Origin of the sequence: Flavivirga algicola (genome assembly GCF_012910715.1) — a bacterium.
GTDB lineage: Bacteria > Bacteroidota > Bacteroidia > Flavobacteriales > Flavobacteriaceae > Flavivirga > Flavivirga algicola.
The window spans coordinates 237855-353197 of record NZ_JABBHF010000001.1 but is presented as its reverse complement, the minus strand read 5'-3'; the positions used below and the strand labels follow the sequence as shown (position 1 = coordinate 353197).

The following is a 115343-nucleotide window of genomic DNA, read 5'->3' as shown; positions in this document are numbered from 1 at the left end:
TTTAAAACAGCATACATAGAATTTCCTATGGTGTCTTTCTCGAAGATGACTTCATTTTTTATATAGGTCTCTTCTGTAATATGATTACATAGGTGTTTAAGTGATTCTTGAGAAACTTCAGAGAAAAAAGAAATTTCGGATAAAAAATTTATGAGGGTTTTAGCCACTTTTACTAATGTATGGTTAGATAATGATTGTTAAAGATATTAATTATTATCATAGTTTTATAGTTCAGCGTTTTAAAACCTTACTTGTAGGAAACTTGTTTTGGCGAAATAATTTTTTTAAAGTGTAACATTTAGATGAAAGTTACGTCAGATAAGTATCAATCAAAACAAAATCACTATGATGAGACAAGATAATCAACTTTTAGTCATCACACATCTCAGCCAATTGATATTTTTGGTTACAGGGTTTGGCAGTTTGATACTGCCTCTGGTGTTGTGGCTTACGCAAAAAGAAAAAGTGTATCAAATGGATGCACACGGTAAAAATATTATAAACTTCCAGTTAAGTTTAATCGTTTATTGCCTGCTTTGTATTCCTCTAATATTATTATTTGGTCTAGGTATATTAGGCTTTATAGTACTGGGTATCATATCTATAATTTTCCCAATTATAAATGCTGTTAAGGCAAGTCATGGGGAAGTACCAGTATACCCGTTCTCTTTTAATTTTGTAAACTAAGTTACGGGAAGCAAGGTAAAAAGCCAGTATATATTTTTAAATATTCTTTATCTCTAGATTTTATTAGTTAGTTAGGTTATACTTGAGATAAACTAAACGCTCACTATTTGGTGGGCGTTTTTTACTTCTAACTTTTACGCTAAGCTTATTAAATTTAAAGACGGAAATTTTATTAGTGGAATTAGGTCATTATAAGAAATAAAAAAAGACGCATATCAAAAACTTAATTGGTATGCGTCTTTTATATTTTAACCCTGACCAGTGCAGGAGTGAATTAACTATTTAACATCACGGGCATTACAAGCATGGTAACTTGTTCTCCTTCATCAAGCCCGTCAATAGGTGTTAATATACCAGCTCTGTTAGGCATGCTCATTTCTAACTGTACTTCATCAGACCCTAGATTGTTTAGCATCTCAGTTAAGAAACGCGAATTAAAACCTATCTGCATGTCGTCACCTTGGTAGTCACAAGTTAGGCGTTCTTCAGCTTTATTGCTGTAATCGATATCTTCTGCAGAAATATTAAGTTCTGCACCAGCAATTTTTAAACGTATTTGATGCGTTGTTTTATTCGAAAAGATACTTACACGCTTCACAGAGTTTAAAAACTGCGTTCTGTCAATAACTAATTTATTAGGGTTTTCTTTTGGTATAACCGCCTCGTAATTAGGGTATTTTCCATCAATTAGGCGACAGATTAATATGGAGTTTTCAAACGTGAATTTTGCATTCGATTCGTTATATTCAATCGTCACATCATCTTCACTAGCAGCCAAAATACCTTTTAAAAGATTTAAAGGTTTTTTAGGCATAATGAATTCTGCTACTTGATTCGCTTTAATATCCTCACGTGTATATTTTACTAATTTATGAGCATCAGTAGCTACAAAAGTCAACCCTTCTGTTGAAAATTGAAAAAATACGCCACTCATTACAGGGCGTAAATCATCATTTCCAGCAGCAAAAATGGTCTTACTAATAGCTGTAGCCAATACATCACCAGTAACGACTGTTTTACTTGGGTCTTCAAGAGCGACTGCTTTGGGAAACTCATTGCCATCTGCATAAGCTAAAGCATATTTACCATGATTAGAACTAATTTCAACCGTGTTATTATCTTCAACAACAAAGGTAAGTGGTTGCTCGGGAAATGTCTTTAAAGTATCTAATAACAAACGAGCAGGAATGGCAACACTCCCCTTACTATCACTCTCAACATCAAGTGATGAAGCCATAGTTGTTTCTAAATCGCTTGCCGAAACAGTTAATTTAGTATGGTCTAATTCAAATAAAAAATTATCTAAGATAGGCAGGGTGTTAGAGCTATTAATGACGCCTCCTAAAACTTGCAATTGTTTTAACAGATATGTACTGGATACTATAAATTTCATGTATTTATACTAGGGTTTATATTTTAATAAGCTACCTACAAATATATTCGATATGTACAAGAATTCGAAAGAAACTTATTAACATTTATGAAGTATATTTTTTCTTTCTAATGTAATTAAAACCTAAACCAAAAAGTATTAACAATACCATTGGAAATGCGATGTTTATAAGCTGCCACCTCGTTTTTTGTGCTGCTATTTTTTGCTGATCGAGAAACGCCATGGTGATTTCCTTAGATCGAATGTTTATAAGTCCATCATCATCTAGCAAATAATTAACGGCATTCAGTAAAAATTCTTTGTTCCCATAAGTTTTTCCTGTCCAACGGTCAAAACCTAATTCTTGTGGTTTATTTTTTAATACATCATTTTTAATGACATCGCCATCAGCAACAACAATCATTTTAGTAAAGGGGCTTTTATTTTTTCCCTCTGAAAGCTGAAAAGGTTTTATACGATTGTTAAATACCGAAGTAAATTCGCCTTCTAATAAAACGGCCAGTGTTTGGTTGCCCTTATTGAAAAGTGTAGGTTCGGGTTCCTTGGTTACTAAATCCAGGCTGACTTCTCTTGGGGTACCCTCTAGTTTTGTTAAAGGAGCTGTTTCTAAAAGGATGGTTTTGTTAATATTGTTTTTAAGTGTATCAATTTGGTTTGCAAAATCGAATTTTACAAGGTTTAAATTGTTAACAATAGGGTGGGTGCTGTTAGAAGATGCCAATGGTGAATAAGGCCATCGTAGCGGCTGAAATTGCGATTCACTGCCTTCTCCTATAGCCAGTGTAATTGGAGCAGAGTAGAGGGTACTTATCATGACTGGATTAATACGGACACCATACTTAAAAAAGAAATCGGTTAAATTTAAATCTCTTGTTACGGCAAAGTTTTTGCCCGTATCATTATACAAACTATCTTTTTCCATCGCCACGGCATCAACAAGCCATAAACTTTTGCCCCCGTTCATGGTAAATTGATCCAAGACCAGTTTCTCTTCTTCTGTGAACGCTTTCGTAGGTTTTGCAGAAATTATTAAATCGAATGCTTTGATGTCCTGAAGCGTCTTTTGGGGATTACTGGCAACACTATCCAAAGTAAATGGTGCAATAAAATAGTATTCACCAAGTTTTTTTGCAAAGTCTGCAATGTATTTGTCTTCTAACTGATCGTTACCTTTTAAAACCGCAATTTTTCTGCGTTTGGGTTTTGTTAATTTGTTAAATCCGTCTGAGAAAGCATATTCCAAATGTTGCACTGAGTTGGTAACCAATTCCTGTTGAGTGGCACCTATTTTGTTTTTAATTAAAGGAATGATAACAGTTTGGTCATTATAACTAGCTAAAGCCCATGGGAAAATAATAGCTTGCGTCGTTTTTCCATTTTCTTGCTCTCTTAATTGCATGGGGGTTAGCCCACGTTGTGTAAGTTGTTGAATGTTTCGTTCTCGGGTAGATTCATCTTCCAGCGGATTAATAAAACTGAAAAGGATGTTACTGTTTTTTGTCGAGAACTCTTCAAGCAACTGTTTGGTTTCTTTTTGGAGGCGCCTGAATTCCGAAGGAAAATCATCACCTTCTAAAAAAATATCTACTATAATTGGGGATTCTACATCTTTTATAATGTTTACGGCAGACTCACTTAGTGTATAGCGATTGTCTGTAGTTAAATCGAAGCGTTTAAAAACTTTACTGCCTAAAAAATTAATTGCAAATATGGCAACTAAAAGTATGGTTATATGTTTTATATTTTTATTCAAAGGTTTTCTCTAATTGATATTGTTTTATGCTTTCAACAGTATTGTTATTGAATGTAAATTCAATACATTCTTGCATATTGTTAAAAGCCCCTGGTTTAAACCCCATGTTGTAATTCCATTTTTCAGGGGAATTGGCTTTGATACGATCATCCCAACCGTACCATTCGCTTTTTCCTAAAGCTGCTTCTACGTCTTTTTTACTTTTGCTAAGAAACAAATTTTTATCAAGTATTTCTTTGCTCATCTCATAGCGTAATGCAGGCTTGTCTTTCCAGGCTTCGGCATCAAAATGTTTTTGATGGTGATAACTGCTAAAAATGTTTAGTACTGGGTAAAACACATAAAAATAAGCTACAGGTGTTAATACCAAACTTATTGATAAGCTCACCCATTTACGTTTATCTATTGTGTTTGCAAATAGCCAAACCAATATGAAAACAAGTATTAAAAAAACAACAAATAAAGGCGTTAAAATCATTTCTTTTCTCTGTTTATATTTACTTTGGTTAACATTAAAAAGAAAATAGTAACACTTAAAAAGTATATGATATCACGTGTATCAAGAACACCACGACTCATACTTTTATAATGCACACTCATGCCTAATTGTTCTATGAAATCACTTGATGCAAAATCGGCAATACCTTCAAACCCTATATAAAATAGAAAGCAAATAAAAACGGCTATGATAAATGACACAATTTGATTATCTGTAAGGGAAGATGCATAAATTCCAATGGCTGTGTAAGCTGCAATTAAAAATAAAAGTCCGAAATAAGAACCAAGTGTACTGCCCATATCTAAATTGCCAACGGGGCTTCCTAATTGATAAATGGTATAAACATAAAGTAAGGTTGGTATAAGAGCGATTAGAATTAAAATAAAAGCACCAAAATATTTTCCTAAAATAATGTTCATGTATGCTATTGGTTTGGTGAGCAAAAGCTCAAGGGTGCCTTGTTTTTTCTCATCAGAAAAACTACGCATAGTCACAGCAGGAATCAAGAATATTAAAATCCACGGGGCTAATAAAAAGAAAGCCGATAGATCTGCAAATCCATAATCCAAAATATTAAATTCACCTTTAAATAACCATAAAAACAAACCATTTAAAACTAAAAAAATGGCTATGACTAAATAGCCAATAGGTGATGCGAAAAATGTATTTATTTCTTTTTTGAGTATTGCTAACATTTACTTTATTTTGAACGTCAGTTCCAGTGATCTTTTTGACTGCCGTTTAAGATAGTACAAAGTGACGCGCTAATCTAAATAATTTTATTTTCTATTTGAAGAATCGCCAAAACAAATTTATCAATTTGTCGCACAAAGACGATTTATCTGTATCAAAATTTTATAATGAACTTGATATGGTTTTAAAATCTTCAACTTTAATAACTCCTTTTGTTGGAATCATATTTTGCCAAACCCAATTATAATGTTCGATGACTTTTATTGCGCTTAGATGCGGTCTGTTTCCTGTTGTATGAGCATCTTTAACGACTGTAATGCTATAATCTTTCGCCAATGCAGATTGTACGGTTGCTTCTACGCAAAAATCGGTAGCACAGCCAGTAATATACAATTCGGTAATATTGTGAGCGTCTAATTCGAATTTAAGATTAGAATTGTAAAACACATCGTTTGCATATTTATTAATTAATATATCTTCTTCAACTACATGTAATTCAGACACTATTTCCCATGCTTCAGTATTGGGAATAAAATTATTATCCCTTGTACCATCATGTTGAATATAAAAAACGAGGTTTCCAGAAGTTCTAAACTTATCGGCTAATGTATTAATCCTTGTCACAACACCAAACGTATGATACCGGGGTGTTTCTGGAGTAAAAGATCCTTTTTGCATATCGATGACCAGAAGTGCTTTTTTACCCATTATCAATTTAAGGTTTCTAATTTATCAACACTCCACGCCATTGGAGGGATATTAAATAAAGGTTTGGTTTTGGCCCAAACGTTTTTAAAGACATCAGATTGTCGGTAATTTTCTAAGTCATTTTCGGTATCCCAATAGCTGTAAGTGAAAAATATCGTTGGATCGTTTTTATCTCTATAAAGTTCTAAAAACTGGCAGCCTTTAAAGCCTCTAATTTTTTCTTTGTTAGCTTCAAAGTTAGCAAGAAAAGGTTCTATGTTTTGTTCGTAAAACCCCATTTTTACAATCCTAACAAACATATTATGTCTTTATAAAATTAACACTAATGGCATCCATTAAGCCAAGTCCCATAAGTGTTGACGCACTGCCCACTGTACCACTATTGCTTTTGTAAACGGCAATTTCTAAAAAATCTCCAGAATTAAAAACCACCAAGCCTCTACCTTCGTCATTACGTTTGTTTTCTTCTATTTCAAAATTTACAAAATCACTGTATTTCTTATAAATAGTCTTAAACTTGTTATTTCTTGCCGAAATTTCAAAAGCACGCCCTTTTTGTATGGCTTCAAAAAAACTTCTTTTAATATTGGTAATCACATTGCCATAGTTGTCAATGTAGATAACGCTGCCAATAATTTGTGTTTTATCGTCATTTACATAAGGCACAATGTTCTTAATGGGTTTTATTTCATGAATCGTTTTTCCAATGACTTCCAAAGTGCCACCACGGGCAATATGACATGCTGCTTTTACGAATACATCCAAAACAGGAAAGCTGGTTTGTATTTTATCGTGAATGTTAATTTCTACGATTTTTTCGGGTGCAATTTCTGTACAAATCATACTCATGATACCATTATTGGCACAGATAAAAAAATGATCATCAAGTTTAATGGCTATGTGCTTGTTTTCTGGATTTATCTCAGAGTCAATCCCAATAATATGGATAGTGCCTTTAGGAAAACTACTGTATGCATTTTTAATGATGTAAGCAGCTTCAGGAATACTAAAAGGCGATATTGAATGAGAGATATCAACAATTTTAACATCATGAAGTTCGCTGTAAATAGCTCCTTTTGTCGCACCGGCAAAGTGATCTTTTTCACCAAAATCAGTAGTTAATGTGATTATCGCCATCGGCAAATTGTTGATATGTTTTTAGGGTTTGGTCACTCAAATTTATGTATTTTTGAGTTTTAACAAAATTAGTAAAATCATTTCATCGATTAAATATTATTTTAATTTAAATCGGATGAAATACAAAATTTAATTCACGCCTTTGAACGAAATTGTAATCGAACTTGAAGAAATCACTCCAAAAGAGTTTTTTGGAGCCCAAAACGCGAATATTGCACTTCTAAAAAAGTATTTTCCCAAACTAAAAATAGTCGCTAGAGGAAATAAAATTAAAGCCTTTGGAGATGAAGAATTATTAGAGGAATTCGATCGTAGAATTACCATGCTTTTAAAACATTTTGCAAAGTATAATAAGCTTGATGAAAATGTTATTGAGCGTGTTTTAACAAGCCAAAGCAGTGAGGATTATACGACCTCAAAACAAAGTGGTGAAGTGATTGTGCACGGTGTGGGAGGAAAAACGATTAAAGCGCAAACAGTGAATCAACGTAGGTTGGTAGAACTTATGCGTAAAAATGATATGGTTTTTGCTATTGGCCCTGCAGGAACAGGAAAGACTTATACGGGGGTGGCCTTAGCGGTACAAGCTTTAAAGAACAAGGAGGTTAAACGCATTATTTTAACCCGTCCTGCTGTTGAAGCGGGTGAGAATTTAGGATTTTTACCAGGTGATTTAAAGGAAAAACTAGATCCGTACATGCAACCGTTATATGATGCCTTGCGTGATATGATTGCTCCCGAAAAACTGGCACATTATATAGAGAACGGAACTATTCAAATAGCACCATTGGCTTTTATGCGTGGGCGTACGCTCGATAATGCTTTTGTGATTTTAGATGAAGGTCAAAATACAACACATGCGCAAATGAAAATGTTTTTAACTCGAATGGGGAAGAATGCCAAGTTTTTATTAACAGGAGATCCAGGGCAAATTGATTTGCCGCGCCGCACTATTTCTGGTTTGAAAGAGGCGCTTTTAATTTTAAAGAATGTAGATGGTGTAGGGATGATATTTTTAGATGATAAAGATGTGATTCGGCATAAATTGGTTAAAAAAGTTATTGAAGCATACGAAGGGATAGAAAATAGATCTTGATTCGGTATTCAGTATAAAAATTAAATCGTTATGTCATACCAAAGTTTGTCGAAAAACAGCAAACTGAAGCGCTAACGATAAAAAGCAAAATTAAGTTTAAACTAAAATTTTCTCCCTTTGGGAGATGCCTGAAAGACAGAGAGGGAACATGAGTAATACAATAATAGACACTAATTTCAACTTTCCAAACCAACAAAATGTTTACAAGGGAAAAGTAAGAGAAGTATATAATATCAATGATGACGAACTGGTTATGATTGCTACCGATAGACTTTCTGCGTTCGATGTTGTCATGCCAAAAGGGATTCCGTATAAAGGACAAATTTTAAATCAGATTGCCACTAAAATGATGGCGGCGACCGAAGATTTGGTTCCTAATTGGTTAACCGCCACGCCAGACCCTAATGTAGCGGTGGGGCATTTGTGCGAGCCTTTTAAAGTAGAAATGGTTATACGTGGTTATATGTCTGGTCATGCTGCACGTGAGTATAAGGCAGGTAAACGTATGCTTTGTGGTGTACCAATGCCAGAAGGCATGAAGGAAAATGATAAGTTTCCCGAACCCATCATAACACCAGCAACCAAAGCAGAACAGGGTGATCATGATGAGGATATTTCACGTGAAGATATTTTAAAACGCGGTATTGTTTCGGAAGCAGATTATGTCGTATTAGAAGATTATACACGTAAATTGTTCCAACGCGGAAGTGAAATTGCGGCTTCACGAGGACTTATTTTGGTAGATACTAAATATGAGTTTGGAAAAACGAAGGGTGGACAAATTGTATTGATTGATGAAATACATACGCCAGATTCATCACGTTATTTTTATGCAGATGGCTATCAAGAGCGTCAAGATAAGGGTGAGGCACAAAAGCAGCTTTCTAAAGAGTTCGTGCGTCAGTGGCTCATAGAAAATAATTTTCAAGGACTAGAAGGTCAAACAGTTCCTTTTATGAGTGATGCTTATATAGAGACTGTTAGTGAGCGTTATATTGAACTTTATGAAAATATTACTGGAGAGACTTTTGAGAAAGCTGATGTTTCCAATATACAAAAGCGTATTGAGGAGAATGTTTTGGCATACTTAAAGTAAGTTTATTGTTTGGTTATGAATGGATAGCTCGAATTTTTTATTTGTTGGAATGGTTTTTTTTATCAATCCATTTTCCCGCAGTTGGTGCTTTATAGTTTTTCATTTTGAAAAGTAAGTTATCAATGTCATCGCTAATTAAGACCATTTCACGGTTTACCTCTTTCAAAAGACCTTTGTTTACCATGGTATTTAAAAGATTGATTAGATCATCGTAAAAGCCATTGATATTTAGCACACCAATAGGTTTTTTATGAAGTCCTAATTGTCCCCAGGTTAACATTTCAAAAAACTCATCTAATGTCCCAAAACCACCAGGTAATGTAATAACGCCATCACATAAATCATTCATTTTAGTTTTTCTTTCATGCATGGTCTCTACTAAAATTAATTCCGTAAGTTCTTGGTGTGCGATTTCCTTTGATTTTAAGAAGTGGGGTAGTACCCCAATAACAGTCCCTTTTTCCATTAAAACACCATTCGCAACGGCTCCCATCAATCCGACTTTGGCACCACCATAAACTAATCCTATGTTTTCTCTTGCTAATTTTTGACCAAGGAGTTTAGCTTTGACTTCAAAAACATCTTCAGTTCCAGAGCTCGAACCGCAAAAAACAGTAATTCTATTCATTTAAATTGGTTTTTATTCAAAATTATTACATATCTATTGGTGTCGCTCTAATTTTAAGATCAAATTTACATTATGTTTTTCAATAGCATTCAATTTTGGACTGCGGGTTTTTCTCATGGATCTGTACCATGCTTTTTTTAAAAAATACTTTTCCATTGCACCTCCTTTTTTGAAAACATGGCCATTTCGAGCAAATGTTTCATTTCTCATAATTTTCAGATCATCTTTTGAGTAAGATTGGAGGTCGTTTGCAGATAATTTAACAAAACTTGTTTCAGGGTGTTTTCCAATTGGTTTTTTAATAGAGTTGCCCTCATTAAACTGAATATAATGGTACACTTTTCCATTTTCTGTTTCATTATGGAAGGAGGCCAAACCTTTTGTTCCTTTTTTTAAAAACAAGTTAGAGTCGTCTGAGCATATATATAGTTGATATGAAGCAGAGCCTAAATAAAGTATTCCTTTTTTATATTTAACAAATTCTCTGTCGTATTTTAAAACCCAGGTATCATTTTCCCAACTGTTATATTTTGTGCGAGCAAAGAGTCTATCATTACTATATATTATTTCTAGCTGGGATTCATCTTCTGAGCTGCCAAAGCGATAGCTGCCTTGATAGTCGGGGAGGTTCGGTTTTTCCATTTTTTTAAGACTTGAAAAATTGATCTCTTCGCTTCGATCGGAGGCATAAGCCTTGTATATGGTATTGTTGGTTTGACAAAAACAGGTTAAAATATTTGCTATTAATAAGACGGGGGCAATTATTTTTTTCATTTTTCTAATTTTATGTTAGTAGTTTGGGTAAACTATATTTTAATGTGATCTTAGCCCTGATACTATTTCGTTTTTTTAATATTAAATTTTAACAATTCAGTATATGGGTTTCCTTTTAATCCAAGTAATGTGGCAAATGCAGGTTCGGTTTTAATTCCAGATGATTTAAGCTTAATAATTTCTTCTTTAAATGTCAATCCTTTTTGTTTTAGGATCCAGTTTTCGATAAGCATATGTTTGTAGGCATTTTGTTCTTCAGATGGTACATTCTGTCCAAAAACCTCAAATGTAAAATTTTTGGTTTTAAACTTCGAAATGGTAGATTTTATACCATTTATTTTCGTTGAATAAATGCAGAAATCACTTTTGTTACCAAACGCTTCTATTAATGTTTTTGAAAATTCAGAATGGTTTTTACAATCACAGATTATGTCCAAATCACTTTCGGGTAAGTCAATTTCTATAGGAATCGTCCCTGTTAAAATAGGGTTGTAATTTTTAAGCTTCTCAAAAACTTTAAATTCATTAATTTCGTAATATGCCAATTTTTGTCGGCTGTTCCCGCTTTTTAAATAGTCGATGTTTTTAAAATCATTAATCAATTTTAGTTTTTGTTACATTGTATATAGCGTTTGGTATGCGCGCTATTTTAATACTGTTTATTTTTTTGTTGTAACTGGTTTTTGTTTTTCATCTTCCCAACTAGGTCTTATATGATTAATCCATTTTATTAAATTTTCTGGAGAAACATCATATCCTGTTACATGTTTCCCACTCCAATTAATTCCAACCAAAAACCCATTATTTTTTAGACCTTTCAGCCAGTCTTTGAAAAACTTAAACAAGTCAATTTCAAATGGTTCAAAACCTTTATATGCTGGTACATTTTTAATGATTTTTTCAACTCTTGATTTACTCGACCAAACTGGCATTACTCTTTTTCCAGAGCTGTTCTTTGGCGCAGGAAAACCTCCGCTATCTTTTATGGTCCAAAGTCTGTTTGAAGATTCTACATCACGGTAGAAAATTGAAGCTTGCGAAGCAGATTGACTCATGATTTTCGAATTTTTGGAACAATGATACATACCTTTTGTTCCATTATATTTAACTACAAATCTAGAAAGTTTTAATAAACAAAAAGATTGTTTGTTAAAAGAATTGCAAGAAAATTATTAAGATTTTACATTAAACTCAATAGAAAACCCAAGATAGCACCACCCAAAACAATAAAGGCACTATTCAATTTTTTAAATATAAAAACAACAATTAAACTTACTGCCGCAATAATAATAGTACGCCAGTCTGTAACTGTATCTTTTATCATTTCTATACAAACAGCAGCTATTAAAGCAACTGCGGCGGTATTTACGGCATCTAAAATAGCTCTAATGATTTTTGATTTCCGCATTTTAGGAATCAAAGGGTTCAAAATTAAAACGAAAAGAAAGGAAGGTAGAAAAATTCCAAGGGTAGCTGCAAGGGCTCCCCAAATACCATTCATTTGCCAACCAATAAATGTTGCTGTGGATAAAACAGGCCCAGGTGTAATTTGTCCGATAGCAACAGCATCAATAAGAGCTTGTCTGGTAAGCCAACCGTTTGCAACTAGTTCAGCATCTAGAAAAGCAAATAGAACATAGCCGCTACCATACAAAATAGCACCTATTTTTAAAAAGGTAAGAAATATTTTTAGGGTTCCTGCTTTTAGAGGGTCTGTAACTTGAAATATTAAAAGAGGAATAAAACTATTTAAATTGGCGCTGTTTTTTTTAATAAAATAGATTAATAAGCCTAATATTCCTGCGCCAAATAGAGCAACTATTTCGTTAATTCCAAGTAAACAGGCAACAATAGTTACACTGCCTAGAATAGCTAGTTCTATGTTTTTTATAGCCTTTTTTCCAAGACGAAAAGCTGCCATTAAAATAATAGCAATAACAGCAGGTTTAATACCATAAATAAAAGGTTCTACATTGGGGAGTTGTCCATATTCTTGATAGAGGAAAGCCAATACAGCTGTAATGACAACAGCTGGGAGAATAAAGCAAATACCAGCAACAAATAATCCTTTCCATCCAGCACGTTCGTGTCCGCAATGCATCGTCATTTCTGTAGAATTTGGTCCTGGAATCAAGTTTGTAGCTCCAACAAGATCGAGAAAGTGTTCTTGTGTCATCCACTTCCTTTTCTTTACAACTTCATCTTCCATCATGGCAATATGTGCTACTGGGCCACCAAATGCAACACTGCCTAGTTTGAAAAATAGTTTGGCAATTTCTATTAGCTTCTCTTTTTGAGACATATTATTGCGTTATAAAGTAAACTGTAAATTATTTGGCTTTCTTCTTTTTGGGTTTACTTGCTTTTGCTAACGGATTAAAGGCAATGCATAAATCTAACCAGTAAGATAGATCATCATCGGTATCAAAGCCATCTGGTGTCACAAAAATATACCCACGCATAGGGCGGCCTGTAAAGTCCATGGGCAAACATTCTGTTTTCTTAAGTTCATCTTCGTAAACAGATTCACCAATACGGGCCATTAGTAAATTATCACCATATTTTTTGTCTAAATGTATGCCGCAAAGCATTTTATTATCGACTTTAAAGCATAAACCGCCCATCATTTTAAGTTCTGAAAAAGCCGTTCTTTTTTCTTTGAGTTGCTGCCGTATTCTATCGGCTAAATATTCGTCATAAGCCATAAAAAAGGATTTGTTTAATGTCTACTTTTAAGTTGAACTAGGAGTAAATTTAATGGATTTATAAATACGATTAACAAAGAATTATGACCAATTGAAATAATTTACCAAATTCTTTAATTGGGTGTATCATTGTTTTTTTGCTTCAATGAAAAGATCGACTATACTTTCAATAGTCTTGGCATAATTGACATTGGATGAATTGGATAAAGCAATAATAACAAGTTTCTCTTTTGGGTAAATTTGAAACTTTGTAATACCTCCAACAGAACCACCATCATGTCCAAAACCTTTTAGTTTATTTCTTTTAATAATCCCCCAACCTATACCATAGCCAGTCTTTTTACCATTAGACAATTTTTGGGATTTTGTAAATTCCGCAATGATTTTACCTGAAAGAAATTCTTCCTTAATCATAGCATTTCCAAATTTTATCAAATCGTGGGTCGTAGAAAGAAATCCACCTCCTGCCCATTTGTAGCTATTATCCACATAAATTGCATTTTCAATAGCATTTGATGCATTAATTTGATAAAATGACGATCTGTTTTCAATAATGCGTTCATTTTTATCTGCAAATGTGGCATTCATACCTAGTTTAGAAAAGATCTCATGTTTCATGAAATCTAAAAAGGGCATACCACTTGCATTTTCAACGGCTGCACTTAGTAAGTTAAATCCATACGAAGAATATGAATAACCAGTTCCTGGCTTAAATAATAAAGAATCGTTTTTAAAGATATCCAACCCTGATTCAACGGTGCTATATTTTTTAGCTGAAGTATACTCGGTATTTCTGTAATGTCTTATGCCTGCAATATGTCCTGCAATTTGTCTGACCGTGATGGGGTATTTCTTTTTTGGGAAGTATTTAACATATGTTTGAATGGTTGAATCTAAACTCAATTTACCATTTTTAATCAGCTTACCTAGAGCCGTAGATGTTAGAGGTTTTGATACGCTACCAATTCTAAAAATAGTTTCTCCAGAGATCACAGGTACTTGAAGTTCAATGTTTGCAAATCCAAACCCTTCAGACCATACAATATTTCCATTGATGGAAACAGCTATATCAATTCCGGGAATGTTTTGCTTTTGTTGGAGTGAGTCTATAATGCGATGTGCTTCAAATATTGCAGAAGCATATTTCGTCTTTTTAATGGTTTGACTCGTACTTTTAACCCCAATCAAAAAAGGAGTTACGAATACTAAAAGCTTAAACAGAAACCTCATAGATTGCTTTTTATATCGTATTAATGTCATATGTCGAAAAAAAATCATTTGACTTTCTTTATATTCTTGTTTTTTAAGTTCATGTTTCATATTCAGACTTTACTAATAGCCTATAAATTTAATTTTTAGAGCGATTAATTAATTTTCGATTTATAAAATTATATACAAACGTATTTGTTTTTGCATAATGAAATGAGATAAAGCAGACTATAATAACAAATAGTATGGCACCAATTATGGCTTCGGTTGGATTTAAAGTCTGGTTTAAAAAACGTTTCAGCCCATAATTTGTAAAACTTCCAAATAAAATGATAAAATGGATAACATAAATCGATAGGGTTTTTTTGCCTATTTTGGCAATTATAGATTGTTTTAAAAAGCGTTCAAAGGAATAAAACATACCAAATAGAATAAGCACATTTCCCAAACGTATAAACAGGAAATTATAACTAGCACTTAATCGTAATAACTCAACATTTGTAATGCTATGCAATTCTAGAAGAAACCATGATGAGTAATAAATAAGAAAATATCCTACTGTAAAGAATGTAATTATTGTATATAATTTAAAACGGTTTCTGTGAACATGTCTAAAAAAAACGGTAGATATAAAAGCTCCAAATGCCGAATAACCAAACCAGGGTAAAATAGTGAAAACAGAACCATTAACTTTAGTCATATAATTTGCAATAGGAAGTGGTAAATTATCAATGACTAAGTCTCTATATAAAGGTTCAGAAATAAAACAAAGGCACCCTAGGGAAAAAAGAATAACCGAAAATATATAGCTGTAATGTTTGAGTAAAATATGTAGGCTAACTAAAATAATAAGTGATAAACCAATGCATTGCAATACATCAACCACGAAAAAATAAGAGCTAAAATAACCACTAAGCCAACTCACTAAATTAATACGAAGGCTATAACCAATTCCAATAAGTATAAGGCCTCTAAAAAAACCTTTTTTAATTCTTGGTTGATCATCATTTTTTGAATGTGCACGTAATAACAAATAAGTAAAAACTAAGCCAGAAATGGAGAAAAAGGTAGGCGCTGTAATACCTCTAAAATATGACCATATGTTATAAATTATACTAGTGGAATCTCTATAAATAGGATCTATTAATGTATCAATAAAATGCCCTTGTAGCATCATTAATATAGCAAATGCTCTAACAGCATCAATAAAATACAAACGATTAGATTGCAAAATGAGTCAAATTGATTGCGATAAATATACTCCTATTATCCCAACCATAGTATTACCAAATCAAATATATTCGATAAAATACTTCGAACTTAAAATTTCTAAATGGTTAAGGTGTTATAAAATCTAGTACTTCAATTTTTGAAACACTATGCATTTTAGAAATGATAAGTCACAATTCGTCCATTCAAAGGTTGTTCATGACGATAATTGTTGATTGGCATATTTTTTTTAAGTTTTAGAACTTCTTCAACAGATAAAACAATCGGCTCTTTAAAAACAATCCAGTTCACATTTTCGGTACATGGTGGCGTGGTTAACGAACCGCTATAAGAATAATAATGTTTGTCCTCTAAAAACAAGCTGGATAAATCGATTTTTTGATGAATATCTTTAACCATGTCTTCTTCAATGGGTAAAAAACTTTCAAAAAATTCAAATAACTGACTTTCGTCACCCTCTTCTCCCAACAGCCCTAGAACGGTTATATTTCCGGTTTTACTAACATGTACCAAGTGCATTTCAATAGGGTATATAACACCATTTATTTTATGCTCTGAAGGTTCGTGAAAGTGGATCTGTTTCAGGTAGTATGTTTCATTTTTGTAATTAATGGAATCCCCCCTTTCAAAATCAAACTGTATAGAATGCCCATTGTTTTCAACCTCACTAATAAGGGTTGTTGGCGTATATTGTATTTTTAAATTTTGCTGAATTTTTACGGAATCTACATTTTTATGAATAATATTAATAGGTGATTGGTGTTTGCCACCGCAATCGGAATTTTTTTCAATTTCAGTCCAATATTTTGGTGCTGTTTCCCCTGAATAACTCCAGTGATGTTGATCCTCTTGTATATGTTTTTTTGAATTTGTGCAGGACATTGTAACTATTAAAACGATACCTAAAAGTGAAGTGATTTTCGTATTCATGATATGGGATTAAATCATTTATATAATACAAAATTACACATGACGTGTTGCCAAAACCTTACTTTTGTCAGTTTTTGGTCGTTTTGTGTTTAAAGTTATTAACTATTTCGTTTTCGGGAATAGAAAGTAAGCCTTTTAACTCTTATCGTGTCCAATTATAGCTAAGCACCGTATTAAACTATTTGATTAAATATTGCAGGTTGAATTAAACTGAAGTAATTTTAATACATTTATAAATTCAACTAAAAAGTAATATGAGCGAATTGGAAAAAATTGTTAAATCCTTTTCAGATAATGTCTGGGGGTTGCCTTTGGTCATACTACTTATAGGAGGGGGGCTATATCTTTTGGTGCTATCAAGATTTTTACCATTTAGGTTTATAGGGCATGCCATTCAAGTATTACGGGGAAAGTATGATGATCCCAATGACCCAGGGCAGATTAGTCATTTCAAGGCATTAACTACGGCGCTTTCTTCAACCATTGGGATGGGAAATATTGCGGGTGTGGCAGTTGCTATTTCTGTTGGTGGTCCTGGTGCTATGTTTTGGATGTGGGTAAGTGCTATTGTAGGAATGTCGACCAAATTTTTTACATCCACATTGGCTGTTATGTATCGGGGAAAGGATAGTAAGGGTGAGTTGCAAGGAGGACCTATGTATTTTATTACTGAGGGGCTGGGAAAGCATTGGAAACCCTTAGCTGCAATGTTTAGTTTTTTTGGGATGATAGGAGCATTGCCTGTTGTAAATGTGAACCAATTAACACAAGCTATAAATGATATTATATTAGTGCCCAATGGCATTGTTGTTAGTTTAAAGTCTAACCTAGTCATTGCCTTTGTTTTGGTTTCATTGACTTCTGTTATTATTTTAGGCGGATTAAAACGGATTAGTAACGCCGCTTCTAAGCTCGTACCATCTATGGTATTACTCTATTTTGCTCTGGTCTTGTTTATCCTGATCTCTAATTATGATGTGGTTCCTAAATATTTTATAATGATTTTTACGGATGCTTTTGCTGCGAATCATTTTACAGATGAACCTTTCTTAGGAGGTGTATTGGGAGCTCTTATTTTACTAGGGATTCGACGTGGAGCATTTTCAAACGAGGCTGGTATAGGTACGGCGCCTATGGCGCACGGCGCAGCAAAAACAGATGAGCCAGTACGCGAAGGTTTGGTGGCTATGTTAGGACCTGCTATAGATACACTGGTTGTTTGTACACTTACAGCTTTAGCCATTCTGGTAACAGGTGTTTGGGAAACAACCCCAGATAACGGAGTCAGTTTAACGGCTTCAGCATTTACTTATGCCATGCCTGGCTATGGGAAATATTTACTTATGCTTTGTGTTTTGATCTTTAGTGTATCCTCGTTGTTTTCTTATGCTTATTATGGTACAAAATGCATGTCGTTTTTAGTAGGTGCGGAGAAAAAATACTATTATAACTATATGTATATTATAAGCATTGTATTGGCCGCAACAACACCTTTTAGCGTCATGCTAAATTTAATTGATGGTACTTTTGCCCTTATGGCTATTCCAACAATGTTATCAACATTGATTTTAGCACCTAAGGTTGTTAAAGAATTTAAACGATATAGTAATCAACTAAACCATAATAAATATGACAAAAAATAATGCAAAAGCCTATTGGAAAGAAAATATAAGATATGTAATTATTTTATTGCTAGTTTGGTTTTTAGTGTCCTATGGAGCAGGAATTATATTCAAAGATACCCTTAATAAAATAAAATTAGGAGGCTTTAAACTAGGCTTTTGGTTTGCACAACAAGGATCGATGTATGTGTTTGTTATACTCATATTTGTATATGTTCGTCTTATGAACAAACTAGATAAAAAATATGGTTATGATGCTTAGTATTATGTTAGCTGAATCGTTAGGGGTTCAAAATTGGACCTATATTTTAGTGGGTATTACTTTTACCATTTATATTGGAATCGCCATTTGGTCTAGGGCGAATTCTACAAAAGAGTTTTATGTTGCTGGTGCTGGCGTATCTCCATTAGCCAATGGTATGGCAACAGCTGCCGATTGGATGAGTGCAGCATCTTTTATATCTATGGCGGGTATTATTTCTTTTGCTGGTTATGATGGTGCTGTTTATTTAATGGGATGGACCGGTGGCTATGTATTATTAGCACTGTTATTAGCGCCTTATTTACGGAAATTTGGAAAATTTACAGTGCCTGATTTTATAGGTGATCGGTATTATTCAAAGACAGCGCGATTGGTTGCTGTGTTTTGCGCCTTATTAGTATCTTTTACCTATGTAGCGGGGCAAATGCGAGGTGTTGGCATTGTATTTTCTCGTTTTTTAGAAGTTGATATTAACACAGGAGTTATCATTGGCATGCTTATCGTGTTATTTTATGCAGTACTTGGGGGCATGAAGGGTATCACCTATACGCAAGTAGTACAGTATTGTATCCTTATTTTTGCTTTTATGGTACCTGCTATTTTTATATCTATTCAAATGACAGGAAACCCTATCCCGCAATTAGGATTTGGAGGTGAATTGGCGGACGGATCTGGAACTTATTTATTAGATAAATTAGATGGCTTAAGTACAGAATTAGGTTTTGCTGAATATACTGAAGGCTCCAAATCATTGATAGATGTTTTTGCTATAACATTAGCGCTTATGGTAGGAACTGCTGGTTTACCTCATGTTATTGTCCGTTTTTTTACAGTGAAACGTGTTAAAGATGCCCGTAAGTCGGCAGGGATTGCTCTATTGCTCATTGTAATTTTATATACAACAGCACCAGCAGTAGCTGTTTTTGCCAGAACCAATATGATTGAAACGGTATCAAATCAACCCTATGAAAATGTTCCGGAGTGGTTTAAAAAATGGGAAACTACAGAGTTGATTGTATTTACTGATAAAAATAATGATGGTATTATACAATATGTGGCAGATGAGTCTAAAAATGAATTAGTAGTCGATAGAGATATTATGGTACTGGCAAATCCAGAAATTGCCAATTTACCAAATTGGGTCATTGCATTAGTGGCAGCTGGTGGGTTAGCAGCAGCTTTATCTACGGCAGCTGGGTTATTATTGGTTATTTCCGCATCAGTATCTCACGACTTAATTAAAAAGATTATTAAACCCTCAATTTCAGAAAAAGGAGAATTGGTAGCAGCTCGTTTGTCGGCAGTAGGTGCCGTTTGTGTTGCGGGTTATTTTGGAATTAATCCGCCTGGCTTTGTAGCGGCAGTAGTGGCTTTGGCTTTTGGTTTAGCAGCGGCGTCCTTCTTTCCAGCCATTATTTTGGGCATTTTTTATAAACGCATGAATAAAGAAGGTGCTATTGCAGGTATGGTAGTTGGTATTGTTGCCATGTTGCTCTATATGATTAAATACAAATTAGGCTGGTTTGATGACGTGCTTCCCGATAAGAGTGAATGGTGGTTCGGCATTTCTCCAGAAGGTTTTGGTACGGTGGCTATGGTTTTAAATTTTATAGTATCTATAGTTATCATGAGGTTTACACCAGCACCTCCTAAAGATGTTCAGGAAATAGTAGAACATATTAGAATTCCTAGTGGGGCTGGTCAAGCAACTCATTAGACAGCATGGTCTGTATATAGTTCGATGTTACTGGTATAAATTATGTGCTAATTAGCCATTATTTTTATTATTTTAGGCATCCAGAATTAATTTTTAGAATCGTAGGTATAAGTATAAGATGAGTAATTATCACATAAAGCATTTAGAAGAATATTATCAAGTTTACAGAAAATCAATAAGAGAACCCGAAAATTTTTGGGAAGAAGTTGCAGAAGAGCATTTTATGTGGCAACGAAAATGGGATCGTGTTTTAAGTTGGGATTTTTCCAGACCAGAAGTAAAATGGTTTGAAGGGGCACAACTAAATATTACCGAGAACTGTATTGATAGGCACTTGGCAACACGTGGTAATAAAACGGCTATTTTATTTGAGCCAAATGACCCGAAAGATGATGCTGAACATATTACTTATAATCAATTATATCAACGCGTCAATCAATTTGCTAATGTATTAAAAGAACAAGGTATTAAAAAAGGGGATCGCGTATGTATTTATCTGCCTATGATTCCTGAATTGGCAATGGCTGTTTTGGCTTGCGCTAGAATAGGAGCCATCCATTCAGTAGTTTTTGCAGGTTTTTCGGCTACAGCCTTATCAACCAGAATTAATGATAGTGATTGCAAAATGGTTATTACGAGTGACGGTTCCTACAGAGGAGCAAAGACAATCGATTTAAAAGGCATTGTTGATGAAGCTTTAAATGATTGTGCTTGTGTTGAAACAGTTTTGGTAGCCAAACGGATTCACTCAGACATACAAATGACATCTGGTCGCGATAAATGGTTACAGCCACTTTTAGATAATGCTTCAACAGACTGCAAGGCCGAGGTTATGAATGCAGAAGATCCGTTGTTTATATTGTATACATCAGGTTCAACAGGGCAGCCAAAAGGCATGGTTCATACAACAGGGGGGTATATGGTCTATACGGCCTATTCGTTTAAAAATGCCTTTCAGTATAGAGAAAATGATGTGTATTGGTGTACAGCTGATATTGGTTGGATTACCGGGCATAGCTATATTGTTTATGGACCATTAGCTAATGGAGCGACTACCGTTATGTTTGAAGGGGTTCCTAGTTATCCCGATTTTGGACGTTTTTGGGAGATTGTTGAAAAACATAAAGTAAATCAGTTTTATACAGCACCAACAGCTATTCGAGCCTTGGCTAAACAAGGTTTGGAATTGGTCGAGAAATATGATTTATCATCACTTAAAGTTTTGGGGTCTGTAGGCGAGCCCATAAATGAAGAAGCATGGCATTGGTATAATGATAATATTGGGAAAAAGAAAAGCCCTATAGTAGATACCTGGTGGCAAACAGAAACGGGCGGGATTATGATTACACCCATACCATTTGTAACACCGACTAAACCGACTTACGCTACCTTGCCCTTTATTGGTATTCAACCTGCTTTAATGGATGAAAATGGTAAGGAATTAAAAGGAAATCAAGTAGATGGTCGTTTATGTATAAAGTTCCCATGGCCAAGTATGGCACGTACTATTTGGGGTAACCATCAACGTTATAAAGACACGTATTTTTCGGCCTTTGAAAACAAATATTTTACGGGAGATGGAGCCTTGAGGGATGAGGTAGGCTATTACAGAATTACAGGGCGTGTGGATGATGTTATTATTGTGTCTGGTCATAATTTAGGAACGGCACCAATTGAAGATGCTATTAATGAACACCCAGCAGTTGCAGAATCTGCTATTGTAGGTTTTCCGCATGATGTAAAAGGAAATGCTTTATACGGTTATGTTATTTTAAAGGATGTTGGCGAAACGAGAGATCAAGATAATTTGCGCAAAGAGATTAATCAAATTATAACCGAACATATTGGTCCTATTGCAAAATTGGATAAAATTCAATTTACTCAAGGCTTGCCAAAAACACGTTCTGGTAAAATTATGAGACGTATTTTGAGAAAAATAGCTCATAAAGATACCAGCAATTTAGGAGATACCAGCACACTTTTAAACCCAGAAGTGGTTCAGGATATTATAGACAATGCTTTTTAGCAGATATTCGATGAAATAGTCTTATTTAGGACATGAGTTGCTTATTACGAAACATATGGAGCAACTACTACGTGGTATAGAGTATAGCTTTGTAAAAAAAAGTCACTATGTTAAAAAAAGCACTTTATTTCAAGCTCATAACATTTTCGTTTATTACGGTTAATATAATGGTCGCCAGTTGTAGTAGTGATGGAAACGAAGCCGAAAAGGAAGAACCCGTAGATAATGTCGATCCTACTATAACATGTGTTTCAGATATAAATGAAACTGTAGATGCGTTGTCAAATGGTAAGGCAATAACATATACAATACCTGTTGGTTCAGATGACCAACCAGGAGCTATTACATCACAAACTGAAGGTTTGGCTTCTGGCGAAGTATTTCCTGTAGGGACTACTAAAAATACATTCCAAGTAAAAGATGTTACAGGTAATACGGTGTCTTGTAGTTTTAACATTACGGTTACAAGAGATGAGCCTTCTTCGAACTTACCTTATTTTATTGAAGTAGATCCAACGCCTTCGGGAAAAACATGGCATAAAGTTGAAAATTTGTCGGATGAGTTTAGCGATAGTAATTTTGATGAAAGTAAATGGTTAAATACAGATCCTAATAGATGGATAGGAAGAGCGCCAGGGATTTTTAAGGAAAATACAGTAACTGAAGCCGACGATAATCTTAAGCTTACAGCATATCAGTTAGATACACCAGAGATAGTAAACGGTAATACATTTACGCATGCAGGATCAAATATTTATTCTAAGGAAGCGGCTCAAGTCGGCTATTATTTTGAATGTAGAATGAAAGCCAATAAAACGTTTATGTCTTCTACATTTTGGCTGATTAATAATAGAAATGATGGCGTTGGTTGCGATAAAAGAGTTACGGAATTAGATATTCAAGAGTGTGTAGGACAAATTACTGGGACTGCAAATTTTGCTCAAAATTTTGATGAAGCAATCCACTCTAATACACACAGCAGACAAACCGATTGTACTGGTACGCCAACAGGTTCCGCAGGAGATAATAGTGAAATAGGATCAAAAGTTTGGGCAGGTTACCACGTTTATGGAGCCTGGTGGAAAAGTGCTACCGAAATAGAGTTTTATTTAGATGGTAAAAAAGTGTATACAGTTACTCCTAAGGCTAATTTTGATTTACCACTGTATTTAAGAATGGTAGTTGAAACCTACGATTGGAATCCAGTACCTTCTGATGGAGGTATGACCGGAACCGAAGAAGAAAGAACGACCTTTTACGACTGGGTACGGACATGGGAGTTAAAATAGAAGGCTTTTAACAGATTGGTTTTAACGATTTTGCCGATTAGGGTTTTAATAGATAATCCCATTCTAATTTTTTGCGCTTGTCTAATCGAGACAGAATTTTTAGGAATACAATAGCGGTTATAAGAGCATCCCCATTAGCAGTGTGTCTATCTACTTTAGGAACATTAAGTTCTTTACATAAATCGTCTAGTGTATAATGCTCTTTTAAATTTTCTTGATAAATAATATGCTTCGATTTATTGAACAAATACCCAGTATCAATAAACCTGTTTTTTAGTTTGCCGAGTCCATGTCTTGATAGCATTTCATTCATCATATTTTTATCAAAATTAGCATGATGTGCTATGAGATCAGCGTTTTTCACATAGGCTAGAAAGGTCTTAATGGCTTCTAGTTCGGTTACTTTTTCTAAGTCTCCTTTTTTCATTAATCCGTGTATTTTAACAGTTTCTGGATTAAAAATTTCTTGCTCTAAATATAGTTCTAAACTATTTCTTACTTCAATAGATTTACCAACAAAACTAACAGCGCCAATGGATAGAATTCTATCTTTTTTTCTATCAAAACCAGTGGTTTCAGTGTCAAAAGCAACAAAACGCGTTTCACCGATTGGTTTTTTATTGATATTTTTAAAGCTGTCAATATAGTCAACCCAAAAATCAGGGTATTCTTTTTTGTTTTTATGAAACCATTTAAAAACCATTTAGATAAAGTTTTTTAAGTCAAATCTGATTTTTAAAATTTCCTGAATTTTTTGAATGGGTTTAAAACAGCGTCTAAGTTTTAGTTTTTCTTCCTTGGTTAAGGTTTCTAAATCAATAAACTTGCCTGAATTGTTGCGTAACAGTCCTTGTCTGGTTTTAAATTTAGACAAGGCCTTGAAGGCATAAGAACAGGATTCGTACAGCTCTTTGTTATTAGGCTCTAGCTCCGCTAATTTTTCAAAACGCTCGTACGTATTATTAACGCCTCTCATTTGCTTGCTTAATATAAGTAATCTGGCAGCATCAATAAGAGGCATTAAAGCTCTGTTCTTAATATTGAAAAGCTCTTTTTGATCACCGTTTTGCTCTACTAAAAATTGCTTAAAGAAACCAAGAGGAGAGGGGCTTTTAACGGCATCTCGCCCTAAAAATTTATAAAATAAATCTGTTTTTTCAAGTGTAGCATAAATAGTGTCCGTAAGGTCGTCAACTAATTCTTCACTTCCATAAACACGGTTATAATCAAAAAAAATAGAAGACAATAAAACTGCTTTTTCATCTGGTTTTAAAATCCAATCTTTAAATTGAGTTTTCCATGCTGATAAGGATTTGCACCATTCGGGATTACTTGCCATCATATCGGCTTCACAATATTCGAACCCAATTTTGTTCAAAGATTTTGTGATTAATTTAGCAAGTTCTAAAAAATAAGCTTGTGTGCCTTCATACTGTTCTTTTGGAACATCTTCAAACACCAGCGCATTATCCTGGTCGGTGAAAAGTAATTGTTCACTACGTCCTTGGCTACCTAACGCTAACCAGGAAAAAGTTACAGGAGGTGCTGTAGGCATTTTTTTCAAGGCCAATTCAACAACACGTATAGTAACGGCGTCATTGATTTGGGAAATCACATTTATAATGTGGGATATGGGAATATTTTGCTCGATATAGTTTTTTAATAGAGCATTGGCCTTAAGCCTGGCTGTACGCAATTTTTTAGTCCGCTTAGCCCGTTTTATTTCCTTAAGTATGACAGTTGGGTTGTTGCCCAAAGTTACCAAAACATCATGATGGGTTAAAACACCAATAAGTTTAGAATTAATTGTACCATCTTTGGTAATACACAAATGGCCAATACTATGTTTGATCATTTGTAATTGTCCATCAGCTATAGTTAAGCCTTTTTTTCCTGTCATTACGGGCGAACTCATGATATTGGTCACAGGAGTTTCAATAGGAAATAGACCCGTTGCTATTTTGTTTTTAATATCACTGTTTGTAATAATACCAACTGGTTTTTTTTCATCATCAACCACCACAATACAGCCAATTTTATGGTTGCTCATTTTTTTTGCTGCATCTTTTAAAGACGTTTTTATGCAACAGGTAATGGGCGATTTTGTATAATTAGCTGTTTGAAAATTCACCATATCTTGTGACCTGTTAGGCAAATAATCAACAAAAATTTCACCTGCTACTTCGGCCGAATATGGATCGTATGCATTGGAAGCGAAAGCAGTAATTAAATATTTATGAACTTGAGTATTATAATCTGTTGCCGATTGAAAAACAGCAATAGGAATTGCATATACTATGGATTCTTCATTGGCAGTGGCGGTCAATTTGTAAGGTTCATTAGTTATAAGAGGGCGTAATCCAAAAACATCACCAGTATCATGAATATTCATAATGTCTTTAACATCTCCGTTACTATAATATAAGTTTATAGCGCCATTTCTTACCATATAAAAATGCTCATGACAGACATCATCCTTTTTAAATATGGTATCCCCTTTTTCTAAATAGGTTATTGTAGTCTCTGTAGCAATTTGTAACAAGGTTTTATTGGAAAGCATATTAAAAGGCGGGTAGCCACCTAAAAAATCAACGACACGTTCTGCTATAGAATTCTTCATAAAACCTTGTTTAATAGATTTAAGGTATTATTATTAAATCATTTTAAAATCTAACAATAATTCACCTTCAATAGAAGCTTGTAAATGGTCTCCTTTAAAAATTTGTCCAGCACCTACAGCTGGCGTTCCTGTGAAAATTAAATCACCAGGGACCAAAGTCATAAAACTTGAAACAAAGCTAATGATCTCGCTAAAATTGTAAATCATAAAGTCGGTATTTCCAACTTGTTTTTGTTCGCCATTGATAACTAAGTCGAAATTAATATTATTAAGTTCAGGAAAGTTAGAAATAGGTTTAAAACTTGATATAGGTGATGCGCCATCAAAACCTTTAGCTAATGCCCAAGGGCCTTTATTGGCTCTACTGGCTGTTAGCACATCTTTGGCTGTATAGTCTATTCCAACAGCAATTTCAGAAATATAAGACGCTGCATCTGCTACACTAATATCTTTACCCGTTTTACCAATTTTAGCAACCAGTTCGACCTCATAAACCAATTCGTTGGTAATGGCAGGAAATTCAACATCTTTATTATCGGTTACTAAGGTACTTTCTGGTTTTGTGAATATTAATTGAGAACCATTTTTAAGGGCTTCGATTTCTGTTTTATCACTCACATAATTTTTACCAATGCCTATAATTTTCATCTTTTTTATTATTGTTTATAAGATTAATTTAAGCCAATAAAAGTAATAAATTAAGCAGACTACTGGGAAGATTTAAAAATAATTTTTCAAGTATATAGATTGTTTTCTTCTTAATATATTTTGTTTTTATTATTCTTCGCTTTTAAATATTGGAAGAAAAATATCTTTCATCATGGCAAAGGGCAATTTATCTTCTTGCGAGTTGTAAGCTCCACCATTAAAAATGGCAACCAAGTCCATACTTGGAAAGATCATAATATACTGACCTCCGTTTCCAGTGGCGGTTTTAGAAATAACAACTTTTTCATCTATTTTAAATGGGATCTGCCACCATAAATAACAATAATCTATTCCTGTAATTTTGGTTTTTGGAGTGGTTGATTTTTCAATCCATTTTTCGGATACGATTTGTTTTTCATGCCATTTCCCCTTGTTGAGGATTAATTGACCAATTTTGGCCATATCGCGTGAAGTCATATATAATCTTTTTCCTGAAGGTATGATCTTTTTATCTGAAGTATGGCCCCAATTCGCATTTTTAATTCCTAATGGGGTGAATAAATAGTGTTCAGCAAATTTGTCGATGGGCATCCCCGATGCTTGACTTATTATTTCTGCTACCAAAATTGAACCCATTGAGCAATAATTGGATATCGTTCCTGGTTCATTTATCATGGGTAGGTTAAGTGTATATTGAATCCAATCCTTTTTTTTATGAACTTTATCTTCCTGACCTTTTGATTTTTTATCCCAATCATTACAATCAAGTCCGCTCGACATCGTTAAAAGGTGTTCAATAGTAATCTTTGTTTTTCTTGGATCAAGATTTTTTGTTGGTATTGGATTTGTAAGGTATTTTGATATGGGGGCTTTAACGGTATCTATAAATCCTTTATCTATAGCAATTCCCATTAAAATGGATCTTATACTTTTTGTTACCGAACGTAGGTCGTGCTGCTTATCTATAGCATAGTTATTAAAATACGTTTCAATAATGAGTTGATTATTTTTTACCAATAAAACACTGTGGATTTTATGCTTTCCGTTTTTCATTTGGTCGAATAACTTATATATTCTTGTGGTGTCAATCTCATGTGATTTTAAGCTACTTGTTTTCCACCCATCATTAAGCTCTTTTGGTTGGGAGTAAGTGTATGTTTTTTGTCCATAGCAAAAGCTATTTATTAATAAGGCTAGAATTGTTATGCTTGTTATGTTTTTCATAATAGTAGGAATCAAAAAGATATTTTTTACCCAAGCTCTAATCCAGATATATACTAATTTGAGGTATGTTCTGTTTAGCTATATTTTTTAACTCTTGAAATGATTTATGTGATTGCACCCAAGCTTCTTTTAAGAGGTTAGCTAATTTCTCATCAATACTTTCGGCATCATATTTTGGGCATTCCTTTATCATAAGAGCTAAAAGTTTATTCCATTCAGGATTCTTTTTGACATTTTCATTAAAAAAAACGTCAACTAATTCATCAAACCAGTTGTACTCTTCCCAAGATTGGGAAAGCCAACCTTCATCATCCATAAAGGAAACAATTTCTCCATCGTAAACATATTCAGAAACTTCTTCAAAAGTGAGGGAGATTTTAACCAAGTGTCTGATTAGTTCAGCCCACTCTTTTGAAAGCATGAAGTATTCGTTTTCAAGATATTTATAGCATACCTTTTTTGCTGCACTTGGCAAATCATATACTCGGTCTTTAACAGATAAAACACTTAATGCCTCTTCAAGAAATTTTTTAGGATCTGCTTTCGTAGCGTTTTTAATTTCAACATTTAAGAACACTTTTAGGTTTTTTAAGGTTTCTGGTTTTACGATAGATCCAGATTTTTGTAACAATGAAAGCATGGCTTGCAGGCCTTCAATTTCTTTTGCAGAAGATTTTCTGGACTCTGCATCGAAGTTTTCATCATTCACCACTTTAAGACTTTCCATGCCCAATTCTAACCCATACTCTATGAGGTTTCCATTTATTGCTAATTCTTGATTACTGTCAAACCACTGTGCCTTAGCATTGATATCGCTCCCATAATCAATAAGCATATTAATAATTTCTAGTTTTACCTCTGTTTTCGAACGTTTATTTTGAAGCGCAAAAAGAATAGCAGGGCCTTTGTAATAGTGATATGAAGATGATTCGAGATTAGGATCAGCTCCATGGTCTAAAAGGTATTTTACAGCTTTTGTTTCTCCTTCAGATACCATTTGTGATAAGATCAACATGTTTTTATCTCGAACATTGTTAAAATCTATGCCTTTTAATGTTTCGCTTACTTCTTCAGTAGAAATATTTTTATCTATTTGAACTAAGGTGGAACTTACATCATAGAATGATTTTTCTTCGTGATTTTTCATGATATTGGGATTTGGGAGTATTTTTCATGACTTATTAATTCAATATTTCTGTACTAATATAACATATTTTACTTCACATAAATGTAGTTAAACTTTTTTGAGAATTGAAAATAATATATATGCTTAATATTGTGTGAAGGTAATCTCATCAAAATTAACAGCCCTTTGTTGTAAGGCACTTGTGTCTTTTTGCACACAATATAATCCAATGCGGGCGCCGATCCATGCACCAGAACGTACCTCGAACTCAGGACCTAATTTGGAGAAATCCTCGCCGTTGGTACTAAATAAAAACTGGCCATAGATAATACCATTGCCATAACGGTCTAGTTTTTTTAACTGATAATCTTGTAGTGTGGCTTTGTGTGTTTCTTTTTCCTCTTTTGAACGTCTGGTTCTATATTTTAAAGGTTTAGGAAGCGTACCTTGTGTGTCTAATCGTAACCAAAAATCAGTACCAGTAACAGTTTTGGCACCCAAGGTTTGCAAACCAAAGCGCATAGATACTTTCATAGTATCTTTTATTTCTTCAACACCAATATCAAATGATTTTCGTCCTAGAGAAGTTAATCCAGTTCTTATACCTTTATAGTTAGAAGCATTCATTTTTACGGTTGCCGAAAAATTGAAATTAGGAAACATTTGTGTTAAAACTTGTGGAACACGCTCCAGTTCTTGATTGGCTGAAAAAAGAGCTGGTAAAACCAATTTTCCTTTTTCAAGTTTGTACCAATTCTTTTGCGGATTTGCAGGCCATTGCCATTGTAACCCTAACGTTTTAGAACTAAAATCATCAGAGTTTTGTAGTTTAAAAGGAACAGCGGGATGTGGGAATGTATAGCTTTCTACAGGGTTTCCAATACCATCATTATCGGGGTCGATGCCAACTACAGGCCAATCATTGTCTGTCCAATGCGCTGGTTCTAAACGTACAATGCGTCCTAAAGTACCAACCGATTGAAAATGAATAAACCACCATTCACCTGTATGCGATTCTACTAAACCGCCTTGATGTGGGCCATTTATTCCTGTATTACCAGTCTCGCAAATAGTCTTAATTTCATAGGGACCTTTAGGGCTTTTTGATCGCAAGGCGGTTTGCCAACCAAATTCTACGCCACCAGCAGGGCATAAAATATAGAACCACTCACCACGTTTCATAAACTTGGTGCCTTCTATAACACTTTGATATTTATCAGTTGGAAAATTTTTGGAATCCTTGGCATCAAATACAGTAACGGGTTCTCCAATAAGAGCTGTACCTTCCCAGTTCATTTCCCAGACATCAATACGTTCGTTAATACCGCGGCGAGAGGCTGCATGTGCGTGCGCAAGATATGCTTTGCCTGTTTTTTTATCCCAGATAGGGGAAGGGTCGATCCAACCAGAGGCCTCTTTAATCAATACAGGTTTGCTCCATGTTCCAGCAGGGTTTTTTGTTTTTATTTGATAAACCCCAGCATCGGGATCTCCCCAGAAAATCCAGAAGTAACCATTATGGTAGCGAATAGCAGGAGCATATACACCTTTACCAAGGCGAGGCACGTTGTAATCGAGTTGGTCTTTATTTCTGTTTTTGTAGCTAAAAAGTGCATCGGGTAAGTGTTGGATACCGTGCCCAATAAGTTTCCAGTTTACCAGGTCTTTAGAATGCAGGATTGGCAATCCAGGAACCATATTAAAACTTGAGGCGGTCATATAATAATCGTTCTCAACCCTTATAACATCAGGATCGGAAAAATCAGCACTGATAATGGGGTTTTTGTATACCTGTTCAATAATGGTGGGGTGCTTTGTTTTTGATGCTTTTCCACATGCAGATAAAAGAATCATTAATAATATGATAAGATGAGGCTTCATTAATTGTTTGTAATTCATGCGATGTGCTTGCTTTTTTGTATCTATTGTGTTTTCGCTAAAATAATGAAACTATTAAGGGCATACGTGTATTTATGTTTTAATAAGGTGTCCATATTATTCATATAGTTTGGTTAATTTAGCAAACAATCTTATTGTTAAAAATCGTTTCAATGCAGCAGTTCAAGAGCACCTCAAAAACCAAAAATAAAGTGACTATGGCACAGGCCTTTAAAACCATTATATGGCCGCGACGTAATTTGGTGTTTATTGGTTTGATTTTGATAGTTATAAGGAGCTTGGCAGGTTTGGTTTTGCCATGGCAAAGCAAAGTGTTATTGGATGAGGTGGTACCAAATAAAGATATAAATTTATTATACAAATTAGTAGCCATTGTTTTGGGGGCTATTTTATTACAATCGCTGACATCGTTTTTGCTTACTCGCATTTTAAGCGTTCAAGCACAATATCTGATTAGTGAACTGCGAGCACAGGTGCAGAAAAAAGTGCTTTCGTTACCTATTAGTTTTTTCGATAATACCAAATCTGGAGCTTTGGTATCTCGTATAATGAGTGATGTAGAGGGGGTTCGAAATCTTATTGGTACAGGTTTGGTACAGTTGGTTGGAGGCACCTTTACAGCCATTATTTCCCTAATTATTTTAATAAAACTGAACGCATGGATGACACTTTTTGTATTCGTGCCACTATCCGTATTCGGTTATATTGCACTTAGAGCTTTTAAATACATACGCCCCATTTTTAGAAAACGGGGTAAAATAAATGCCGAAGTTAAAGGGCGCTTAACCGAAACCTTAGCTGGGGTAAGGGTCATTAAAGCCTTTAATGCCGAAACACAGGAAAACAAAATTTTTGAGAAAGGTGTTGATAGATTATTTCAAAATGTAAAAAAGAGCTTAACAGCTACAGCTTTAATGACAAGTTCTTCAACCTTTTTAATTGGTGTAGCTACTACTGGCATCATGGCCATTGGAGGCTATTATATGATACAAAATGATATGACTACGGGAGAATTTTTATTCTTCACACTTATTTTAGGGTTTATGATTGCGCCTATAGTGCAAATGAGTAATATTGGGAGTCAGTTAACGGAGGCATTAGCAGGTTTAGATAGAACTGAAGAGCTCATGAACATGACTGCAGAAGCAGATAATAAAGAAAGAGCCATTCGGTTAGAAACTATTCATGGAGAGATTGTCTTTGAGGATGTATCCTTTTCCTATGAAGCAGGTAAAGAGGTATTACACCATATTAATTTTACCGTACCTGCTGGCTCAACAACAGCTCTGGTTGGGAGTTCGGGATCGGGTAAATCAACCATAGCTGGCTTATCCGCTACATTTTTAAATCCGAAATCTGGTAAGGTAACGATTGATGGTCAAGATTTATCTAAAGTAAAATTGAATACGTATCGTCAATATTTAGGAGTGGTTTTGCAGGATGAATTTTTATTTGAAGGTACTATTAGAGAGAATATTATGTTTCCAAGACCTGATGCGACTGAATCTGAATTGCAAAATGCTGTTAAAGCAGCTTACGTCAATGAATTTACAGATCGTTTTGAAGATGGTTTAGAAACATTAATAGGAGAAAGAGGCGTTAAGTTGTCTGGAGGTCAGCGTCAACGATTGGCCATTGCGCGTGCTATTTTAGCAGATCCGAAAATTATTATTCTGGATGAAGCGACTTCAAGTTTAGACACCGAGAGTGAGGCTTTAATACAAAAAAGTTTGACTGAATTGGTAAAAAACAGGACAACCATTGTTATAGCGCACCGATTAAGTACGATTAGAAAAGCAGATCAAATTTTGGTTGTTGAGGCCGGGCATATTGTAGAACGAGGGAGCCATGATGAATTGATCACTTTAAATGGTAGGTATTATGATTTATACACTTATCAGGCTAAGATTTAAGAAGCGTAGTATAAGTTGTTAGAACATTAATTAGCTTTTTATCTAACAAAATTATTTATATAGAAAAACAGTAGAAACTTATGGCTGTTTCTACTGTTTTCTTTTATAAAATAGTATAAAAAATATGTTCCTTATTCTTTTATAAATTTAAAGGTGTTGCCGTTCTCAAGATTTAAAAAATATAATCCGTTAGATAAATTTTTAATATCGATTTTTTTATAACTAGCAACTATCCCACTATTTATTTTAGTTCCTAACGTGTTATAAATTGCATAATTTTCTGTTTTGGTCAATCCAGAAATCTGGATAAAACCAGGAGAAGGACTCGGGTATAACTTTATACGCGATAATTTTTTACTATCATTATTTGAAAGCGTGCTTAAATTGACTTTAGAGACTCTGTTTTCATCAAATTCAGTGATATACAAATCGGTTCCATTAACAGCCATTTGAACAGGGGTTTTTACTCTAGTTACAAGTGTTGCCAATGGTACGGCTAAGCTAATATCTATTTTGGAAACTTTATCTCCAAGATATTCGGCAATATATAGGTCATTTCCATCAAGTAGCAATCCATATGGGTGATTCATTCCAAATATTACATTTGTTGCCGTAGTAATTGGCAAGGTTGCGGTAATGTCTATTTTAGAAATTCTATTACCGCCGTATTCACTAATATACAAGTCATTGCCATGGAGAGCCATTCCAGTAGGGCGATTCAATCCAGTTATCACATCTGTAGCAGTAGGCGTAACTGCGGTAATGTCTATTTTAGAGATTTTATTTCCAATATATTCGGCAATGTATAAGTCATCTCCGTTCAGTATCATTGTACTGGGGGCGTTCAGCCCAGTTATCACGTCTGTAGCGGTAGGCGTCGCTGTAGTAATATCTATTTTAGAAATTTTATTTCCAATAGCTTCGACAATATACATTTCATTCCCATGGAGCACCATGCTAGTAGGACGATTCAATCCTGTTATCACGTCTGTAATAGTGGGGGTAACCGCAGTAAGGTCTATTTTAGAAATTTTGTTTCCCTCTGCTTCAGCAATATATAAGTCATTTCCATTAAGTAGCAGGCCATTTGGACCGTCTAAACCTGTTGTTTGCGCAATAAGTTTGAAACCGCTTAAAAATAAAGATATAGAAAACAATATGATTCCTATGTTTTGGGGTTTGATAATTTTTTTCATGGTTTATTTAATTTTAAAGCTAACTTATGTCATCATTATATTATTTCTAAATTAATATGGTGAGTCTGTTTATTTATGTGGTAAATGTGTTAAAATAAAAGGTGAACCTCAACACCTTTTTTTACTATGAGCCGTATTAGGTAATTAGTTGATTTCCTTAACGCTCTGTGACTGGATAACAGTTAAAATGAATATTGCAAAAAAATACAGTGAGTGCTTCCAATTGGGTTTGGAATAGAATTGTTGTAGTATTAGATACTTTTCAATTTACATTACAGAAGGATGATTGGCGATCTGGGGATACTTAATTAAACGTGTAATAACCTCTTTTTCCTTTTTAGAAAAATAAAAGTTAAAAGTGACAAAACACCAAAAATTGAAAACCCTATAAATAAGGGCAGTACAGAATTGGTAACAAAACCACCTATGTAATTGGCTATAGGTACAGCCATAACTGTAGATACAAAACCATTAATCGCCGCCCCGATACCAGCAATATGCCCCAAGGGTTGCATGGCCAAAGCTCTTAAGTTTCCAAAAATGAAACCAACAGCAAAGAATTGTATAGCAAAAAAGCCGAGTAAAATACCTATACTTGGATTGTTCCCAGACCAAAATAAAAAGACATATAAAATAGAAATAACAGCGTATGCTATAGTCGCCAAATATGAAATACGCCACATACCATATTTGACAACCAAAACACTATTTAAATAGGTTGCAAACCCAATAGATATGGCCAAACTTGCAAAAATATATGGGAACATATCTGCCATATTATACTGCTCTTGAAAAATTTGTTGAGAGGTGCTTAGGTACACCATAAACGAACCTGTTATAAAGCCGGAAATAAGTGTAAAAGCCACAGCATCCTTATATTTAATAAATTCTCTTGCACCATCAATAAATTGATGTGACGTGAATTTTATACGTTTTTCTTTGTCTAGAGTTTCTGGTTGTCGTTTCCAAAACCAAAGCATGATTAAAAGACCATATATTAAATTCACATAGAAAATAGATTCCCAATTATAAAAATTAAGCAAAAACAATCCTAATGTCGGAGCTATTATAGGAACTAAAATAAAAACCATAACTACGATAGATAGAATTTTAGCCATGTAATCTCCACTATACGAATCTCTTACAATAGCAATGCTTAAGGTTCTTGGGGAAGATAATCCAATGCCTTGAAGCACACGGGCAATAATCATCATTTCAAAACTTTTGGTCGTTACACAAATAATACTGGCAATTATAAATACTATAAAGCCTATATATACAATGGGTTTTCTCCCAAAGCTATCAGATAAGGGACCAAAGATAAGCTGACCAAACCCCAGCCCCAAAAAAATCATGGTAATGAGTAGTTGGTTGTCACTCGTATTGGTAACATTTAATGAATTCCCAATTTCAGGAAGCGCAGGCAATAATGCATCTATAGATAAAGCAACAATAGACATAAGAGATGCCATTAATGCTACAAATTCAAATTGGAACTTATTATTTGTTTTTTGCATGAAGCAAAAGTACTTTATATAAAGTTAGCAAGCTTAAACTTAAGGTTACAATATTCATAAATTTTATCATTTTTTATAATTTATAAAGTAGATGTGTTTGCTATATTTACACAAAAAATAAACTATGAAATATATTGCATTTGCTTTGGTACTATCTCTTTTTGTTTCATGTAGTAGCGATGATGAAAAGGATTATGTTGCTTTAAATGATCAAGAAATTACAGATTATATTGCCCAAAACAATTTAGTTGCACAAAAAAGCCCTACAGGTCTTTATTATATAATTGATAACGAAGGAACAGGGGCGCAACCCAATTTAACATCAACAGTTACTGTAGCTTATAAAGGTTATTTTACTAATGGGTCGGTTTTTGAAGAAAGTAGTGTAGAAGGCGTATCGTTTGGTTTGCAGCAAGTTATTGATGGATGGAAAGAGGGCATTGCTTATTTTAAAGAAGGAGGTAGTGGTACGCTTTTAGTACCATCCCATTTAGCTTACGGAAACTCAGGAAAAGGTAGTATTCCTGGAGGAGCCGTTCTTATTTTTGATATTAACCTTATTTCTGTAAATTAGTGAGGAAAGAACCTCAGGGTTAAAATATTGATAAAATATGCTTACTACGACCTTAATTAAAATTTTTATTCGAGATCTTAATAAACTTAAAACCGAAATAAAGGCATATAAAACCGAAGAAAATTTGTGGCTTCTAAACAAAGACATTACGAATTCGGCAGGTAATTTATGCCTGCATATTGTTGGAAACCTTAATCATTTTATTGGTGCTACATTGGGTAATACAGGATATGTAAGACAAAGAGACCTTGAATTTTCGCATAAGGATATACTAAGAACAACATTGTTAAAACAAGTAGATGATACGATTCAAATGGTAGAAGATGTCTTGACAAAACTACTAGATGAAAATTTGGAAAAAGAGTATCCAATCGTAGTTTTTAAGGGGCCTATGAGCACAGAATATTTCCTGGTGCATTTAGCGACTCATTTATCTTATCATTTAGGGCAAATAAATTATCACAGACGTTTACTAGACTCATAAGATGATTAAGGAAAAAGGACAATTATTATTAGATTATATTAACAGGTATGTTTCTTTAACAGAAGAAGAGGAAAATACGCTTCTTTCTAAAGTCGTTTACAGGAGCTATTTAAAAGGACAGTTTATCGTTCAGCAAGGAGATATTTGTAAATACGAATGCTTTGTGCTTTCTGGTTGCACAAAAACATTTTATATAGATGATGAAGGGCAGGAGCATATTGTCATGTTTTCTATAGAAGATTGGTGGACTGCAGATATGGGGAGTTTTATAACACAAACACCAGCTGATTATAACGTTCAATGTTTAGAAAAAACAGAGCTAATCATGTTTCCTTATGATATTATTGAAGATTTATACGCTGCCATTCCAAAATTAGAGCGTTTTTTTAGACAAATTATACAAAAAGCATTTGTTGCTTCACAAAAACGTATTGTTAGGAGTTTTAGCCTTTCTGCAAAAGAACGCTATGTTTATTTTAGAAATCAGTACCCGAAAATAGAGCAACGTATTCCTCAATACATGATTGCTTCGTATTTAGGCATTACTAAAGAGTTTCTAAGTAAAATTAAGAGTGAACTTATAGCAGAACAATAAAAGTTAAACTAGATTAATATGATTTTATAATCTACATTATTTTTTGCTCGAATGGTGTTTCAGACATTTGTATCATAATAATAAAACAGTAAGTTATGAATACATTAATTGAAAACATTAGCACTATAAATGATATGATTCTTCAGGGAAAAGCTCTAGAAGCTTTTGAAGCGTTTTATCATGATGATGTTGTTATGCAGGAAAATGATAACCCTGAGGTTGTTGGAAAAGCAGCAAATCGTAAAAGAGAAGAAGCGTTTTTTGCATCTATTACCGAGTTTAGAGGCGCCAAACCAATAAAAGTTACCGTGGGAGAAAATACAACCATGGTTGAATGGCATTTTGACTATACCCATAAAGATTGGGGCGTGAAAAACTATACACAAGTGGCAGTACAAGATTGGAAAGAAGGAAAAATAATTAAGGAAAAATTTTATTACGGATCATAAATTAGTATAAGAACAATTAAAAAAACAAAAATGAAAAACACAATTAAGAATTTAGTACTATTAACCGTTGTAACGGTATTTACATTATCTTTTACTACTATAGATAAGGATAAAAAGGAAATAAAAACTGATAAAAGTAAAGTTGTTTGGAAAGGTTATAAGGTAACAGGCTCTCATGAAGGAACGATTGCTATAAAATCAGGGTTTTTAAATTTTGAAGCAGATAAATTAACAGGAGGCGAGTTTGTTATAGATATGACAACCATCAATACGACCGATTTACAAGGAGAATATAAAGGAAAATTAGATGGCCATTTAAAGTCGGGTGATTTTTTCGATGTTGCTAAATATTCAACAGCAAAGTTAGTATTTGTTAAAGTTAAAGCTTCTGGTAAAAATGCTTACACAGTAACAGGAGATTTAACTATAAAAGGCAAAACAAACGCTATTACATTTACTATATCTGTTTATGGGAATAAAGCAACTGCAGCGTTAAAAATTGACCGAACAAAGTATGGTATTGAGTATAAATCAGCTAATTTTTTCGATAATTTAAAAGATAAAGCTATTTATGACGAATTTGATTTGGTATCAGATTTAGAGTTTTAACATAGTATAGATTGATTAATAGTGAGAAAAGGCATTCAGCAATGAGTGCCTTTTTTGTTTTTATAGCTGCTTGCTTTCTTTTAATAGTATCTTTGCAATTGTTAAAGAAAAATAGTGATGCCATTTAAAAAACTCATTCCAACTCTAAAAGATACTATCGAACATAAAGGTTTTCATGAGCCATTGGCATTTCAAAAGCAAATTTTATCTAAAATTAAATCAGGAGCAAGCTTATTTGCTATAGCTCCTAAAAATTCAGGCAAAACAACAAGTATCGTTATAAGTGTTATTCAGAGGTTAAAATCTGCATTCGAAGATGCGCCACGTGTTTTAATTTTTGTAAAAGATAAGCAAGCAGCGCTAGAGCTGGAACAAGCATTCAATGTATTTAAAAAAGGTACGGATTTAAGGGTTTATGCTGCCTACGAAGAACATGATATTGATATACAACGTGAAGAAATATATTTAGGTACAGATATTGTTATTGCCACGCCTAAGCGTTTAAATAGAATCTTCTTTTTAAACGGCATTAACTTGAACAAGTTACAAATGTGTATTGTAGAAGATGCCGAGTTTTTAATCAAAGGGAGTCACTTTGCAGAGGTAACAAGAACACCAGAAAGCATAGGTAAATGCCAGTACTTAATTTTTTCAACAGCTTTTGATAAACGTTTTGAGCGTTGGCAGGAATCGTTTATGTACAATGCTCAGATTGTAAAAGCTAAGTCATAATAAAAACTCTGTTTAAAATGGATATAACGTTTGAAAATTTTAAAATAACACCTTTAGATACGAATGAAGGTGAAAAATTCTTTAAGTTAATCGACAATAATAGAGAGCGATTAGAAGACTTTTTTTCTGGTACGATATCTAAAACCAAAACACTTCATGATACTTATGCTTATTGTTATGATATTAGGCAACTTGTACTGGATAGGCGCTATTTTCCTTTTATAATAAAAAACTTAAAAACAGATATGCTTATTGGCTTGATCGATATTAAAAATATTGATTGGCATATTCCAAAAGCTGAAATAGGCTATTTTATTGATGCCGATTATGAAGGGCAAGGTGTCATATCTAAATCTTTGGGATTTGTTATAGAGTATCTTTCAAAAACCTATCATTTTAAGAAATTGTTATGCCGATCTAATAGTCGTAATATTGGAAGTATAGCCGTTGCCAAGAAAAATGGATTCACTTTAGAAGGTACAATAAAAAAGGATTACAAAACGACTAAAGGAGAGGTTGTGGATTTGGATTATTACGGACGTGTGTTTTAGGTTTAATATGTTGGTTTTTAAGTGTTAATGATGGTTTTTTTTGGTTTGTGCTATACGGTAAAATTTTATGAGTTTCTTTTAATCGTAAAAAATAAATGTATATTTTTACGAGGGGATTATATAGAATGAAATTTTGATAGACCGAAAACTTAGTTTAAAACACAAGACATTTTGTGTTAATATCGTATTATTGTTTTTTAGTGCATTTTGTTATAGTCAGAACTCAAGCGACTATGAACGGTTTGTCGATTCTGCCAGTGTTTATATTGATTATGAATCAAAAAAAGCGATGGCTTTTTTAGATTCTATTCCAGAGCCGATTGATGATTATATTAAGAAAGGTCTTCCCAATTATTATAACTTTAAATCCTTATTCTATGACGAGAAAAATGATAATCTAAAATCATATCAAAACAGCACTTTAGCATTAAAGCATGCCGTGGAATTGGAGGATTATGAAATTGCAGGTCATGCTAGTTTAGCACTGTTTTCTAATGTTTATGCTGTTAAAAAAGATACCGCAACACATAGATATTTAGAAAAGGCTAGAACTTATTATAAATTATCAAATTATACCCATGGCGATTTAGAAGTTGATTTAGCATATGCTTATGCTAAGTTTATTGATAAAGATTATAAAACATGTAATGCTTTTTTATTAGATAATATGCATAAATACAAGGCAGCTAAAGATGATGCTTATTTTTACATGTTTGCTTTAAGCATACTTACTTTTAATTATTTGGACCTAGATGATTTAGAAACGGCTTATACGCGTTTTAACGATTTTAAAAAATTAAAGAACGATTCTACAATTGTTTCATATAATTATATGGCTTTTGAGTCTTCAATAAATGTGTCTTTTGCCGAAGCTTATTATAAGAAAAAGCAGTTAGATTCTACATTTCATTATCTAAAAGAATCCTCTGGGAATAGACATTATATGACTAAGGATGTTGAGGAGGATTATTTAAAATTGTATGTAGGTGCCTATAGTACTTCAAATAACGATGAGATGGCTAAGGCCTATACAGACTCTTTAATGATTTTTGAAGAGAAAAAGTACGAAGATATTATGAGTACTAGTTTTCAAATAAACAACGATTTGGTAGAAACGGAAATGAAACTGGAAGATGTAAATAGCAAACAATATGTTAATGGCGTATTGGTTTTTGTTTTACTTATTCTTTTAACAGCTTCGAGTTTTGTATATATGTTTTTTTATAGAAAACAAAAGTTTAAAACTGCTAATTTAAGTAACGAGACAAGTAATCTATCCTATATTAAGGCTAATAATAAAAAATTAGTGGTTAAGGTCCAGGGGCTAGAAGATTACATACATAACCTAAAAAGTGAAATCAAAAAGATATCGACTATAGGAGAGGTATCTACACAAAGAAAAAAAATTAAAGAATTATATAAAACTATACACCTTAACTCTTCAACAATTTTAGACAAAAGCGAAAATCATTTGGATTTGGTCAATGACCTTAATGTCGATTTTTTCCAGAGGATAAATAAAATGTATCCGCAATTAAATAATTCTGAAATTATTATTTGTTATTACTTATACGTTGGCTTTAAAAATAAAGAAATTGCGGTTTTTTTAAATACATCTGTAAGAGCCATTGAAAGCAAGCGTTATCGCATTACTAAAAAAATTAACCTTAACAAGGAAATGGGAACTTTACTGGAACACCTTACAACGACTTTCAGTAATTTGGAAAAACTACCAAATTAAGTTTATGCGCTCTTAAAATAATTCTAAGTAGAAAAAATATTAAAATTTATAGGCCAACCCATTTTGAGTAGTGAATGAGTAGTCGTTTATTCGTTATTATTAGGGCTGTTTGCGATATTTGTGTTGCTATTAATTTATCTTAAATCTACCACAATTAACCTACTTGTTGTTTGTGTTTTTAGGTTAGGCTAAATTTATTTTTAGTTAAAAAACATAAAATGTTGTGGTTTTAGTTTCAGATAAACTAATTTATATCTGTATGATATATTTAAAAGTTTATTTGGTTGGATAGGGAAAAAAAGGAGTCTGTAAAACAGACTCCTTTTTTAATTACAAAGGAATATTCCCATGTTTTCTTTTGGGCGTATCTACATGTTTATCCTCTAACATGGAAAAAGCCTTAATAAGTTTTCTTCGTGTGTTTTTAGGTAAAATAACTTCATCAATAAAACCACGTCTTGCGGCTCTGTAAGGGTTCGCAAATTTATCTGCGTATTCTGCTTCTTTTTCTGCTAATTTTTCAGCGGGATTGTCGGCATTGGCAATTTCCCGTTTAAAAATAATTTCACTGGCGCCTTTAGCGCCCATAACTGCAATTTCTGCTCCTGGCCATGCGTAATTCAAATCGGCACCTATATGTTTGGAATTCATTACATCGTAAGCACCTCCATAAGCTTTTCTGGTAATAACGGTTACCCTAGGTACGGTCGCTTCGCTTAAGGCATACAACAATTTAGCACCATGAACAATAATGCCATTCCACTCTTGGTCGGTTCCAGGTAAAAACCCAGGGACATCTACAAGTACTAATAATGGAATATTAAAACAATCACAAAATCGCGTAAAACGCGCTGCTTTTTTAGAGCTTTTTACTCCAAGTACACCTGCCAAAAACATAGGTTGATTAGCAATAATCCCTATACTCCTACCACCAAGCCTTGCAAACCCCACAATAATATTTTCGGCATAATCTTTATGGATTTCATAAAAAGAGTCTTCATCTATAATCCCAGAAATAACATCATGCATATCATAAGGCTTATTGGGATTGTCGGGCACTATATTTGATAAAACATCCCTAAGCTCATCTTTCAACTCAAAATCCAATTTCTGAGGTGTTTCTGTATTGTTTTGGGGTAAATAACTCAAGAGTCGTTTTATGTCTTCTAAACAAGCAATATCGTTTGCAGAAGTTTTATGAGCGACTCCAGATTTTGAAGCGTGAGTATAGGCACCACCTAATTCCTCACTGGTTACTTCTTCGTTAGTCACTGTTTTAACAACATTTGGACCAGTTACAAACATGTAGCTCGTGTTTTCTACCATAATGGTAAAATCGGTCATAGCAGGGGAGTAAACAGCGCCACCAGCACAAGGCCCCATGATGGCAGATATTTGAGGGATTACACCAGAAGATTGTACATTTCTATAAAATATATCTGCATAGCCTCCCAGAGATCGTACCCCTTCTTGAATACGAGCGCCACCAGAATCGTTTAGCCCAATAATTGGTGCCCCTACTTTAACAGCCAAGTCCATAATTTTACATATTTTTTCGGCATGGGTTTCAGATAAAGCGCCTCCAAAAACTGTAAAATCTTGCGCGTAAACATAAACGAGCCTGCCATTTACAGTACCATATCCAGTAATAACACCATCGCCAAAATATACCTCATTTTCCATTCCAAAGTCTGTAGTTCTATGCGTAACCAGAACACCAATTTCCTCAAAAGACCCTTCATCCATAAAGTAGTTGATACGTTCTCTTGCTGTGAGCTTCTTTTTTGCATGTTGTTTATCAATACGTTTTTGTCCGCCTCCTAAGTGGGCCAAAGCAACACGTTCGTTTAATTTTTTTATTTTTGAATCCATAGGTTAGTAACTCAAGTTTAGTCATTCAGTGCTATTGCAGTGAATTTGTTAACAGTTAGTTTGGTATTCTTAATAGTTTTTGGTCTTCTATGTATTGTTTTACAGCAATTAAAGCAGCAATTTTAGCCTCTCTTTCTGTTTGTTCTTTTAATGCTTCAGGTGAATAATAATTTTTAACAAAATGTGTGTCAAAATTTCCAGAACGGAAAGCTTCATGCTCACAGACATATTTCCCGAAAGGGAGGGTGGTTTGAACACCTTTAACATGGTAGTTATCAATAGCTTTTATCATAAGTTGAATCGCTTCATCTCTTGTTTTTCCATAGGTAATTAATTTGGCAAGCATGGGGTCGTAATAAATAGGGATATCCATATGGGCTTCAAAGCCATTGTCAACACGAATACCTTCACCAGTTGGCATTTCATAAACATCTAAATGCCCGACACTTGGTAAAAAATCATTGAGAGGATCCTCAGCATAAACACGTAATTCCAGCGCATGCCCATTAATTTTTAAATCCGCTTGTCTAAGAGGCAAGGCTTCACCACGAGCCACCAGTATTTGAAGTTCTACTAAATCGACACCAGAGATTAATTCTGAAACAGGGTGTTCTACTTGCAATCTTGTATTCATTTCCAAGAAATAAAAGTTATGCTCTGCATCTAATAAAAACTCGACAGTTCCAGCTCCCAAATAGTCGCAGGATTTAGCGACTTTAATAGCAGCTTCTCCCATTTTTTCTCTTAATTCTGGAGTTAGGACAGACGATGGTGCTTCTTCAACTACTTTTTGATGGCGCCGTTGGATGCTACACTCACGTTCAAAAAAGTGTAAGATGTTGCCATGACTATCTGCCATGACTTGAATTTCTATATGACGTGGTGAAGTCACATACTTTTCAATAAAAACAGAACCGTCTCCAAAGGCTGAGGTTGCTTCGCTAATAGCCCGATTCATTTGAGATTCTAAATCACTTTCTTTTTCTACAATTCGCATGCCTTTTCCGCCGCCACCTGCTGATGCTTTAATAAGTATGGGAAACCCTATTTTTTTTGCAATAACTTTGGCTTTTGCAATATCTGTAATCGCTTCATCAATACCAGGAACCATTGGGATGTTATATGCTTTAACAGCCTCTTTTGCTGCTAATTTGCTTCCCATAATTTTGATAGCTTTAGACTTGGGGCCAATAAAAATGATATTGTTTTGTTCGCATAACTCTGCAAAATGGGCATTTTCACTTAAAAATCCATATCCAGGATGTATCCCATCTACATGAAGTTGCTTCGCGATTTCGATAATTTTATCACCTCTTAAGTAAGATTGGTTAGATGGCGGTTCGCCAATACATACAGCCTCGTCTGCAAACTTTACATGTGGTGCATTTCTATCGGCTGTAGAGTATATGGCAACTGTTTTTATACCCATTTTTTGAGCAGTCATCATAACCCTTATCGCAATTTCGCCTCTGTTTGCTACTAATATTTTGTTCATAATAAATGAAATAAGATATGGGAACACTTAATGTTTAATGTCATCATGTGTATATAATTTTATATGTCCTACAATACAATGTTGAATGTCCTTTATAAATTAAATAAGTATTAAGCGTCGAACTCGATTAGAGGCTGGTTTTTCTCTACAGTATCTCCGTTGCTTACTGAAATAGATTTAATAACACCACTGGTTGGAGCCGTAATGATGTTTTCCATTTTCATGGCTTCAAGAATTAAAAGCGGTTCATCTTCCTGTACTTCTTGATTAACTTTTACGTTTATTTCTAGAATAAGTCCAGGCATAGGGGCTTTTACAGAATCGATATGCTTAGCAGACCCAATGGCAAACCCCATTTCTTTTATTAAATCGTCTAGTTGATTAGAGATATTTACAGTGTATATATTGTTATTGATATTTACTTCATATGATTTTTTATAAAAATCTGCTATGGTAATTTCAGCATCATACGATTTATTTTGCTCAAGAATATGGAATCTTGATTCTGAAATTTGTAAAGTGTCCAGATTTGAAATATCACCATCTTTAATTTCAAAATCGAAAGTATTATTTACAGAGGTTTTAAAGGTTTTACTCATCTGTGTTTTGAATTAATTTGTAGTAAATATATGAATTTTATACACCAAATCTTTCATGATTAAGTACAGGATAGGTGATGAGGTCGTTAAAATTATCAAAAAAACAGAACCTAATTTATGAGATAAATCATATTTGAAAATAATTTGTTAAACATTAAAATTAGAATTTTCCTGATGGTGTTTAATGGCTTTTCTAGAGAGTAGAATTCCGATAAATAAGGATATAAATGCGCCTACCCATATACCAGGTATAAAATCGATGAACAGAAAAAAGTCGTAAGCACCATGAAATATAACTGCGGTCAATAAACCAATAAGGTTCAAACCAATTTTATTCTTTGAAAATTTGGCTTTTCCCATAAAGAACCCCATTAAAATCCCAAATGTTGCATGCGCAGGAACTGCAGTAAAAGCTCTTAATAAGGCCGTTTGATACCCTCCTTCGAGTACATAGAAAATGTTTTCGGTGGCAGCAAAGCCCATGGATACCATAACGGCGTATACAATCCCATCGAATGGCTCGTTAAATGCTTCATTTCTTTGCGCATAATAACGAATAATAATATATTTACTAAACTCTTCAATTAACCCCACTACAAAGAAGGCTTTAATGAATTGATCGAATATACTGGTGCTACTAAGAATAGGTAATACGCTATCGGACACATAATATAAAACAGTTGTAATGACAATACTAACAATGGCGCCTAAAAGGAAATTATAAAAAAGAAGGCGTTTGGGCTCTTTTTCATATTTATCTTTATAATAGATATATAGAATAATTATGAATACAGGAGCTATTGCAAAAAGGAGTAAATTCATTTTGAAAAATATCTAAAATAAGTGTCTAAATAATGGTCTCTATGATGTTTTGTAATACGAATTCGTAATATGATTTGTTAGAAGGTACAAAGTGATTATTGTTGTTGCCAATATTTTCAATAAGCTTTTTGAAATTAGAAAAAGAGACTAATTTAAGTGCTTCGACTTCTTCCTCTTGAGGTGTTAATTTTGAAATATCAACTTTTAGCTCACAAATAAATGTGTTATGGAATTCATTGTCAACAATACCATTTTCATATGTTTGAAAGCACTCAAAAACACCTATTTTTTTTAAATCGTTTTCAGAAATTGATACTCCTATTTCTTCTTTGGTTTCTCTTATGGCTGCTTGTTCTATAGTTTCTCCTGCATCAATATGGCCTGCAACCGATACATCCCACATTAGCGGACAAATTGTTTTTTTTGCCGAACGTTGCGATAATAAAATCGTTCCATTTTTAGTATAAAACCAAATATGTGCAGTATTATGGTAATAACCTTTTTGATGGATAATAGATTTTAATTTGGATTCTCCCGTTGGATTTCCATTGGCATCTACGATATCAATATATTCGTCCATAATCGCTAATAATTAAAAAAGCCTCAATATTGAGGCTTTAGTGTTATTGAAATTTAAAGTTAGTCAAAATAACTAAACGTTTCACCATCTTTTATATTAAGCAATGTTTCGTAAATTAACTTAATAACATTTTCTACATCATCTTTATGCACCATTTCGACCGTGGTGTGCATGTAGCGAAGTGGCAACGAAATTAAAGCAGAAGCCACACCGCCATTACTATACGCAAAAGCATCAGTATCTGTTCCTGTAGCACGTGATAGAGCAGAGCGTTGAAAAGGAATTTTCTTATCCTCTGCAGTTTCTGTAATTAAATCACGCAATTTTTGCTGTACTGCAGGAGCATAAGCTACAACAGGTCCTTTACCAATTTCAAGATGCCCTTCTTTTTTCTTCTCTATCATAGGCGTTGTTGTATCATGAGTAACATCGGTAACAATAGCCACATCTGGTTTAATGGTATGCGTAATCATTTCTGCACCACGTAAACCAATTTCTTCTTGAACCGAATTTGTAATGTAAAGTCCGAAAGGAAGCTCCTTTTTATTTTCTTTTAACAATCTGGCCACTTCGGCAATCATAAAACCACCCACACGATTGTCTAAAGCACGGCAAACAAATTTATCGTCGTTTAAAATATGAAACTCGTCTGGGTAAGTGATGACACAGCCCACATGAATTCCCATTTTTTCGACCTCTTCTTTATCTTTGGCTCCAACATCAATTGTAATATTATCTGGTTTTGGGGGTTCTTCTTTTACTCGGCTACGAGTATGTATTGCTGGCCATCCAAAAACACCTTTTACGACACCCTTTTTTGTATGGACATTGACTATTTTACTTGGTGCAATTTGATGGTCACTTCCACCATTTCTAATCACATAAATTAATCCGTTGTCTGAGATGTAATTGACATACCATGAAATTTCATCGGCATGCCCTTCAATAACGACTTTGTATTTTGCTTTGGGATTGATAACACCAACTGCTGTGCCGTAAGTATCTGTAATAAAATCATCTACATACGGTTTTAGATAATCCATCCATAATTTTTGTCCAGTCCACTCATAACCAGTAGGTGCAGCGTTATTTAAATATTTTTCTAAAAAGGCCATAGACCCCTTATTTAGTATGCTTTTCTTCGCCATTTATTAAAAAATTTGCACTAAAATAATAATATAAATAGAAAAAAAATGTTTTAAACCATGTAAATTATTAAATTTGAAGTATTGAAGCTCCTGTACTTTTACTGATGAACTGTTTAAAATATATATTCTTGATATTTCCTGTTTTGCTTTTTGCGCAGGAGAGCGACGATATTATAGAAGATTCTACAGCTGTTGAGTACCTTATTATAAAGGGAGATTCTATTCCGCGACTCTCCATAGATTTAGAGCAGGTAAGACTTTTGCACAAACTTAGGTTTGATAATAAAAAAGAGCGTATTAGATATTTAATTCTCAGAAGAAAAACAATGAAAGTCTATCCGTATGCTAAAATGGCTGCAGAACGTTTGGATTCTATGAGAAAACGATTAACGACACTTAAAAGGAATCGCGAGAAAAAACGATATACCAGACGCATTCAAAAATATATAGAAGGCGAGTTTTCTGAAGAATTAAAGAAACTCACTCGTACAGAAGGACAAATACTCATTAAATTAATTCATAGGCAGACTGGAACTACGGCTTTTAATTTGATAAAGGAACTGCGTAGTGGCTGGCGTGCATTTTGGTATAATACTACGGCAAGCATGTTCGATATCTCATTAAAGCGTGAATTCGATCCTGTAAATGTAAAAGAGGACTATTTAATTGAAGATATTTTACTACGTAATTTTCAAAACGGACGCTTAGAGCGCCAAAAGTCTGCTATAGAATTTGACTTTTTTGATTTAACAGATAAGTGGTTGCCTAATAAGGGGCCATAAACTTATAATGCGTGATCAAACTCTTTTTGAAGAAAAACTAAATACTGCTACGCATGCCTTAGGCGTCTTATTTGGAATTGCAGCATTGATACTGCTTATTATTTTTGATAACGAAAAAACGAATTGGAGCCTCTTTAGTATTATCGTTTATGGTATTTCAATCATTGTATTGTTTACTTCTTCTACATTATATCATGCTGTAAAGGGAAAGCAGCGAAAACATTATTTCAGGATTGTAGATCATATTAGTATTTATCTGCTTATAGCAGGTACGTATACTCCTGTTTTGTTAATTGCGTTGCATACAAGTTTGGGTTGGACGCTTTTTTTGGCTGTATGGAGTATTGCAGGATTTGGTATTATTTTAAAATTGTTTTTTACAGGACGCTTTGAAGTTTTTTCTACCCTTCTTTATTTAGTAATGGGATGGCTTATTGTGTTCGATTTTTCTAATTTATCAAAAGCCATAGGAGATGATGGTATATGGCTCCTATTTGGAGGTGGCCTGTTTTATACTGTTGGAATTGTTTTTTATGTCATTGAAAGAATACCTTTCAATCATGTTATTTGGCACTTATTTGTTTTAGCTGGCGCCATTTTTCATTTTTTCATGATTTTCTTTTATGTCATTTAATTGAATAGGCTATAAAAAACTATTTCCTTTTTATGATTTTAAAGGTACGTGTTTTGTCTCCTTGTTTAATATTTATAATATAAATCCCTGTAGAGAGCGTATTACCATTTATAGGGAGCTCATAAAGCTCTGTCCCTTCAACAAAATCGATACTATTAGAAGTTATGGGTCTTCCCAACATATCATATAGTGTATAGTTTATAGGGCTGATTTCATCGACAGATACAATTCTTAGGTTAATATCGTTTACAAATGGGTTGGGGTAGATTAAGGCGTTAAATCCATTTTCCTCTGCTATAATATCAAAGGGGTCGGTAATATTGATTTTCATTTCACTTAATCCATAACAAACACCTCCAAAATTTGATGTTGGGGTGATTAGCACATACCTTGCTTTTGTAGCGTTAAAATCTGGTCCTTCACTACCTTCATAAGTAGATGAGCCTGATCCTTGTTCCATTTTAAAAGAACCTAAAGTTGTCCAGGTAATACCATCTAATGAATAATCTATAGTATAATCATTGATACCATAATTAAGGTTTTTTGGCTCGTTGGCGTTCCAAAATTTAGACTCTTTTAATTCATATTCGTAGCCAAAATCGTACATAATCCAATGGGTTTCGCCGTATGCCGAATTAGGATTTGGAGAGATTTCACAAGAAATCCAACTGTCAAACCAGCTTGTACTATGTCTGTCAGGATAACATTGTGCACTTATTACAGGAGAAACAAGTATAAAAATAAGCAGTATGTGTATGTGTAGTTTTTTCATCATGTCATGTTCATAAAACCGATTGGCGGTGTGCCAGAGTTTGTATCGTAAAAATTAGAGATATTAGGGAAAATAGTTGAGAGGTCTGAGGGAGGAACCCCAAACCACAATGCTAGTTCTGCCATATAGAGATCGGCTGGCGTAGTAGGTATCATCACACCGTTTCGAAGGTCTACATCACTATCTAAAGCTAAAACGGGATAGTCGCCATATATTTCTTTGCCTTGTACGGCACCGCCCATCATAAAAGCATTGCCTCCCCAGGCATGATCTGTACCATTCCCATTCGATGTCAGTGTTCTTGCAAAATCTGATACGCTAAATAGGGTCACACAATCGTTTGTGTTTAATTCATTCATGACGCCATTAAAATATTTTAAAGCGGCATTTACTTCAGCCAATTTCTCAGCTTGATTTATTATAAGTTCATCGTGATGATCCCAACCTCCAATCTGAACAAAAAATGTTTGTCTGGAAAAACCTAAAATATCTCGACTTGCTATGGTTTTCGCAACCATTCTTAATTGTTCTGCTAAATCATTTTCTTCTGGCATAATGGTGCTAAACTCTGAAATACCATCAATAGCAGCTTGAAATTCTAAACCAGCATCGTTAGAAGATTTTATGGTGTTTTTGTAGGCGTTTTTAAATATATCTTGATAATCTCGCTCTAACATAGAATTTAAAGCTTCTGTTCTAAGCTGATTAAAGGAGTTCTGACCATTATAACCATTAATGCCTATACTACCACTGTTTTTAATAGCATATGGTATGATTTGATTTCCTCTCTGAAATGTATTGCCTCCTTTTAAAGACACATTCATTGAAATATTTTGATTGGAGTTCATGGATTGAATTAAATCAGCCATTCGACCTCCCCATCCTATATTGGTTCTTTCGTGAGGTTTTCCTGTTTGCCATTGTTGGGACTGGTCTGAATGTGAAAACAAACCTAAAGGTGTTTTTACAAGCTCATTTTTTATATCAGCTTTTGTAGAAGGCTCTATAAGGGTTCCCACATTAGCAAGAAATGCCAGATTGCTATTTTCAAAAAATTGCTGCATATCTGGTATCGATGGATGCAGCCCAAAAGTCCTTCCGTCGGTCGTATTTGGATTAATCGGAAGAATCTGATTCTGAGGTATGGCCAGATTGGATCTCGTAGTTGCATATTCATTATACTCATTATTCCCTCTAGGGATGAGCATATTAAAAGAATCGTTGCCACCACCTAGCATCAAACAAACTAAAGCCTTATAATCACCTCCTAATGAGATGACCGATGAATTGTTCATAGCTGTAGCAGCCATGGCTTTTAGGTTTATTAATGATGAAAATATAGTGGTATAACCAAGAGCAGCACATGATTGCTCTAAAAATTTTCGTCTTGATATATTATTTTTATGCTTAGTCATTTGCGTTATTTTAGGATAGCATAATCTGGACTTATTAATAGTAAATAAAGCCCCATTTTTACACGGTTATGCATATAATCAGTGTTTGTATTTGTACCTTGAATGGGCTCAACTGCTTCAACAATGATTTGTTTTGTTTCGTCTGAAAGTTGTCCACGCGTAAATAGCTTATCTAGCATATTTACTAGTACCTCAGGCTCTTTTGCATAATATTTTAATTTTTCAAAATTCAAAGGGATGGGTTCTTGCTCTAAACCCCATGTATTTAAAATAGAGGAGTAGTTGGTATTCGTCCAATAATCTACTCGGTTTATATAAGCCAGACTTGTGGCTGATGTATGGATTCCAAATTCTGGAGCTTTTAAATTCGCAGCGGCAAAATCGGAATCAGGTACATGATCAGGTAAATAAAAATTGAATACAGTTGGAGACCCTAAAGGTGATTGTCCAGTAGCTTTATAAAAACGGTAACCGATATTCCAGTTTAGGCCACTTCTATTGTCTATATCTATTTGGCGGGCTACATTAAAATACCTAATCATAGGTTCAATTAATTTACCGCTAGTTGGATTTTCAACCCAACTACAGCTTCTAGCTTCTTCATCTAATAAAATAGCTTTAATGACAGCTTTCATATCGCCTCGTACGCCTCTGGTATTATTAAAAGCATTGCTAACCCTAGATATGTAAGCAGGAGAAGGGTTGGACTTAACCAATTGCTGAATTAAACGTAAGGCGATAAATGGTCCTGTATTTTTATGATTGAATAAGTGGTCTACGGCATCTTCAATATCTTTCATACCAGACTGGCCGCTAGGAACCACATAACCATTTAGTAATTGTTTTTCCCCCAGTTCATGCCACTCTTCATACATGGTCAATGGAATATCCTTTTTAGTTAAATTAATTCCCACTCCAAAATCTGGAGTAACTCCATACTCATTTGCTCGAACTTCTGCAGCTCCTAGCCCTGTAAATATTTTAGCAAATTCTTTTATGTCATCATTGTTATAGGTTGGGATTCTATCACCATTACCATCTAGTTCATAGCTACCATCCTGGTTGAGTTCGTACAGACCAATGGAGAATAACTGCATGATCTCTCTTGCAAAGTTTTCATCTGGATGGATATTTCTTTCTGGGTCACTTTTAGGGTTGTTTAAATGGCTTAAGTAAGCGCCCATCATAGGATGTAACGTTATTTCTAATAATAAATCCTTATAGTTTCCAAAAGCATTATCTTTCAAAACATCGTAATAGTCTCCCAAACCAATCCCGTAATTACCAAGATTAGAATCCCATGAGATAACTAATATTTCACTTAGTGCCAAGGCTATTCTTTGTCTTAATAAATCTTCATTTCCAATATTAGATTCCCACCATGCGTATAGAAAATGATTCCAGCTAGTACCGTTGAAATCATCAGGATTTCCTCCATTTGAAATAAAAATGAGCAATGCCCGATCGCTAATGTCTTGAACACGCTGTCCCATTTCTGGTGAATTTATTTCAAATTGGGTATCGATCCAGTTTTCAAATGGGCTTTCGGAAACTGTTTTTATATAATCTAAATTGGTTCCAAAAGTTGCTTGAGCCAGGAATCGAGATGTTTCCAATAAACGAGCGTCTAAACCTTGTCCGTTAATAGTATTCGCAGCACTAGCGGACTCTCTCCAATCTGTACGGCTTTGCTCGCTACTTGAAGTTACTGTGATGCCATTGCTATGTCCAGCTCCTATATAATCTGAATACTGTTGCGAAAAAAAGTAACTGGGAAAGCATATAATAAATAGGAGTAAATGTTTTTTCATAGGTTAGGTTTCGACTTTTAATTCTTTTTAGTTACGAGATTTTTCTAAGATTGGTCTTCAAAGGTATATAAAAAAACAGATGAAAAGCATTATTTTTCGATAAACGGTATTTTGAAGATAAGATTCTATTGGGATAATCTGGTTTTTATTGTTTAATTTGAGTAGGTAATTTAGAATTTTATATGACGGATATTATTGTTGCTAATACAATGCATTACTATTCTCAAATAGCAAGGTTGGCAGATGTTATTTGGAGAGAGCATTATATTCCTATAATTGGAAAGGCGCAGGTAGATTACATGCTTGATAAATATCAATCTGAAACGGCTATAGAAAAGCAGATAGCTGAGGGATATGAATATTTTATGATGACTTATAAAAACATACCAGTTGGTTATATTTCAATAAAAAAAGAATTTGAGTCGTTATTTTTAAGCAAAATTTATATTTTAAGTAGTTATAGAGGTAAAGGGGTTGGTAAAACAACTATGAGTTTCATTGAAAAAAAGGCAAGAAACTATCAATTAAAAAATATCAGGCTTACGGTTAATATACATAATACAAATTCCATTAAGGCCTATGAAACATTGGGATTTGTAAAGATAGGTTCTTTGGTTACCGATATTGGTCATGGTTTTGTGATGGATGACTACGAGATGGAGAAAACTATTTAGTTATTTATTTATCCTTCAATAATATCTTTATATGCTTCAAAAAAGGCTTCAAACAAAGTCATATTTTTATTAAAAAATTCCATGACATCTCGCCATGTATTTTTATTGTGAATCGATACTTTTTGTTTTAAAGGCACATAAATTCTAGAAATTTCTTTTTCGTTATCTAAAAAATATACTTCATTAAAAATAGCCTCAGGTAAGAAATCATCTAAAAGAATTGATTTTAGGGACTGAAGTTTTTCCCAGTATTTAATTCTATTTTCAAGATCATCCTCTAAGTCTAAAGCGACTAAAGCTGTTTTATTATCAAAATGAAACTTAAAACTAAAACCTTTTAATTTTGTATTGTACAGTATCCATTTTTTAGGAAATGATTTCCCAAAACTGGTCCAAAACTCTTGTCGTAGTTGTCGCGATTCTTCTTTACTAAACATTATATAAAATAAGCAATACTTACCCCTAGAATAATAGCAATAAATTTAGATAAATTGAATTTATGTCCATCGCCACTTTCAAATAAAATAGTTGTAGCAATATGAAAAAAGATACCAATAACAATCGCATTAATAATATGGACAAAACTAGCAACAGTTTCGGAAGTATGGGAAACTATGGTTCCCAAAGGGGTCATACAGGCAAAAACCGTGAGAAAGATGCCAATCTGTATTTTATTATAATTAGACTGAAATAAAAACATGCTAACCAAAATGGCAATGGGTATTTTATGGATGAGTACGCCATAAACCATATCGTTATGTTCATGTATGGCAAACCCCTCTAAAAAACTATGAATACATAAACTAACAAACAGTAACCATGGAAAAGTTGCTTCGTTTTTCTGCATATGTACATGGCCATGTTCGGCTCCTTTCGAGAATAGCTCCAAAATAATTTGCAGCATGATACCACACATGATATAAAGTCCTGTAAGCTTGGCATCTAAATGGTCATAGACCTCAGGTAATAATTCAAAAAGTGTTAGTGCCAGTAAAAAAGCACCGCTAAAGGAGAGTAGGAGTTTGGTATTCCAAGATTTTTTTGATTTGGTAAGACGAGCTATAATTACTCCCAGAATGACGGCGTAAAAAGGAAAAAGATAATCGTTCATGTACATTAAATACTCAAAGAATTGATTTTGTGAAAGTTATGGGTTATTTGAAAATCATGACTAAACGTTCTGATGTTTTCGCATTAAACTTACGCAATTTATAATCGCCAAAAACATCTAGCAAATGTACGTTAGCTTTTTTGAATAATTTTTTAAAATCATCTAGCGTAAATGCTTTTACACGTTCCTGAAATTTATAGGCCTCACCGTCTACAGAAAACAAAATATCTTTTATAATATACCCATCTTCTACATAGCGTTTTAAATTAAAATCGATATTGTCAACTGTTTTTAGTTCTTCGGGTACTAAATTATCAATAACAAATTCACTATTCATAAAATCAATCACTCCAAAACCATAATCGTTTAAATTCGCTTTTATGGCCTTGATGGTGTTTAGATTGTCTTCGTCTTTATCGAAATATCCAAAACTGGTAAACAAATTAAAAACCGCATCAAATTGTTTGTGGTAAGGTTTGCACATGTCATGCACTTCAAAACGTAAGGTGTCATTTTCAAACTGTTTGGCATGTTTAATACTATTTTCGCTTAAATCTACACCAGTAACATCGTATCCTAAGGTATTGAGATATACGGCATGCCGCCCTTTTCCACAAGCTAAATCTAAAATAGTTCCAAGCTCGGGAATATTTAAATAACTGGTAAGGGTATCCATAAATGCATGAGCTTCGGTATGCCCCCTGTCTTTATATAAAATATGGTAAAATGGTGTGTCGAACCATGAAGTAAACCATTTTGTTGTATCTGTTATCATATGCTTTTTCGATGGTTTTCTTGTGCTTTTTACAACACAAGGTCAGGCAGTTATAAAAGATGCCGTTTAAACCCTTAACCTAAATCTTATTAACATTAATTTAACACAAAATTACGCTATTTTTGCAAGCTAATAAAGTGTATATAGTAAGTAGTAGGAAAAAATGGAAGAAAATTTCAAAATGGTAGCCAAAACTTTGTTTGGGTTTGAAGAGTTGTTAGCTAACGAACTTACGCAGTTAGGAGCTCAGGATGTAAAAAAAGGCGTTCGGAATGTTAGTTTCTCTGGTGATAAAGGATTTATGTACAAAGCTAACTTGGGGCTGCGTACGGCCATTAAAATTTTAAAGCCCATCCATACTTTTACTGTAAATAGCGAAAGCGATTTGTACAATAAAATTTATGCTATGCAGTGGGAGGATTATTTAAAACCTACTGGTACTTTGGCAGTTGACGCCACCATACACTCCGATTTGTTTTCCCATTCCCTGTATATAGCGCAAAAAACAAAGGATGCTATTGTAGACAAGTTTCGTAATACCACAGGGCAACGCCCCAATGTGGATTTAAAATTTCCTGATTTAAAAATTAATGTACACGTAGACAGGCGTCAATGTACCATATCTTTAGATGCTTCGGGAGATTCTTTGCATAAACGCGGTTATAAAACAGCCACGAATATTGCGCCTATAAACGAAGTGTTGGCTGCAGGATTGATTATGCTATCGGGTTGGGACGGACAAAGCGACTTTATGGATCCTATGTGTGGAAGTGGTACGTTATTGATTGAGGCGGCCATGATTGCTTGTAATATTCCGCCTAATTTAATGCGTAAAGAATTTGCTTTTGAACGCTGGCAGGATTGGGATGTTGATCTATTTGAAAAAATAGAGGAATCGCTTCTTAAAAAAACACGGGACTTTCATTATAAAATCATTGGTTACGACAAAGCACCGAGTGCCGTTGCTAAGACTAGGGATAATGTGAAAAATGCCCAACTGGAAGATTTTATAGAGGTTAAGCATGAAGATTTCTTTAAAACTCAAAAGGCTGGAGAAGAGAAGTTACATATGGTATTTAACCCACCGTATGGTGAGCGTTTAAATATTGATATGCAGGCGTTTTATAAGGATATTGGCAATACCCTAAAACGAAATTATCCAGGTACCGATGCTTGGTTTATTACTTCTAATCTGGATGCTTTAAAGCATGTTGGGTTAAGACCTTCACGAAAAATACAGCTATTTAATGCCAAGCTGGAATCACGTTTGGTGAAGTATGTGATGTATGAGGGCAGTAAGAAGGGCAAGTATATGAAGTGAAATAATTATTCCTAAATATAAAACTAGTAGTATTTTGCACAAGAGTTCATTGTTAAACATCAAGCGCTTCCATAACATCCTTTGTAAATGTCATCACTTCTGTTTCTAAATGTTGGTAGAGTGTATGAGGGTTATTGAAATTAGGGCGTTCCATTAATATATGTTCAACAATTGAGAACCCTTCCAGATTGTACGGTATATGATATTTGTTCCAATCACTATCTTTAAATATGTTCCAATATTCCTTTTGGATGTGTCGGTTTTGTCCCGCCAAGCAAATCTCAAACCGCATTTTTACATGATTTAAAATGATGACAATTTTTAATTTTTGATTTTTCAACTCAATCGGCGTAAAAGGGAAGTATGAAAAGTTTATATGTCCTTGATAGATACTCCCTATTTTATAATCAATCGGGTATGTTTTTTTTAAGTGCGTTCTGAGCCCTCTTATACAGGTTCGTAATTTTTGATAGTCTTTTAGTATATCACCTTCTTCAATGTGTTTTCCACAATGTATTAAGTTATCATTATTAGGTCGTTCGGTATTTTTGCTAGAATGGCTAATTTTTGTATTTGGCTTTTTAATGGGAATGCAAATATCTACTATGAATTTTTGCTGGGGATGTGTTCTATGATCATTATGATATAACTCAAAATAATGACCATCTTCAAATTCGTAACCATTTTCCAATACCCATACGCACATATTATCCCAAGCTTTAGAAAAAAAATCAGGTGCTATTTCAAAAGCACCTACAGCATAATATCCTTTTTTAATAAGCACTTTTTTTACAGGGCTTTCAACTTGAATATTCCTAGATACAGTAAAACATGTGCTAAGCCTTACTTTTGATGGGTCTGTAACTTTTGGATTGTCGTGATATACGGTTACCGCTTTTAGATTTGGAACATTTAACAAGTCTTTGTTTGCCATCCAATTTACCAGTTTTTCATAGCTGTCTCCAATCTTATCAAGTTTGCCAATATGAGTCATGCCAATAAGAGGCATTTCAGAAAGCTTTTTTATGCTTATTTGTCCATGCATTTTAATCCAATTTAAGGAGTTATCAATTTGACAAATATATTTTTCAATCGGTTTTGAGGCTACACCAATCTTGCTAATTTTATTTTTAGACTTAAATACCGTAGGGGACAAGCCATAAAATTTTTTAAATGCCCTTGAAAAAGAATTGCCGCTACTAAAGCCATATCTAAATGCTAGTTCTGTTATGGATTCATTAGTTCCAACTAATAAAATGGCTGCAATTTTTTCAATTCTTTTTCTATTAATAAACTCATTAGTAGATTCGTTAGTTATGAATTTGAAAAGGCGATGAAAATGAAATGGTGAGTAGCAGGCTTTTTTAGACAGTAGCCCTAGTGATAATTCTTTGTCTAAATTCTTTTCGATATAGTCAATGACTTTATTGATCCTTTTTATATAATCCTTTTCCGTGTTATCATTCATTTCATATATATCATTGGTCGAACAGAATATTTTAATTGAAGTAGCCTTTACGACATAATTAAACGGGTTCTCAAACATAATTAAAAACTTTATGTTTTGTGAGAAAAAGCACTGCTTTTATTTGATTACCCTTCTTTATGTTTAATTTGGGGTTGTGTTTTGTTTAAGAATTGTATATTTATCTGGAATTATATTTAATCATCATTACATGTTCAAAATTCAAAAACCTTTCTTGCTATCAGTTTTAACACTCATGCTTTTATCAAGCTTACAAAGTTGTGGTACGCCTCAAAAAGCAAAACTAAAAGCTTTAATTATTGATGGACAAAACAACCATGGTGCGTGGCCAAAAACAAGTATCATGATGAAAAGTTATTTAGAGGAAACAGGGTTGTTTGAAGTTGATATAGAGCGTACCAATTATATGTGGATAGGCCCTCATTTTAACAAGATAGAAGGTGTTAAAAAGATAGAAGAGTTATTAGAAATGTACCCTATAGATACTGAAAAGAGAACCCTGGTTGAAAATCCAAAAGCGGACCCTGATTTTAGTCCAAACTTTGAAGCTTATGATGTGGTTATTTCAAATTTCGGATGGAAAACAGCGAATTGGCCTGATGCTACCAAAAGGAATTTTGAAAAATATATGCGTAATGGTGGAGGGTTTGTTCTTATACATGCTGCTAATAATGCGTGGGGTGATTGGGAAGCATATAACGAAATTATTGCACTGGGAGGCTGGGGTGGTAGAAATACCGAAAGTGGTCCGTATGTATATTATGATGTGAATAATGAATTAAAGCATGACACTTCTGAAGGACCTTGTGCAAGTCATGGTCCACAGTTGGAATATCAATTAAAGACGCGTGCCCCAGAACATCCAATAATGAAGGGGCTTCCAGATACATGGTTGCATGCTAAAGATGAATTATACGAGCGTTTACGTGGGCCAGCTAAAAACATGACCGTATTGGCGACCGCATTTTCTGGAACAGAAGCAGATGCTACCAAAACAGATAAAAATAAGGGGCGTACAGGTAGGCATGAGCCGCTGTTAATGGCTGTTGAATATGGCAAGGGCAGAATCTTTCATTCGGCATTGGGCCATATGGATTACTCTATGGAATGTGTTGGTTTTATAACAACCTTACAGCGTGGTGCAGAATGGGCTGCTACTGGTAAGGTGACTCAAAGTATTCCTGAAGATTTTCCTGCTGCTAATACTGTTAGTGCCAGAAAATTTAAGCAATAATTTATATTGTCATAGTTAGTTAACATGCAAACTTAAATACAGGCAATGGTTACTTATCTTTCTTAAAAAGCGGAATTCGGTACGATAATGTATAACCATACCCAGTACCAATATTACTACTATCGTAGGTTTTATTAAACCCAGGAATGTAAACGTTTTCAAAATTATCGGGAACGGTTTCGCTTGCTAGTATTTTAAGCTGTGCGTTTAATCCTAGGTATAAATTATTAAATAATTCTACTTTTATACCTAAAATAAGCTCTGTCCATATGGCAGTTAAACCACTAAATTCTTGTTTTTCATTTGAAGAAAATTGAGGTGCCCAATATTGGTTAGTACTGTAAACAGCAAAACTATTTAAATCATGGCTAAATGAACTTGCTCCAATACGAAAACCAAAATAGATCATATTATCCATATCTAACCAATTTTGATATGAGTTATAATCTATACCCCCTTTAATATAAGAACCTTTGCTGGTAATATCTAAATTTTCGCTAATCGTATTCTTTTCTTCAATACCAATTTCACCAGCAATGTATAGACGTTTTTTTAACCTGTAATCTGCCGAGATTTCAAATCCCTTATACTCTTCATCTACAAACGACCGGATTAATTTACCCACATCGCCACCTACGCGAAGACCATATTGTAATTTTACTTTTATGGTGTCATTTGGAGTATTGGGAATACTATCGTTTTGCGCATTTGCAGATACACAAAAAATAAGTACACATAAAAAACTGTTAATGAGACATTGTAAAGTGCGCTGCTGCTTCATCTTCTACAGATTGGTTATCGGTTAAAGGTTGTCTTGTTAATATCCAGTTATCGGCGTCTGGCTCTATAGTAAGTGTAACATTTTCAAAAATAGTTTTATAGCCACAAGCACGTGATACATAGACTTCTTTACGGCTATAGTTTATTGTAATAGTATCTTGGTTTCCGTCAATAAAATCATCTGTTGTATCATCAGGCGTGCCAGCATCATTTACGGTAGCTTCTTTTACAAGTATGTATTGTGTTGTATTTTCGTCTGTTTTTAAAGGTAATACCAGGTTGTCCGTGTTACTAAAATTGTAATCAGGTAAAACAAATTCATTATCAACACCAATAGCAACCAAATCAAAAACCCTTTTTTTGTTATCAGTGTTATTATTGTCTAATAAATCAATAATTAGCCTAGGCGTCGTAGGTGTGCTATCTGGACAAATATCATCACGTTCACAACTAATTGATATAGCAACTACGAAAAGAAGTGGAATTACTAAAATTTTAAAATATTTCATTTTTATTTCATATAGATTCTGTGACAAACTCAGAATGATGCTTTCTTTTTATTGGCATATCATTATCGGCGTTCCAAAAGTACAACATTTTCAACATGAAATGTTTGAGGAAACATATCTACAGCTTGTGTTTTTATTACTTTATATACGGCATCCATTAAAGCTAGATCTCTGGCCTGTGTAGCACTATTGCAACTTACATAAACGACCTTTTTTGGTGCTATGCTTAATATTTGTTGTACCACATCTTTATGCATACCATCTCGTGGTGGATCGGTTATAATAACATCTGGTTGTCCATGGGTTGTTATAAAATCGTCATTGAAAACTTGTTTCATATCACCAACATAAAACTCAACGTTATTTATATTATTTAATTGTGCATTTTCTTTTGCAGCAGTTATGGCGTCCGGAACAGATTCTACACCTATAACTTTGCGAGCTTCTTTAGCAACAAATTGTGCGATGGTTCCAGTACCAGTGTATAAATCATAAACCAGCTCGTTTCCTGTTAATCCTGCAAAATTCCTTGTGATTTTATAGAGTTCAAAAGCCTGATCTGAATTTGTTTGATAAAATGATTTGGCATTGATTTTAAATTTCAACCCTTCCATGTCTTCAAAAATGTGATCTGTTCCTTTGTAACAAATTACTTCCTGGTCATAGATAGTGTCGTTTGCCTTTCCGTTAATAACATATTGTAATGATGTTATCTGTGAAAATGTGTTAGCTATATAATCCAATAATAATTCACGTTTTACTTTATCTTCTTTAAAAAACTGAACCAAAACCATAATATCTCCTGTACTGGATGTTCGAATCATCATGGTTCTTAATAAGCCGGTTTGATTTCGGGTATTGAAAAATTCTAATCCGTTTTCAATAGCAAATTGTTTAACAGCATTTCTAATTGCATTTGATGGATCTGCTTGTAAATGGCATTTTTTAATATCCAGAATTTTATCCCACATACCAGGGATATGAAACCCTAGAGCATTTCGATTTCCTATATCTTCATCAGATAGCACTTCCTCTTCAGTTAACCAACGGCTATCACTAAAAGAAAATTCCATTTTATTTCTATAAAAATATTGACTTGAAGACCCTAGAATAGGAGTGATTTCAGGAAGTTCAATATGTCCAATACGTGTTAAGTTATTAGTGACCTCTTTTTGTTTATAAAACAGTTGGTGCTCATACGCCATGTCTTGCCATTTGCAGCCCCCACAAGTCCCAAAATGTTCACACGCAGGTTTTGTTCTTTTATCGGATAATTTATGAAATGCTATGGCTTTACCTTCATAATAGGCTTTTCGTTTTTTAAAAGTTTGCACATCAATAACATCACCAGGTACTGCATTGGGGAGAAAAATAACTTTTCCGTCTGGTGCTTTCGCTATGGTTTTACCTTTAGCTCCAGCATCAATAACTTCTATTTGCTCAAAAACTTGTTTTTTTGCTTTTCTTCTAGACATCCTGCAAAAATAATAATAGCAACAAATATATATGATTTTATTTCCATTAACTTTAAGAGATTTTGAAGAAAATTTATTTTGAGTCTTTCAATAACACATAAGGGAGGTTTTACACTTAGATAAAAAATAAAATGAACCTTTTTTGTCTTTTATGGTCTTTATAGTATAAGTTGTCTGATAAGGATGGATAGTGAACAACGAAAAATTGATAAAGAGCTCGTTTTAGAGTATCAATCTGGTAATAAAAAAGCACTTGTTTTTTTGGTAAAACGATGGCACAAGTTGTTTTGTGAAAAGGCTTTTTATGTTTTGAAAGATGCTGATGCTGCAAAAGATATTACCCAGGATTGTTGGCGTATTATTATGGATAAGATCTATAATTTGAAGCAGCCTGAAAGTTTTGGAAGTTGGGGAATGCGCATTGTTTACACAAAATCTTTGGACGCTATTAAAGCGAAAACCAAAAAGCGGGTGGAGCTAGAATATTATAAATATGAACAAGAGGCTTTAGAAGTCAAAGAAGATGATAATGAACAACTAAAAAATAAGCTTTTAAAAACGATAAAGACGCTTCCTGAAAATCAGCAAACCGTAATTAAATTGTTTTACGTGGAAGCTTATTCGTTAAAAGAAATTAGCAAAATTCTAAACGTATCTGTAGGAACGGCAAAATCAAGACTGTTTCATGCCAGGGAAAAATTAAAAGAAACATTAAAATATAGAAATTATGAAAACTAACATGGAAGACATAGACAAACTGATTAAAGAAACATTAAACGAAGAAGAAGCAAAGTTTTATGATAAATTAGATGAACAAAACCTTTTTGGTATGCTTGGAGGTTTGTTTATGGGCAAGTTTAAATGGATAATTATTGTAATAAATATTATAAGTATTTTCGCTTTTGTAGCATTTATATATTGTGCCATTCAATTTTTTAATACAGAAGTAACTAACGAACTTATAAAGTGGGGTGTTTTGGGAACACTCAGCGTGATGTTGGTTAGCATGTTAAAATTGTTTGTTTGGATGCAAATGGACAAAAATGCTATAATTAGAGAGGTAAAGCGTTTGGAGTTACAGGTCTCATCTCTCTCTGGTAGAATGTCTGAATAAGGTTTTATAATACAATTAATATTTGTTAACTTGCGACTCTATCCAGGGATGATTTCTCTCCCACGCTGAATTTTCGTTTCTTCGAAAGAATAAAGGTACAGTAGGAATTGCATATTTTTTTATTTAAACTTTTTTAAAATGGCAATTTTAGAAGAACAAACGTCGCAACAATTAATTGAATTAGAAAACAAGTATGGTGCTCATAACTACCATCCGTTACCTGTCGTATTAAGTAAGGGAGAAGGTGTGTATGTATGGGATGTAGACGGAAAACAATATTATGATTTTCTTTCTGCATACTCTGCTGTGAACCAAGGGCATTGTCACCCAAAAATAGTTAATGCTATGGTGCAACAAGCACAAACATTAACTTTAACCTCAAGAGCGTTTCATAACGATATGCTCGGCAAATATGAGAAATTTGTCTGTGAATTTTTCGGATTCGACAAATTATTACCAATGAATACTGGGGCAGAAGCTGTAGAAACAGCGTTAAAGCTATGTAGAAAGTGGGCATATGAAGTTAAAGGAATTGATGAGGATAAAGCAGAAATTATAGTGTGCGTAAACAATTTTCATGGGCGCACTACTACGATTATTTCGTTTTCGAATGATCCAGTTGCACGTCAAAACTTTGGACCATTCACAAATGGTTTTATTAAAATTGAATACGATAACCTCAATGCTTTAGAATCTGCTTTGCAAAACAATCCAAATGTTGGTGGGTTTTTGGTAGAGCCTATACAAGGAGAAGCAGGGGTTTATGTGCCTAGTGAAGGTTATTTGGCTAAAGCTAAATCACTTTGTGAGCAATATAATGTTTTGTTTATCGCAGATGAGGTGCAAACAGGTATTGCCAGAACAGGAAAACTATTAGCTGTTAATCATGAAAATGTAACTCCAGATATTTTAATTTTAGGCAAAGCAATAAGTGGAGGTGTTTACCCAGTATCTGCTGTTTTGGCCAATAATACCATTATGGAGGTTATAAGACCTGGTAACCATGGGAGTACTTTTGGAGGAAATCCTATAGCGGCTGCAGTAGCTATAGCAGCTCTTGAAGTGGTAAGAGATGAGGCATTAGCAGAAAATGCTGAAACATTAGGGAATGTCTTTAGAAGTGAATTAAACAAATATATTGAAACTAGTCATATAGCAAGTCTGGTTAGGGGAAAAGGTTTGCTTAATGCGATTCTTATAAATGATGATGAGGAAAGTGATACTGCTTGGAATATTTGTTTGGCATTAAGGGATAACGGGTTGTTGGCCAAACCCACACACGGTAATATTATTCGTTTTGCACCGCCTTTAGTTATGAATGAAGCTCAATTGTTAGATTGTGTTGATATCATTATAAAAACACTTAAACAATTTGAAAAATAGTATTATGGAAGAAAAATCGGCTTTTGATAGTTTCGAACTTGATGTAAATAAGGAGATTAGAGGTTATTTAGAAGAAACTTCAAAATGGTCCTATTTTTTGGCGATACTTGGTTTTGTAGGTGTCGGAATTATGGTTCTTGTTGGAATTGGTATGAGTTTTTATACTGGTTTAAATGAGTTAGGAGGTGATACAGCTTATGGATTAGGTTATTCAACAGGAATGAGTTTTATTTATTTGCTCTTGGCTCTGATTTATTTTTTTCCGCTTTTATACTTGCTTAAATTTTCTAAAAAGATGAAAAGTGCTCTAAAGTTAAATAATGACAAAGATTTTAAAATGGCTTTTTTAAATTTAAAATCACATTATAAGTTTATGGGCATTTTTGCAATTGTAGTTGTTAGTATTTATGTACTGGCATTTGTAATAGCAATGCTTACAGCAGGCTTGTTTTAATTGACAGGCCTATACTTACTCAATAAAAGAGGGTGTCTAAAAAATCTTAGTAATTTGATTTGTCAGGTTGAGCACTTCGACTACGCTCAGTGTGCAACCTGTCGAAACCAACATTGAGTATCAGTATTTTAAAAATATTTCGACAAGCTCAATATGACATTCAACATACTTTTTAGACACTCTCTTTATTCTGATAATATATTATGTTATTGATTTTGCTGCCATTGCTCCATTATGTCTTGAGACTGTTGCATAAGCTCATCCCAACCTATCGTAGATATCATGTATATGTAATATACAAAATATAGAAGGTTTATTATTAGTATAACCAAAGCTACAATTTTAGCAGTATTCATAGCTTTAATACTGTTAGGGTCGTAGTTTTCTGGGTTAAGCTTTGCTTTATTTAAGTTACTGTGAGCGATTATAAATGCAATACCCGCAAGAATAAATCCTAATCCTCCAATACAGCAGCATAAAAAGCCTAAAATAGCTAATACATAAACAAGTGTTGGGTTAAGTTTTTGTTGTTCCATCTGTGAATTTTAATTGATTGTTTTAATGATATAACTTACTATAATAATGGCTACTGTTAGTATAGCCAATCCACCAATAATTTTATTGGAGTGTTTAAATTTAAAGAAAATATTTATGCCTATATACAGAAAAAGAATAATTAAACTGTAAATCGCAGGATACATATAGAAAGCGTCAATAAACTGACCTTTTAAGATTAAAGCTATAGATCTTTGTAAACCGCATCCCATGCATTCAACACCAAAAAGTTTTTTGTTTAAACATGGTAACATATAATCGTCTAAAGCCTGCATGCGTAATAAATGATTTTTATGGAGCTAAAATAGTAAAAGGATATGAATTGATGTTTCTCAATAACCAAAATAAAAGGACCATAATTAGTACGGTAAAAGAGGTTTTAGAATTGTGTAAAAGATTCTTAAATGTTTTGTTAAAAATTATTTTACCCAATTTAATAGAGGTGTCATATAATAGAATAACAATTAAAAGAATAATTAAGAAGTTGTGCTTAATACCATCTATAATATGACCTTGGAGCAATTGGTGCACTGCTCTTTGGCTTCCACAACCAGGACAATATATTCCAGTAAAAGAATATAAAGGACATTTTGGGAAAATTTTATATTCCGAAGGGTTGTAATTATAATATAAATACGAAATGAAAATCAATGTAATTACAATGACTGTAACAATAAAAGGCTTTATTTTATTGAGCACTTCCAATGGCACCTAAAAATGCGATTCCAAAAATGAGGATATAGATTAGCCAACCAAATAAAGCGATTCCAATAGAAACCAACCCCCATATTTTAGCATTTTTCGAGGCGCTATTTGCTTCTTCGTATTTTCCATCCTCATAATTACTATTAACCTTAGTTGCATAAATAATACTAACAATTCCTGTAGGTAAACAGCACATAATAGTGCTTATAATTGCCAGGGCTAAATAACTGTTGGGTCTTGGTGGTCTGTTTTCCATAATATTCAATTATATATAATTTAAATATATGAAAAATGATTAAAGTAAAATATAGCACTTAGGGATTAATTATTCATTCCTATTTATTGGCCACTACAATCTTTTTATTGAACACCTGATTATTATCAAAGTTTATTTGGATTATGTAGACACCATCATTAAGTGATTTTGTAGAGTATGTATATTCCTTTTTTAAGTTTAACACTCTTTTATCTTGGACTTTTTTACCATTAACATCGAATAAACCAATAGTTTTTATATCCAAAGAATTAGGGTTTAAGATTTTCAACTCAGAAATACTATTATTTTGAAACACTTTTAAATCATCAAGATTAGTTTCGACAGTGCTTAAACGAGTTTCACTAAAAACAATTTGAAATCGATCGGCATAGTTATTAGCATCAAGGTTAATATTGAAATTTTGAGTTTTTAAATTAACAAATGTATTGTTTTCTGTATCATGTATATAAATAGGTTGATCGCTTTCAAAATTTTGAATATCTGCAATTCTAATTCTAATTTGAGAAGCTCTGTTTATTTTAATGGCCACAGGAATGCTTAAGGCCATATCAAAAGGTAAAGCTTCCGTAAGGTAAGGCTTTCCGTCAATTAACCAATGTGCATCAGAATTCAAGATATCACTTTCATGTATATTAGACTCTAATCCATAATCAAAACCATGCGTAGCTGAATTATGGAATGTTTCAACCAGTTGTCTGGTATACGTATCATTAAAATCAATATTTAATCTAAAACGTTTATAATCATTGGGGACTTTTGAAAACCCATTTATATTTTTTGGCCTCTTCTTTTTTGTGTTCGAATTTTTAAAAAACTCGGTGGAATCTGTTGCGATCGATTCCTTTTTGTAGGCCCGATGGCTGTTTTTCGCTTTCACAGTTCCTGTTGCTGTTCCCTCGACCATAAAACCTTGTCCGATCGGAATATAACGTCTAGGGCGTTTACCACTAGGGCTTCCGCTACCTGCTCCATTAACAGTACCATTACCATTATAGGTGCTAAAAGTTGCAGGTGTGTAAGTTTCTACGGTACCAGCAGCATTAATAGTATATGTAGCATATCCACCGTCGTATGCTTCAACACGGTGTGAGTTTATATTGGGGTCTTGTTCCCAAAAATGTAATGTCCCTGTAATAACAGCAGCATTTTCAGGATCGTGTATATATGCTAATGCATCTAAAGCAGAAGGATATGGGTTCCCTACCAATGAAAATTGAGCATTTAAAACATTAACACTTATGGTCCCATTATTAGGCTTTCCTCTAAAGTCGTATTGTTGCGCATCTCCAGATCCAGTTGTGCCTTTCATTGTAAAACCTTCACCTGGGTTTAGGCTAGTAGCTCCCAGTACATGGATCCATTCAGAGTAGTCATCCGAGGCAATAAATTTCCAAACCCAATACGGTTCAATGGTTAAAGGGCTAGACGTACTGTTATATCCAGCTACATGTGCAATTGTAGCAGGTGTAGAATTAGTGAGGTCTGTAACATCATTAAGAAGTGTAATTCCAAAAGGATTATTTACAGAATTACTGGTTTTACTACCAATAGGAGAACACCAATAATTGTATTCATATGCACCTACATTGGCTTCTTGATAAACACTTAATTCACCAACACCAGAGTTTCCGGTAGTTCCAGTGCCTTGTATAACTTGGGCTTCATCACGTAAATAGATGGTACTGTTGGCTTCGTTTAAATTGATATCATCTTCAACAAAAACAATTTCATCATTTACAAATAAATAAGCATCGTTTCTTACTGATAATTGAGAGAATGCTAAGTTGCTAATTAATAGCAAAAAAAGGGCGTATCTGCTAAACATTACTTAATAGGTTATGTACATTTGGGGTAACAAATATATATTTTTTTCTATAAAAACCATTATTTCATCGATAAAAAAGGTCTTTCAACGGAATTATGTGTGATAAAATCTCGTTGAAATGCTTATTTTAAATTAAATTTTTAATAGTAATTTGCGAGTTGTAAAAAAGAACTATTACTAATGAAGTATTTTGATTACATATTAATCATTTTAGGAGCTATTGTTGCTGTTTACGCAAAATATGACACAAAGCAAAATGAATATATTTTAATGGGCGGTATTGTTATACTTATGATTGGAATTTATAGGATATCTAGAAACATACCTAGTAAGCATGATAGAGAAGAAGATATTGATAATCCTGAAAATGATTAGTTATGCCTTTTAAATTAGGTGATTTTGTTTCGGTTGTAGATGAAGACTTGTCTGGTGTTATAAAGCAAATTTCAGGAAATACTATTTCAATTGAAACAACAGACGGTTTTTTATTGGATTTTCAAAGTGATGAGCTGGTTATGGATAAAGCTGGTAGTACGCTTGCTAAAGAATTGTTTTCTCAAACGACTATTGGTAATGTCGTTGCAGAAAAAGAGCAGCCTTTAAAAAGAAAACAGCCTAAAACACGAGCAAAAGACAGGTATGAACCAACCATGGAGGTTGATTTACATATAAGTAAATTAATTAAATCTTCAAAAGGCATGTCTAAACATGATATGCTGACCCTGCAATTAGATACTGCAAAGCGTCAATTAGATTTTGCGATTAGAAAACGCATTCAAAAGATAGTATTCATTCACGGTGTAGGTGAAGGTGTTTTAAAAGTAGAATTGGAGTACCTATTCGGGCGTTATAATAATATAAAATTCTACGATGCTAATTATCAGAAATATGGCTTAGGAGCAACTGAGGTATATATTTATCAGAATATAAGCCCTAATTAGTTAAAAACAGGTTCTCCTTTTCTCGTTGTTGTTAATTTAGAATTTTGTAAAACTCCAAAATCAAATTCATCTAAAGAGATTAATGTTAAATCAAAATTAGATATCTTAAGGGTAACTGTATAGGTTTGAGAAATGTTATGATCTCTGTATTCCGTAGCTACTACTTCGGTAGCCACATCTGGGTTGAGATAATCGGCACCTATATCACCATTAGTAATATCGTTTGCAGGGTTTTTGTCTTGAGTGTCGTTTTCTTCATCACGAGTATCAACACCATCATCATCATCATCCTTATCTAGGTAATCAGGTGTGCCATCACCATCCGTGTCTTGCGCATCACTAAAATCACCATCATCATTTGGATCTGGTTTTTCATCTTTTGTTAAAACATTATCACCATCATCGTCAGCATCAAGGTAGTTTGGAATGGTATCACCATCTGTATCATCATCATCTAAGTTTTTATTATTATTTAAATCCTCCAATTCAGCAGGAATACCATCATTATCATCTTCTGTTAAAATCGTTTTAATAGTTGCAGTACCGTCTGTACTTTCTATATCTTGCGTTATTGTTATATCAGATGCGGGAATGTCATTACAAAACAAATTATCTGGTAACTTTGTATTACCATATGTTCTATAATTAAAAGGATTGGTAGTACTTATATTAAAATTCTTTTCATAAGTTTGAGTTGTTTCATCAAGAACAAGAATTTCATCAAGAGAACTAAGTTCGTCAATTTTTAGAGATAACGATTCGGATGGATCATTTTTAGTTTTGTAAAACACTAGGCTGCTCACACCTTCACAAACGCTAAAAGTTTCTTCAAAGTCAAATTCAACAGTAATTACATCACCATCATCACAAGAATATATATTTAATAAAACTATAGATATTAGAACTAAAAATAATTTACGCATTGATTTCGGGTTTTAGGACAAAAATAAAGTAATTGTTATTTATAACGTAGCTTATTGATAATAATTTTATTTCAAGTATTTTTGAGCTTTGAAAGTTGATTTAACTCCCAAAGATTATTGTTTTGACTTTTATAATGAATTAGTTTTTATGAAACATGTTTATTTAGATAACGCAGCAACCACCCAAATAAGGGATGAGGTGATATCGGTTATGACGGAGACTATGAAAGGGTATTATGGAAACGCTTCATCATCTCATGGTTTTGGAAGATCATCTAAGTCATTAATAGAACAATCTAGAAAAACCATTGCGAAATATTTAAATGTGTCTGCGGGAGAAATCGTATTTACTTCTGGAGGTACTGAAGCTGATAATTTGGTATTGAGAAGTGCCGTTAGGGATTTAGGTATTAAACATATCGTGACTTCGAAAATTGAGCATCATGCTGTTTTGCATACTATTGAACAGCTTGAAGATGAATATGATTTATCGGTGAGTTATGTTGGTCTTGATACTGATGGAGGGATTGATTATACGCATTTAGAAACGTTACTACAATCGGAAAACAAGACACTAGTAAGCTTAATGCATATAAACAACGAAATAGGTAATATTTTAGATATAAATCGTGTTGCCAAATTGTGTAAAACTCATCACGCTTTATTTCATAGTGATGCTGTGCAATCTGTGGGGCATTATGAAATGGATTTACAAGCATTGTCAATTGATTTTTTAGCAGCAAGTGCTCATAAATTTCACGGACCTAAAGGTGTGGGGTTTGCTTTTATTAGAAAGAATACAGGTTTACAACCACTAATTTTTGGAGGGGAACAGGAGCGAGGCCTTAGAGCAGGTACCGAAAGTGTTCATAATATTGTAGGTATGGAAGAAGCATTAAAAAAAGCCTATAATAATTTAAATAAAGAAACCGATTATATTAAGGGGTTGAAGCGTTATTTTATAGATAAGATTACTAAAGAGATCCCTGGTACTACTTTTAATGGCTGTTCGGGAGACTCCAATAAAAGTACTTATACACTTGTTAATATTTGCTTGCCTATACCTCCAAAAAAAGCATCCATGCTCTTATTTCAATTAGATTTAAAAGGTATAGCATGTTCTAAAGGAAGTGCTTGCCAAAGTGGTAGTTCTCAAAACTCACATGTTTTGACCGAAATTTTAAATGATACCGATTTACAGAAACCTTCTATTCGTTTTTCATTTAGTTTATATAATACTAAAGAGGAAATGGATTATGTAATAGATGTTTTAAAAGAGTTTATGGAGTAACCTTTTAAAATTTCATGGTCGTTCTTACATTAAAAACCCTTGGTGTTAAATAATTAGGAATGGCGTATTGGCGTTTACTGTATGCATCTCTTACCCAGGTATTAGTGATTGAGTTTTGTACATCAAACATATTATAAATTTCAAAGCCAAAAGAAAGTTCCTTAAAAGGTTTTTTCCATCCTCTGTTGAATTGCTTTTTTTCGTCAACAAGTACAAATTGCAAACCCAAATCGGCGCGCTTATAGGCAGGTAATCTATTTTGATATTCATAAGGATCTGCATAACTAGGAGATCCTCCTGGAACCCCCGTATTATACACCAAATTCAAATACATTTTCATGCTTGGGACATTTGGCACATAATCCTGAAATAATGCAGCAAACTTTAACCGTTGGTCGGTTGGCCTAGATATATAACCTCTGTTATCTATGTTCTCTTCTGTTTTTAAATACCCGAAACTAAACCATGACTCAGTGCCAGGAACAAACTCACCGTTTAATCTCATATCTAATCCGTAGGCATATGCTTTTGCATTATTACTCGCTCTATAGCGAATACGCACATTTTCTAGGGTATAGGGGTTGACATCCGTTAAATTTTTATAATATACTTCTGTGGTTAGCTTAAACGGTCTGTCCCACATTTTAAAGCTATAGTCGTTACCCAAAACTAAATGAAACGATTGTTGTGCTTTTGTATTGGGTTGTACTGTACCATTGGCATCCCTAAGTTCCCGGTAAAAAGGTGGCTGGTAATATAAACCGGTAGCAACCCTAAAAAGCATATCTTTTTTCCATTTTGGTTTGATGGCAAATTGAGCCCTGGGGCTAAATACTGTCTGAGATTTTTTTGAACCTGTATTGAGTGCATTTGAAATAGCGTCATTAACGCTCCAGTTATGTACTCTAACCCCCGCATTATACCACACATCACTAGTTCCAATTGTAGAACGTTTGCTCCATTGTACATAAGCCTGCAATCTATTTATCTGGGTATTGTTCGTTGCTCTTACATTTTGAAAGGCTTCTATGGGGCCACTGTAAGGTGTATAGGGTTGTTCGTTTACAGGTAAAGTTCTAGGTGGTCTAATTGAGAAGCCCGCAGAATCAATAATTTCCCATTCTACCAGGCGATCTCGAATATCCTCATTGGTATATTTTACAGACCATTCGATTCTATGGTCATTAATATTAAAATCGCCTCTATGTTCAATGTTGGTTATAAGAGCGTCTAAATCATTCCGTCCATGGTTAAGTTGGCTACCAATGCCTTGGCTAAATTCAACCTCCCCTAAATTTTCATCTCCAATATTTGTGTTTACTTCACCTAATCTGTATTGAGCCAAAATATCAAAATATTCTTCTTCGGTGGTATGATATGTAGAAGTAATTAGTTTAAGAGTTAAGTTGTCGTTTGCAAAATAAGTACCTTTAAAAGCACCAAAATAGGTTTGGTAGCGATCCTTTTCCTGGCCTTGATAGAACACTAATAAGGCTATGGGATCACTTAAAGTTCCAAAATTGGTTTGCCTTGTTTGTGGCTCATAATTGTATTTGTTTATTGAAGCATTTCCTAAAAAGCTTAAATGAAATTTATCTGAAAACTTATAAGTAAAAAATGCCTGAGCATCTGCAAACGTAGGATTGAAATTAGTTTCGGTCTCTTTTGCGTTTACTAATAAACTATTATCGCGATAGCGAATTCCCGTAATACCTGTAAACCTTGAATCCTTACTAATATTTTCTACAGAAAGACTACCTCCTAATAAGCTCAAGTCTGCATTGACTTCAAATTGATAAGGTGTTTTATAGGTAATATCTAGTACAGAAGAAAGTTTATCGCCATATTTAGCTTGAAATCCACCAGCAGAAAAATCAACATTTTGTACCAAATCGGTATTTACAAAGCTCAAACCTTCTTGTTGTCCAGAACGTACTAAAAAGGGACGATATACTTCAATATCATTAACATACACCAGATTCTCATCGTAATTACCACCACGTACCGAGTATTGTGTACTTAATTCATTGTTATTACTTACACCAGGTAGGGTTAATAATAGATTTTCTACACCAGCATTGGCCCCTGGTATTTTTCTTATGGTTTCTGGTTTTAAAGTAATTACGCCTTCAACTTCTTTACGTCTGTTATTTGTTACAATAACCGTGGCTATCTGCTCAATAGAGTTACTCATTACTGGGTTGAACTCGTATGATTCACCACTTTTCAAATTAAAGGTACTAACGATCTTTTTATGTGAAAGATGCGTGAATTCGATAGTTACATTCTGGTTTGCATTGATTTTAAAAATATAAAAGCCGTTAGAATTACTTATAGTACCTCGAGTACCTGCTTTAATATTTACTTTTTCAATGGGCTGATTATTTTCATCGAGTATAACGCCTTTAATTGTAGCTGTTTGGGAATAACCGATCGCGATTATAGAAAAAAACAGAAATGAAATTAGAGATCGTTTAGCTTTCAAAAGTGTATAAAGTTTATTTTCGGTAAAATAACGCTTCAAAAGTAGAATTATTTCCAACATTATCGGTAACGATTACCTTTAAATTATTTTTTGTGTCCGTAATGATACCATCATTAAAGTCGTGAGTTAATGTTTTTGTTTTGTAATCGTATTCCATTAAGATCCACTTACCGTTTATTGTGGCTCTATATTTAGAAATTCCGGAAAATTCATCTTCAATTTCAATTTTTAAGTAGCGGTACTTGCTTAACCATTGTCCGTCTTTAAAATTAGCAGGCGTAATTTTAGGTTTTATGGAGTCTGTAGCCAGCGTAAAAGTACCTAAAGCCTTTGTTCTTGCAACTAAGAGATTTCCTTTTCTTTTGGTAGATGTGTAAACGGCTCTTTTTTTATAGCCTATTAAGCGCGCTATACATAATTTAGATTTATCCGCGTCGGCATACGAACTTAGATCATATGTTATGTTGAATCTTTTTTTAGCTGGTACAACGTTTTTGTGCAAAGTAAGTGTGTCATTTTTCACTTCAAAGTCCATGTAAAAATCATCGTAAAACGTATCCTTTTGAAAATCAATAGAAAAATGGCCTTCCTCTAAATTAGTATTCTTATTGGCTTTTACATAGTATGGGGTGGTATGGGGTTTTTGTGGCTCGGAAATATTGTTTTTAGAACCTTTTATATTTATAGTTACCCAGGCTTCATTTTTTTTATAGTCTGAAACTCTAATTTTGTAAACCGAATATGTGCTGTCTTCTATAGATAAGTAACCGTCTTTTACGATAGACTTATATAGACTTAGCGGATTGTTTTTCCTGAATAATTTTTGAACCTGCTTTTTCTTAGTTGTGTAATGCTCGTAATCTATAAGCTGATTGATATGCTTTGTTTCGTTGAACGAAAACCTTCTAAAATCTAATTCAAAGTTTTTTCTACCATTTAAAAAGGTTTGAATATTGTATACGCCATTGGAGTTTGCTGCCAAATCTTGTCTGTCTATAGTCTCAATGCCAAAACCAATATGACCATAAGCTTCAATGTTTTTTATAGTATAATCACCATTTTTAAGAGGAATTAAGCGTAATTTTTGCTTTGTATTTGTTTTGTTGATAAATGAGTTTTCATCCAACGGATATGCATAAATAGATTTTATTATAGGATATGTAGAATCCTTTATATCAATACCAAAAAGCATGGGATTGATAGGACGTTCCTTGTTATCGCGAATTTCATAATGCAAATGAGGCCCCCCCGAACCACCTGTATTTCCACTGTAAGCCACAATACTATTTTTTGTTACAGGTAAGACTTCTGCACTGGGAAATAGCTCAATCTGATACGATTCTTTTTCATATTGATGTTTTTTGATATAAGCTTGAATTTCTGGGGCAAATCTCTGTAAATGTGCATATACAGTTGTATAGCCATTAGGGTGTGTTATGTATAATGCTTTTCCATAACCATAATGAGAAACTTTTATTCGGCTTACATAGCCATCAGCAGAGGCTTTTACTTTTAAGCCCGTACGCTGTTGCGTTTTTATATCTAAACCAGAATGAAAATGATTAGAGCGCAATTCGGCAAAGGTGCCAGATAATATTAAAGGGACTTCTAAAGGACTCGAAAAGTAATCTTGTGGATAATTATTTTGAGCATTTAAAAATAAAACAGAAGCTGTAAAAAATAGGGACAGTATGAATCGCATAGAAAAGTATTATGGCTAAAATATTAATTTGAAATGAATATGCAAAGAATAAAACAATAATCGAACCATAGTTTAATGCATTGTTTTGATTATGAGTAATATCAGTAGATTTTAAAATTTTATAAGAAAACAATTGTAATTTATAAGCAGGTATGTTAACTTTGTGTTATAAGTATTGAAATTTGTAAATGGGTAATATTGAAGATATTGTAGATTCTTTAGAAAACAAAATTAGTAAGGTATTACACAAATTAGAGCTTTTAAAGCTTGCTAATTCCAAATTAACTGAAGAATTAGAGGTTTCAAAAAAAGAAATTCAAAACCAAAAATTGCATATAGCAAGTTGGGAAGAAAAATATGAAGCTTTAAAAATTGCAAATGCAATGCTTGGTAGTGACGATAATAAAAGAGAAACTAAGCTTAAAATAAACGCACTAATAAGAGAGATTGATCATTGTATAGCACAACTCTCAGATTAGAGCATATAAATTCAATGTCAGAAAAGCTTAAAATAAAGCTATCTATAGCTAATAGAGTGTACCCTTTAACAATTGAAGCAAGTCAAGAGGAAGGGCTACGTAAGTCGGCTAAGAACATTGAAGCAATGATAAAGCAATTTGAGCAAAGTTATTCTGTTAGAGATAAGCAAGATGTATTGGCGATGTGTGCGTTACAGTTTGCCTCTCAAGAGGAACAGAAATCTATTGATAAAGAGAATGTAAACGAGCATGTAGAAGAAAAATTAAATGCGCTCAATGATTTGTTACATTCTTATTTAGACTCTTAAACGTTCTTTAAAATAAACTAAAAAGTTACTGCCTACATTGGTTATTTTTTTTGATAAACTCAACGTTAATTCTTTAAAAAGGGTGAGTTTAAGCTGTAAAAGCATGCTGCTAGTGCCGAATTTATTTCAGTATCTTGAGCAGACCCTTGATCAGCTTGTTAGCCCTAAACTTGTTTTTAAGGAGTTTATACAAAACTTTATACTGGTGTAGGCTTTTTTATATATACAAACTAACTAAATACCGATGGACAACTCAATTATATTTGCAGTAGGGGGTGTTATTTTAGGACTCATAATAGGTTTTATTATAACGAAGAGGCTAGAAAAGAATAATGCTTCGAAACTTATAAAAGAAGCAAAGAAAAATGCAGAATTAATACTTAAAGAAGCTAAAGTCGAAGGGGAAAGACTTAAAAAAGATAAAATTCTTCAGGCTAAGGAAAAATTTATTGAACTTAAATCTGAGCACGAAAAGGTCATCTTATCTCGAGATAAGAAAATGGCAGAAGCTGAAAAGCGTACACGTGATAAAGAATCACAGATATCAAATGAGCTTTCAAAAGGCAAAAAACTTAATGAAAGCTTAGAAAGAAAAACGAAAGATTATAATCACAGACTTGATGTTATTGAAAAGAAGCAAGAAGCTTTAGATAAACTGCATAAAAATCAAGTACAACAATTAGAGGTTATTTCAAGCCTATCTGCAGAAGAAGCTAAAGAACAATTAGTAGAATCTTTAAAAGGAGAGGCGAAGAATGATGCGATGGCTTTTATTCAAAGTGCTTTAGAAGAAGCCAAATTAACTGCCGAGCAAGAAGCCAAAAAGGTTATTATTAATACGATACAGCGTATTGGAACAGAAGAGGCCGTAGACAATTGTGTGTCTGTATTTAATATAGAATCGGATGACGTTAAAGGTCGTATTATTGGTAGAGAAGGTAGAAATATTCGTGCTATAGAAGCGGCTACAGGTGTTGAGATTATAGTAGATGATACTCCAGAAGCTATTATCTTGTCTTGTTTTGATTCTGTTAGAAGAGAAATAGCAAGATTATCATTACATAAATTGGTTACCGATGGTAGGATTCACCCAGCTCGTATCGAAGAAATTGTAAAGAAAACTAAGAAACAAATTGAGCAGGAAATTATAGAAGTAGGTAAACGTACCGTCATAGATCTTGGGATACATAATCTGAATCCAGAGCTTATTAAAATGGTGGGACGTATGAAGTACCGTTCTTCTTACGGACAAAACCTATTGCAACATTCCCGAGAAGTCGCTAAACTTTGTGGCGTTATGGCTGCAGAACTAGGGCTTAACCCAAAACTGGCAAAACGCGCTGGATTATTACATGATATAGGAAAAGTGCCAGATGCAGAAGCAGATATGGAAACACCACATGCTATTCTGGGGATGCAATGGGCTGAAAAGTATGGAGAAAAAGCAGATGTATGTAATGCTATAGGAGCGCATCACGATGAAATTGAAATGAAATCTTTATTAGCACCAATTATACAAGTTTGTGATGCTATTTCGGGGGCACGTCCAGGAGCACGTCGTCAAGTGTTAGATAGTTATATTCAGCGTTTAAAAGATCTGGAGGATATCGCTTTTGGTTTTACAGGAGTAAAGAAAGCTTATGCAATTCAAGCAGGTAGAGAGCTGAGGGTTATTGTTGAAAGCGAAAAGGTAGATGACCAAAAGGCAGCGGATTTATCGTTCAACATATCTCAAAAAGTACAGACAGATATGACGTATCCTGGTCAGGTAAAAGTTACAGTAATTAGAGAAACCAGAGCGGTTAATATTGCTAAATAACTGTTCCTGCTAAGGCAGATAAAATAATAATATTTTTAAAAATCCAGTGTAAGCTGGATTTTTTATTTTGAAATGATTTAAATGTCGCGTTATAACGATTTTATAATTTCGAATTTCAATGCATCGGTCTAATTAAAAAGTCTTAGTTCTTGATTCTAAAAGCGAAGTGGTCTAAATCCTTTTTAAACCATCTATTATTTTACTTTCTTGGATGATACTTTTCCACCACTTCGGTTAAATGGCTTTTATCTAAATGCACATAAATCTCGGTAGTAGTGATACTTTCATGACCAAGCATGAGTTGAATAGACCTCAGGTCTGCTTCATTTTTTAATAAATGTGAGGCAAATGAATGTCTAAACGTATGTGGGGAGATATTTTTTTTGAGCCCGATTTTTTCTGCTAATCGTTTTACAATAGTAAAAATCATAGCTCTGGTAAGTTGTTTACCTCGTCTGTTTAAAAAGAGCGTGTCCTCATGACCAGCTTGGATGTTTAAATGATTCCGAATCTCGTTTCTATAAATATTAATATACTTTTGGGTAACCTCTATGATAGGTACAAAACGTTGCTTATCTCCCTTACCAGTTACTTTTATAAAACCCTCATCAAAAAACAGATCGGAGATCTTAAGATTGATGAGTTCGCTAACACGTAATCCACACCCGTAAAGTGTTTCCAGCATAGCACGATTGCGTTCGCCTTCTGGTTTACTTAAATCTATGGCGTTTATAATAGTATCAATTTCATCCTCACTCAATGTATCGGGCAATTTTCTACCAATTTTAGGGGATTCAATGAGTTCTAAAGGGTTTGAGGTTCTATAATCCTCAAATATTAAATAACTAAAAAAGCTTCGTAACCCAGAGATTAAGCGCGATTGTGAACGTGCATTGACGTTTTTGGCTGCTTCATATATAAAGCCTTGAACGATTTCAGTAGTCATTGTAATTGGGGATTCATGAATCTCATGATGCTCTAGATAGTTGATGAGTTTTTCAACATCGCGCGAATAGTTTTCAATAGAGTTTTCAGATAAACCGCGTTCTATCTTTAAGTATAGTTGATAATCTTTAAGTGCGTTTTGCCATTTCATGTCGTGTAAAAATAAAGTAAATCTTTGGATTATACTTTTATTAGTTTATATAAGTATATAATACAGGTTCTTTGTGTTTAATTAATTCATTATCAGTGTATTGGAAATATTTTTTTAATTTACAAGCAATTAATTAATCAAACTAAATTATTTTAAATTATGAAAAAATTATTTTTATTATCAGTTTTTGTGATGTCATTAATGACAACTTTAAATGCCCAAAACCATTTTAGGGCAGGTTTAAACGGCGGGATACCAATTGGAGATGCTGGTGACCTGGCTACTTTTGCAATTGCTATCGACCTGGGGTATATACTGGAAATATCTGATGATTTTGATGCAGGTATCGAAACAGGTTATACCAATTATTTTGGTAAGGACAATTTTGATGATTTTAATTTTATTCCAGTTAATGGTGTTGCAAACTACGATCTTTCCGATGAATTTTCTGCCGAAGGAGGCATAGGAATAGCTATTTCACTTGAAACAGGAGGTGGAACCGATCTTTATTGGAAATTTGGATTTGCCTATGATTTGGATGAAGCAAGCGACCTGTCATTAACTTATAGATCTGTTTCTGGAGGTAATGGGTTTTCTGTAGATGGTATTTTTCTAGGGTATAGACGCGGTTTTTAAGCTTAATAAAAGCATTATAAAAATAACTAAAGAGGCTCTAATACTTTTTAGAAGCCTCTTTTTTGTACAAAAAACGTGTTAAGAGTAAGATTCAATGCTCTATGTAGTATATATTAAAACATCGACGAAATACATATATGTTCGACAAAAAGCAATGTTTTTGACAATTTCTTTTGTTGGTTAAGATTAAATAGTCTTTATTTGCTCCAATCAAAAACTAAAAAACAATTTTAATCTTATGAAAAAATTATTACTTATTGCTGCTGTTGCAGTATTCGGATTATCAAACATGAATGCACAAGAAACTAAATTTGGTGTAAAAGCTGGTGCTGATTTTGCATCTGTAAAAGTTAAAGTGTCTGGTTTTTCAGTAAGCACCTCTGAAACAGGGTTTTATGTAGGTGGTTTTGCAGAAGTAGGTGTTTCTGATACTTTTACTTTTCAGCCTGAGCTTCTTTATATTTCAGTTTCTACAGGAACTTTAAACTTTGATCAGATCAGTATTCCACTTATGGCAAAATTTGGAGTATCTGAAAAAATAGATGTACTTGCTGGACCTGCTTTGGGCTTCTTACTTGACAGTGCAGATGGACAGAAATCTTTTAACTATGGTATAGAAGCAGGTGCTGCTTATAATATTACAGAAGAGCTGTTTGTAGAAGCTAGATACAATATTGGTTTAGCGAATTTAATTGAAAATGCTCCAAGTGGTGTTTCTACTAAAATTAGCGGACTTTTTGTTGGTTTAGGATACAGATTTTAAATAAACAAAACAATATATTATTTAAAAGGAAGCCAATTGGCTTCCTTTTTTTATGCTACAAATCTAACAATCAATTAGTAAGAAAAAAGGTTTAATTTATATGGGATTTTTATTTTTAGTTTAAGTGTTTCTGGCATTGGTTTTGATTACGGCTTGTAAACATTTAAACATTTAGTCTATTATGAAAAAACTATTATTATGTGCTGTTATTGCAGTATTAAGCGTTTCCAATGTGAAGGCACAAGAAAACGTTGTAAAATTTAACCCGTTAGCTTTAATCGTCGGTTCACTTGAAGTGGGGTACGAGAGAGTTGTAAGTGAAAACCAATCTTTACAAGTTGATCTAGCTTATACATCTTTTGATTCTGGCTTTTTTGATTATACAGGTTTCGGGGCTGGTTTACAATACAGGTTTTACCTTCAAAAAGCAAAAGAAGCACCCGAGGGTTGGTTTGCTGGACCAGTAGCCAGTTATGCATCTGCAAGCGCAAACAATGATTTTAAGACCTCTATATTTGCGGCTGGAGGTGTTGTTGGTTACCAATGGAACTGGGAACCAATAACATTAGATATTTATGGAGGCCCTGCTTACTATAGTGTTGATGCAGATGACCCTACTTTCGACTTCGGATTTGATGGTATAGGAGCTAAACTTGGACTTTCTCTTGGTTTTGCCTTTTAAAAAAAGTATAGTTTGATAAAAGGAGCTTATTTCTAGCTCCTTTTTTTATGCCCGATTTTTTAATATTTTTACCCCATGAAGAAATTAATGATCATTAACGGACCAAACCTAAACTTACTGGGTAAAAGAGAGCCTGGTATTTATGGAAGTTTATCGTTTGAGGAATTTTTAGAAGAAATCAAGCAAAAATATACAGATATAAAAATCGATTATTTTCAATCTAATATAGAAGGCGAACTTATTGATAAACTGCAAGAGGTTGGTTTTAGTTATGATGGTATTATTTTAAACGCTGCTGCTTATACCCATACTTCTGTAGGTATTGGAGACGCTATTAAAGCGATTGAAACGCCTGTTGTAGAAGTGCATATTTCAAATACCTTTAGTAGGGAAGCATTTCGCCATCAATCCTATATATCTCCCAATGCAAAAGGCGTAATTCTTGGCTTTGGATTACAGAGTTATGAATTGGCTATTCAGAGTTTTATTTGAATTTTGATGAGATAACTTTAACATTTATACGACTAATTTTGTAATATTATTATGATTGACGTTTAATTTTAGGTTATAGATTTGTTATATGGTATAGTTTTATATAGCAGATCATGAAAAAAATACTATTAACGAACGTTTTACTGGCTTCAATTCTAATGTCCTCTCAAGAAGACAAAACTTCAGATTCATTCACCGTTTTAGATGATACTAAGATAGAAGGGGAGTTAAAGTCTTATTCAAGTTATTTTTCGCAATTTTATTTGAATGAAAATTGGCTTTTAAGGAATGAAATGGAAGAGAGGATTACCTATGGCCTCGATACAGGAATTAATATTTTAGAGTATCGAATTTTGGGTAAGTACCTTATAGATGATAAATTAAGTGTTCTTGCTGGTCCCAAAGTGAACATATTGAAAAAAAATGGAAATATAGAAAATGTTTCGCCATTTCTAACTTTTGGAGCGCAGTATAATGTAACGAAAGAATTTTCAATTTTTGCAAGGTATAACCAACCCATAATAAAGGATAAAACAAATACGGGTATAAGTCCTTCTGTAATTAATAATATAAACTACAGAATAGGAACCCGGTTAAAATTTTAAACAAAAAAGTTCCGAGAAATCGGAACTTTTTTACGTCTAGAGTCTATCATCTAAACTCTAATATCTCTATCATATATTATAAATGGATCACTTCATCATAAGCATCGGCAACCGCTTCCATAACCGCTTCACTCATAGTAGGGTGTGGGTGCACGGCTTTTAATACCTCGTGCCCCGTAGTTTCTAGTTTTCTGCCTAAAACTGCTTCAGCAATCATATCGGTAACACCAGCACCAATCATATGACAGCCAAGCCACTCACCATATTTTGCATCAAAAATTACTTTTACAAAACCATCTGAAGCACCACCAGCTTTTGCCTTACCTGAAGCTGAGAACGGGAATTTACCAACTTTTATATCCAAGCCTTTTTCTTTAGCTTGTTTTTCGGTTAAACCTACACTGGCAACTTCTGGCGAACAGTACGTACAACCAGGAATGTTTCCATAGTCTAAGGCTTCTACATGTTGTCCAGCAAGCTTCTCAACACATAAGATGCCTTCTGCTGAAGCAACGTGTGCTAGGGCTTGACCAGGCGTTACATCACCAATAGCATAATAACCAGGAATATTGGTCTGATAAAAATCGTTAACAATAATCTTATCTCTATCTACAACAATACCAACATCTTCCAGTCCGATATTTTCAATATTTGTTTTAATACCAACAGCAGATAAAATAATGTCAGCCTCAAGGATTTCTTCACCTTTTTTAGTTTTTACAGTAGCTTTTACACCATCACCAGACGTGTCGACAGAAGTTACTTCGGCAGACGTTTTGATTTTGATGCCACTTTTCTTAAACGAGCGCTCTAATTGTTTAGAAACATCTTCGTCTTCTACAGGCACTATATTCGGTAAGTATTCAACAATAGTTACTTCGGTACCCATAGAATTATAAAAATAAGCGAACTCAACGCCAATGGCTCCAGATCCAACAACAATCATTTTCTTTGGTTGTTTTGGTAAGCTCATAGCTTCTCTATAACCAATAACCTTTTTGCCGTCTTGAGGCAAGCTAGGCAATTCACGAGATCGGGCACCAGTTGCTATAATAATGTTATCGGCACTATATTCAGTTCCATCTACATCAACCTTTTTACCTGGCTTCAATTTTCCAAAACCATTAATAACATCAATTTTATTCTTTTTCATTAAAAACTGAACACCTTTACTCATGCCTTCGGCAACACCACGGCTACGCTTTACTACGGCGTCAAAATCTTTGTCAAAATCTTTAACCGATAACCCATAATCTCCAGCATGTTTAAGATATTCAAATACCTGGGCAGATTTCAATAAGGCTTTCGTTGGGATACACCCCCAATTTAAGCATACACCTCCAAGATTTTCTTTTTCAACAATAGCAGTTTTAAAACCTAATTGAGATGCTCTAATAGCTGTAACATAACCACCAGGACCGCTTCCAAGAACTATAATATCGTATTTACTCATGTGTTAAATTTTAGGGTACGAATTTACGAAATCGAAATCGAATAAAGAATTTAGTAGGCTTTAAATTTACATCTTTATGTTACCTTTGCCTCGCAAGTATTTATATGTGAAATATGCCTAGCAAAAATTATATAAATCATATAAAATCTGTTAAAAAAATAAGAACTTGCTTATGAATATAAAAAGAACAAGTTTCCCTCGTGTCGTTATTATAGGAGGTGGTTTTGCGGGAGTCGCTTTGGCCAAGAAATTATCAAAACAAGACCTTCAGGTTGTTTTATTGGATAAGAACAACTATCACACGTTTCAACCGCTTTTATATCAGGTATCTACTGGTGGGTTAGAGCCAGATTCTATTGCTTACCCTATAAGAAAGATACTTAAAAACTTTCCCAATTTCCATTTTAGATTGGCTCATGTTGAAGAAATTGATACCGTAAAAAATAAAGTCATTACTAATATTGGTAAGCTAAAATTCGACTATCTGGTTATTGCTTCGGGCTCTACGACCAACTATTTTGGAAATGAGGCTATAGAAAAATATAGTATGGCGATGAAAACCATACCGCAGTCCCTTAATTTAAGAAGTCTGATTTTAGAGAATTTTGAGGATGCATTACTGACTTCAGATTTAAATGAACGGAATGCCCTGATGAATTTTGTCATTGTTGGAGGCGGACCAACAGGTGTGGAGCTGGCTGGTGCCTTGGCCGAGATTAAAAAAGGTATTTTACCAAAAGATTACCCAGATTTAGATACCCGATTGGCACAGATTCATGTTATTCAATCTGGTAATTGTATTCTAAAAGGGATGAGTGACAAGGCTTCCCAAAGTGCCGAAGATTTTTTAGAGAAATTAGGAGTTAACGTTTGGAAAAATGTTAGAGTAACTAATTACGATGGTAGAACGGTAACTACCAATACCGATTTGACTTTTGAAACAGCTACTTTAATTTGGGCTGCTGGTGTGAAGGGAGAAACCATAAAAGGATTAGATGCCGAAAAATTTGTAACCAGAGGCAACAGGCTTATAGTTAATGAATTTAATCAGGTAAAAGCATTCGATCATATTTTTGCCATAGGAGATGTGGCTTGCATGGTCAATGAAGACTACCCTAATGGGTTGCCAATGATGGCGCAACCAGCTATTCAACAAGGCGATCAATTAGGAAACAATATACTACGGTTAATTGAAGAACAGCCCATGAAGCCTTTCATTTACAAAGATAAAGGTACTATGGCTACTATAGGAAGAAACAAAGCCGTAGTAGATTTAAGAAAATTTAAGTTCCAGGGTGTTTTTGCCTGGTATATTTGGATGTTTGTGCACCTCTTTTTTTTAATAGGCTTTAGAAACCGCATGGTAGTCTTTGTAAACTGGGTGTATAATTATGTAAGGTTCGATAGGGAAGCACGTTTAATTATTAGACCTTTTAAGAGAACTTTAAAATAGCATTGGTATTTATGTGGGCAAGTTGCCATGAAAAATGTCAAACAGGCTTTCGGTAGTCGCTCTCTGCGAGGAGCTCCAACAAGACCTCAATCCTTCTTGCAGTACATTTCTTAGCGATGAGTTAAGATTGTTTGTAGGTGTTTTTTTGTTCAAAAATTATGAGTTACAATGTTTCAAGCTGATTACAAAACAAGTCTATATTCTTGGTTCTATCAACAAAGCGGTCTTGGTTCTCAACTCGATTCAACAATTCTTATAAATTTAAGTAGTAATGTTTCAGGCTAACCATAAACAAGTCTTTGTTCTTAGTTCTAAAAGCAGAGCAGTCTTAAGTCTTTATACCTACCTATAAGTCATCCGTAAAATGTCGCCTACCTTTTTCCTTGCCAAACTTTTCGGCATTGTATTTTGAAGAATCTCCTTTAGGAATAGATAAAGATTGCCAATTCTTGCCCTTTAACAGTTTTCCAAGAAAAACGATTTGCCCTGTATGATAAGCATAATGTGCTAATTGTCTGTTAATAGCTTCTGTAACGGTATGGCCTTGATTGCGAATAAAAATGATCCGTTCTAAATCAGATTCGGTTAATGGTGTAATGGCTTCAAATAAGCAATGCCAACCTTTATCCCAATCGTCTATAAGTGCTTTTTTTGAAGTATAGGTGTCTTCAAATTCCTGGTCGCGATGCCTCCATGCTTTTTCACCATCTTCAGTTAAAAAGTTGGTCCACCTGCTTAGCATATTACCAACCATATGCTTTACAACGATAGCAATAGAATTAGAATCTTCTGCAAATTCTTTTTTAAGTTCTTCAAAGTTGAGCTCTTGAAAGGTTTTATCGCCTAAACTTTTATAATATTCAAATTGTTTAATAATACTGGATAGGTAGGATATTTGCATACCTTAAATATAAAATATCAACTTTTAAATCCCAAATCCTAAAACACACTATTGGAATTTATTTTTTTGGAATAAACTTTAAAGCGACTCCATTAATACAATGGCGTTTTCCTGTAGTTTCTCTGGGACCATCATTAAAAACATGACCTAAATGCCCCCCACAGGTTGCGCAATGTTCTTCATCACGTGAATATCCTAATTTATTATCGCTCCCATAAGCGACATTACCTTTAATTTCCCTGTCAAAACTAGGCCATCCCGTGCCAGAATCAAACTTATGTTCACTTTTAAATAGAGGGGTGTCGCACGCAGCACAGGCATAAATACCCGCTTTATAGTTTTTATTTAAAGAACTAGAAAAAGGACGTTCCGTTCCAGCTTTTCTAAGCACATAATATTCCATATCAGATAATTGTGCTTTCCATTCAGCATCGGTTTTAGAAACTTTATAGACTTTTTGCTCTTTTTTTTGAGCATTGCTATTACAATTTAATAGTGTTATTGTTAAGCATAATAGAATTAGTTTCTTCATAATTGTTTTGAGTTCTTTTTTATATGTGTCGTACCTATTAACCATACATAACATTCTTGATAACATATTTTTCTACTTATGTGACCAATAAAAACAAACGGTGTCTAAACTATTAAGATACAAATTTTGTACTTTTATAAAATATTATAAACCTTATATGATGAAATTAAAAAAAGCACTTTTAGTATTTGGGATGGTAGTATTCATATTATCATGTGCTACAAATCCATTTACTGGTAAAAAGACCATGGCTTTAGTGCCTAATTCTCAATTATTTCCAACAGCTTTTGCTCAGTACGATCAGTTTTTAACGGATAATAAAGTTGTTAAAGGAACAAAAGATGCTGAGATGATAACCAGAGTAGGGCAGCGTATTGCAGTAGCAGCAGAGCGTTGGTTAAATGCAAATGGCCATCAAGGTTACTTAAAAGATTATAAATGGGAATACAATTTAGTTGAAGATAAAACGGTTAATGCTTGGTGTATGCCTGGAGGTAAAATAGTATTCTACACAGGTATTTTACCAATAGCTAAAGGAGAAACAGGAGTTGCTGCTATTATGGGACATGAGGTAGCACATGCACTGGCAAATCACGGCCAACAGCGTATGAGTGCAGCTTATGTACAGCAAGGGTTGGCAGTAGCTGGAAATATTGCCATAAAAGATGAAAAATCCAGAAATGCTTTTAATCAATATTATGGTGTAGGTTCGCAAGTAGGTGTGATGTTGCCTTTTAGTAGAAGCCATGAAACGGAAGCAGATAAAATAGGCCTGTATTTAATGGCTATAGCTGGTTATAATCCAGATGAAGCATCAGAGTTATGGAAACGTATGAAAGCGAATAGCGGCGGGAATGCGCCACCAGAAATTTTAAGCACGCACCCGTCAAACGATTCTCGTATTGCAAACCTTAAGGCTTTGTCACCTACAGCAAAAGCTGAAGCTAAAAAGTTTGGTGTTACTAAATTTAGATAACCATTTTTTAATGTAGAAATAAAAAATATTTGATTATTTTAGTGAGCTGCTCATAAAAGGGCAGCTTTTTTATTATGGCAGCACTAGAAAAAGGGAGTAAAAAACTCTTAAATGCTTGGGCGTTTTACGATTGGGCCAATTCGGTTTATACATTAACTATAACGTCATCGATATTTCCTATATTTTATTCGGCATTGTTCCTATCGGAAATTAAAAATGTTTCGGCATTCGGGCTGGAATTTAAAAGTACTGCACTTATTACTTTTGTTACGGCATTTACTTTTTTAGTAGTAGCATTTATTTCTCCGATATTATCTGGTATTGCAGATTATATAGGTAATAAAAAGAACTTTTTAAAATTCTTTTGTTATGTAGGAAGCATTGGTTGTATTGGACTGTATTGGTTTAATCTAGAGTATATTCATTTAAGTTTGTTGTTCTACTTTATGGGGCTGATAGGCTATTGGGGAAGCTTGGTTTTCTATAATTCTTATTTACCAGATATTGCATTTGAAGAACAACAAGATAGTATTAGTGCCAAAGGTTTTTCAATGGGCTATTTAGGAAGTGTTATTTTGTTGATTCTAAACTTGTTAATGGTTATGTTTCCTCAATGGTTTGGTTTTGATATTAGTATACCTGATTCTTTGAGACAAACAGGATCAGAAGTAGAAATCACCGAAGCTTTAAAAGCGGCTAAAGATGCCGCTTCTTTTGAAGCTATGAAGATATCGTTTATTACAGTGGGTGTTTGGTGGGCTTTGTTCAGTCAATATTCATTTTATTATTTACCTAAAGGAACTTCATCTGGACACAAAGTAACTAGGGCTATAGTTTTTAATGGTCTAAAAGAGTTGCGACAAGTATGGAAACAGTTAAAACAGGATTTAAGATTAAAACGTTATTTATATGCCTTTTTTGTTTTTAGTATGGCAGTACAAACCATTATGCTAGTTGCTGCTTATTTTGGAGAAGAAGAAATTGCTTGGGGAAGCGACTCGGATAAAACAATTGGCTTGATTGGCAGTATTTTGCTTATTCAATTAGTAGCTGTACTAGGAGCTTTTTTAACCTCAAAAGCCTCATATAAATATGGTAACGTAAAAACTTTAATAGGAATAAATTTTATTTGGATGGCCTTGTGTTTTTATGCCTTTTTTATGAAAACACCCTTACAGTTTTACATTGCTGCATCTATAGTTGGTTTAGTGATGGGTGGCATTCAATCTTTAGCGCGATCTACATATTCAAAATTTTTGCCTGAAACCGAAGATACAACCTCGTATTTTAGTTTTTATGATGTCGCAGAGAAAATAGGTATTGTTATTGGTATGGGGATTTTTGCAACCATAGATCAGGTAACGGGGAGCATGCGAAATGCGATTTTGTTTCTCTTTATTTTCTTTTTAGCAGGAATCATTCTGCTCTTTAGAGTGCCAAAAACGAGATCTGAATTAAACAATGCTGGGTAACATTTAATAACATGCTAATAATTTAAAATAAAAAAGGTAGCAATTTTTAAATTACTACCTTGATATATAAGAAATATGTCTAATTAATCCACAGTTATAAGTAGGTTATAGGTATATTAATTGCTACGGCATTTTGCTATTCGATTCCATCTGGTAAAATCGCGTTCAAACAAATATCCAGCATAAGTTACCTTATCTCCAACAAAATATCTTTTAGATCGACTCCAAGCTTCAATGCCGTCACACGGATCGTTTGTTGGGTCTGGTGGCGTAGTGTTAGAAGGGTAAGCACTATTTGTGCCTTCAATATCTAATGCCGATAGTTGCGCTCTTCTTCTAGGAAGCACATTGCCATCAAGGTCTGTAATTGTTGGTTTTCCATTTTTACTAAAGGTATAACTACCATACATCATCGTTGAATTGGTATCAAAATCTCTTGTTACAAGAGTGGCTGAATTGCTTTTAAAAAATTGATCTTCTGCGCCATCTCTAATATTTTCATAATTAATAATGATGTGGTTATCCCTATCTGAGCGGTTTTGCTCATGAATATACCCTAATGTATGTCCAATTTCATGGATAATTACTAGAGCCGTTGTTCTAGTTCCAAGTCTAATAAAACCTCTAGATCCATTGGCTCCCAAAGTAGCGACACCACAATTACAGGAATCGCCGTTGCTGCTTATAGTAACATAGGTAGACTCATTGGTACGTTCTTTAAACCGTATATTTGTTTTACTTTCCCATTCTTCAATAGATTTTTGAAGCTCACTTCTTACCGACTGGCTCAAGCCTTGAACAACATATACAATGGTATTGTTGGCCCATTTACGAACACCGCCAGCTAACGCTAACTTGCCTTTTTTATTAAGCTCAGGGCTTGGAGGTTCGTTATCATTAAACGTAACTTTAGTATCTGTAAGTTGTTCTTCAAATAATCTAATATCGGTACCTTGAAGTGAAAAAGTACCATCTTCTTCTTTTTTTACTTTAACAGGTTCTCCAAGAAAATATTTTTCAATAAACTCTTGATCTGTTAGGGGGGCTTCATTAACAGGTTCTGTGCTTTCGCCGTCTTCGCATGAAGCAAAAACTAATACAAAAGCTAATAGGCTAATTTTAAATTTTTTAAAAATGATTGTTGTTTTCATTAATTTAGGTTTTTGGGACTATAGAATAATTCTTACATAAAATAAAAACTAAAAAAGAGCTTGGGATATTGCTGATGGATATGTTAATGAAATGTTAAATATCCTGAAAGTACATAAGCGATTATACATAGAAATAATTCTATGTATAATCGCTTATGTTTTAAGTTTTTTAAATGTATTGTCTGGACTTTTTTATCTGAAAAATATTTTTGAGTCCAGACGGTAGATGAGAGTGTGGTGTTTTATTGATTGGTAATACTTCCAGATCCTGCCACTTTGGTATCCATTGTGGGATTGCCTCTATAAACAATATCACCAGACCCTGCTACTCTTGCTTTTAAGGTTTCATTGCTAACCACTTTGGCATCACCAGAACCTGCCACAGAAACCTCCGTATTATTGGCTTGTAATTCAAAGCCATGAAAATCGCCAGACCCAGCTACTTTGGCTACTAAATTATTGGTGTCTCCTTTTAGTTTCAGGTCACCAGATCCTGCTATAGATGCTTTGGTGGATGATGTTTTTATATCAAGAATAACATCTCCAGAACCCGCTAAGGAAACATCTAAATTTGTTGCAGTTATAGTGCCTTCGTTCCATAAGTCGCCAGATCCAGCAAGAGAGACTTTGCTAATATCTTTATATGGAATAGTGATTTTTATAGTTTTATTTCTGCTAGGTTTTATATTGGTACCCTTTTTGGGTCTTATAATTAAATTATTGTTTTTCACTTCGGTAATAATATAATCCAATAAGTTTTCTTCTCCCTCAATTTTAATGTTTCCCTCATTACCGCTAACAATAACGAAATTCATGCTTCCAGCGCATTTTATACCGTCGTATTCAGCGGTTGTTCGAGTGATGGTTGTAAAGTTACCGTTTCCTCTTATGGATTTTCCCCATTGTGCGTACGATGTGGTAGCTAAAAGTAATGTTGCTATTATTAAGACTGTTTGTTTTCTGATTGATTTTTTCATGTGATTTTAAGATTTATTATTGATGAATTAATTTTTATAAAGCGATACACTTCCGTATTCAGATTCAATATTAATGGTATTGCTAGAAGTTTTGGTACCGTAATAACCTGCGTAGAACTTATCTGTTGTTTTTATGATTTTTTTTGTAAACTCCAGCTCATCTGCATTTAAGGAACCATATTCTAAATCAATATTAAAATTAAAATGATAGTTAGGAACATATCCTATTTTTATACCAACATAATCAGACCTAATATTTACATTTCCGGCATTTTCGGTCATCCTTTTAATCTTTATAGAGCCATAGTCAGCTTTAAGAGCTATGTTTTTATAGACATCTCCAATAATAGCTGTTAAATAGTCGCCATTTCCTGTAATATTATTTGCTTTGTCAATATTTATATGGCCATAGTCACAATTATAATTGACATCTTCGGCTATTTCTACTTTAGAGTGCGTATAGTCTGCATTAATATCTAACTTGTTTGTTTTAGAAACGGTAAAACCACTGTAGTCAGCATTTATTTTCCCGCTTTTTATAAATTCAAAGTAGCAGTTTTTTGTATAATCGAAATTAATACTATTATTCTCGGCCATTAATTCTTTAGTGGTAATCTTGCCATAGTCGCAATTTATTTTGGCATGCCCTTCAAGCTTGTCTACATTAATGTTTCCATAATCGTTATTCAAATCGATACTATTTGTGATGGGAATTTTAACCAGATAATTAATTTTCATACTTACTTTATCATTTTTTTTCCAACTCCACCAAGAATTAGATCTTCCTTCTCCAAATTTTGTTTTTGCAGAAACATGACTTGAGGAAGCTTCAAATTGAACCGATATGGCATCTAGTTTTTCTTGAACTTTTTCTTCATTATTTCCAGTGGTTATTACAGTGATTTCAAAAACCACCCTATTTTCATTCCATGTAATAATATCAACATTTCCATAGCTGTTATCTACACTCAGCATAGCGTTTGGTGCTACAGCATATTCCTTATTGATCGTTTTCTTTTTCGTGTGCTTACCTTTGCCTGCTATTGATGCCGAGGTAAACAGCGGGAGTACTAATAATAAGATTAGTGTTTTAAATTGTAGTGCTCGTTTCATGTGATCTCTTTTTAATAGTTTTAATGGTCGTATTTCTACTGCGTTTAGCATGGGTTTGTAGTATCATTAGCTAATAATTTCATAATCATTAGATATTGATATCTGACATGTCATACGACTGACCATTTAATTGTTTTATTCTTTCTATCTGCTCTAAAGTGTTTTGTAATATGTCTATTCTGTTTTGGAAGTTGGAAATCATAGCGTATATAACACGGTTATCGTCTCCACTTTCGTTTAAATCTTTTTTTAATGATTCGTAATTTTCCTCTAATGCTTTTAGGCGTACCATAGTATCCTTAATGAGTGCTTGGACTTCAGGGGCATTTTCATTTTTAATCTTACTTAATTCTTCTGCTATTGTAGATGTAAAAAAGTCTTCTGTTTCAGCCATTTTAGGCGATACACTAGCAAGTTCTCTAGTATTTTCTGTTTGCTGGGAACCAATAAAAAGTGTTATTAACAGCATAACAGAAGCGGCTACACCAATTAAAGGTTTCCATAAACGACGCCTTTGTTTATCAACTTTAACTAGTTGTAGCTCGCCTTGTTTATTTAACTTGCCTAAAAAACGTTCTGCATGATTTAATCCTGGGTTTTCTATATCAAAATCATTTTTATGTTTTTCAAACAGTTTGTCTATATTATCTTTATTCATAAGCCACTTGTAATTTTGTTCTTAAACTGTCCTTAGCCCTGGAAATCATGGTTCTACAATTTGCATTGGAAATGTTTAAAATATTACTAATCTCTTCATAATCGTAACCTTCAATTAAATTTAAGGTTAAAGCGATTCTATAATTATCCTTTAATGATTTCATAGTATTTAAAATTTGCTTCGCTTTTATATTTGCAAATTCGTAATCGCTATCAATACCATTATTATCATCTTCAATTTTGTACAGCATATCATCTAAAGGAACTTCTTTGCTTTTATTCTTCTTTTTATAATGGTAAATACTGTTATTTATAACAATTCGTTTTAACCACGCACCAAATATTTTCGATTCTTTAAGACTATCTAGTTTTGTAAAAGCCATTAAAAATGAATCCTGCATAATATCTTCTGCTTCAAAACTGTCTTTCACAATTCTAAAAGAAGCATTGTACATGGCTTTATAATATCTGTTATATATCTCCAATTGTGCAGATTGGTTTCCAGATTTACAAAGCTCAACAAGCTGTTCGATATTTAATTTAGTTGGCGTCAAAAAAACAATTTGTTATAATATAGATTGGTGTTGTTATGTTTTGTTACAGTTTTGCAAAAAAAATCCTATATTCTAATTGAATATAGGATTTTAATATGATTAAAAGGAATTGTTATTCAGATTTCAATAGGGTGTTCTTTCTTGATTAAACGATTTCCAGAACTAGCTCTCTTTGTTGTTTAGCTGCTTTTACCATGTTTTCTAAAGCTGTTTTTGTTTCTGGCCAGTTCCTTGTTTTTAATCCACAATCAGGATTTACCCAAATATGTTCTTTAGGCAAAACGTTTTTTGCTTTTAAGAGTAGGTGTTCGATTTCTTGTACAGAAGGGACTCTAGGAGAATGAATATCATAAACGCCAGGACCAATTTCATTGGGATACTTAAAGTTGACAAAGGCTTCTAATAATTCCATTTCAGATCGAGACGTTTCAATGGTTATGACGTCAGCATCCATGGCTGCAATACTATTAATAATATCATTAAATTCAGAATAGCACATATGTGTATGAATTTGGGTTTCATCTTTTACACCAGAAGCAGAAATTCTAAATGCTTTTACGGCCCAATCCAAATAGGTTTTCCAGGCTTCTTTTCTTAAAGGTAAACCTTCACGGATGGCAGGTTCATCAATTTGAATAATTTTTATTCCGTTGTTTTCTAGGTCGACCACTTCGTCTCTAATAGCTAATGCTATTTGGTTGCATGTTATTTGTCTGGGTTGATCATTTCTAACAAAAGACCATTGTAAAATGGTTACTGGCCCTGTAAGCATGCCTTTTACAGGTAAGTCTGTTAAGGATTGTGCGTAAGCAGACCATTTTACTGTCATAGCACTTTCTCGAGATACATCACCAAATAGAATAGGAGGTTTTACACATCTGCTACCATAGCTTTGTACCCAGCCAAAGCTACTAAAAGCAAATCCGTTTAGCCTTTCTCCAAAATATTCGACCATATCGTTTCGTTCAAACTCTCCATGTACTAAAACATCGATACCAATTTCTTCTTGAAAACGGATAGATTCTTTAGTTTCTTTGGCAATTAATGAGTCATATTTTGATGGAGATAAAATGCCTTTTTTGAATTTCGATCTCCAACTCCTAACTTCTTTAGTTTGTGGAAATGATCCGATGGTAGTCGTAGGGAATAATGGTAAGTTTAGTGCCGATTTTTGTTTTGTCTGTCTATTTTTAAAAGTGCTTTTTCTTTGACTATAGCTGTCATTTAAAGCTAGCACTCTGCTTTTTACATGGGTACTATGAATTAGTAGTGATGTTTTTCTATTAGCATGTGCTTGCTTGTTTTCCTTAAATTCGTTTTGAAATTCATTATAATTTGAAGAGGCTAGCCCTTTAAGGGTTCTAATTTCTTGTAATTTTTGCTTTGAAAAAGCTAGCCATTGTTTTATTTCAGGATCTAGGTTCGTTTCATTGGTTTCTAAATCTAAATCGTAAGGGCAGTGGAGCAGAGAACATGATGTTGATATCCAGACATTTTCTTCCCCGATTTTCGAAACAGCTAATTCGATAGTTTGCAAGGAGTCATCAAAGTTGTTTTTCCAAATATTCCTTCCATCTACTAAACCTAAAGAGAGTTTTGTGGTTAAATTGAAGTTTTTAGATTCTAAAATATCGTTTAATTGTAATTGACACCTTACCAAATCTAAATGCAAAGTGTTTATAGGTAGCTGCAAAACAGTGTCTAAATTATCGCCATAACAATCGAAGTAGTTGGCTAAAAAGATTTTTAGATTAGGGAACTTGGTGTTTATTTTTTCATATGAAGATTTAATGGCAAGTCTTTCTTGTTCATTTAAATCCAAGGCCAGGCAAGGTTCGTCAAATTGAATGTATTCAACATCCAGTGAAGTCAATCTAGAAATAATTTCAAAATAGACTGGCAATAATTTGTCTAATAAGCTTAGTTTGTGGAAGCCAGCTTCTTTTTCTTTTCCTAATAAAAGAAACGTTACAGGGCCAATTAGTACGGGTTTGGTTTTAATACCTAATTCTAGAGCCTCCTTGTATTCGTCGATTATTTTGCTTGAGAAAAATTCAAAGTTTTGTTCTCTTTCAAATTCGGGTACTATATAATGGTAGTTGGTGTCAAACCATTTAGTCATTTCCATGGCAGTACAGTCAATGTCTTCATTTTGGATACCTCTAGCCATGGCAAAGTATAAATCTAACTGGTTTTCATGTTTTAGTTTGTTATAACGTTTGGGTATACAGCCTACGCTTAAACAAGTGTCAAGTACCTGATCGTAAAAAGAGAAATCATTTGAAGGCATATAATCTATTCCTGTATTTTTTTGAAGTAGCCAGTTTTCCTTTCTAATATGGCTCCCCACTTTTAAAAGTTCTTTTTGGCTAATTTTACCCGCCCAATAAGCTTCGTTTGCTTTTTTTAGCTCTCTTTGACTTCCGATTCTTGGATATCCTAAAATTGTAGTTTTCATAAAAATATTATTGCTTTATATCTGAGCAAAGTTAGTTTTATGGATTTTTTATACTGTTAATGGTGTGTTATTTGGACGTAATAACTGTTTTTGTGTTTATTTGTAGTTTTAAAATCTTATAATAGTGATTAAAGACAAGTTAAACAGAAAATCATTCTATAGATGCTATTGGATAAAATAGATTTACGCATATTAAACATACTTCAGCATAATTCTAATTTAACCACTAAGGAATTGGCGGCAAAGGTAAATTTGTCTACAACGCCAGTTTTTGAAAGGGTGAAGAAATTAGAAAAGGAGGGCTATATTAAAAAATATAAAGCCGTATTGGATGCTGAAAAGTTGGATAGGGGACTTATGGTGTTTTGCAATATAAGACTCAAAGAACATACCCGTAAAATTGGAAATCAGTTTGTTAAAGATATTCTTTCCTTGGATGAGGTTACAGAGTGTTATAATATTTCTGGCGATTACGATTTTTTATTGAAGGTTTTGGTAAAAGATATGAAGCATTATCAAAACTTTGTTTTAAATCATTTAGGTGAATTACAAAATATAGGAAGTGCTCACAGTACCTTTGTGATGGGAGAAATTAAAAACTCTTATTTGGTACCAATTTAATTGAAAAAAACCTGAGGTAGAGTCTCAGGTTTTTTTCAATAATAAGTCTTTTAATTTTTAATACTTCTTTAATGAATCTTTAAGATTCTGCTGGATTTTCAGTTTTTTCTATTGAGATGCTCAATTCTTGAGTTGTTTTATCTAAATCGATTTTAATTTTATCACCCTCCTCAAGATGGGAGGCAACAATTTCTTCAGCTAAGGCATCTTCAATATACTTTTGTATGGCCCTTTTTAAAGGTCTAGCACCATATTGTTTATCAAAACCTTTTTCGGCAATGTAATCTTTGGCACTTTTGCTAAGCTTTAAAATATAGCCTAAACCTTTAATTCTTGCTAAAAGCTTTTCTAATTCAATATCGATAATTTTGTTGATATCTTCTTTTTCTAAAGCATTAAATACCACCACATCATCAATTCTATTTAAAAACTCTGGAGCAAACGATTTTTTCAGTGCATTTTCAATAACACTTCTGGCATTGGCATCTTCTTGCGCTTTTTGCGATGCCGTTCCAAATCCTATACCTGTTCCAAAATCTTTAAGCCTTCTGGCTCCTATGTTGGAAGTCATGATTATAATCGTGTTCCTAAAATCGATTTTTCTTCCTAAGCTATCTGTTAAATAGCCATCATCAAGTACTTGAAGTAGCATGTTGAAAACATCAGGATGTGCTTTTTCTATTTCATCCAGTAATATGACAGCATAAGGTTTACGTCTTACTTTTTCGGTCAATTGTCCACCTTCTTCATAACCAACATATCCTGGAGGTGCTCCAATTAATCTGGAAATAGCAAATTTTTCCATATACTCACTCATATCGATTCTTACAAGAGAGTCTTCGCTATCAAATAATTCTCTGGATAATACTTTTGCCAACTGAGTTTTACCAACGCCTGTCTGGCCTAAAAAGATAAATGAACCAATTGGTTTGTTTGGATCTTTAAGCCCCGCGCGATTGCGCTGAATCGCTTTTACGACTTTAGCAACAGCATCGTCTTGTCCAATTACTTTTCCTTTTATAAGATTAGGAAGTTCGGCAAGTCTGTTAATTTCGGTCTGTGCAATTCTGTTTACTGGTACTCCAGTCATCATAGAGACAACATCAGCAACATTATCTTCGGTAACAATTTCTCTATGTTGTTTAGTGTCCTCTTCCCATTTTTCCTGAGCAATAGCTAACTCTTTTTCAATGCGCTTTTCGTCATCTCTAAGTTTGGCAGCTTCCTCGTATTTTTGTTTTCTTACAACGGCATTTTTAGTTTCCTTAATGTCTTCCAGTTGTTTCTCAAGTTCTAATATTTGCTGAGGAACATCAATATTCGTTATATGTACACGAGATCCAGCTTCATCTAAAGCATCAATAGCTTTGTCTGGTAAAAAGCGCTCTGTCATATACCTATTGGTTAACTTGACACACGCTTCAATGGCTCCCGGCGTATAATCAACATTATGGTGTTCTTCGTATTTTCCTTTTATGTTATTGAGGATTTCAATCGTTTCTTCTACCGAAGTAGGTTCCACGATGACTTTTTGAAAACGACGTTCTAAAGCGCCATCTTTTTCAATATACTGTCTGTATTCATCTAATGTTGTTGCTCCAATGCATTGAATTTCACCACGCGCTAAAGCAGGTTTAAACATATTGGAAGCATCTAAACTTCCCGTTGCACCGCCGGCACCAACTATGGTATGGATTTCATCAATAAACAGAATAACATCATCATTCTTTTCGAGTTCATTCATCACTGCTTTCATGCGTTCTTCAAACTGACCTCGATATTTTGTTCCAGCGACTAAGCTTGCCAAATCTAATGTGACAACACGTTTATTAAATAAAATACGCGATACTTTTCGTTTTACAATTCTAAGGGCTAAACCTTCAGCAATGGCAGATTTACCAACGCCAGGTTCACCAATTAGAAGTGGATTGTTTTTTTTGCGTCGACTTAAAATCTGTGACACACGTTGTATTTCCTTTTCGCGACCAACAACGGGATCAAGCTTGCCTTCTTCTGCTAACGCGGTTAAATCACGTCCAAAATTATCCAAAACGGGTGTTTTGGACTTCTTGTTCGTTTTTCCAGCAGGTGTATTAAAAATATTGTCCTTTGAAGCATCACCTTCTGCATTCATATCATCATCTTGAAAAGATTCAGATTTAGGTTCTATATAGTTATTGTCGTTTGTTATCATAAGCTTAAATTGTTCTTTAACATTATCGTAATCGACTTTTAGTTTATTTAAAAGCTTTGTGGTAGGGTCATTTTCATTCCTCAAGATACATAGCAGTAAATGTGCCGTGTTTATTGAGGTGCTTTGAAATAATTTAGCCTCTAAAAACGTGGTTTTTAAAGCGCGTTCTGCTTGCCTAGTAAGGTGTAAGTTCTTTTTTTGGTTGGAAGTTACAGCAATATTCGGGTTCGCAGGGCTTAATATTTCAACTTTGCGTCTTAAATGATTTAAATCAATATCTAAAGCGTTTAATATGTTAATGGCTTTGCCGCTACCATCGCGCAAAAGCCCAAGCATTAAATGCTCAGTGCCGATAAAATCATGGCCTAACCTTAGTGCTTCTTCTTTGCTATAAGCAATTACATCTTTTACTCTTGGGGAAAAATTATCATCCATAATCGTGTCCTTTCTGCATTAAAAATACTAAAACATTTTACTAAAGGCAAAAACTGTACCTTAAATTGTCAGTAAGTTGCTAATTGACGAAAAAATCTTTATAAAATCAAAATTTTTTAAAGTATACTTATTAACTAAAAAAGCATGTAAAATTGTTAATAAAAAACACGAAAAAATAGTGTGAAAACACTTAACATGACTGTTGAAATAGTTATATTAGCATGTTTTGAAATATAGATAAAACTTAATTAAAATTATATATGGCAGAAGGAGAGAAATTGATCCCTATTAATATTGAAGATGAGATGAAATCGGCATACATTGATTATTCAATGTCGGTCATTGTGTCACGTGCTTTACCAGATGTAAGGGACGGCTTGAAACCAGTTCATAGACGTGTGCTTTACGGCATGCACGAGCTAGGTGTTAGAGCAAATTCAGCGCATAAAAAATCCGCAAGAATAGTTGGAGAAGTTTTAGGTAAATACCATCCACACGGCGATACATCTGTTTATGATGCTATGGTACGTATGGCTCAAGAATGGAGTTTACGCTATATGCTTGTTGATGGTCAAGGGAATTTTGGTTCTATAGATGGAGATAGTCCTGCAGCAATGCGTTATACGGAAGCCCGTATGCGTAAGATATCTGAGGACATGTTGGCAGATATTGAAAAAGAAACGGTAGATCATAAATTGAATTTTGATGATACCTTGCAAGAACCAACGGTGCTTCCAACGCGTATTCCAGGACTTTTAGTTAACGGAGCATCGGGTATTGCAGTAGGTATGGCTACTAACATGCCGCCTCATAATATAACTGAAGTTGTAAATGGAACCATTGCTTATATAGATAATAATGATATTGAAATTGACGAGCTTATTACACATATAAAAGCGCCGGATTTTCCAACTGGAGGAACTATTTATGGTTACGATGGGGTTAAAGAAGCTTTTCATACAGGTCGTGGTCGTATTGTTATGCGGGGAAAAGCAAATATTGAGGAAGTAAATGGACGTGAGTGTATTGTAGTAGAAGAAATACCTTATCAGGTTAATAAAGCAGATATGATTAAAAAGACTGCGGACTTGGTAAATGATAAGAAGTTGGAAGGTATTTCAACAATTCGCGATGAATCCGATAGAAACGGTATGCGTATTGTATACGTTTTAAAGCGTGATGCCATTCCTAATATCGTATTAAATAAATTATTTAAGTATACAGCTTTGCAATCATCTTTTAGTGTAAATAATATAGCACTGGTTGATGGGCGTCCGCAACTGTTAAACTTAAAAGACCTTATTCACTATTTCGTAGAGCATAGACACGAAGTTGTTGTCAGGAGAACAACATACGAATTACGTAAAGCTGAAGAACGAGCTCACATTTTAGAAGGGTTGATTATTGCTTCTGATAATATTGATGAAGTTATAGCCATTATTAGAGCTTCTTCAAATGCAGACGAAGCCCGGGAGAATTTAATCAAGCGTTTTGAGCTTTCTGAGATTCAGGCAAAGGCTATCGTTGAAATGCGTTTGCGTCAATTAACAGGTCTGGAGCAGGACAAATTACGTTCGGAGTATGAGGATATTATGAAGACCATTGAAGACTTAAAAGATATCTTAGCGAGAAAAGAGCGCAGAATGGATATTATTAAGGATGAATTGGAAGTTGTAAGAGATAAATATGGTGATGAGCGTCGTTCAACTATTGAATATGCAGGCGGTGATTTAAGTATTGAAGATATGATTCCTGATGAAAAAGTGGTTATTACCATTTCACATGCAGGTTATATTAAACGTACATCACTTACAGAATATAAAACACAGAATAGAGGAGGGGTTGGTCAAAAAGCATCAACGACTCGAAATGAAGATTTCTTAGAACATCTATTTGTTGGGACTAATCACCAATATATGCTGTTCTTTACACAAAAAGGAAAATGTTTTTGGATGCGTGTTTATGAGATCCCTGAAGGAAGTAAAACCTCAAAAGGGCGTGCTATTCAAAACCTGATAAATATTGAGCAAGATGATAAGGTTATGGCCTTCATTTGTACTCAAGATTTAAAAGATGAAGATTACATAAATAGCCATTATGTTATTATGGCTACCAAGAATGGCCAAGTAAAGAAGACATCTTTAGAGCAGTATTCGCGTCCTAGAACGAATGGAATCAATGCCATTACTATAAAGGATAATGATGAGCTATTAGAAGCAAAATTAACTACAGGAAACAGTCAGGTTATGTTAGCACTTAAATCTGGTAAGGCTATTCGCTTTGAAGAGGCAAAAACCAGACCTATGGGGCGTGGCGCTTCTGGGGTTAGAGGTATTAGACTCGCTCATGATAACGATGAAGTTATAGGAATGGTTACTATTGAAAATTCTCAAGAGGAGTCTGTACTAGTCGTTTCAGAGAATGGTTATGGCAAACGTACTTATATTGATGATCCAGAAGATGGAGAGCCAGTATACAGAATTACTAATAGAGGTGGAAAAGGAGTTAAAACCATTTCTATTACAGAGAAAACAGGAAATTTAGTAGCTATAAAGAGTGTAACAGATAATGATGATTTAATGATTATCAATAAATCTGGAATTGCTATACGTATGGTTGTAGAAAATTTACGAGTTATGGGGAGAGCCACCCAAGGTGTTAAGCTTATTAATTTAAAAGGAAACGATTCTATAGCAGCAGTTGCTAAAGTTATGCATGATGAAGATGAAGTAGAAGACCCTGAAACAATTGAAAATACTGATGTTTCAGAGGATGGCACAACTCTTGATAACAACAATGCAGAAGATAATAATACCAAAAACAATTAAAATATTTTATAAAATGAAAAAACAGTTAATCATAGCTTTAGCTCTTTCAATGGGTGCTTTCACCTTTGCACAGAAAAAAGAATTGAAGACAGCAGACAAGGCTATAAAGGGTGAGAAATTCGAGGACGCCAAAGCAGCTTTAAAACAAGCAGAGACATTAATGTCTAGCATGGATGACAAAGCTAAATCGAAGTTTCATTATTTAAGTGCCAAAGCTTTTTATGCAGGAGGTAAAGGATCGTTAGCCGAAACAGATCTGGCTCTTGTTAATTTAAATAAAGTAAATGTAGGGTATTCAGCAGAAATTAATTTGATGAAGCAAGAAATAGCAAATAGTTTGTTGCTAAAAGGAAATGCTGCTTACGAGAAAAAAGAATATTCGGATGCTTCGGTATATTTTGAAAAATCTTATAGGGTAACTGAAAGAGATACAGTATTTCTTTATTATGCTGCAGCTACAGCTGTTAATGTTAGTGAGTATGATAGAGCTTTAGGGTTGTATGAAGAGCTTAAAAAATTAGGTTATACAGGTATTGCAAAGCAATACTTTGCTACTAATATTGAAACTCAGAAAGAGGAAGCTTTTAATAATAAAGAAATGCGTGATATTTCTGTTAAAGCTAAGACACACATTAAGCCGGTTGAACGTATGACTGAATCAAAAAAGCCAGAGATTGTAAAAAATGTGGCGCTTATTTATGTGAACAGAGGTGACAATGAAAAAGCAATTGCTGCTATGAAAGAAGCAAGAGCTGAAAGCCCTGATGATGTTAATTTAATATTATCGGAAGCGAACGTTCACTATAAAATGGGAAATACAGAAGAGTTTAAAAACTTATTGCAAAAAGCAACAAAAATGGATCCTACTAATCCTGAATTACAATATAATTTAGGTGTAATAGCGGCAGAGTCTGATCAAGTCGAAGAAGCAAAAGGTTATTATGAAAAGGCTATAGAATTAGATCCACAATACATAAATGCCTATATAAATTTATCAGCTTTGGTTTTGAAGAAAGAAGAAGCAATTATCGAAGAAATGAATGGGTTAGGAACTTCTAGAGCAGATAATAAACGTTATGATGAGTTAAGAGAAGAGAGACAAAACCTTTATAGAAACGCGATACCATATTTGTCGAAGGCACTTGAGATTGATTCTAAGAGTCTTAGTGCAGCAAAAACATTGATGAACATTTATAGCATTCTTGGAGAAACAGATAAACATAAAAGTATGAAAGAAAAAGTTGAAGCTCTTGAAGCAGAAGGGGCCAACTAGTTTAGATGTACTTGATGATATGAAAAAAGGAGCAAATTTAAATTTGCTCCTTTTTTTATTAGATTACTTTTTTGATGACACGTAACTTATGTGTGTGTATTTTTTTATCAACATTATAAATACCAGAGTGATCTAATCTATCAATTCTAACTTTACCATGTGCATGTATAATGTAGTTGTCTTTCATAATAATACCAACATGTGTTATAATGCCTTCGTTATTATCAAAGAAAGCCAAATCACCAGGTTCACTTTCTTCAATAAAGCTTAAGGCCTCTCCTTGAGTTGCTTGCTGTGATGCATCACGTAATAGTTTATAGCCGTTTAATTTATAAACCATTTGAGTTAAGCCAGAACAATCTATACCAAAAGGTGTTTTTCCGCCCCAAAGATAAGGCGTGTTTAGGTACAAAAATGCTGTCTGAATGATGTTGTTTTTTGCTTCTTCTCCAGAGATATAATTACCTTCATGTTTATGCTCTAAGTAGGAGAGTCCATTTAATGTAGATCCTAATAAAATTGGGTGAAGCTGGTTATTGTTGTCTTCAATGAACTCTACTAAATCTGTTGAGAGCTTAGGAGTTTCTTTATTTAAAGATTTATATATATCTTCAGTAATTTCAAGATATTGCTTGTTGTCTACCCAACCCTCGTAAGAATCAAATGCTAAGCGAATTTTACTCCAGTTTTTACGTTGCTCCAGGATTTTAAAAAAATCACCATAGATTACCTGTGATACGAGCTCACTGGTGTCTGTAGGTTCATTTCTAAGGGGAACAATGCTTAAATTACAAATTCCGTATTGCATTAAACAGGTTTAATTACGTTCTATAACAATTGCAGATGCACCGCCACCTCCATTACAAATAGCAGCCGCCCCAATTTTAGCATTGTTTTGCTCTAAAACATTTAAAAGTGTGATTATAATTCTAACACCAGAACAGCCTAGTGGATGCCCTAATGATACAGCACCTCCATTTACGTTTACATTGCTATCATTTAACCCAAGAATTTTCATATTGGCTAAGCCTACTACAGAGAAGGCTTCGTTAAATTCAAAATATTCTACATCGCTAATTTTTATTCTAGCTTTGTCTATAGCTTTCGGCAGGGCCTTAGCAGGGGCCGTTGTAAACCATTCGGGCTCGTGTGCAGCATCAGCATAACTTTTTATAGTAGCTAAAGGGGGTAATCCTAATTCATTAGCTTTTTCTTTACTCATTAAAACTACAGCACCAGCACCATCGTTTATAGTTGAAGCATTCGCAGCAGTAACAGTGCCATCTTTAGTAAATGCAGCTCGTAGATGGGGAATTTTATCCATTTTCACATTGGTGTACTCCTCATCTTTACTAACTATAATAGGTTCTCCACGACGTTGAGGTACTTCAACAGGTACTACTTCATTATCAAATTTTCCTGCATCCCAAGCCGCTGCAGAGCGCTTATAAGACTGTATAGCAAAAGCATCCTGGTCTTCTCTCGAAAATTTATATTCTGTAGCACAAGCATCGGCACATACACCCATGGCATTTTGGTCATAAGCGTCAACTAGACCATCTTTCTGCATGCCGTCAATTAATGAAGTAGGTCCAAATTTGGTTCCAGTACGAGTATGTAGGTAATGAGGGATTAAGCTCATGTTTTCCATACCTCCAGCAACAATAATCTCGGCATCACCAAGAGCTATAGTCTGTGCAGCTTGCATGACTGATTTCATCCCAGATGCGCATACTTTGTTTACCGTAGTACATGGAACTGTATTGGGAATACCAGCATAAATAGCAGCTTGTCTCGCAGGGGCTTGGCCTGTTCCTGCCTGAACTACATTGCCCATTAGTACTTCCTCTACTAATTCTGGATTTAAATTTATTTTATTTAAAGCCCCTTTTATAGCGATAGCCCCAAGTTTAGGAGCAGGAATAGTAGACAAAGCGCCTAAAAAACTACCTATTGGAGTTCTTGCAGCCGATACAATTACTACTTCTTTATTCATTAATTCGATGCTTTAGTTTATACTTGCGAAAATAACAATTTTTTAGTAGAAATGTGAATGATTCATTTATTATAAAAATGGTCAAAGCTTATAATTTTATTACATTTGAAACCATTACACTTTTTAATGAAAGATTTTATAAATAAATTATATAGAAACCATTCCTTAATTTATAAGGGACTTTTATTCATCTCGACCACTTTTTTTATTGTGTATTTATTTCCCAAAGGAGGAAAGTTTAAATATAATTTTGAAAATGAAAAACCTTGGCAATCGGAAAATTTATATGCGCCTTTTGATTTTGCTATAAAAAAGACCGATGCAGAAATAACTTCCGAAAAAGATGCTTTGGCCAAGAACTCAACACTATATTTTAATTTAGATAATACTATAGAGATTAAAGTAAAATCTTCATACAAAAACCAATTTAAAAATATATTTCCAGATTCTATTTCCAGAACTTTATCTAATAAGTTATACAAAACAGGAGAAGAAATTATAGACAAGCTGTATTTATTTGGAGTTTTAGTAGAAGATTATAGCTTCTCAAATACTAAAGCTATAGTGGTGCTCGATGGGAGAGTTGAAAAACAAAAAGGATCTTTTTCTAATTTAATAAAGCAAGATGCTGTTTCAAAAGTCATTGATAATACTTTGAGTAAACGGGAATTGATGCATTATAAAACAGGTTTTACAGCCTTGTTTTTTGATTTAATTGAGCCCAATTTAACGTACAATAAATCCTTTACGGATAAAGTTTTACAAGAAGAAATTAGTAAGATAGCTTATACCAGGGGGAGTATTGCAAAAGAAACCTTAATTGTTTCTAAAGGAGAAGTTGTTGAAGGGGATAAGTATCAGATTTTAAAATCACTGCAATCTGAATACGAATCTCAAGTTTGGAGTGAATCAAGCTATATCTGGGTGTTATTTGCCTATACGTTATTAGTAGCATTAGCTTTATTAATGCTACTTTTGTTTTTACGAAAGTATAGGGTACTTGTATTTGAAAATAATACAAAAGTTACGTTTATTTTCTTTAATATTTCTCTATTGATATTTATTACAACGATGGTTGTAAATTATAATTCAAAGTATATTTATATTGTTCCAATTTGCATTTTGCCCCTAATCTTTAAAGCGTTTTTTGATGCCAGATTAGGGTTGTTTGCACACGTACTTACCGTACTGTTAATAGGTTTTATAGTACCAAATAGCTATGAGTATATGTTTCTTCAAATCATAGCGGGAATCGTCACCATATTGACTGTTTCGGAACTATACAAAAGAGCCAATTTATTTATTTCGGTAGGACAAATTACCCTTATTTATATTATAGCCTATTTTGCATTTATCGTTATTCATGAGGGAAGTGTAAAAACCATTAAATGGGAAACATTTATATGGTTTATTTTGAGTGGATTGGCTACGCTATTTGTGCAACCTTTAATATATATTTATGAGAAGCTTTTTGGCTTAGTTTCAGATGTGTCACTTTTAGAATTGTCAGATACTAATTCAAAATTGCTTAAAGAACTATCAGATAAAGCGCCTGGAACATTTCACCATTCTTTAAATGTGGCTAATTTGGCAGAAGCTTCTGCTAATGAAATAGGCGCCAATGCTATGTTGGTAAGGGTAGGAGCATTGTATCATGATATTGGTAAAATGAAAAATCCCACATATTTTACCGAAAACCAATCGACAGGAATTAATCCTCATGATGAGTTATCATCAAAGGAAAGTGCCCGAATTATTATCGATCATGTTATAAATGGCATAGAGATAGCTAGAAAAAATAATTTACCAGATAGGGTTATAGATTTTATACGGACGCACCATGGCACTAGTGTTGTATATTATTTTTATATGCAAGAAAAGAAAGATTTTGAAGAGGTTGATAAATTAGATTTTAGCTATCCAGGGCCCAAACCGTTTAGTAAAGAAACAGCAATATTGATGATGTGTGACAGCATTGAAGCTGCTTCTAAAAGTTTAAAAGAGCCTACGTCGACAAAGATTGATGCTTTTGTTGAAAATATAATAAATAAGCAAATTGAAGATGGTCAATTTTTGAATGCAAATATTACGTTTAAAGAGATTGAATCTATAAAAAAGGTGTTAAAGCACAAGCTTGCAAATATTTATCATTTACGTATAGAATACCCAGAATAAAAATTATAAAAAAGTCAATAAAATAGTTGCGTTATATCTAAGTATCTAGTACATTTGCCACCGCAATTTTATTGCTAAGTTCTTATTAAGAATTGGGAGAGGTGCCAGAGTGGTAATGGAGCAGATTGCTAATCTGTCAACGCGTAAGTGTTGCCCGGGTTCGAATCCCGGTCTCTCCGCATTTTTAAGATAACCAATTCGGGGTGTAGCGTAGCCCGGTTATCGCGCCGCGTTTGGGACGCGGAGGTCGCAGGTTCGAATCCTGCCACCCCGACGAACCTAGAAATAGGTTACAACAAAACACTGTTAATCATATGATTTTCAGTGTTTTTTGTTTTTACACATTTTATTTGATATCAAATAAAAGCATCTAAAACCATATAAAAGGTGTGCAATTAGGTGTGCAATTGTTTACCAAAAAAGTGCTAACTTTAAAGAACTTTAGGGTGTGATTTGACTTTCTGCTTAACAAATTATTGTTTAACTAAAGTCAATGAGTTATGAAAACAAAAAGCACTTTTGCCGTTATTTTCTTTACTAGAAAATCTAGAAGCAATCTCAATCATCTTTCTATCTATGTTCGTATTACCGTAAAAGGTAAACGAGCAGAAATGAGTTTGAAAAGAAGTATTGACCAAAATGAATGGGACAGTACAAAAACAAAGGGTAGGGGAAACACCGAAAAAATAAGAGCTTTAAACGCCTATTTAGATGAGGTGTATAACAAACTACTAAAGTGTCATAAAGCCCTTTTAGAAGAAGATAAAATCATATCCTCGGATGCCATTAAGTCGCGATACTTGGGAGAGGATGACAACAGTAAGACCTTAAAAGAATTAATCACTTACCATAATGAGAATATGATCCACGTTCTCAAAGCGGGAACGATGAAAAATTATTATACCACAGAACGCTATTTACAAAAGTTCTTGCAGAAGAAGAAAAGAGTAAAAGACATCTATCTAAAACAATTGAATTTTAGATTTATCACAGATTTCGAGCACTATTTAAGAACCTATAAAAACACCAAAAAACAATTGATGTTATCTAATAATGGCGTTATGAAACATTTGGAGCGTTTTAAAAAAATGATAAACCTAGCCATCAAACTAGAATGGATGCATAAAAACCCATTTAGCCAATTTCAATTAAAATATAACAAATACGACAGGCAATACTTAACAGAAAGAGAATTGCATCTATTGGAAGCTACAGACTTTACAAGTGAGCGCTTACAAAAAATCAAAGATTGTTTTGTGTTTTCATGTTATACTGGGTTATCCTATGTAGATGTTAAAGAACTTACGGAAAGCAATATTGTTAAGGGTATAGACAACAATAATTGGATATATACCAAACGAGAAAAAACGGACGAGCAAGTAAAAGTGCCAATACTCCCAAAAGCATGGGCAATACTTGAAAAGTATAGAGCTATCCAAGGAAAAGATTTTATAACCAATTTGTTACCGATAAGCTCCAATCAAAAGACCAATACCTATTTAAAAGAAATTGCTAAAGCTTGCGGTATCCAAAAAAACATTTCTTTTCATGTTGCTCGACATACATTTGCAACAACCGTGATGCTATCCAATGGAGTGCCTATTGAAACGGTATCCAAACTTTTAGGGCATACCAAACTCTCAACAACTCAAATTTATGCTAGGGTAGTAGAAAGTAAAATAAGTGAGGATATACAAAACCTACTTATGCGATTTGAAAGCAAGAAGCAACAATCCCAAGAGCAAGCCAATTTTTAAGACTCAAATAGAGTTTACTTTCAATACAATATTAGAGATTGATGAGGTAGGGTTTATAGGATGGTAAAAACATCATTAGTTTAAACTAATGAATGGTGACAGGTTCTAAATAAAAAAGATGTTTATTCTTCTTTTTTTGTATTAACTACAAAATCATCATTAATTTTTGAACCATATTTATTTTCAATCATTTTGAAAAAATCGGATAGAGCTATTTTCTTGTAGAAGCACATTATTGCAAGCGAAGATAAAGGAATTCGATACCCATCTTCCTTTTTTATTTTAGTTAAAATGTGTCGATGTACACCGTATTTTTTGCTGTGAGAAAGATTGGAAGCTCCGTCGGAAAGCCATTCAGTTGTAATATAGTTGCAAACAAATTTATCCAACAAAAAAACTTTTCCAGATTCATCTTGTTTATGACTCTTTTTATTTTTACTCTTTGACATAAAGACAAAAGAAAAATATTTTTTTTATTTTAATTGTCACGATAATGCCAGTTTGATTTTTTTTTATTAAGTTTGTTTTTGATTATATATATTTGCGATTCTTCGTATTAAAAATATTTGAAGCTGTCGCTTTGATTCTCTGTTAGAAAACTGGTAATTTTGCACCTGAGATGATAAGTAGATTAGCTCGCGACCTAGGCGTGAGCTCTCTTATCGGTGCAAGGTATACCAGTACCCCTAACAGGTAGGTTGAGTTTCACGCTTTTTTGTGTCTATACATTAAGGTTTTGAGATTTATTTATCTCATTTTTCAAACCAACTTCAACTCTATTGATCATTATAAAATACGTATAATTTAATCTAAAATAGGAATACTATTTTATTTCCTGCTGCCTTTTGGTACGCAGTTATATGTTTACTGGTAAAATCTTAAAATCTATTTCATGTCTAATTCTAAAACTCCAACTATTCCATATAGCTTGACTCGTCTATATTATGTCGCTGAACCTCTCTTAATCGAGTTGCTTGACAGATCTAACCTAACTAATGAAGTTAAAGTACATTGCAAATTGGGCTTAAAGGTTATTGGTATTATATACACTGGTCTATCTTGTAATTCGGGTACGTATCTTTTATTTAATAAAAAGTTTGATGGGTTCTTTGCCTTTTTTCCTAAGGACTATATTAACAATAGGGAATTGATTCCTGTTGATATGATTTTCACCAATCTAGTGTTGTGCACTAAAGCAAATGAGGTTGTAAATGCTGGTTGGTAGCTTAAAAAAAATAAAATTATGAGCGGGGATAGAAAAGACTTCACTCATAGGGAGTATAAGAGCTATTTTGAAGGCTTGTATCCGCAACTTTGTGTGTTTGCATATAAATATCTTAGTGATTTAGATACTTCAAAAGACATCGTTCAGGATGTTTTTATTAAAGTATGGGAATCTAAAACCGTTTTTGAAAATGAAACCCATGCTACTGGATTTTTTTATAAAGCCGTAAAAAATAAATGCCTCAATTATTTAAAAAGTAAAACCTATAGGGTTACAGAGTGTTATGAGCTTGCAAAGTTAGAGGCTTATGACACTGAAGAATTCTATATGTCTGAAGCCGTAGTTATAGAAACTACCGTTGTTATAGAAAACGCCATCAATGGACTACCAGAAAAAGCCGCTCAAGTTATTAGATTGAGTATAAAAGATTTTACAAATAATGAGATCGCAGAGCAATTATCCATATCTATCAATACGGTCAAGGATCATAAAAAAGTAGCCTATCACAAATTAAGAAAGATTCTTGGCTTTTTAAAAATGAGATAGCTTGTTTTACATGGAAAGGAATTGAACGAAAAATTAGGGTTTAAATGTTAAAACGATCCCTGAAAGAAATAACACTGATATCATATAAAATATAAGCGTTACTATTTATCAAGGATTCTAAATACTCATTTAATCTGCCTTCATATTATTTTGAATTCCCCATAATATTTTAACCACAAATAATTTAAGAACTGCACATTTAATAAAACCCGTCTTATCTTTTTCTTAAAATCTCTCTTTTACTCAGATTACGTTCTTTAAGCCAATACCTTGTCTGTGTATTTGTTTTCGACCGTGTGCGGGCGGAAATGAATAGCAAGAGGGTAGCGCGCAAAGGCGATGCTACAGTTTCCATTTGCTTCGTGAAGCCTTGTAAATAATGGGTTTTTATTGATTGTATAATAAGTTTAAACATAAAAGTTTACTGTAAAACCCTTCGGAACACCAGTAAACATTGAAAAAGTTTGCTGTAAATAATGAAAAGTATCTTAAAAGAAAATATTTCAAAATCAGATAATCATCATTCAAGGTAAGGTGTATCTAAAATTAGAGTTCTATGCCCATTGGGTAGGAATTCAAGATGTGTGTCTGTGGGCACATTCTTGTTTGCTCCCGAAGGTCGCAAAATAAAAAAGAGTGTTTTAAAAGGGAAAAGAATAATCGTTTTTAAAGTTATGGATTTAGAGGCTGGATTGAGCGATGAGAATCCATAAGTTTAAAAATGCAGCAAGCTCGCCCAAAGCGAGTGCGGTAGTCTTCGATATTTTGAGAAGATATTTCCATTTTCAAAAAAGAACAAATGGCATCAAATTTTAGGATTTTAGTAATTTTTACTTTAAAAAATCATTGATTTTACTGGGATACCAGACTTTTTAAAGTAAAAATTACTAAAAAACAAAACGCACATATTTTCAATGCGCTGAAAATCAACTAAATAAAAAACAGTAACACGCCACTGCGTGTTACCCTCTTGCTTTTCCCCCTTAGTTTAGTGAACACGCTTTTCATAGAGGTTTTTTATTAGAATAGATAACTATTAATAATAATCTTTTCTTTAGGGAAAACCCTTTATAATTGTAAAAAAAACTAATTAATTAAACAAAGATTGTTTGTGGTTTCTCCAGTAACTTGCTATAATATATTTGTGTGTTCTTATGGACACGTAAGTATTCGAGAGCATATTTCAGAATCAAAAGTACTGGGTTTTCTTCGTTAGAATATAAAGCAAATTATTATAACAATGTATTTGTATTATAATGTTTTGCGTTATGTGCTTTTGACTTGGTAAAGACGAAGTTTAAACTACAATGTTTTCTCTATAATATTAAAGGAATACTCTTTTTACTATGCGATGATAGGATAGTAGTGGAATGTGTGTCGAAAGGAAATAAATTAAAAAAATACAATTATTCAATTTTTTATATTTAATTTGTAACACTAAAGCTTTTATCATAAGGGCTTTTAGCTGAACAAATTGAAACATGTTTATAAGTTCGGTCTTTTGAAAATTAGGAAGTCATATTCAAAAGAAGCTTACGGAGTAGGTAACCGAAATTTAAAGCTAACTTCCGTAGTAAAAATCGTGTCTACACGGTATAAATTGTGTTTTGTCCCCAAAATACAATATCAAATTATGATTTGATTTTAAGTTATTAATTCTTTTTAGGAAGGTGTACCTGCTTTCGTGTTTTAATAACTTTTTATCACATTTATAATGAATACAAAATATATTGATTTAATCAATCAAACTTTTGATTTTCCTCAAGAAGAATTCGTTCTTGAGAAAGACCACTTACTTTTCCATGATATAGACCTAAATAAATTGGTTGAAACTTATGGGGCACCTTTAAAATTTACATACTTACCTAAAATTTCCGATAATATAAATAAGTCGAAAGTATGGTTTAACAATGCTATTAAAAAACATGACTACAATGGTAACTATAACTATTGCTATTGTACAAAAAGTTCACATTTTAAACATGTTTTAAATGAAGCTTTGAAGAATGACATACATATTGAAACCTCTTCGGCTTTTGATATAGATATTATTGAAACTTTAAAAGAAGAAGGAAAAATAAATGACAATACGTTTGTTATTAGTAATGGTTTCAAGCGTGCTCAATACATAACAAATATTGCGAGGTTAATCAATAATGGTCATCAAAATTGTATTCCAATTATTGATAACTACGAAGAAATAGATTTGCTCTCTAACGAAATCGAAGACAATTTTAATATTGGTATTCGTATAGCTTCGGAAGAAGAACCCAAATTTGAGTTTTACACCTCTCGGTTAGGAATTGGTTATAAAAACATCGTGCCTTTTTATAACAAGCAAATTAAAGACAATCCGAAAGTACAGCTTAAAATGCTTCACTTCTTTATTAACACGGGTATTAGAGATAATGCTTATTATTGGAATGAGCTTTTAAAATGTCTTAAAGTTTATACAAGTTTAAAAAAAATATGCCCATCTCTAAACAGTTTAAATATTGGAGGTGGTTTCCCTATTAAAAACTCATTAGCTTTTGATTTTGATTATGAATACATCATAGATGAAATCATCAATCAAATTAAGCTTACCTGTGAAGAAGAAGGTGTTGATGTACCTAATATTTTCACAGAATTTGGAAGTTTTACAGTTGGAGAGAGTGGTGGGGCAATTTATGAAGTGCTTTATCAAAAACAACAAAATGATAGGGAAAAATGGAATATGATAAACTCTTCATTTATCACTACGCTTCCAGATACTTGGGCGATTAATAAACGCTTTATCATGTTACCTATAAACCGTTGGAATGATTCTTACGAGCGTGTTTTACTTGGAGGCCTAACCTGTGATAGTGACGATTATTATAATAGCGAGCAACACATGAACGCTATCTATTTGCCAAAATATAACAAAGACAAACCATTATATATAGGTTTTTTCAATATAGGAGCTTATCAAGAATCTATAGGTGGTTATGGAGGATTGCAACATTGTTTAATCCCTGCCCCCAAACATGTTTTAATTGATAAAGATGAACATGGAAACATCTCAACGCAGTTATTTAGAGAACAACAAAAAAGTCAAGAGTTACTCGAAATTTTAGGCTATGATAAAAAATCGGAAACACATACAATTCAATATTTAAATACAAGTGCTGAATTACAATTAGCAGATAAATAAAAATGGAAACTAAAACTTACGCTGGAATACCAGAAGAATTTGCAAAATTAGAACATGCAAAGATTGTATTAATTCCTGTTCCCTATGATGGAACAAGTACATGGCAAAAAGGAGCAGATAAAGGACCAAAAGCCTTTTTAGAAGCATCTGAAAACATGGAACTTTATGATATTGAGACGGATTCAGAAATTTATAAACAAGGTATTTACTTAGCTGATGCCGTTACAGAAAATACATCTCCAGAAAACATGGTTGATGC

113 protein-coding genes, 2 tRNA genes and 1 other RNA gene (2 of these 116 cut by a window edge) are annotated in these 115343 nt (G+C 33.7%); 53 read left to right on the top strand and 63 right to left on the bottom strand.

Annotation, left to right across the window (positions count from 1 at the left end; all coding sequences use genetic code 11):
* Window positions 1–167 carry the 5' portion of a sigma 54-interacting transcriptional regulator gene (locus HHX25_RS01410; protein ID WP_169669327.1) on the bottom strand. Its footprint begins 1666 nt before the window's first position, so the window shows 167 of its 1833 coding nt (coding positions 1–167); the start codon lies at window positions 165–167; its stop codon lies off the left edge, out of view.
* Between the two features lie 181 nt (window positions 168–348).
* Here HHX25_RS01410 and HHX25_RS01405 point away from each other — a divergent pair, with 181 nt between their 5' ends.
* Window positions 349–687, top strand: a complete 339-nt coding sequence (locus HHX25_RS01405) for a DUF4870 domain-containing protein (RefSeq protein ID WP_169669867.1) — start codon at window positions 349–351, stop codon at window positions 685–687.
* A 274-nt stretch (window positions 688–961) separates the two neighbouring features.
* Here the strand turns inward: HHX25_RS01405 and dnaN are convergent, their stop codons facing one another.
* The 7 genes from dnaN to HHX25_RS01370 form a co-directional block, all read right to left on the bottom strand.
* The gene (gene dnaN / locus HHX25_RS01400) at window positions 962–2080 is read right to left on the bottom strand and encodes a DNA polymerase III subunit beta (protein ID WP_169669325.1); all 1119 of its coding nucleotides are present in this window, start codon (window positions 2078–2080) and stop codon (window positions 962–964) included.
* Between the two features lie 85 nt (window positions 2081–2165).
* Complete coding sequence (gldG, locus tag HHX25_RS01395; RefSeq protein WP_169669323.1) at window positions 2166–3833, bottom strand: gliding motility-associated ABC transporter substrate-binding protein GldG; 1668 nt, start codon at window positions 3831–3833, stop codon at window positions 2166–2168.
* Entirely contained in the window at window positions 3826–4311 is a 486-nt protein-coding gene (locus HHX25_RS01390; protein WP_169669321.1) for a hypothetical protein, read from the bottom strand. The genes gldG and HHX25_RS01390 overlap by 8 nt, the downstream gene beginning before the upstream one ends.
* Window positions 4308–5027 carry a gliding motility-associated ABC transporter permease subunit GldF gene (gldF, locus tag HHX25_RS01385; RefSeq protein ID WP_169669319.1) on the bottom strand — a complete coding sequence of 240 codons (720 nt, stop codon included), beginning with the start codon at window positions 5025–5027 and terminating at the stop codon, window positions 4308–4310. The genes HHX25_RS01390 and gldF overlap by 4 nt, the downstream gene beginning before the upstream one ends.
* Before the next feature lie 160 nt (window positions 5028–5187).
* Window positions 5188–5733 (bottom strand): cysteine hydrolase family protein, encoded by a 546-nt coding sequence (locus tag HHX25_RS01380; RefSeq protein ID WP_205957968.1) that lies wholly within the window; start codon window positions 5731–5733, stop codon window positions 5188–5190.
* Between the two features lie 2 nt (window positions 5734–5735).
* Window positions 5736–6032, bottom strand: coding sequence for a putative quinol monooxygenase (locus HHX25_RS01375; protein WP_169669317.1), 297 nt, complete (start codon window positions 6030–6032; stop codon window positions 5736–5738).
* A 1-nt stretch (window position 6033) separates the two neighbouring features.
* On the bottom strand, window positions 6034–6870 hold the full coding sequence (locus HHX25_RS01370) for an SAM hydrolase/SAM-dependent halogenase family protein (RefSeq protein WP_169669315.1): 837 nt from the start codon (window positions 6868–6870) through the stop codon (window positions 6034–6036).
* Window positions 6871–7012: 142 nt separating this feature from the next.
* On the opposite strand from HHX25_RS01370, the gene HHX25_RS01365 reads away from it, so the two are divergent.
* Window positions 7013–7966 (top strand): PhoH family protein, encoded by a 954-nt coding sequence (locus HHX25_RS01365; protein WP_169669313.1) that lies wholly within the window; start codon window positions 7013–7015, stop codon window positions 7964–7966.
* A gap of 148 nt (window positions 7967–8114) precedes the next feature.
* Window positions 8115–9062: a phosphoribosylaminoimidazolesuccinocarboxamide synthase gene (locus HHX25_RS01360; RefSeq protein ID WP_169669311.1), complete on the top strand. Its 948-nt coding sequence runs from the start codon at window positions 8115–8117 to the stop codon at window positions 9060–9062.
* Window positions 9063–9099: 37 nt separating this feature from the next.
* On the opposite strand, the gene HHX25_RS01355 is transcribed toward HHX25_RS01360, so the two are convergent.
* From HHX25_RS01355 to HHX25_RS01315, 9 genes are all read right to left on the bottom strand, one after another.
* Window positions 9100–9690 carry an LOG family protein gene (locus tag HHX25_RS01355; RefSeq protein ID WP_169669309.1) on the bottom strand — a complete coding sequence of 197 codons (591 nt, stop codon included), beginning with the start codon at window positions 9688–9690 and terminating at the stop codon, window positions 9100–9102.
* A 33-nt stretch (window positions 9691–9723) separates the two neighbouring features.
* A complete protein-coding gene (locus HHX25_RS01350; protein WP_169669307.1) occupies window positions 9724–10464 on the bottom strand; it encodes a YARHG domain-containing protein in 741 nt (246 codons plus the stop codon).
* Window positions 10465–10526: 62 nt separating this feature from the next.
* Window positions 10527–11066 (bottom strand): DUF4269 domain-containing protein, encoded by a 540-nt coding sequence (locus tag HHX25_RS01345; RefSeq protein ID WP_205957967.1) that lies wholly within the window; start codon window positions 11064–11066, stop codon window positions 10527–10529.
* Window positions 11067–11123: 57 nt separating this feature from the next.
* On the bottom strand, window positions 11124–11519 hold the full coding sequence (locus HHX25_RS01340; protein WP_169669305.1) for a DUF2750 domain-containing protein: 396 nt from the start codon (window positions 11517–11519) through the stop codon (window positions 11124–11126).
* A 125-nt stretch (window positions 11520–11644) separates the two neighbouring features.
* Window positions 11645–12766: a chromate efflux transporter gene (chrA, locus tag HHX25_RS01335; protein WP_169669303.1), complete on the bottom strand. Its 1122-nt coding sequence runs from the start codon at window positions 12764–12766 to the stop codon at window positions 11645–11647.
* A gap of 28 nt (window positions 12767–12794) precedes the next feature.
* Complete coding sequence (locus HHX25_RS01330; protein WP_169669301.1) at window positions 12795–13169, bottom strand: TfoX/Sxy family protein; 375 nt, start codon at window positions 13167–13169, stop codon at window positions 12795–12797.
* A gap of 126 nt (window positions 13170–13295) precedes the next feature.
* Window positions 13296–14489: a serine hydrolase domain-containing protein gene (locus HHX25_RS01325; protein ID WP_169669299.1), complete on the bottom strand. Its 1194-nt coding sequence runs from the start codon at window positions 14487–14489 to the stop codon at window positions 13296–13298.
* 28 nt (window positions 14490–14517) lie between these two features.
* Window positions 14518–15609, bottom strand: a complete 1092-nt coding sequence (locus HHX25_RS01320) for a heparan-alpha-glucosaminide N-acetyltransferase domain-containing protein (protein WP_169669297.1) — start codon at window positions 15607–15609, stop codon at window positions 14518–14520.
* Window positions 15610–15764: 155 nt separating this feature from the next.
* Window positions 15765–16538 (bottom strand): carbonic anhydrase, encoded by a 774-nt coding sequence (locus HHX25_RS01315; protein WP_169669295.1) that lies wholly within the window; start codon window positions 16536–16538, stop codon window positions 15765–15767.
* Window positions 16539–16792: 254 nt separating this feature from the next.
* Between HHX25_RS01315 and HHX25_RS01310 the strand changes: the two genes are divergently transcribed.
* The 5 genes from HHX25_RS01310 (at window position 16793) to HHX25_RS01290 (ending at window position 23454) form a co-directional block, all read left to right on the top strand.
* A complete protein-coding gene (locus tag HHX25_RS01310; RefSeq protein ID WP_169669293.1) occupies window positions 16793–18181 on the top strand; it encodes an alanine/glycine:cation symporter family protein in 1389 nt (462 codons plus the stop codon).
* A complete protein-coding gene (locus tag HHX25_RS01305) occupies window positions 18168–18422 on the top strand; it encodes a DUF4212 domain-containing protein (protein WP_169669291.1) in 255 nt (84 codons plus the stop codon). Before HHX25_RS01310 ends, HHX25_RS01305 begins: the two co-directional genes overlap by 14 nt.
* Window positions 18412–20139 (top strand): sodium:solute symporter family protein, encoded by a 1728-nt coding sequence (locus tag HHX25_RS01300; protein WP_394352852.1) that lies wholly within the window; start codon window positions 18412–18414, stop codon window positions 20137–20139. Before HHX25_RS01305 ends, HHX25_RS01300 begins: the two co-directional genes overlap by 11 nt.
* 118 nt (window positions 20140–20257) lie before the next feature.
* Entirely contained in the window at window positions 20258–22165 is a 1908-nt protein-coding gene (gene acs / locus HHX25_RS01295) for an acetate--CoA ligase (protein ID WP_169669289.1), read from the top strand.
* Between the two features lie 107 nt (window positions 22166–22272).
* Complete coding sequence (locus tag HHX25_RS01290) at window positions 22273–23454, top strand: family 16 glycosylhydrolase (RefSeq protein WP_240964195.1); 1182 nt, start codon at window positions 22273–22275, stop codon at window positions 23452–23454.
* Window positions 23455–23491: 37 nt separating this feature from the next.
* Here the strand turns inward: HHX25_RS01290 and HHX25_RS01285 are convergent, their stop codons facing one another.
* The 6 genes from HHX25_RS01285 to HHX25_RS01260 form a co-directional block, all read right to left on the bottom strand.
* A complete protein-coding gene (locus HHX25_RS01285) occupies window positions 23492–24157 on the bottom strand; it encodes a 3'-5' exonuclease (protein ID WP_169669287.1) in 666 nt (221 codons plus the stop codon).
* Window positions 24158–26074: a DUF294 nucleotidyltransferase-like domain-containing protein gene (locus tag HHX25_RS01280; protein ID WP_169669284.1), complete on the bottom strand. Its 1917-nt coding sequence runs from the start codon at window positions 26072–26074 to the stop codon at window positions 24158–24160.
* Window positions 26075–26107: 33 nt separating this feature from the next.
* Window positions 26108–26722: a fumarylacetoacetate hydrolase family protein gene (locus HHX25_RS01275; RefSeq protein WP_169669276.1), complete on the bottom strand. Its 615-nt coding sequence runs from the start codon at window positions 26720–26722 to the stop codon at window positions 26108–26110.
* A gap of 129 nt (window positions 26723–26851) precedes the next feature.
* On the bottom strand, window positions 26852–27946 hold the full coding sequence (locus tag HHX25_RS01270) for a serine hydrolase domain-containing protein (RefSeq protein WP_169669274.1): 1095 nt from the start codon (window positions 27944–27946) through the stop codon (window positions 26852–26854).
* Between the two features lie 37 nt (window positions 27947–27983).
* The gene (locus HHX25_RS01265) at window positions 27984–29093 is read right to left on the bottom strand and encodes an ankyrin repeat domain-containing protein (protein WP_169669272.1); all 1110 of its coding nucleotides are present in this window, start codon (window positions 29091–29093) and stop codon (window positions 27984–27986) included.
* A gap of 123 nt (window positions 29094–29216) precedes the next feature.
* Entirely contained in the window at window positions 29217–30971 is a 1755-nt protein-coding gene (locus HHX25_RS01260; RefSeq protein ID WP_169669270.1) for a glycoside hydrolase family 43 protein, read from the bottom strand.
* A 152-nt stretch (window positions 30972–31123) separates the two neighbouring features.
* Between HHX25_RS01260 and HHX25_RS01255 the strand changes: the two genes are divergently transcribed.
* The gene (locus HHX25_RS01255; RefSeq protein ID WP_169669268.1) at window positions 31124–32884 is read left to right on the top strand and encodes an ABC transporter ATP-binding protein; all 1761 of its coding nucleotides are present in this window, start codon (window positions 31124–31126) and stop codon (window positions 32882–32884) included.
* 131 nt (window positions 32885–33015) lie between these two features.
* Here the strand turns inward: HHX25_RS01255 and HHX25_RS01250 are convergent, their stop codons facing one another.
* Both HHX25_RS01250 and HHX25_RS01245 read right to left on the bottom strand, forming a co-directional pair.
* Window positions 33016–34080, bottom strand: coding sequence for a T9SS type A sorting domain-containing protein (locus tag HHX25_RS01250; RefSeq protein WP_169669266.1), 1065 nt, complete (start codon window positions 34078–34080; stop codon window positions 33016–33018).
* 308 nt (window positions 34081–34388) lie between these two features.
* Window positions 34389–35597 carry a multidrug effflux MFS transporter gene (locus tag HHX25_RS01245; RefSeq protein ID WP_169669263.1) on the bottom strand — a complete coding sequence of 403 codons (1209 nt, stop codon included), beginning with the start codon at window positions 35595–35597 and terminating at the stop codon, window positions 34389–34391.
* A gap of 124 nt (window positions 35598–35721) precedes the next feature.
* Between HHX25_RS01245 and HHX25_RS01240 the strand changes: the two genes are divergently transcribed.
* The 8 genes from HHX25_RS01240 (at window position 35722) to HHX25_RS01205 (ending at window position 41332) form a co-directional block, all read left to right on the top strand.
* A complete protein-coding gene (locus tag HHX25_RS01240; RefSeq protein WP_169669261.1) occupies window positions 35722–36171 on the top strand; it encodes an FKBP-type peptidyl-prolyl cis-trans isomerase in 450 nt (149 codons plus the stop codon).
* A gap of 37 nt (window positions 36172–36208) precedes the next feature.
* Window positions 36209–36655, top strand: a complete 447-nt coding sequence (locus HHX25_RS01235) for a DinB family protein (RefSeq protein WP_169669259.1) — start codon at window positions 36209–36211, stop codon at window positions 36653–36655.
* Window position 36656: 1 nt separating this feature from the next.
* Window positions 36657–37250, top strand: coding sequence for a Crp/Fnr family transcriptional regulator (locus HHX25_RS01230; protein ID WP_169669257.1), 594 nt, complete (start codon window positions 36657–36659; stop codon window positions 37248–37250).
* A 95-nt stretch (window positions 37251–37345) separates the two neighbouring features.
* Window positions 37346–37699 (top strand): nuclear transport factor 2 family protein, encoded by a 354-nt coding sequence (locus HHX25_RS01225; RefSeq protein WP_169669255.1) that lies wholly within the window; start codon window positions 37346–37348, stop codon window positions 37697–37699.
* A gap of 30 nt (window positions 37700–37729) precedes the next feature.
* On the top strand, window positions 37730–38308 hold the full coding sequence (locus HHX25_RS01220; protein ID WP_169669253.1) for a YceI family protein: 579 nt from the start codon (window positions 37730–37732) through the stop codon (window positions 38306–38308).
* 117 nt (window positions 38309–38425) lie between these two features.
* Window positions 38426–39040: a DEAD/DEAH box helicase gene (locus HHX25_RS01215; RefSeq protein WP_169669251.1), complete on the top strand. Its 615-nt coding sequence runs from the start codon at window positions 38426–38428 to the stop codon at window positions 39038–39040.
* Between the two features lie 17 nt (window positions 39041–39057).
* Window positions 39058–39591 (top strand): GNAT family N-acetyltransferase, encoded by a 534-nt coding sequence (locus HHX25_RS01210; RefSeq protein ID WP_169669249.1) that lies wholly within the window; start codon window positions 39058–39060, stop codon window positions 39589–39591.
* A gap of 133 nt (window positions 39592–39724) precedes the next feature.
* Window positions 39725–41332 (top strand): helix-turn-helix transcriptional regulator, encoded by a 1608-nt coding sequence (locus HHX25_RS01205; protein ID WP_169669247.1) that lies wholly within the window; start codon window positions 39725–39727, stop codon window positions 41330–41332.
* 330 nt (window positions 41333–41662) lie between these two features.
* Here HHX25_RS01205 and HHX25_RS01200 read toward each other — a convergent pair whose 3' ends face one another.
* The 6 genes from HHX25_RS01200 to HHX25_RS01175 form a co-directional block, all read right to left on the bottom strand.
* Window positions 41663–43204 (bottom strand): acyl-CoA carboxylase subunit beta, encoded by a 1542-nt coding sequence (locus HHX25_RS01200; protein ID WP_169669245.1) that lies wholly within the window; start codon window positions 43202–43204, stop codon window positions 41663–41665.
* Window positions 43205–43259: 55 nt separating this feature from the next.
* Entirely contained in the window at window positions 43260–44699 is a 1440-nt protein-coding gene (locus HHX25_RS01195) for an acetyl-CoA carboxylase biotin carboxylase subunit (RefSeq protein WP_169669243.1), read from the bottom strand.
* A gap of 110 nt (window positions 44700–44809) precedes the next feature.
* Window positions 44810–45298, bottom strand: coding sequence for an acetyl-CoA carboxylase biotin carboxyl carrier protein subunit (locus tag HHX25_RS01190; protein ID WP_169669241.1), 489 nt, complete (start codon window positions 45296–45298; stop codon window positions 44810–44812).
* A 147-nt stretch (window positions 45299–45445) separates the two neighbouring features.
* Window positions 45446–46120, bottom strand: a complete 675-nt coding sequence (locus tag HHX25_RS01185) for a PrsW family intramembrane metalloprotease (protein ID WP_169669240.1) — start codon at window positions 46118–46120, stop codon at window positions 45446–45448.
* A gap of 25 nt (window positions 46121–46145) precedes the next feature.
* On the bottom strand, window positions 46146–46700 hold the full coding sequence (locus HHX25_RS01180) for an NUDIX hydrolase (RefSeq protein WP_169669237.1): 555 nt from the start codon (window positions 46698–46700) through the stop codon (window positions 46146–46148).
* 59 nt (window positions 46701–46759) lie between these two features.
* Complete coding sequence (locus HHX25_RS01175) at window positions 46760–47848, bottom strand: M42 family metallopeptidase (RefSeq protein WP_169669235.1); 1089 nt, start codon at window positions 47846–47848, stop codon at window positions 46760–46762.
* 104 nt (window positions 47849–47952) lie between these two features.
* On the opposite strand from HHX25_RS01175, the gene HHX25_RS01170 reads away from it, so the two are divergent.
* Both HHX25_RS01170 and trhA read left to right on the top strand, forming a co-directional pair.
* Window positions 47953–48630 (top strand): DUF4294 domain-containing protein, encoded by a 678-nt coding sequence (locus HHX25_RS01170; RefSeq protein WP_169669233.1) that lies wholly within the window; start codon window positions 47953–47955, stop codon window positions 48628–48630.
* Window positions 48631–48637: 7 nt separating this feature from the next.
* The gene (gene trhA / locus HHX25_RS01165) at window positions 48638–49264 is read left to right on the top strand and encodes a PAQR family membrane homeostasis protein TrhA (RefSeq protein WP_169669231.1); all 627 of its coding nucleotides are present in this window, start codon (window positions 48638–48640) and stop codon (window positions 49262–49264) included.
* 19 nt (window positions 49265–49283) lie between these two features.
* Here trhA and HHX25_RS01160 read toward each other — a convergent pair whose 3' ends face one another.
* Genes HHX25_RS01160 through HHX25_RS01150 form a run of 3 tightly spaced genes read right to left on the bottom strand, consistent with a single transcriptional unit; the run spans window position 49284 to window position 53262 of the window.
* On the bottom strand, window positions 49284–50039 hold the full coding sequence (locus HHX25_RS01160) for a T9SS type A sorting domain-containing protein (protein ID WP_169669229.1): 756 nt from the start codon (window positions 50037–50039) through the stop codon (window positions 49284–49286).
* Window positions 50036–51451, bottom strand: a complete 1416-nt coding sequence (locus HHX25_RS01155) for a DUF1501 domain-containing protein (protein WP_169669227.1) — start codon at window positions 51449–51451, stop codon at window positions 50036–50038. Before HHX25_RS01155 ends, HHX25_RS01160 begins: the two co-directional genes overlap by 4 nt.
* A 5-nt stretch (window positions 51452–51456) precedes the next feature.
* Window positions 51457–53262, bottom strand: a complete 1806-nt coding sequence (locus HHX25_RS01150; RefSeq protein WP_169669225.1) for a DUF1800 domain-containing protein — start codon at window positions 53260–53262, stop codon at window positions 51457–51459.
* Window positions 53263–53444: 182 nt separating this feature from the next.
* Between HHX25_RS01150 and HHX25_RS01145 the strand changes: the two genes are divergently transcribed.
* On the top strand, window positions 53445–53936 hold the full coding sequence (locus HHX25_RS01145; protein ID WP_169669223.1) for a GNAT family N-acetyltransferase: 492 nt from the start codon (window positions 53445–53447) through the stop codon (window positions 53934–53936).
* Window positions 53937–53944: 8 nt separating this feature from the next.
* Here the strand turns inward: HHX25_RS01145 and HHX25_RS01140 are convergent, their stop codons facing one another.
* From HHX25_RS01140 to HHX25_RS01130, 3 genes are read right to left on the bottom strand one after another with little or no spacing between them, the layout of a single operon-like run.
* The gene (locus tag HHX25_RS01140) at window positions 53945–54373 is read right to left on the bottom strand and encodes a DUF4268 domain-containing protein (RefSeq protein WP_169669221.1); all 429 of its coding nucleotides are present in this window, start codon (window positions 54371–54373) and stop codon (window positions 53945–53947) included.
* Complete coding sequence (locus HHX25_RS01135) at window positions 54373–55047, bottom strand: ZIP family metal transporter (protein ID WP_169669219.1); 675 nt, start codon at window positions 55045–55047, stop codon at window positions 54373–54375. The genes HHX25_RS01140 and HHX25_RS01135 overlap by 1 nt, the downstream gene beginning before the upstream one ends.
* 43 nt (window positions 55048–55090) lie before the next feature.
* A complete protein-coding gene (locus HHX25_RS01130; RefSeq protein WP_169669217.1) occupies window positions 55091–55822 on the bottom strand; it encodes a class I SAM-dependent methyltransferase in 732 nt (243 codons plus the stop codon).
* A 163-nt stretch (window positions 55823–55985) separates the two neighbouring features.
* On the opposite strand from HHX25_RS01130, the gene HHX25_RS01125 reads away from it, so the two are divergent.
* The gene (locus HHX25_RS01125; protein ID WP_169669215.1) at window positions 55986–57143 is read left to right on the top strand and encodes a THUMP domain-containing class I SAM-dependent RNA methyltransferase; all 1158 of its coding nucleotides are present in this window, start codon (window positions 55986–55988) and stop codon (window positions 57141–57143) included.
* A gap of 52 nt (window positions 57144–57195) precedes the next feature.
* Here the strand turns inward: HHX25_RS01125 and HHX25_RS01120 are convergent, their stop codons facing one another.
* Window positions 57196–58611: an AraC family transcriptional regulator gene (locus HHX25_RS01120; RefSeq protein ID WP_169669213.1), complete on the bottom strand. Its 1416-nt coding sequence runs from the start codon at window positions 58609–58611 to the stop codon at window positions 57196–57198.
* 208 nt (window positions 58612–58819) lie between these two features.
* Here HHX25_RS01120 and HHX25_RS01115 point away from each other — a divergent pair, with 208 nt between their 5' ends.
* The gene (locus tag HHX25_RS01115) at window positions 58820–59863 is read left to right on the top strand and encodes a ThuA domain-containing protein (RefSeq protein WP_169669211.1); all 1044 of its coding nucleotides are present in this window, start codon (window positions 58820–58822) and stop codon (window positions 59861–59863) included.
* A gap of 49 nt (window positions 59864–59912) precedes the next feature.
* On the opposite strand, the gene HHX25_RS01110 is transcribed toward HHX25_RS01115, so the two are convergent.
* The 3 genes from HHX25_RS01110 to rlmD all read right to left on the bottom strand — a co-directional run bounded on the left by HHX25_RS01110 (window position 59913) and on the right by rlmD (window position 62627).
* Window positions 59913–60644, bottom strand: coding sequence for a DUF6048 family protein (locus HHX25_RS01110; protein ID WP_169669209.1), 732 nt, complete (start codon window positions 60642–60644; stop codon window positions 59913–59915).
* A complete protein-coding gene (locus HHX25_RS01105) occupies window positions 60610–61152 on the bottom strand; it encodes a DUF6452 family protein (protein ID WP_169669207.1) in 543 nt (180 codons plus the stop codon). The genes HHX25_RS01110 and HHX25_RS01105 overlap by 35 nt, the downstream gene beginning before the upstream one ends.
* A gap of 62 nt (window positions 61153–61214) precedes the next feature.
* Window positions 61215–62627, bottom strand: a complete 1413-nt coding sequence (rlmD, locus tag HHX25_RS01100) for a 23S rRNA (uracil(1939)-C(5))-methyltransferase RlmD (RefSeq protein ID WP_169669205.1) — start codon at window positions 62625–62627, stop codon at window positions 61215–61217.
* A gap of 183 nt (window positions 62628–62810) precedes the next feature.
* On the opposite strand from rlmD, the gene HHX25_RS01095 reads away from it, so the two are divergent.
* The 4 genes from HHX25_RS01095 to HHX25_RS01080 all read left to right on the top strand — a co-directional run bounded on the left by HHX25_RS01095 (window position 62811) and on the right by HHX25_RS01080 (window position 65578).
* A complete protein-coding gene (locus HHX25_RS01095; RefSeq protein WP_169669203.1) occupies window positions 62811–63365 on the top strand; it encodes an RNA polymerase sigma factor in 555 nt (184 codons plus the stop codon).
* Window positions 63355–63741 carry a DUF6768 family protein gene (locus HHX25_RS01090; protein WP_169669201.1) on the top strand — a complete coding sequence of 129 codons (387 nt, stop codon included), beginning with the start codon at window positions 63355–63357 and terminating at the stop codon, window positions 63739–63741. The genes HHX25_RS01095 and HHX25_RS01090 overlap by 11 nt, the downstream gene beginning before the upstream one ends.
* Window positions 63742–63879: 138 nt before the next feature.
* Window positions 63880–65124: an ornithine--oxo-acid transaminase gene (gene rocD, locus HHX25_RS01085; protein WP_169669199.1), complete on the top strand. Its 1245-nt coding sequence runs from the start codon at window positions 63880–63882 to the stop codon at window positions 65122–65124.
* A gap of 4 nt (window positions 65125–65128) precedes the next feature.
* Window positions 65129–65578 (top strand): DUF5362 family protein, encoded by a 450-nt coding sequence (locus HHX25_RS01080; RefSeq protein ID WP_169669197.1) that lies wholly within the window; start codon window positions 65129–65131, stop codon window positions 65576–65578.
* Window positions 65579–65784: 206 nt separating this feature from the next.
* Here the strand turns inward: HHX25_RS01080 and HHX25_RS01075 are convergent, their stop codons facing one another.
* The 5 genes from HHX25_RS01075 to HHX25_RS01055 all read right to left on the bottom strand — a co-directional run bounded on the left by HHX25_RS01075 (window position 65785) and on the right by HHX25_RS01055 (window position 68940).
* Window positions 65785–66114: a CCC motif membrane protein gene (locus HHX25_RS01075; protein ID WP_169669195.1), complete on the bottom strand. Its 330-nt coding sequence runs from the start codon at window positions 66112–66114 to the stop codon at window positions 65785–65787.
* Between the two features lie 9 nt (window positions 66115–66123).
* Window positions 66124–66408: a DUF2752 domain-containing protein gene (locus HHX25_RS01070; RefSeq protein WP_169669193.1), complete on the bottom strand. Its 285-nt coding sequence runs from the start codon at window positions 66406–66408 to the stop codon at window positions 66124–66126.
* 16 nt (window positions 66409–66424) lie between these two features.
* Entirely contained in the window at window positions 66425–66832 is a 408-nt protein-coding gene (locus HHX25_RS21515) for a DUF2752 domain-containing protein (RefSeq protein ID WP_169669191.1), read from the bottom strand.
* The gene (locus HHX25_RS01060) at window positions 66822–67094 is read right to left on the bottom strand and encodes a CD225/dispanin family protein (protein ID WP_169669190.1); all 273 of its coding nucleotides are present in this window, start codon (window positions 67092–67094) and stop codon (window positions 66822–66824) included. The genes HHX25_RS21515 and HHX25_RS01060 overlap by 11 nt, the downstream gene beginning before the upstream one ends.
* A gap of 79 nt (window positions 67095–67173) precedes the next feature.
* Window positions 67174–68940, bottom strand: a complete 1767-nt coding sequence (locus HHX25_RS01055) for a T9SS type A sorting domain-containing protein (RefSeq protein WP_169669188.1) — start codon at window positions 68938–68940, stop codon at window positions 67174–67176.
* A 180-nt stretch (window positions 68941–69120) separates the two neighbouring features.
* Here HHX25_RS01055 and HHX25_RS01050 point away from each other — a divergent pair, with 180 nt between their 5' ends.
* A complete protein-coding gene (locus tag HHX25_RS01050) occupies window positions 69121–69315 on the top strand; it encodes a hypothetical protein (protein ID WP_169669186.1) in 195 nt (64 codons plus the stop codon).
* Between the two features lie 2 nt (window positions 69316–69317).
* The gene (locus HHX25_RS01045; RefSeq protein ID WP_169669184.1) at window positions 69318–69881 is read left to right on the top strand and encodes a Smr/MutS family protein; all 564 of its coding nucleotides are present in this window, start codon (window positions 69318–69320) and stop codon (window positions 69879–69881) included.
* Here HHX25_RS01045 and HHX25_RS01040 read toward each other — a convergent pair.
* The gene (locus tag HHX25_RS01040; RefSeq protein ID WP_169669182.1) at window positions 69878–70804 is read right to left on the bottom strand and encodes a hypothetical protein; all 927 of its coding nucleotides are present in this window, start codon (window positions 70802–70804) and stop codon (window positions 69878–69880) included. The genes HHX25_RS01045 and HHX25_RS01040 overlap by 4 nt on opposite strands.
* A gap of 148 nt (window positions 70805–70952) precedes the next feature.
* Between HHX25_RS01040 and HHX25_RS01035 the strand changes: the two genes are divergently transcribed.
* Window positions 70953–72095, top strand: a complete 1143-nt coding sequence (locus HHX25_RS01035) for a cysteine desulfurase family protein (RefSeq protein ID WP_169669180.1) — start codon at window positions 70953–70955, stop codon at window positions 72093–72095.
* Window positions 72096–72099: 4 nt separating this feature from the next.
* On the opposite strand, the gene HHX25_RS01030 is transcribed toward HHX25_RS01035, so the two are convergent.
* Complete coding sequence (locus tag HHX25_RS01030; protein ID WP_169669178.1) at window positions 72100–74640, bottom strand: TonB-dependent receptor; 2541 nt, start codon at window positions 74638–74640, stop codon at window positions 72100–72102.
* Complete coding sequence (locus tag HHX25_RS01025; protein ID WP_169669176.1) at window positions 74594–76282, bottom strand: M23 family metallopeptidase; 1689 nt, start codon at window positions 76280–76282, stop codon at window positions 74594–74596. Before HHX25_RS01025 ends, HHX25_RS01030 begins: the two co-directional genes overlap by 47 nt.
* Window positions 76283–76470: 188 nt before the next feature.
* Here HHX25_RS01025 and HHX25_RS01020 point away from each other — a divergent pair, with 188 nt between their 5' ends.
* From HHX25_RS01020 to rny, 4 genes are all read left to right on the top strand, one after another.
* Complete coding sequence (locus HHX25_RS01020; protein WP_169669174.1) at window positions 76471–76761, top strand: hypothetical protein; 291 nt, start codon at window positions 76471–76473, stop codon at window positions 76759–76761.
* Between the two features lie 14 nt (window positions 76762–76775).
* Window positions 76776–77069: a cell division protein ZapA gene (locus HHX25_RS01015; protein WP_169669172.1), complete on the top strand. Its 294-nt coding sequence runs from the start codon at window positions 76776–76778 to the stop codon at window positions 77067–77069.
* Between the two features lie 57 nt (window positions 77070–77126).
* Window positions 77127–77256: non-coding RNA, 6S RNA (ssrS, locus tag HHX25_RS01010), on the top strand.
* Window positions 77257–77313: 57 nt separating this feature from the next.
* Window positions 77314–78888 (top strand): ribonuclease Y, encoded by a 1575-nt coding sequence (gene rny, locus HHX25_RS01005; RefSeq protein ID WP_169669170.1) that lies wholly within the window; start codon window positions 77314–77316, stop codon window positions 78886–78888.
* Window positions 78889–79087: 199 nt separating this feature from the next.
* Here the strand turns inward: rny and xerD are convergent, their stop codons facing one another.
* On the bottom strand, window positions 79088–79984 hold the full coding sequence (gene xerD, locus HHX25_RS01000; protein WP_169669168.1) for a site-specific tyrosine recombinase XerD: 897 nt from the start codon (window positions 79982–79984) through the stop codon (window positions 79088–79090).
* Between the two features lie 159 nt (window positions 79985–80143).
* Here xerD and HHX25_RS00995 point away from each other — a divergent pair, with 159 nt between their 5' ends.
* The 5 genes from HHX25_RS00995 (at window position 80144) to HHX25_RS00975 (ending at window position 83162) form a co-directional block, all read left to right on the top strand.
* Entirely contained in the window at window positions 80144–80620 is a 477-nt protein-coding gene (locus HHX25_RS00995) for a hypothetical protein (protein ID WP_169669166.1), read from the top strand.
* Between the two features lie 238 nt (window positions 80621–80858).
* Window positions 80859–81383, top strand: a complete 525-nt coding sequence (locus tag HHX25_RS00990; RefSeq protein WP_169669164.1) for a porin family protein — start codon at window positions 80859–80861, stop codon at window positions 81381–81383.
* Window positions 81384–81564: 181 nt separating this feature from the next.
* Window positions 81565–82065, top strand: a complete 501-nt coding sequence (locus tag HHX25_RS00985; RefSeq protein WP_169669162.1) for a DUF3575 domain-containing protein — start codon at window positions 81565–81567, stop codon at window positions 82063–82065.
* Window positions 82066–82140: 75 nt separating this feature from the next.
* A complete protein-coding gene (aroQ, locus tag HHX25_RS00980; RefSeq protein WP_169669160.1) occupies window positions 82141–82557 on the top strand; it encodes a type II 3-dehydroquinate dehydratase in 417 nt (138 codons plus the stop codon).
* Between the two features lie 113 nt (window positions 82558–82670).
* The gene (locus tag HHX25_RS00975) at window positions 82671–83162 is read left to right on the top strand and encodes a hypothetical protein (RefSeq protein ID WP_169669157.1); all 492 of its coding nucleotides are present in this window, start codon (window positions 82671–82673) and stop codon (window positions 83160–83162) included.
* Between the two features lie 76 nt (window positions 83163–83238).
* Here the strand turns inward: HHX25_RS00975 and lpdA are convergent, their stop codons facing one another.
* Window positions 83239–84615, bottom strand: a complete 1377-nt coding sequence (gene lpdA / locus HHX25_RS00970) for a dihydrolipoyl dehydrogenase (RefSeq protein ID WP_169669155.1) — start codon at window positions 84613–84615, stop codon at window positions 83239–83241.
* A gap of 172 nt (window positions 84616–84787) precedes the next feature.
* On the opposite strand from lpdA, the gene HHX25_RS00965 reads away from it, so the two are divergent.
* Window positions 84788–86068 (top strand): NAD(P)/FAD-dependent oxidoreductase, encoded by a 1281-nt coding sequence (locus tag HHX25_RS00965; RefSeq protein WP_169669153.1) that lies wholly within the window; start codon window positions 84788–84790, stop codon window positions 86066–86068.
* 346 nt (window positions 86069–86414) lie between these two features.
* On the opposite strand, the gene HHX25_RS00960 is transcribed toward HHX25_RS00965, so the two are convergent.
* On the bottom strand, window positions 86415–86969 hold the full coding sequence (locus tag HHX25_RS00960; RefSeq protein ID WP_205957966.1) for a DUF1572 family protein: 555 nt from the start codon (window positions 86967–86969) through the stop codon (window positions 86415–86417).
* A 58-nt stretch (window positions 86970–87027) separates the two neighbouring features.
* Window positions 87028–87501 (bottom strand): peptide-methionine (R)-S-oxide reductase MsrB, encoded by a 474-nt coding sequence (msrB, locus tag HHX25_RS00955; RefSeq protein WP_169669151.1) that lies wholly within the window; start codon window positions 87499–87501, stop codon window positions 87028–87030.
* Between the two features lie 160 nt (window positions 87502–87661).
* Here msrB and HHX25_RS00950 point away from each other — a divergent pair, with 160 nt between their 5' ends.
* The gene (locus tag HHX25_RS00950) at window positions 87662–88477 is read left to right on the top strand and encodes a M48 family metallopeptidase (RefSeq protein WP_169669855.1); all 816 of its coding nucleotides are present in this window, start codon (window positions 87662–87664) and stop codon (window positions 88475–88477) included.
* A 74-nt stretch (window positions 88478–88551) separates the two neighbouring features.
* Window positions 88552–89949, top strand: coding sequence for an MFS transporter (locus HHX25_RS00945; protein ID WP_169669149.1), 1398 nt, complete (start codon window positions 88552–88554; stop codon window positions 89947–89949).
* 116 nt (window positions 89950–90065) lie between these two features.
* On the opposite strand, the gene HHX25_RS00940 is transcribed toward HHX25_RS00945, so the two are convergent.
* The 6 genes from HHX25_RS00940 to metE form a co-directional block, all read right to left on the bottom strand.
* A complete protein-coding gene (locus HHX25_RS00940; RefSeq protein ID WP_169669147.1) occupies window positions 90066–91100 on the bottom strand; it encodes a M12 family metallopeptidase in 1035 nt (344 codons plus the stop codon).
* Between the two features lie 242 nt (window positions 91101–91342).
* Complete coding sequence (locus tag HHX25_RS00935; RefSeq protein ID WP_169669145.1) at window positions 91343–92077, bottom strand: head GIN domain-containing protein; 735 nt, start codon at window positions 92075–92077, stop codon at window positions 91343–91345.
* Between the two features lie 27 nt (window positions 92078–92104).
* A complete protein-coding gene (locus HHX25_RS00930) occupies window positions 92105–93190 on the bottom strand; it encodes a hypothetical protein (RefSeq protein ID WP_169669143.1) in 1086 nt (361 codons plus the stop codon).
* A gap of 88 nt (window positions 93191–93278) precedes the next feature.
* Window positions 93279–93848 carry a hypothetical protein gene (locus HHX25_RS00925; RefSeq protein ID WP_169669141.1) on the bottom strand — a complete coding sequence of 190 codons (570 nt, stop codon included), beginning with the start codon at window positions 93846–93848 and terminating at the stop codon, window positions 93279–93281.
* Complete coding sequence (locus HHX25_RS00920) at window positions 93841–94401, bottom strand: RNA polymerase sigma factor (protein ID WP_169669139.1); 561 nt, start codon at window positions 94399–94401, stop codon at window positions 93841–93843. The genes HHX25_RS00925 and HHX25_RS00920 overlap by 8 nt, the downstream gene beginning before the upstream one ends.
* 145 nt (window positions 94402–94546) lie before the next feature.
* Window positions 94547–96859: a 5-methyltetrahydropteroyltriglutamate--homocysteine S-methyltransferase gene (metE, locus tag HHX25_RS00915; RefSeq protein ID WP_169669137.1), complete on the bottom strand. Its 2313-nt coding sequence runs from the start codon at window positions 96857–96859 to the stop codon at window positions 94547–94549.
* Window positions 96860–97021: 162 nt separating this feature from the next.
* Between metE and HHX25_RS00910 the strand changes: the two genes are divergently transcribed.
* Window positions 97022–97480: an Lrp/AsnC family transcriptional regulator gene (locus HHX25_RS00910; RefSeq protein WP_169669136.1), complete on the top strand. Its 459-nt coding sequence runs from the start codon at window positions 97022–97024 to the stop codon at window positions 97478–97480.
* A gap of 79 nt (window positions 97481–97559) precedes the next feature.
* Here the strand turns inward: HHX25_RS00910 and HHX25_RS00905 are convergent, their stop codons facing one another.
* Window positions 97560–100109 carry an ATP-dependent Clp protease ATP-binding subunit gene (locus HHX25_RS00905; protein ID WP_169669134.1) on the bottom strand — a complete coding sequence of 850 codons (2550 nt, stop codon included), beginning with the start codon at window positions 100107–100109 and terminating at the stop codon, window positions 97560–97562.
* Between the two features lie 260 nt (window positions 100110–100369).
* Here HHX25_RS00905 and gyrA point away from each other — a divergent pair, with 260 nt between their 5' ends.
* Window positions 100370–102937, top strand: coding sequence for a DNA gyrase subunit A (gene gyrA / locus HHX25_RS00900; RefSeq protein WP_169669132.1), 2568 nt, complete (start codon window positions 100370–100372; stop codon window positions 102935–102937).
* 13 nt (window positions 102938–102950) lie between these two features.
* Window positions 102951–104210, top strand: a complete 1260-nt coding sequence (locus HHX25_RS00895; RefSeq protein ID WP_169669130.1) for a tetratricopeptide repeat protein — start codon at window positions 102951–102953, stop codon at window positions 104208–104210.
* 58 nt (window positions 104211–104268) lie between these two features.
* Here the strand turns inward: HHX25_RS00895 and HHX25_RS00890 are convergent, their stop codons facing one another.
* Together HHX25_RS00890 and HHX25_RS00885 are read right to left on the bottom strand one after the other, a co-directional pair.
* Entirely contained in the window at window positions 104269–105018 is a 750-nt protein-coding gene (locus HHX25_RS00890) for a C40 family peptidase (protein ID WP_169669127.1), read from the bottom strand.
* Window positions 105019–105027: 9 nt separating this feature from the next.
* Complete coding sequence (locus tag HHX25_RS00885) at window positions 105028–106206, bottom strand: acetyl-CoA C-acyltransferase (protein WP_169669125.1); 1179 nt, start codon at window positions 106204–106206, stop codon at window positions 105028–105030.
* A gap of 126 nt (window positions 106207–106332) precedes the next feature.
* Here HHX25_RS00885 and HHX25_RS00880 point away from each other — a divergent pair, with 126 nt between their 5' ends.
* The 4 genes from HHX25_RS00880 to HHX25_RS00865 all read left to right on the top strand — a co-directional run bounded on the left by HHX25_RS00880 (window position 106333) and on the right by HHX25_RS00865 (window position 110138).
* On the top strand, window positions 106333–108381 hold the full coding sequence (locus HHX25_RS00880) for an HD family phosphohydrolase (RefSeq protein WP_169669123.1): 2049 nt from the start codon (window positions 106333–106335) through the stop codon (window positions 108379–108381).
* 95 nt (window positions 108382–108476) lie between these two features.
* Window positions 108477–108560: transfer RNA gene (locus HHX25_RS00875), tRNA-Ser, on the top strand.
* Window positions 108561–108580: 20 nt separating this feature from the next.
* Window positions 108581–108655 (top strand) — tRNA-Pro (locus tag HHX25_RS00870).
* Between the two features lie 226 nt (window positions 108656–108881).
* Window positions 108882–110138, top strand: coding sequence for a site-specific integrase (locus HHX25_RS00865; protein ID WP_169669121.1), 1257 nt, complete (start codon window positions 108882–108884; stop codon window positions 110136–110138).
* Between the two features lie 122 nt (window positions 110139–110260).
* Here the strand turns inward: HHX25_RS00865 and HHX25_RS00860 are convergent, their stop codons facing one another.
* Window positions 110261–110587, bottom strand: a complete 327-nt coding sequence (locus HHX25_RS00860) for a hypothetical protein (RefSeq protein WP_169669119.1) — start codon at window positions 110585–110587, stop codon at window positions 110261–110263.
* A gap of 443 nt (window positions 110588–111030) precedes the next feature.
* On the opposite strand from HHX25_RS00860, the gene HHX25_RS00855 reads away from it, so the two are divergent.
* The 5 genes from HHX25_RS00855 to speB form a co-directional block, all read left to right on the top strand.
* Complete coding sequence (locus HHX25_RS00855) at window positions 111031–111363, top strand: hypothetical protein (protein WP_169669117.1); 333 nt, start codon at window positions 111031–111033, stop codon at window positions 111361–111363.
* Window positions 111364–111381: 18 nt separating this feature from the next.
* Window positions 111382–111909, top strand: coding sequence for an RNA polymerase sigma-70 factor (locus HHX25_RS00850; RefSeq protein ID WP_169669115.1), 528 nt, complete (start codon window positions 111382–111384; stop codon window positions 111907–111909).
* 590 nt (window positions 111910–112499) lie between these two features.
* Window positions 112500–112622 (top strand): hypothetical protein, encoded by a 123-nt coding sequence (locus tag HHX25_RS21320; RefSeq protein WP_262888864.1) that lies wholly within the window; start codon window positions 112500–112502, stop codon window positions 112620–112622.
* A gap of 1001 nt (window positions 112623–113623) precedes the next feature.
* Window positions 113624–115084 (top strand): type III PLP-dependent enzyme domain-containing protein, encoded by a 1461-nt coding sequence (locus HHX25_RS00845; RefSeq protein WP_169669113.1) that lies wholly within the window; start codon window positions 113624–113626, stop codon window positions 115082–115084.
* A 2-nt stretch (window positions 115085–115086) separates the two neighbouring features.
* Window positions 115087–115343, top strand: partial view of an agmatinase gene (speB, locus tag HHX25_RS00840; protein WP_169669111.1) — the start only. Its footprint extends 682 nt past the window's final position; 257 of the gene's 939 nt are visible here — the first part of the coding sequence; its start codon is at window positions 115087–115089; its stop codon lies off the right edge, out of view.

Bases quoted from the DNA above. Each gene is read 5' to 3' on its own strand.
- HHX25_RS01405 (WP_169669867.1), top strand. From the start codon at position 349: ATGAGACAAGATAATCAACTTTTAGTCATCACACATCTCAGCCAATTG.
- dnaN (WP_169669325.1), bottom strand. From the start codon at position 2,080: ATGAAATTTATAGTATCCAGTACATATCTGTTAAAACAATTGCAAGTT.
- HHX25_RS01390 (WP_169669321.1), bottom strand. From the start codon at position 4,311: ATGATTTTAACGCCTTTATTTGTTGTTTTTTTAATACTTGTTTTCATA.
- gldF (WP_169669319.1), bottom strand. From the start codon at position 5,027: ATGTTAGCAATACTCAAAAAAGAAATAAATACATTTTTCGCATCACCT.
- HHX25_RS01380 (WP_205957968.1), bottom strand. From the start codon at position 5,733: ATGGGTAAAAAAGCACTTCTGGTCATCGATATGCAAAAAGGATCTTTT.
- HHX25_RS01375 (WP_169669317.1), bottom strand. From the start codon at position 6,032: ATGTTTGTTAGGATTGTAAAAATGGGGTTTTACGAACAAAACATAGAA.
- HHX25_RS01370 (WP_169669315.1), bottom strand. From the start codon at position 6,870: ATGGCGATAATCACATTAACTACTGATTTTGGTGAAAAAGATCACTTT.
- HHX25_RS01360 (WP_169669311.1), top strand. From the start codon at position 8,115: ATGAGTAATACAATAATAGACACTAATTTCAACTTTCCAAACCAACAA.
- HHX25_RS01355 (WP_169669309.1), bottom strand. From the start codon at position 9,690: ATGAATAGAATTACTGTTTTTTGCGGTTCGAGCTCTGGAACTGAAGAT.
- HHX25_RS01350 (WP_169669307.1), bottom strand. From the start codon at position 10,464: ATGAAAAAAATAATTGCCCCCGTCTTATTAATAGCAAATATTTTAACC.
- HHX25_RS01340 (WP_169669305.1), bottom strand. From the start codon at position 11,519: ATGAGTCAATCTGCTTCGCAAGCTTCAATTTTCTACCGTGATGTAGAA.
- chrA (WP_169669303.1), bottom strand. From the start codon at position 12,766: ATGTCTCAAAAAGAGAAGCTAATAGAAATTGCCAAACTATTTTTCAAA.
- HHX25_RS01330 (WP_169669301.1), bottom strand. From the start codon at position 13,169: ATGGCTTATGACGAATATTTAGCCGATAGAATACGGCAGCAACTCAAA.
- HHX25_RS01325 (WP_169669299.1), bottom strand. From the start codon at position 14,489: ATGAAACATGAACTTAAAAAACAAGAATATAAAGAAAGTCAAATGATT.
- HHX25_RS01315 (WP_169669295.1), bottom strand. From the start codon at position 16,538: ATGAATACGAAAATCACTTCACTTTTAGGTATCGTTTTAATAGTTACA.
- HHX25_RS01310 (WP_169669293.1), top strand. From the start codon at position 16,793: ATGAGCGAATTGGAAAAAATTGTTAAATCCTTTTCAGATAATGTCTGG.
- HHX25_RS01305 (WP_169669291.1), top strand. From the start codon at position 18,168: ATGACAAAAAATAATGCAAAAGCCTATTGGAAAGAAAATATAAGATAT.
- HHX25_RS01300 (WP_394352852.1), top strand. From the start codon at position 18,412: ATGATGCTTAGTATTATGTTAGCTGAATCGTTAGGGGTTCAAAATTGG.
- acs (WP_169669289.1), top strand. From the start codon at position 20,258: ATGAGTAATTATCACATAAAGCATTTAGAAGAATATTATCAAGTTTAC.
- HHX25_RS01290 (WP_240964195.1), top strand. From the start codon at position 22,273: ATGTTAAAAAAAGCACTTTATTTCAAGCTCATAACATTTTCGTTTATT.
- HHX25_RS01285 (WP_169669287.1), bottom strand. From the start codon at position 24,157: ATGGTTTTTAAATGGTTTCATAAAAACAAAAAAGAATACCCTGATTTT.
- HHX25_RS01280 (WP_169669284.1), bottom strand. From the start codon at position 26,074: ATGAAGAATTCTATAGCAGAACGTGTCGTTGATTTTTTAGGTGGCTAC.
- HHX25_RS01275 (WP_169669276.1), bottom strand. From the start codon at position 26,722: ATGAAAATTATAGGCATTGGTAAAAATTATGTGAGTGATAAAACAGAA.
- HHX25_RS01270 (WP_169669274.1), bottom strand. From the start codon at position 27,946: ATGAAAAACATAACAAGCATAACAATTCTAGCCTTATTAATAAATAGC.
- HHX25_RS01265 (WP_169669272.1), bottom strand. From the start codon at position 29,093: ATGAAAAATCACGAAGAAAAATCATTCTATGATGTAAGTTCCACCTTA.
- HHX25_RS01260 (WP_169669270.1), bottom strand. From the start codon at position 30,971: ATGAATTACAAACAATTAATGAAGCCTCATCTTATCATATTATTAATG.
- HHX25_RS01255 (WP_169669268.1), top strand. From the start codon at position 31,124: ATGCAGCAGTTCAAGAGCACCTCAAAAACCAAAAATAAAGTGACTATG.
- HHX25_RS01250 (WP_169669266.1), bottom strand. From the start codon at position 34,080: ATGAAAAAAATTATCAAACCCCAAAACATAGGAATCATATTGTTTTCT.
- HHX25_RS01245 (WP_169669263.1), bottom strand. From the start codon at position 35,597: ATGCAAAAAACAAATAATAAGTTCCAATTTGAATTTGTAGCATTAATG.
- HHX25_RS01240 (WP_169669261.1), top strand. From the start codon at position 35,722: ATGAAATATATTGCATTTGCTTTGGTACTATCTCTTTTTGTTTCATGT.
- HHX25_RS01235 (WP_169669259.1), top strand. From the start codon at position 36,209: ATGCTTACTACGACCTTAATTAAAATTTTTATTCGAGATCTTAATAAA.
- HHX25_RS01230 (WP_169669257.1), top strand. From the start codon at position 36,657: ATGATTAAGGAAAAAGGACAATTATTATTAGATTATATTAACAGGTAT.
- HHX25_RS01225 (WP_169669255.1), top strand. From the start codon at position 37,346: ATGAATACATTAATTGAAAACATTAGCACTATAAATGATATGATTCTT.
- HHX25_RS01220 (WP_169669253.1), top strand. From the start codon at position 37,730: ATGAAAAACACAATTAAGAATTTAGTACTATTAACCGTTGTAACGGTA.
- HHX25_RS01215 (WP_169669251.1), top strand. From the start codon at position 38,426: ATGCCATTTAAAAAACTCATTCCAACTCTAAAAGATACTATCGAACAT.
- HHX25_RS01210 (WP_169669249.1), top strand. From the start codon at position 39,058: ATGGATATAACGTTTGAAAATTTTAAAATAACACCTTTAGATACGAAT.
- HHX25_RS01200 (WP_169669245.1), bottom strand. From the start codon at position 43,204: ATGGATTCAAAAATAAAAAAATTAAACGAACGTGTTGCTTTGGCCCAC.
- HHX25_RS01195 (WP_169669243.1), bottom strand. From the start codon at position 44,699: ATGAACAAAATATTAGTAGCAAACAGAGGCGAAATTGCGATAAGGGTT.
- HHX25_RS01190 (WP_169669241.1), bottom strand. From the start codon at position 45,298: ATGAGTAAAACCTTTAAAACCTCTGTAAATAATACTTTCGATTTTGAA.
- HHX25_RS01185 (WP_169669240.1), bottom strand. From the start codon at position 46,120: ATGAATTTACTCCTTTTTGCAATAGCTCCTGTATTCATAATTATTCTA.
- HHX25_RS01180 (WP_169669237.1), bottom strand. From the start codon at position 46,700: ATGGACGAATATATTGATATCGTAGATGCCAATGGAAATCCAACGGGA.
- HHX25_RS01175 (WP_169669235.1), bottom strand. From the start codon at position 47,848: ATGGCGAAGAAAAGCATACTAAATAAGGGGTCTATGGCCTTTTTAGAA.
- HHX25_RS01170 (WP_169669233.1), top strand. From the start codon at position 47,953: ATGAACTGTTTAAAATATATATTCTTGATATTTCCTGTTTTGCTTTTT.
- trhA (WP_169669231.1), top strand. From the start codon at position 48,638: ATGCGTGATCAAACTCTTTTTGAAGAAAAACTAAATACTGCTACGCAT.
- HHX25_RS01160 (WP_169669229.1), bottom strand. From the start codon at position 50,039: ATGATGAAAAAACTACACATACACATACTGCTTATTTTTATACTTGTT.
- HHX25_RS01155 (WP_169669227.1), bottom strand. From the start codon at position 51,451: ATGACTAAGCATAAAAATAATATATCAAGACGAAAATTTTTAGAGCAA.
- HHX25_RS01150 (WP_169669225.1), bottom strand. From the start codon at position 53,262: ATGAAAAAACATTTACTCCTATTTATTATATGCTTTCCCAGTTACTTT.
- HHX25_RS01145 (WP_169669223.1), top strand. From the start codon at position 53,445: ATGACGGATATTATTGTTGCTAATACAATGCATTACTATTCTCAAATA.
- HHX25_RS01140 (WP_169669221.1), bottom strand. From the start codon at position 54,373: ATGTTTAGTAAAGAAGAATCGCGACAACTACGACAAGAGTTTTGGACC.
- HHX25_RS01135 (WP_169669219.1), bottom strand. From the start codon at position 55,047: ATGAACGATTATCTTTTTCCTTTTTACGCCGTCATTCTGGGAGTAATT.
- HHX25_RS01130 (WP_169669217.1), bottom strand. From the start codon at position 55,822: ATGATAACAGATACAACAAAATGGTTTACTTCATGGTTCGACACACCA.
- HHX25_RS01125 (WP_169669215.1), top strand. From the start codon at position 55,986: ATGGAAGAAAATTTCAAAATGGTAGCCAAAACTTTGTTTGGGTTTGAA.
- HHX25_RS01120 (WP_169669213.1), bottom strand. From the start codon at position 58,611: ATGAATGATAACACGGAAAAGGATTATATAAAAAGGATCAATAAAGTC.
- HHX25_RS01115 (WP_169669211.1), top strand. From the start codon at position 58,820: ATGTTCAAAATTCAAAAACCTTTCTTGCTATCAGTTTTAACACTCATG.
- HHX25_RS01110 (WP_169669209.1), bottom strand. From the start codon at position 60,644: ATGAAGCAGCAGCGCACTTTACAATGTCTCATTAACAGTTTTTTATGT.
- HHX25_RS01105 (WP_169669207.1), bottom strand. From the start codon at position 61,152: ATGAAATATTTTAAAATTTTAGTAATTCCACTTCTTTTCGTAGTTGCT.
- rlmD (WP_169669205.1), bottom strand. From the start codon at position 62,627: ATGTCTAGAAGAAAAGCAAAAAAACAAGTTTTTGAGCAAATAGAAGTT.
- HHX25_RS01095 (WP_169669203.1), top strand. From the start codon at position 62,811: ATGGATAGTGAACAACGAAAAATTGATAAAGAGCTCGTTTTAGAGTAT.
- HHX25_RS01090 (WP_169669201.1), top strand. From the start codon at position 63,355: ATGAAAACTAACATGGAAGACATAGACAAACTGATTAAAGAAACATTA.
- rocD (WP_169669199.1), top strand. From the start codon at position 63,880: ATGGCAATTTTAGAAGAACAAACGTCGCAACAATTAATTGAATTAGAA.
- HHX25_RS01080 (WP_169669197.1), top strand. From the start codon at position 65,129: ATGGAAGAAAAATCGGCTTTTGATAGTTTCGAACTTGATGTAAATAAG.
- HHX25_RS01075 (WP_169669195.1), bottom strand. From the start codon at position 66,114: ATGGAACAACAAAAACTTAACCCAACACTTGTTTATGTATTAGCTATT.
- HHX25_RS01070 (WP_169669193.1), bottom strand. From the start codon at position 66,408: ATGCAGGCTTTAGACGATTATATGTTACCATGTTTAAACAAAAAACTT.
- HHX25_RS01060 (WP_169669190.1), bottom strand. From the start codon at position 67,094: ATGGAAAACAGACCACCAAGACCCAACAGTTATTTAGCCCTGGCAATT.
- HHX25_RS01055 (WP_169669188.1), bottom strand. From the start codon at position 68,940: ATGTTTAGCAGATACGCCCTTTTTTTGCTATTAATTAGCAACTTAGCA.
- HHX25_RS01050 (WP_169669186.1), top strand. From the start codon at position 69,121: ATGAAGTATTTTGATTACATATTAATCATTTTAGGAGCTATTGTTGCT.
- HHX25_RS01045 (WP_169669184.1), top strand. From the start codon at position 69,318: ATGCCTTTTAAATTAGGTGATTTTGTTTCGGTTGTAGATGAAGACTTG.
- HHX25_RS01040 (WP_169669182.1), bottom strand. From the start codon at position 70,804: ATGCGTAAATTATTTTTAGTTCTAATATCTATAGTTTTATTAAATATA.
- HHX25_RS01035 (WP_169669180.1), top strand. From the start codon at position 70,953: ATGAAACATGTTTATTTAGATAACGCAGCAACCACCCAAATAAGGGAT.
- HHX25_RS01030 (WP_169669178.1), bottom strand. From the start codon at position 74,640: ATGTTGGAAATAATTCTACTTTTGAAGCGTTATTTTACCGAAAATAAA.
- HHX25_RS01025 (WP_169669176.1), bottom strand. From the start codon at position 76,282: ATGCGATTCATACTGTCCCTATTTTTTACAGCTTCTGTTTTATTTTTA.
- HHX25_RS01020 (WP_169669174.1), top strand. From the start codon at position 76,471: ATGGGTAATATTGAAGATATTGTAGATTCTTTAGAAAACAAAATTAGT.
- HHX25_RS01015 (WP_169669172.1), top strand. From the start codon at position 76,776: ATGTCAGAAAAGCTTAAAATAAAGCTATCTATAGCTAATAGAGTGTAC.
- rny (WP_169669170.1), top strand. From the start codon at position 77,314: ATGGACAACTCAATTATATTTGCAGTAGGGGGTGTTATTTTAGGACTC.
- xerD (WP_169669168.1), bottom strand. From the start codon at position 79,984: ATGAAATGGCAAAACGCACTTAAAGATTATCAACTATACTTAAAGATA.
- HHX25_RS00995 (WP_169669166.1), top strand. From the start codon at position 80,144: ATGAAAAAATTATTTTTATTATCAGTTTTTGTGATGTCATTAATGACA.
- HHX25_RS00990 (WP_169669164.1), top strand. From the start codon at position 80,859: ATGAAAAAATTATTACTTATTGCTGCTGTTGCAGTATTCGGATTATCA.
- HHX25_RS00985 (WP_169669162.1), top strand. From the start codon at position 81,565: ATGAAAAAACTATTATTATGTGCTGTTATTGCAGTATTAAGCGTTTCC.
- aroQ (WP_169669160.1), top strand. From the start codon at position 82,141: ATGAAGAAATTAATGATCATTAACGGACCAAACCTAAACTTACTGGGT.
- HHX25_RS00975 (WP_169669157.1), top strand. From the start codon at position 82,671: ATGAAAAAAATACTATTAACGAACGTTTTACTGGCTTCAATTCTAATG.
- lpdA (WP_169669155.1), bottom strand. From the start codon at position 84,615: ATGAGTAAATACGATATTATAGTTCTTGGAAGCGGTCCTGGTGGTTAT.
- HHX25_RS00965 (WP_169669153.1), top strand. From the start codon at position 84,788: ATGAATATAAAAAGAACAAGTTTCCCTCGTGTCGTTATTATAGGAGGT.
- HHX25_RS00960 (WP_205957966.1), bottom strand. From the start codon at position 86,969: ATGCAAATATCCTACCTATCCAGTATTATTAAACAATTTGAATATTAT.
- msrB (WP_169669151.1), bottom strand. From the start codon at position 87,501: ATGAAGAAACTAATTCTATTATGCTTAACAATAACACTATTAAATTGT.
- HHX25_RS00950 (WP_169669855.1), top strand. From the start codon at position 87,662: ATGAAATTAAAAAAAGCACTTTTAGTATTTGGGATGGTAGTATTCATA.
- HHX25_RS00945 (WP_169669149.1), top strand. From the start codon at position 88,552: ATGGCAGCACTAGAAAAAGGGAGTAAAAAACTCTTAAATGCTTGGGCG.
- HHX25_RS00940 (WP_169669147.1), bottom strand. From the start codon at position 91,100: ATGAAAACAACAATCATTTTTAAAAAATTTAAAATTAGCCTATTAGCT.
- HHX25_RS00935 (WP_169669145.1), bottom strand. From the start codon at position 92,077: ATGAAAAAATCAATCAGAAAACAAACAGTCTTAATAATAGCAACATTA.
- HHX25_RS00930 (WP_169669143.1), bottom strand. From the start codon at position 93,190: ATGAAACGAGCACTACAATTTAAAACACTAATCTTATTATTAGTACTC.
- HHX25_RS00925 (WP_169669141.1), bottom strand. From the start codon at position 93,848: ATGAATAAAGATAATATAGACAAACTGTTTGAAAAACATAAAAATGAT.
- metE (WP_169669137.1), bottom strand. From the start codon at position 96,859: ATGAAAACTACAATTTTAGGATATCCAAGAATCGGAAGTCAAAGAGAG.
- HHX25_RS00910 (WP_169669136.1), top strand. From the start codon at position 97,022: ATGCTATTGGATAAAATAGATTTACGCATATTAAACATACTTCAGCAT.
- HHX25_RS00905 (WP_169669134.1), bottom strand. From the start codon at position 100,109: ATGGATGATAATTTTTCCCCAAGAGTAAAAGATGTAATTGCTTATAGC.
- gyrA (WP_169669132.1), top strand. From the start codon at position 100,370: ATGGCAGAAGGAGAGAAATTGATCCCTATTAATATTGAAGATGAGATG.
- HHX25_RS00895 (WP_169669130.1), top strand. From the start codon at position 102,951: ATGAAAAAACAGTTAATCATAGCTTTAGCTCTTTCAATGGGTGCTTTC.
- HHX25_RS00890 (WP_169669127.1), bottom strand. From the start codon at position 105,018: ATGCAATACGGAATTTGTAATTTAAGCATTGTTCCCCTTAGAAATGAA.
- HHX25_RS00885 (WP_169669125.1), bottom strand. From the start codon at position 106,206: ATGAATAAAGAAGTAGTAATTGTATCGGCTGCAAGAACTCCAATAGGT.
- HHX25_RS00880 (WP_169669123.1), top strand. From the start codon at position 106,333: ATGAAAGATTTTATAAATAAATTATATAGAAACCATTCCTTAATTTAT.
- HHX25_RS00865 (WP_169669121.1), top strand. From the start codon at position 108,882: ATGAAAACAAAAAGCACTTTTGCCGTTATTTTCTTTACTAGAAAATCT.
- HHX25_RS00860 (WP_169669119.1), bottom strand. From the start codon at position 110,587: ATGTCAAAGAGTAAAAATAAAAAGAGTCATAAACAAGATGAATCTGGA.
- HHX25_RS00855 (WP_169669117.1), top strand. From the start codon at position 111,031: ATGTCTAATTCTAAAACTCCAACTATTCCATATAGCTTGACTCGTCTA.
- HHX25_RS00850 (WP_169669115.1), top strand. From the start codon at position 111,382: ATGAGCGGGGATAGAAAAGACTTCACTCATAGGGAGTATAAGAGCTAT.
- HHX25_RS00845 (WP_169669113.1), top strand. From the start codon at position 113,624: ATGAATACAAAATATATTGATTTAATCAATCAAACTTTTGATTTTCCT.